The 111,857-nt window shown below is 41.7% G+C and carries 140 protein-coding genes, 3 tRNA genes and 5 pseudogenes (2 of these 148 cut by a window edge); 72 read left to right on the top strand and 76 right to left on the bottom strand.

What is annotated here, in order from left to right; translation table 11 throughout:
- The 7 genes and pseudogenes from MKP07_RS32295 to MKP07_RS32265 form a co-directional block, all read left to right on the top strand.
- On the top strand, nt 1–640 hold the 3' portion of the coding sequence (locus tag MKP07_RS32295) for a DegT/DnrJ/EryC1/StrS family aminotransferase (RefSeq protein WP_240852195.1). Its footprint begins 491 nt before the window's first position; the window shows 640 of its 1,131 coding nt (coding positions 492–1,131); its start codon lies off the left edge, out of view; it ends in the stop codon at nt 638–640.
- 63 nt (nt 641–703) lie between these two features.
- The gene (locus MKP07_RS32290; RefSeq protein WP_240852194.1) at nt 704–1,762 is read left to right on the top strand and encodes a nucleotide sugar dehydrogenase; all 1,059 of its coding nucleotides are present in this window, start codon (nt 704–706) and stop codon (nt 1,760–1,762) included.
- Between the two features lie 172 nt (nt 1,763–1,934).
- Nucleotides 1,935–2,483, top strand: coding sequence for a dTDP-4-dehydrorhamnose 3,5-epimerase (gene rfbC / locus MKP07_RS32285; RefSeq protein WP_240852193.1), 549 nt, complete (start codon nt 1,935–1,937; stop codon nt 2,481–2,483).
- Between the two features lie 76 nt (nt 2,484–2,559).
- Nucleotides 2,560–3,352: pseudogene (rfbD, locus tag MKP07_RS32280) on the top strand (dTDP-4-dehydrorhamnose reductase).
- A gap of 99 nt (nt 3,353–3,451) precedes the next feature.
- Nucleotides 3,452–3,985 (top strand): hypothetical protein, encoded by a 534-nt coding sequence (locus MKP07_RS32275; protein ID WP_240852192.1) that lies wholly within the window; start codon nt 3,452–3,454, stop codon nt 3,983–3,985.
- Complete coding sequence (locus tag MKP07_RS32270) at nt 3,967–5,034, top strand: protein-disulfide reductase DsbD family protein (protein ID WP_240852191.1); 1,068 nt, start codon at nt 3,967–3,969, stop codon at nt 5,032–5,034. Before MKP07_RS32275 ends, MKP07_RS32270 begins: the two co-directional genes overlap by 19 nt.
- The gene (locus MKP07_RS32265; protein WP_240852190.1) at nt 5,034–5,495 is read left to right on the top strand and encodes a thioredoxin family protein; all 462 of its coding nucleotides are present in this window, start codon (nt 5,034–5,036) and stop codon (nt 5,493–5,495) included. The genes MKP07_RS32270 and MKP07_RS32265 overlap by 1 nt, the downstream gene beginning before the upstream one ends.
- Before the next feature lie 30 nt (nt 5,496–5,525).
- Here MKP07_RS32265 and MKP07_RS32260 read toward each other — a convergent pair whose 3' ends face one another.
- The 18 genes from MKP07_RS32260 to MKP07_RS32180 form a co-directional block, all read right to left on the bottom strand.
- Nucleotides 5,526–5,834, bottom strand: a complete 309-nt coding sequence (locus tag MKP07_RS32260) for a hypothetical protein (protein WP_240852189.1) — start codon at nt 5,832–5,834, stop codon at nt 5,526–5,528.
- The gene (locus MKP07_RS32255) at nt 5,834–6,295 is read right to left on the bottom strand and encodes an SMI1/KNR4 family protein (RefSeq protein WP_240852188.1); all 462 of its coding nucleotides are present in this window, start codon (nt 6,293–6,295) and stop codon (nt 5,834–5,836) included. The genes MKP07_RS32260 and MKP07_RS32255 overlap by 1 nt, the downstream gene beginning before the upstream one ends.
- A gap of 4 nt (nt 6,296–6,299) precedes the next feature.
- Entirely contained in the window at nt 6,300–6,710 is a 411-nt protein-coding gene (locus tag MKP07_RS32250) for a hypothetical protein (protein ID WP_240852187.1), read from the bottom strand.
- A 100-nt stretch (nt 6,711–6,810) separates the two neighbouring features.
- Nucleotides 6,811–7,170: a cupin domain-containing protein gene (locus tag MKP07_RS32245; protein WP_240852186.1), complete on the bottom strand. Its 360-nt coding sequence runs from the start codon at nt 7,168–7,170 to the stop codon at nt 6,811–6,813.
- 45 nt (nt 7,171–7,215) lie between these two features.
- Nucleotides 7,216–7,791 (bottom strand): hypothetical protein, encoded by a 576-nt coding sequence (locus tag MKP07_RS32240; RefSeq protein ID WP_240852185.1) that lies wholly within the window; start codon nt 7,789–7,791, stop codon nt 7,216–7,218.
- A 68-nt stretch (nt 7,792–7,859) separates the two neighbouring features.
- Nucleotides 7,860–8,228 carry a hypothetical protein gene (locus MKP07_RS32235; protein WP_240852184.1) on the bottom strand — a complete coding sequence of 123 codons (369 nt, stop codon included), beginning with the start codon at nt 8,226–8,228 and terminating at the stop codon, nt 7,860–7,862.
- Nucleotides 8,229–8,243: 15 nt separating this feature from the next.
- A complete protein-coding gene (locus MKP07_RS32230) occupies nt 8,244–8,831 on the bottom strand; it encodes a dihydrofolate reductase family protein (protein ID WP_240852183.1) in 588 nt (195 codons plus the stop codon).
- A 75-nt stretch (nt 8,832–8,906) separates the two neighbouring features.
- Nucleotides 8,907–9,254 (bottom strand): DUF4180 domain-containing protein, encoded by a 348-nt coding sequence (locus MKP07_RS32225; protein ID WP_240852182.1) that lies wholly within the window; start codon nt 9,252–9,254, stop codon nt 8,907–8,909.
- A gap of 29 nt (nt 9,255–9,283) precedes the next feature.
- Entirely contained in the window at nt 9,284–9,661 is a 378-nt protein-coding gene (locus MKP07_RS32220; protein WP_240852749.1) for a VOC family protein, read from the bottom strand.
- Nucleotides 9,662–9,773: 112 nt separating this feature from the next.
- Entirely contained in the window at nt 9,774–10,115 is a 342-nt protein-coding gene (locus tag MKP07_RS32215) for a hypothetical protein (protein WP_240852181.1), read from the bottom strand.
- A gap of 248 nt (nt 10,116–10,363) precedes the next feature.
- Nucleotides 10,364–10,876 carry an AAA family ATPase gene (locus MKP07_RS32210; protein WP_240852180.1) on the bottom strand — a complete coding sequence of 171 codons (513 nt, stop codon included), beginning with the start codon at nt 10,874–10,876 and terminating at the stop codon, nt 10,364–10,366.
- Between the two features lie 127 nt (nt 10,877–11,003).
- A complete protein-coding gene (locus MKP07_RS32205; protein WP_240852179.1) occupies nt 11,004–11,657 on the bottom strand; it encodes a hypothetical protein in 654 nt (217 codons plus the stop codon).
- Nucleotides 11,658–12,825: 1,168 nt separating this feature from the next.
- Nucleotides 12,826–14,211 (bottom strand): CHAT domain-containing protein, encoded by a 1,386-nt coding sequence (locus tag MKP07_RS43275; protein WP_394803740.1) that lies wholly within the window; start codon nt 14,209–14,211, stop codon nt 12,826–12,828.
- Nucleotides 14,205–14,666 carry a CHAT domain-containing protein gene (locus MKP07_RS43270; protein ID WP_394803756.1) on the bottom strand — a complete coding sequence of 154 codons (462 nt, stop codon included), beginning with the start codon at nt 14,664–14,666 and terminating at the stop codon, nt 14,205–14,207. Before MKP07_RS43270 ends, MKP07_RS43275 begins: the two co-directional genes overlap by 7 nt.
- A 72-nt stretch (nt 14,667–14,738) precedes the next feature.
- Complete coding sequence (locus tag MKP07_RS32195; RefSeq protein ID WP_240852178.1) at nt 14,739–16,091, bottom strand: hypothetical protein; 1,353 nt, start codon at nt 16,089–16,091, stop codon at nt 14,739–14,741.
- Nucleotides 16,073–16,456: an esterase/lipase family protein gene (locus MKP07_RS32190; RefSeq protein ID WP_240852177.1), complete on the bottom strand. Its 384-nt coding sequence runs from the start codon at nt 16,454–16,456 to the stop codon at nt 16,073–16,075. The genes MKP07_RS32195 and MKP07_RS32190 overlap by 19 nt, the downstream gene beginning before the upstream one ends.
- A 132-nt stretch (nt 16,457–16,588) precedes the next feature.
- On the bottom strand, nt 16,589–18,154 hold the full coding sequence (locus MKP07_RS32185; protein ID WP_240852176.1) for a DUF7379 domain-containing protein: 1,566 nt from the start codon (nt 18,152–18,154) through the stop codon (nt 16,589–16,591).
- 124 nt (nt 18,155–18,278) lie between these two features.
- The gene (locus MKP07_RS32180) at nt 18,279–19,349 is read right to left on the bottom strand and encodes an NAD(P)/FAD-dependent oxidoreductase (protein ID WP_240852175.1); all 1,071 of its coding nucleotides are present in this window, start codon (nt 19,347–19,349) and stop codon (nt 18,279–18,281) included.
- A gap of 275 nt (nt 19,350–19,624) precedes the next feature.
- Here MKP07_RS32180 and MKP07_RS32175 point away from each other — a divergent pair, with 275 nt between their 5' ends.
- Entirely contained in the window at nt 19,625–20,473 is an 849-nt protein-coding gene (locus MKP07_RS32175; protein WP_240852174.1) for an OmpA/MotB family protein, read from the top strand.
- A 122-nt stretch (nt 20,474–20,595) separates the two neighbouring features.
- Here MKP07_RS32175 and MKP07_RS32170 read toward each other — a convergent pair whose 3' ends face one another.
- The 6 genes from MKP07_RS32170 to MKP07_RS32145 form a co-directional block, all read right to left on the bottom strand.
- On the bottom strand, nt 20,596–20,820 hold the full coding sequence (locus tag MKP07_RS32170) for a hypothetical protein (RefSeq protein ID WP_240852173.1): 225 nt from the start codon (nt 20,818–20,820) through the stop codon (nt 20,596–20,598).
- A gap of 607 nt (nt 20,821–21,427) precedes the next feature.
- Entirely contained in the window at nt 21,428–23,872 is a 2,445-nt protein-coding gene (locus MKP07_RS32165) for an alpha-2-macroglobulin family protein (RefSeq protein ID WP_240852172.1), read from the bottom strand.
- 23 nt (nt 23,873–23,895) lie between these two features.
- Nucleotides 23,896–24,213: a hypothetical protein gene (locus MKP07_RS32160; RefSeq protein ID WP_240852171.1), complete on the bottom strand. Its 318-nt coding sequence runs from the start codon at nt 24,211–24,213 to the stop codon at nt 23,896–23,898.
- 302 nt (nt 24,214–24,515) lie between these two features.
- Nucleotides 24,516–26,240 carry an MG2 domain-containing protein gene (locus MKP07_RS32155; protein ID WP_240852170.1) on the bottom strand — a complete coding sequence of 575 codons (1,725 nt, stop codon included), beginning with the start codon at nt 26,238–26,240 and terminating at the stop codon, nt 24,516–24,518.
- Nucleotides 26,156–27,352, bottom strand: coding sequence for a hypothetical protein (locus MKP07_RS32150; protein WP_240852169.1), 1,197 nt, complete (start codon nt 27,350–27,352; stop codon nt 26,156–26,158). Before MKP07_RS32150 ends, MKP07_RS32155 begins: the two co-directional genes overlap by 85 nt.
- A gap of 14 nt (nt 27,353–27,366) precedes the next feature.
- Complete coding sequence (locus MKP07_RS32145) at nt 27,367–27,570, bottom strand: hypothetical protein (protein WP_240852168.1); 204 nt, start codon at nt 27,568–27,570, stop codon at nt 27,367–27,369.
- Between the two features lie 326 nt (nt 27,571–27,896).
- Here MKP07_RS32145 and MKP07_RS32140 point away from each other — a divergent pair, with 326 nt between their 5' ends.
- Nucleotides 27,897–28,745 (top strand): phosphodiester glycosidase family protein, encoded by an 849-nt coding sequence (locus tag MKP07_RS32140; RefSeq protein ID WP_240852167.1) that lies wholly within the window; start codon nt 27,897–27,899, stop codon nt 28,743–28,745.
- Nucleotides 28,746–28,858: 113 nt separating this feature from the next.
- Here the strand turns inward: MKP07_RS32140 and MKP07_RS32135 are convergent, their stop codons facing one another.
- The 14 genes from MKP07_RS32135 to MKP07_RS41635 form a co-directional block, all read right to left on the bottom strand.
- Nucleotides 28,859–29,515, bottom strand: coding sequence for a CoA transferase subunit B (locus MKP07_RS32135; protein ID WP_240852166.1), 657 nt, complete (start codon nt 29,513–29,515; stop codon nt 28,859–28,861).
- A 42-nt stretch (nt 29,516–29,557) separates the two neighbouring features.
- A complete protein-coding gene (locus MKP07_RS32130) occupies nt 29,558–29,923 on the bottom strand; it encodes a four helix bundle protein (protein ID WP_240852165.1) in 366 nt (121 codons plus the stop codon).
- A gap of 68 nt (nt 29,924–29,991) precedes the next feature.
- Nucleotides 29,992–30,708 (bottom strand): CoA transferase subunit A, encoded by a 717-nt coding sequence (locus MKP07_RS32125; RefSeq protein ID WP_240852164.1) that lies wholly within the window; start codon nt 30,706–30,708, stop codon nt 29,992–29,994.
- 17 nt (nt 30,709–30,725) lie between these two features.
- Nucleotides 30,726–30,881 (bottom strand): hypothetical protein, encoded by a 156-nt coding sequence (locus tag MKP07_RS32120; RefSeq protein ID WP_240852163.1) that lies wholly within the window; start codon nt 30,879–30,881, stop codon nt 30,726–30,728.
- A 23-nt stretch (nt 30,882–30,904) separates the two neighbouring features.
- Nucleotides 30,905–31,174: a beta/alpha barrel domain-containing protein gene (locus tag MKP07_RS40315; protein ID WP_262920100.1), complete on the bottom strand. Its 270-nt coding sequence runs from the start codon at nt 31,172–31,174 to the stop codon at nt 30,905–30,907.
- A 2-nt stretch (nt 31,175–31,176) separates the two neighbouring features.
- Complete coding sequence (locus MKP07_RS40310) at nt 31,177–31,602, bottom strand: beta/alpha barrel domain-containing protein (protein WP_262920099.1); 426 nt, start codon at nt 31,600–31,602, stop codon at nt 31,177–31,179.
- A 116-nt stretch (nt 31,603–31,718) separates the two neighbouring features.
- Nucleotides 31,719–32,339, bottom strand: coding sequence for an acyl-CoA dehydrogenase family protein (locus MKP07_RS32110; RefSeq protein ID WP_240852162.1), 621 nt, complete (start codon nt 32,337–32,339; stop codon nt 31,719–31,721).
- Nucleotides 32,299–32,862, bottom strand: a complete 564-nt coding sequence (locus tag MKP07_RS32105; protein WP_240852161.1) for an acyl-CoA dehydrogenase family protein — start codon at nt 32,860–32,862, stop codon at nt 32,299–32,301. The genes MKP07_RS32110 and MKP07_RS32105 overlap by 41 nt, the downstream gene beginning before the upstream one ends.
- Nucleotides 32,863–32,934: 72 nt before the next feature.
- Nucleotides 32,935–33,534 carry a biotin/lipoyl-containing protein gene (locus MKP07_RS32100; RefSeq protein WP_240852160.1) on the bottom strand — a complete coding sequence of 200 codons (600 nt, stop codon included), beginning with the start codon at nt 33,532–33,534 and terminating at the stop codon, nt 32,935–32,937.
- Entirely contained in the window at nt 33,519–34,916 is a 1,398-nt protein-coding gene (locus MKP07_RS32095; RefSeq protein ID WP_240852748.1) for an acetyl-CoA carboxylase biotin carboxylase subunit, read from the bottom strand. Before MKP07_RS32095 ends, MKP07_RS32100 begins: the two co-directional genes overlap by 16 nt.
- 51 nt (nt 34,917–34,967) lie before the next feature.
- Complete coding sequence (locus tag MKP07_RS32090) at nt 34,968–35,756, bottom strand: enoyl-CoA hydratase-related protein (protein WP_240852159.1); 789 nt, start codon at nt 35,754–35,756, stop codon at nt 34,968–34,970.
- 143 nt (nt 35,757–35,899) lie between these two features.
- The gene (gene tnpA, locus MKP07_RS32085; protein WP_240852158.1) at nt 35,900–36,322 is read right to left on the bottom strand and encodes an IS200/IS605 family transposase; all 423 of its coding nucleotides are present in this window, start codon (nt 36,320–36,322) and stop codon (nt 35,900–35,902) included.
- 200 nt (nt 36,323–36,522) lie between these two features.
- The gene (locus MKP07_RS41640) at nt 36,523–37,242 is read right to left on the bottom strand and encodes a carboxyl transferase domain-containing protein (protein ID WP_317236189.1); all 720 of its coding nucleotides are present in this window, start codon (nt 37,240–37,242) and stop codon (nt 36,523–36,525) included.
- Nucleotides 37,239–38,129: a carboxyl transferase domain-containing protein gene (locus tag MKP07_RS41635; RefSeq protein WP_317236188.1), complete on the bottom strand. Its 891-nt coding sequence runs from the start codon at nt 38,127–38,129 to the stop codon at nt 37,239–37,241. The genes MKP07_RS41640 and MKP07_RS41635 overlap by 4 nt, the downstream gene beginning before the upstream one ends.
- A gap of 554 nt (nt 38,130–38,683) precedes the next feature.
- Here MKP07_RS41635 and MKP07_RS32075 point away from each other — a divergent pair.
- From MKP07_RS32075 to MKP07_RS32025, 12 genes and pseudogenes are all read left to right on the top strand, one after another.
- Nucleotides 38,684–38,911: a cytochrome c maturation protein CcmE domain-containing protein gene (locus MKP07_RS32075; protein WP_240852157.1), complete on the top strand. Its 228-nt coding sequence runs from the start codon at nt 38,684–38,686 to the stop codon at nt 38,909–38,911.
- Between the two features lie 31 nt (nt 38,912–38,942).
- A complete protein-coding gene (gene ccsA, locus MKP07_RS32070; RefSeq protein ID WP_240852156.1) occupies nt 38,943–41,228 on the top strand; it encodes a cytochrome c biogenesis protein CcsA in 2,286 nt (761 codons plus the stop codon).
- 2 nt (nt 41,229–41,230) lie between these two features.
- Nucleotides 41,231–41,536, top strand: a complete 306-nt coding sequence (locus MKP07_RS32065) for a hypothetical protein (protein WP_240852155.1) — start codon at nt 41,231–41,233, stop codon at nt 41,534–41,536.
- Between the two features lie 84 nt (nt 41,537–41,620).
- Nucleotides 41,621–42,280, top strand: a complete 660-nt coding sequence (locus tag MKP07_RS32060; protein ID WP_240852154.1) for a hypothetical protein — start codon at nt 41,621–41,623, stop codon at nt 42,278–42,280.
- 192 nt (nt 42,281–42,472) lie between these two features.
- Nucleotides 42,473–42,733, top strand: coding sequence for a F0F1 ATP synthase subunit gamma (locus MKP07_RS40305; RefSeq protein ID WP_262920098.1), 261 nt, complete (start codon nt 42,473–42,475; stop codon nt 42,731–42,733).
- Nucleotides 42,720–43,358, top strand: a complete 639-nt coding sequence (gene atpG / locus MKP07_RS32055; RefSeq protein ID WP_317236187.1) for an ATP synthase F1 subunit gamma — start codon at nt 42,720–42,722, stop codon at nt 43,356–43,358. Before MKP07_RS40305 ends, atpG begins: the two co-directional genes overlap by 14 nt.
- Nucleotides 43,359–43,442: 84 nt before the next feature.
- Nucleotides 43,443–44,358, top strand: a pseudogene (gene scpB / locus MKP07_RS32050) (SMC-Scp complex subunit ScpB).
- Nucleotides 44,359–44,604 (top strand): hypothetical protein, encoded by a 246-nt coding sequence (locus MKP07_RS32045; RefSeq protein WP_240852153.1) that lies wholly within the window; start codon nt 44,359–44,361, stop codon nt 44,602–44,604.
- On the top strand, nt 44,592–45,626 hold the full coding sequence (gene lysA / locus MKP07_RS32040) for a diaminopimelate decarboxylase (protein WP_317236224.1): 1,035 nt from the start codon (nt 44,592–44,594) through the stop codon (nt 45,624–45,626). Before MKP07_RS32045 ends, lysA begins: the two co-directional genes overlap by 13 nt.
- 242 nt (nt 45,627–45,868) lie before the next feature.
- On the top strand, nt 45,869–46,924 hold the full coding sequence (locus tag MKP07_RS32035; RefSeq protein WP_240852152.1) for a sugar phosphate isomerase/epimerase family protein: 1,056 nt from the start codon (nt 45,869–45,871) through the stop codon (nt 46,922–46,924).
- A 27-nt stretch (nt 46,925–46,951) separates the two neighbouring features.
- Entirely contained in the window at nt 46,952–47,362 is a 411-nt protein-coding gene (locus MKP07_RS32030) for a c-type cytochrome (protein ID WP_240852151.1), read from the top strand.
- Nucleotides 47,363–47,445: 83 nt separating this feature from the next.
- Complete coding sequence (locus MKP07_RS32025; protein ID WP_240852150.1) at nt 47,446–48,276, top strand: 3-keto-disaccharide hydrolase; 831 nt, start codon at nt 47,446–47,448, stop codon at nt 48,274–48,276.
- A 138-nt stretch (nt 48,277–48,414) separates the two neighbouring features.
- Here MKP07_RS32025 and MKP07_RS32020 read toward each other — a convergent pair whose 3' ends face one another.
- Complete coding sequence (locus MKP07_RS32020) at nt 48,415–49,026, bottom strand: gamma-glutamyltransferase (protein ID WP_240852149.1); 612 nt, start codon at nt 49,024–49,026, stop codon at nt 48,415–48,417.
- A 193-nt stretch (nt 49,027–49,219) separates the two neighbouring features.
- Entirely contained in the window at nt 49,220–50,314 is a 1,095-nt protein-coding gene (locus tag MKP07_RS32015) for a gamma-glutamyltransferase family protein (protein ID WP_240852148.1), read from the bottom strand.
- A 223-nt stretch (nt 50,315–50,537) separates the two neighbouring features.
- On the opposite strand from MKP07_RS32015, the gene MKP07_RS32010 reads away from it, so the two are divergent.
- From MKP07_RS32010 to MKP07_RS31990, 5 genes are all read left to right on the top strand, one after another.
- Nucleotides 50,538–50,777 (top strand): hypothetical protein, encoded by a 240-nt coding sequence (locus MKP07_RS32010; protein WP_240852147.1) that lies wholly within the window; start codon nt 50,538–50,540, stop codon nt 50,775–50,777.
- The gene (locus MKP07_RS32005; RefSeq protein WP_240852146.1) at nt 50,741–51,622 is read left to right on the top strand and encodes a Gfo/Idh/MocA family protein; all 882 of its coding nucleotides are present in this window, start codon (nt 50,741–50,743) and stop codon (nt 51,620–51,622) included. Before MKP07_RS32010 ends, MKP07_RS32005 begins: the two co-directional genes overlap by 37 nt.
- A gap of 116 nt (nt 51,623–51,738) precedes the next feature.
- Nucleotides 51,739–52,263: a hypothetical protein gene (locus MKP07_RS32000; RefSeq protein ID WP_240852145.1), complete on the top strand. Its 525-nt coding sequence runs from the start codon at nt 51,739–51,741 to the stop codon at nt 52,261–52,263.
- Nucleotides 52,264–52,478: 215 nt separating this feature from the next.
- On the top strand, nt 52,479–52,997 hold the full coding sequence (locus MKP07_RS31995; RefSeq protein ID WP_240852144.1) for an REP-associated tyrosine transposase: 519 nt from the start codon (nt 52,479–52,481) through the stop codon (nt 52,995–52,997).
- Between the two features lie 628 nt (nt 52,998–53,625).
- Nucleotides 53,626–54,189 carry a hypothetical protein gene (locus tag MKP07_RS31990; protein WP_240852143.1) on the top strand — a complete coding sequence of 188 codons (564 nt, stop codon included), beginning with the start codon at nt 53,626–53,628 and terminating at the stop codon, nt 54,187–54,189.
- A gap of 272 nt (nt 54,190–54,461) precedes the next feature.
- Here the strand turns inward: MKP07_RS31990 and MKP07_RS31985 are convergent, their stop codons facing one another.
- Complete coding sequence (locus MKP07_RS31985) at nt 54,462–55,790, bottom strand: erythromycin esterase family protein (RefSeq protein WP_240852142.1); 1,329 nt, start codon at nt 55,788–55,790, stop codon at nt 54,462–54,464.
- A gap of 138 nt (nt 55,791–55,928) precedes the next feature.
- On the opposite strand from MKP07_RS31985, the gene MKP07_RS31980 reads away from it, so the two are divergent.
- The 4 genes from MKP07_RS31980 to MKP07_RS31965 all read left to right on the top strand — a co-directional run bounded on the left by MKP07_RS31980 (nt 55,929) and on the right by MKP07_RS31965 (nt 59,436).
- On the top strand, nt 55,929–56,297 hold the full coding sequence (locus MKP07_RS31980; RefSeq protein ID WP_240852141.1) for a hypothetical protein: 369 nt from the start codon (nt 55,929–55,931) through the stop codon (nt 56,295–56,297).
- A gap of 187 nt (nt 56,298–56,484) precedes the next feature.
- The gene (locus tag MKP07_RS31975) at nt 56,485–56,784 is read left to right on the top strand and encodes a hypothetical protein (protein WP_240852140.1); all 300 of its coding nucleotides are present in this window, start codon (nt 56,485–56,487) and stop codon (nt 56,782–56,784) included.
- A 181-nt stretch (nt 56,785–56,965) separates the two neighbouring features.
- On the top strand, nt 56,966–57,259 hold the full coding sequence (locus MKP07_RS31970) for a contact-dependent growth inhibition system immunity protein (protein WP_240852139.1): 294 nt from the start codon (nt 56,966–56,968) through the stop codon (nt 57,257–57,259).
- A 1,080-nt stretch (nt 57,260–58,339) separates the two neighbouring features.
- Nucleotides 58,340–59,436 (top strand): IS3 family transposase gene (locus MKP07_RS31965; protein ID WP_240851303.1). Its coding sequence is split into 2 segments (ribosomal slippage): nt 58,340–58,595 and nt 58,595–59,436, totalling 1,098 coding nucleotides; the frame shifts between segments, so codons are not numbered across the junction.
- Nucleotides 59,437–59,654: 218 nt separating this feature from the next.
- On the opposite strand, the gene MKP07_RS31960 is transcribed toward MKP07_RS31965, so the two are convergent.
- Together MKP07_RS31960 and MKP07_RS31955 are read right to left on the bottom strand one after the other, a co-directional pair.
- Nucleotides 59,655–59,903: a hypothetical protein gene (locus MKP07_RS31960; protein ID WP_240852138.1), complete on the bottom strand. Its 249-nt coding sequence runs from the start codon at nt 59,901–59,903 to the stop codon at nt 59,655–59,657.
- Between the two features lie 218 nt (nt 59,904–60,121).
- Nucleotides 60,122–60,304, bottom strand: a complete 183-nt coding sequence (locus MKP07_RS31955) for a hypothetical protein (protein WP_240852137.1) — start codon at nt 60,302–60,304, stop codon at nt 60,122–60,124.
- A 301-nt stretch (nt 60,305–60,605) separates the two neighbouring features.
- Here MKP07_RS31955 and MKP07_RS31950 point away from each other — a divergent pair, with 301 nt between their 5' ends.
- Both MKP07_RS31950 and MKP07_RS31945 read left to right on the top strand, forming a co-directional pair.
- A complete protein-coding gene (locus MKP07_RS31950) occupies nt 60,606–61,067 on the top strand; it encodes a hypothetical protein (protein ID WP_240852136.1) in 462 nt (153 codons plus the stop codon).
- A gap of 117 nt (nt 61,068–61,184) precedes the next feature.
- Nucleotides 61,185–61,661: a hypothetical protein gene (locus MKP07_RS31945; protein ID WP_240852135.1), complete on the top strand. Its 477-nt coding sequence runs from the start codon at nt 61,185–61,187 to the stop codon at nt 61,659–61,661.
- A 547-nt stretch (nt 61,662–62,208) separates the two neighbouring features.
- On the opposite strand, the gene pyk is transcribed toward MKP07_RS31945, so the two are convergent.
- The 3 genes from pyk to MKP07_RS31935 form a co-directional block, all read right to left on the bottom strand.
- Entirely contained in the window at nt 62,209–63,198 is a 990-nt protein-coding gene (pyk, locus tag MKP07_RS31940; RefSeq protein ID WP_262920094.1) for a pyruvate kinase, read from the bottom strand.
- 8 nt (nt 63,199–63,206) lie between these two features.
- Nucleotides 63,207–63,701, bottom strand: a complete 495-nt coding sequence (locus MKP07_RS40295) for a pyruvate kinase (RefSeq protein WP_262920093.1) — start codon at nt 63,699–63,701, stop codon at nt 63,207–63,209.
- A gap of 111 nt (nt 63,702–63,812) precedes the next feature.
- Nucleotides 63,813–65,033: a 6-phosphofructokinase gene (locus MKP07_RS31935; RefSeq protein ID WP_240852134.1), complete on the bottom strand. Its 1,221-nt coding sequence runs from the start codon at nt 65,031–65,033 to the stop codon at nt 63,813–63,815.
- Nucleotides 65,034–65,279: 246 nt separating this feature from the next.
- On the opposite strand from MKP07_RS31935, the gene MKP07_RS31930 reads away from it, so the two are divergent.
- The 6 genes and pseudogenes from MKP07_RS31930 (at nt 65,280) to MKP07_RS31905 (ending at nt 69,917) form a co-directional block, all read left to right on the top strand.
- Nucleotides 65,280–67,388, top strand: a complete 2,109-nt coding sequence (locus tag MKP07_RS31930) for a prolyl oligopeptidase family serine peptidase (RefSeq protein WP_240852133.1) — start codon at nt 65,280–65,282, stop codon at nt 67,386–67,388.
- A 159-nt stretch (nt 67,389–67,547) separates the two neighbouring features.
- Nucleotides 67,548–68,407, top strand: a pseudogene (gene bla, locus MKP07_RS43265) (subclass B3 metallo-beta-lactamase).
- A gap of 105 nt (nt 68,408–68,512) precedes the next feature.
- Entirely contained in the window at nt 68,513–69,163 is a 651-nt protein-coding gene (locus MKP07_RS31915; protein WP_262920092.1) for an NAD(P)/FAD-dependent oxidoreductase, read from the top strand.
- Nucleotides 69,160–69,456: an FAD-dependent oxidoreductase gene (locus MKP07_RS40290; RefSeq protein ID WP_317236186.1), complete on the top strand. Its 297-nt coding sequence runs from the start codon at nt 69,160–69,162 to the stop codon at nt 69,454–69,456. The genes MKP07_RS31915 and MKP07_RS40290 overlap by 4 nt, the downstream gene beginning before the upstream one ends.
- A 105-nt stretch (nt 69,457–69,561) precedes the next feature.
- A complete protein-coding gene (locus tag MKP07_RS31910) occupies nt 69,562–69,693 on the top strand; it encodes a dihydroneopterin aldolase (protein WP_240852130.1) in 132 nt (43 codons plus the stop codon).
- A 29-nt stretch (nt 69,694–69,722) separates the two neighbouring features.
- On the top strand, nt 69,723–69,917 hold the full coding sequence (locus MKP07_RS31905; RefSeq protein ID WP_240852129.1) for a dihydroneopterin aldolase: 195 nt from the start codon (nt 69,723–69,725) through the stop codon (nt 69,915–69,917).
- Here MKP07_RS31905 and MKP07_RS31900 read toward each other — a convergent pair.
- Nucleotides 69,914–70,399 carry a cytidine deaminase gene (locus tag MKP07_RS31900; RefSeq protein ID WP_240852128.1) on the bottom strand — a complete coding sequence of 162 codons (486 nt, stop codon included), beginning with the start codon at nt 70,397–70,399 and terminating at the stop codon, nt 69,914–69,916. The two genes, MKP07_RS31905 and MKP07_RS31900, sit on opposite strands and share 4 nt — an antisense overlap.
- A 155-nt stretch (nt 70,400–70,554) precedes the next feature.
- Between MKP07_RS31900 and MKP07_RS31895 the strand changes: the two genes are divergently transcribed.
- From MKP07_RS31895 to MKP07_RS31865, 9 genes are all read left to right on the top strand, one after another.
- Nucleotides 70,555–70,869: a hypothetical protein gene (locus tag MKP07_RS31895; RefSeq protein WP_240852127.1), complete on the top strand. Its 315-nt coding sequence runs from the start codon at nt 70,555–70,557 to the stop codon at nt 70,867–70,869.
- 75 nt (nt 70,870–70,944) lie between these two features.
- The gene (locus MKP07_RS40285; RefSeq protein WP_317236185.1) at nt 70,945–71,115 is read left to right on the top strand and encodes a family 16 glycoside hydrolase; all 171 of its coding nucleotides are present in this window, start codon (nt 70,945–70,947) and stop codon (nt 71,113–71,115) included.
- Entirely contained in the window at nt 71,061–71,303 is a 243-nt protein-coding gene (locus tag MKP07_RS40280; RefSeq protein WP_317236223.1) for a 3-keto-disaccharide hydrolase, read from the top strand. The genes MKP07_RS40285 and MKP07_RS40280 overlap by 55 nt, the downstream gene beginning before the upstream one ends.
- A gap of 8 nt (nt 71,304–71,311) precedes the next feature.
- Complete coding sequence (locus MKP07_RS40275) at nt 71,312–71,479, top strand: DUF1080 domain-containing protein (RefSeq protein ID WP_262920091.1); 168 nt, start codon at nt 71,312–71,314, stop codon at nt 71,477–71,479.
- 51 nt (nt 71,480–71,530) lie between these two features.
- Nucleotides 71,531–71,602: transfer RNA gene (locus MKP07_RS31885), tRNA-Met, on the top strand.
- A 172-nt stretch (nt 71,603–71,774) separates the two neighbouring features.
- The gene (era, locus tag MKP07_RS31880; protein ID WP_240852126.1) at nt 71,775–72,260 is read left to right on the top strand and encodes a GTPase Era; all 486 of its coding nucleotides are present in this window, start codon (nt 71,775–71,777) and stop codon (nt 72,258–72,260) included.
- 5 nt (nt 72,261–72,265) lie between these two features.
- A complete protein-coding gene (locus MKP07_RS31875) occupies nt 72,266–72,646 on the top strand; it encodes a KH domain-containing protein (protein ID WP_240852125.1) in 381 nt (126 codons plus the stop codon).
- A 218-nt stretch (nt 72,647–72,864) separates the two neighbouring features.
- Nucleotides 72,865–74,175 carry a ribosome biogenesis GTPase Der gene (gene der, locus MKP07_RS31870; RefSeq protein ID WP_240852124.1) on the top strand — a complete coding sequence of 437 codons (1,311 nt, stop codon included), beginning with the start codon at nt 72,865–72,867 and terminating at the stop codon, nt 74,173–74,175.
- Between the two features lie 54 nt (nt 74,176–74,229).
- Nucleotides 74,230–74,577 (top strand): hypothetical protein, encoded by a 348-nt coding sequence (locus MKP07_RS31865; protein ID WP_240852123.1) that lies wholly within the window; start codon nt 74,230–74,232, stop codon nt 74,575–74,577.
- 60 nt (nt 74,578–74,637) lie between these two features.
- On the opposite strand, the gene MKP07_RS31860 is transcribed toward MKP07_RS31865, so the two are convergent.
- The 9 genes and pseudogenes from MKP07_RS31860 to MKP07_RS31820 form a co-directional block, all read right to left on the bottom strand.
- The gene (locus MKP07_RS31860; RefSeq protein ID WP_240852122.1) at nt 74,638–75,531 is read right to left on the bottom strand and encodes a TraB/GumN family protein; all 894 of its coding nucleotides are present in this window, start codon (nt 75,529–75,531) and stop codon (nt 74,638–74,640) included.
- A gap of 123 nt (nt 75,532–75,654) precedes the next feature.
- Complete coding sequence (locus MKP07_RS31855) at nt 75,655–76,404, bottom strand: helix-turn-helix domain-containing protein (RefSeq protein ID WP_240852121.1); 750 nt, start codon at nt 76,402–76,404, stop codon at nt 75,655–75,657.
- 263 nt (nt 76,405–76,667) lie between these two features.
- Nucleotides 76,668–77,423: a zinc ribbon domain-containing protein gene (locus tag MKP07_RS31850; protein WP_240852120.1), complete on the bottom strand. Its 756-nt coding sequence runs from the start codon at nt 77,421–77,423 to the stop codon at nt 76,668–76,670.
- 46 nt (nt 77,424–77,469) lie between these two features.
- Nucleotides 77,470–78,562 (bottom strand): annotated as a pseudogene (locus MKP07_RS31845) (Nif3-like dinuclear metal center hexameric protein).
- Nucleotides 78,563–78,591: 29 nt separating this feature from the next.
- On the bottom strand, nt 78,592–79,110 hold the full coding sequence (locus tag MKP07_RS31840; protein WP_240852119.1) for a hypothetical protein: 519 nt from the start codon (nt 79,108–79,110) through the stop codon (nt 78,592–78,594).
- A 61-nt stretch (nt 79,111–79,171) separates the two neighbouring features.
- Entirely contained in the window at nt 79,172–80,662 is a 1,491-nt protein-coding gene (locus MKP07_RS31835; protein ID WP_240852118.1) for a hypothetical protein, read from the bottom strand.
- A 38-nt stretch (nt 80,663–80,700) separates the two neighbouring features.
- The gene (locus MKP07_RS31830; RefSeq protein ID WP_240852117.1) at nt 80,701–80,922 is read right to left on the bottom strand and encodes a hypothetical protein; all 222 of its coding nucleotides are present in this window, start codon (nt 80,920–80,922) and stop codon (nt 80,701–80,703) included.
- 100 nt (nt 80,923–81,022) lie between these two features.
- A complete protein-coding gene (locus MKP07_RS31825; RefSeq protein WP_240852116.1) occupies nt 81,023–81,787 on the bottom strand; it encodes a hypothetical protein in 765 nt (254 codons plus the stop codon).
- 80 nt (nt 81,788–81,867) lie between these two features.
- Complete coding sequence (locus MKP07_RS31820) at nt 81,868–83,226, bottom strand: hypothetical protein (RefSeq protein ID WP_240852115.1); 1,359 nt, start codon at nt 83,224–83,226, stop codon at nt 81,868–81,870.
- 334 nt (nt 83,227–83,560) lie between these two features.
- Here MKP07_RS31820 and MKP07_RS31815 point away from each other — a divergent pair, with 334 nt between their 5' ends.
- The 9 genes and pseudogenes from MKP07_RS31815 (at nt 83,561) to MKP07_RS31795 (ending at nt 88,068) form a co-directional block, all read left to right on the top strand.
- Nucleotides 83,561–84,112 carry a nucleotide exchange factor GrpE gene (locus tag MKP07_RS31815; protein ID WP_240852114.1) on the top strand — a complete coding sequence of 184 codons (552 nt, stop codon included), beginning with the start codon at nt 83,561–83,563 and terminating at the stop codon, nt 84,110–84,112.
- A gap of 79 nt (nt 84,113–84,191) precedes the next feature.
- Nucleotides 84,192–84,413 (top strand): DnaJ domain-containing protein, encoded by a 222-nt coding sequence (locus MKP07_RS40270; RefSeq protein ID WP_262920090.1) that lies wholly within the window; start codon nt 84,192–84,194, stop codon nt 84,411–84,413.
- A 44-nt stretch (nt 84,414–84,457) separates the two neighbouring features.
- A complete protein-coding gene (locus MKP07_RS40265; RefSeq protein WP_262920089.1) occupies nt 84,458–84,742 on the top strand; it encodes a hypothetical protein in 285 nt (94 codons plus the stop codon).
- Nucleotides 84,670–85,175, top strand: a pseudogene (locus tag MKP07_RS40260) (DnaJ C-terminal domain-containing protein); the annotation flags it as partial. The gene MKP07_RS40265 and the pseudogene MKP07_RS40260, both read left to right, overlap by 73 nt.
- A gap of 42 nt (nt 85,176–85,217) precedes the next feature.
- On the top strand, nt 85,218–85,358 hold the full coding sequence (locus tag MKP07_RS40255) for a hypothetical protein (protein WP_262920087.1): 141 nt from the start codon (nt 85,218–85,220) through the stop codon (nt 85,356–85,358).
- A 140-nt stretch (nt 85,359–85,498) separates the two neighbouring features.
- Nucleotides 85,499–85,783: an SDR family NAD(P)-dependent oxidoreductase gene (locus MKP07_RS40250; protein ID WP_262920086.1), complete on the top strand. Its 285-nt coding sequence runs from the start codon at nt 85,499–85,501 to the stop codon at nt 85,781–85,783.
- Complete coding sequence (locus MKP07_RS40245; protein ID WP_317236222.1) at nt 85,771–86,211, top strand: SDR family NAD(P)-dependent oxidoreductase; 441 nt, start codon at nt 85,771–85,773, stop codon at nt 86,209–86,211. The genes MKP07_RS40250 and MKP07_RS40245 overlap by 13 nt, the downstream gene beginning before the upstream one ends.
- An 84-nt stretch (nt 86,212–86,295) precedes the next feature.
- Entirely contained in the window at nt 86,296–87,150 is an 855-nt protein-coding gene (locus MKP07_RS31800; RefSeq protein WP_240852113.1) for a fumarylacetoacetate hydrolase family protein, read from the top strand.
- Between the two features lie 222 nt (nt 87,151–87,372).
- A complete protein-coding gene (locus MKP07_RS31795; protein WP_240852112.1) occupies nt 87,373–88,068 on the top strand; it encodes an amidohydrolase family protein in 696 nt (231 codons plus the stop codon).
- A gap of 177 nt (nt 88,069–88,245) precedes the next feature.
- Here the strand turns inward: MKP07_RS31795 and MKP07_RS31790 are convergent, their stop codons facing one another.
- From MKP07_RS31790 to MKP07_RS31765, 6 genes are all read right to left on the bottom strand, one after another.
- Nucleotides 88,246–89,070: an enoyl-ACP reductase FabI gene (locus MKP07_RS31790; protein ID WP_240852111.1), complete on the bottom strand. Its 825-nt coding sequence runs from the start codon at nt 89,068–89,070 to the stop codon at nt 88,246–88,248.
- A gap of 117 nt (nt 89,071–89,187) precedes the next feature.
- Nucleotides 89,188–89,607, bottom strand: coding sequence for a phosphatase PAP2 family protein (locus tag MKP07_RS31785; protein WP_240852110.1), 420 nt, complete (start codon nt 89,605–89,607; stop codon nt 89,188–89,190).
- A 431-nt stretch (nt 89,608–90,038) separates the two neighbouring features.
- Complete coding sequence (locus tag MKP07_RS31780; protein WP_240852109.1) at nt 90,039–90,254, bottom strand: hypothetical protein; 216 nt, start codon at nt 90,252–90,254, stop codon at nt 90,039–90,041.
- A gap of 11 nt (nt 90,255–90,265) precedes the next feature.
- Nucleotides 90,266–90,787, bottom strand: a complete 522-nt coding sequence (locus MKP07_RS31775) for a DNA repair protein RecN (RefSeq protein ID WP_240852108.1) — start codon at nt 90,785–90,787, stop codon at nt 90,266–90,268.
- Nucleotides 90,784–91,323, bottom strand: a complete 540-nt coding sequence (locus MKP07_RS31770; protein WP_240852107.1) for a DNA repair protein RecN — start codon at nt 91,321–91,323, stop codon at nt 90,784–90,786. The genes MKP07_RS31775 and MKP07_RS31770 overlap by 4 nt, the downstream gene beginning before the upstream one ends.
- Nucleotides 91,320–91,919 (bottom strand): AAA family ATPase, encoded by a 600-nt coding sequence (locus tag MKP07_RS31765; RefSeq protein ID WP_240852106.1) that lies wholly within the window; start codon nt 91,917–91,919, stop codon nt 91,320–91,322. The genes MKP07_RS31770 and MKP07_RS31765 overlap by 4 nt, the downstream gene beginning before the upstream one ends.
- A gap of 70 nt (nt 91,920–91,989) precedes the next feature.
- Between MKP07_RS31765 and MKP07_RS31760 the strand changes: the two genes are divergently transcribed.
- The gene (locus MKP07_RS31760) at nt 91,990–92,391 is read left to right on the top strand and encodes a hypothetical protein (RefSeq protein WP_240852105.1); all 402 of its coding nucleotides are present in this window, start codon (nt 91,990–91,992) and stop codon (nt 92,389–92,391) included.
- Here the strand turns inward: MKP07_RS31760 and MKP07_RS31755 are convergent.
- Both MKP07_RS31755 and MKP07_RS31750 read right to left on the bottom strand, forming a co-directional pair.
- Nucleotides 92,388–92,759, bottom strand: coding sequence for a DUF779 domain-containing protein (locus MKP07_RS31755; RefSeq protein ID WP_240852104.1), 372 nt, complete (start codon nt 92,757–92,759; stop codon nt 92,388–92,390). The genes MKP07_RS31760 and MKP07_RS31755 overlap by 4 nt on opposite strands.
- 69 nt (nt 92,760–92,828) lie before the next feature.
- The gene (locus MKP07_RS31750) at nt 92,829–94,364 is read right to left on the bottom strand and encodes an aldehyde dehydrogenase family protein (RefSeq protein WP_240852103.1); all 1,536 of its coding nucleotides are present in this window, start codon (nt 94,362–94,364) and stop codon (nt 92,829–92,831) included.
- A 166-nt stretch (nt 94,365–94,530) separates the two neighbouring features.
- Here MKP07_RS31750 and MKP07_RS31745 point away from each other — a divergent pair, with 166 nt between their 5' ends.
- The 5 genes from MKP07_RS31745 to MKP07_RS31725 all read left to right on the top strand — a co-directional run bounded on the left by MKP07_RS31745 (nt 94,531) and on the right by MKP07_RS31725 (nt 97,335).
- On the top strand, nt 94,531–94,776 hold the full coding sequence (locus MKP07_RS31745; protein WP_240852102.1) for a hypothetical protein: 246 nt from the start codon (nt 94,531–94,533) through the stop codon (nt 94,774–94,776).
- The gene (locus tag MKP07_RS31740; RefSeq protein ID WP_240852101.1) at nt 94,725–95,450 is read left to right on the top strand and encodes a helix-turn-helix domain-containing protein; all 726 of its coding nucleotides are present in this window, start codon (nt 94,725–94,727) and stop codon (nt 95,448–95,450) included. Before MKP07_RS31745 ends, MKP07_RS31740 begins: the two co-directional genes overlap by 52 nt.
- 89 nt (nt 95,451–95,539) lie before the next feature.
- Nucleotides 95,540–95,962 carry a type II 3-dehydroquinate dehydratase gene (gene aroQ, locus MKP07_RS31735; RefSeq protein ID WP_240852100.1) on the top strand — a complete coding sequence of 141 codons (423 nt, stop codon included), beginning with the start codon at nt 95,540–95,542 and terminating at the stop codon, nt 95,960–95,962.
- Between the two features lie 390 nt (nt 95,963–96,352).
- Nucleotides 96,353–96,535, top strand: a complete 183-nt coding sequence (locus tag MKP07_RS31730; RefSeq protein ID WP_240852099.1) for a hypothetical protein — start codon at nt 96,353–96,355, stop codon at nt 96,533–96,535.
- The gene (locus tag MKP07_RS31725; protein ID WP_240852746.1) at nt 96,466–97,335 is read left to right on the top strand and encodes an MFS transporter; all 870 of its coding nucleotides are present in this window, start codon (nt 96,466–96,468) and stop codon (nt 97,333–97,335) included. Before MKP07_RS31730 ends, MKP07_RS31725 begins: the two co-directional genes overlap by 70 nt.
- Before the next feature lie 46 nt (nt 97,336–97,381).
- Here the strand turns inward: MKP07_RS31725 and MKP07_RS40240 are convergent, their stop codons facing one another.
- The 4 genes from MKP07_RS40240 to rfaE1 all read right to left on the bottom strand — a co-directional run bounded on the left by MKP07_RS40240 (nt 97,382) and on the right by rfaE1 (nt 99,931).
- Nucleotides 97,382–97,726: a glycosyltransferase family 9 protein gene (locus MKP07_RS40240; protein ID WP_317236221.1), complete on the bottom strand. Its 345-nt coding sequence runs from the start codon at nt 97,724–97,726 to the stop codon at nt 97,382–97,384.
- On the bottom strand, nt 97,723–98,358 hold the full coding sequence (locus MKP07_RS40235) for a glycosyltransferase family 9 protein (RefSeq protein ID WP_262920085.1): 636 nt from the start codon (nt 98,356–98,358) through the stop codon (nt 97,723–97,725). Before MKP07_RS40235 ends, MKP07_RS40240 begins: the two co-directional genes overlap by 4 nt.
- Before the next feature lie 96 nt (nt 98,359–98,454).
- Nucleotides 98,455–98,958, bottom strand: coding sequence for a D-glycero-beta-D-manno-heptose 1-phosphate adenylyltransferase (gene rfaE2 / locus MKP07_RS31715; RefSeq protein ID WP_240852098.1), 504 nt, complete (start codon nt 98,956–98,958; stop codon nt 98,455–98,457).
- The gene (gene rfaE1 / locus MKP07_RS31710) at nt 98,945–99,931 is read right to left on the bottom strand and encodes a D-glycero-beta-D-manno-heptose-7-phosphate kinase (protein WP_240852097.1); all 987 of its coding nucleotides are present in this window, start codon (nt 99,929–99,931) and stop codon (nt 98,945–98,947) included. The genes rfaE2 and rfaE1 overlap by 14 nt, the downstream gene beginning before the upstream one ends.
- A 117-nt stretch (nt 99,932–100,048) precedes the next feature.
- Here rfaE1 and MKP07_RS31705 point away from each other — a divergent pair, with 117 nt between their 5' ends.
- Together MKP07_RS31705 and MKP07_RS31700 are read left to right on the top strand one after the other, a co-directional pair.
- Nucleotides 100,049–100,774, top strand: a complete 726-nt coding sequence (locus tag MKP07_RS31705; protein ID WP_240852096.1) for a PDZ domain-containing protein — start codon at nt 100,049–100,051, stop codon at nt 100,772–100,774.
- Nucleotides 100,729–101,646 carry a S41 family peptidase gene (locus MKP07_RS31700; protein ID WP_240852095.1) on the top strand — a complete coding sequence of 306 codons (918 nt, stop codon included), beginning with the start codon at nt 100,729–100,731 and terminating at the stop codon, nt 101,644–101,646. The genes MKP07_RS31705 and MKP07_RS31700 overlap by 46 nt, the downstream gene beginning before the upstream one ends.
- Before the next feature lie 189 nt (nt 101,647–101,835).
- Here the strand turns inward: MKP07_RS31700 and MKP07_RS31695 are convergent, their stop codons facing one another.
- The 6 genes from MKP07_RS31695 to MKP07_RS31680 form a co-directional block, all read right to left on the bottom strand.
- The gene (locus MKP07_RS31695; protein WP_240852094.1) at nt 101,836–102,060 is read right to left on the bottom strand and encodes a hypothetical protein; all 225 of its coding nucleotides are present in this window, start codon (nt 102,058–102,060) and stop codon (nt 101,836–101,838) included.
- Between the two features lie 45 nt (nt 102,061–102,105).
- A complete protein-coding gene (locus tag MKP07_RS40230; protein ID WP_317236184.1) occupies nt 102,106–102,906 on the bottom strand; it encodes a M20 metallopeptidase family protein in 801 nt (266 codons plus the stop codon).
- The gene (locus MKP07_RS40225; RefSeq protein WP_262920084.1) at nt 102,837–103,046 is read right to left on the bottom strand and encodes a M20/M25/M40 family metallo-hydrolase; all 210 of its coding nucleotides are present in this window, start codon (nt 103,044–103,046) and stop codon (nt 102,837–102,839) included. The genes MKP07_RS40230 and MKP07_RS40225 overlap by 70 nt, the downstream gene beginning before the upstream one ends.
- Nucleotides 103,047–103,063: 17 nt before the next feature.
- On the bottom strand, nt 103,064–103,261 hold the full coding sequence (locus MKP07_RS40220; RefSeq protein ID WP_262920083.1) for a hypothetical protein: 198 nt from the start codon (nt 103,259–103,261) through the stop codon (nt 103,064–103,066).
- Nucleotides 103,262–103,374: 113 nt separating this feature from the next.
- Nucleotides 103,375–104,238, bottom strand: a complete 864-nt coding sequence (locus MKP07_RS31685; RefSeq protein WP_240852093.1) for a mechanosensitive ion channel family protein — start codon at nt 104,236–104,238, stop codon at nt 103,375–103,377.
- A 112-nt stretch (nt 104,239–104,350) separates the two neighbouring features.
- Complete coding sequence (locus MKP07_RS31680; RefSeq protein ID WP_240852092.1) at nt 104,351–104,782, bottom strand: SPOR domain-containing protein; 432 nt, start codon at nt 104,780–104,782, stop codon at nt 104,351–104,353.
- 380 nt (nt 104,783–105,162) lie between these two features.
- Here MKP07_RS31680 and MKP07_RS31675 point away from each other — a divergent pair, with 380 nt between their 5' ends.
- The 8 genes from MKP07_RS31675 to MKP07_RS31640 all read left to right on the top strand — a co-directional run bounded on the left by MKP07_RS31675 (nt 105,163) and on the right by MKP07_RS31640 (nt 110,578).
- Nucleotides 105,163–106,206, top strand: a complete 1,044-nt coding sequence (locus tag MKP07_RS31675) for a glycosyltransferase family 2 protein (RefSeq protein WP_240852091.1) — start codon at nt 105,163–105,165, stop codon at nt 106,204–106,206.
- 61 nt (nt 106,207–106,267) lie between these two features.
- Nucleotides 106,268–106,507 (top strand): hypothetical protein, encoded by a 240-nt coding sequence (locus MKP07_RS31670; protein WP_240852090.1) that lies wholly within the window; start codon nt 106,268–106,270, stop codon nt 106,505–106,507.
- Nucleotides 106,508–106,600: 93 nt separating this feature from the next.
- Nucleotides 106,601–106,673: transfer RNA gene (locus tag MKP07_RS31665), tRNA-Gly, on the top strand.
- 48 nt (nt 106,674–106,721) lie between these two features.
- Nucleotides 106,722–106,810: transfer RNA gene (locus MKP07_RS31660), tRNA-Leu, on the top strand.
- A 105-nt stretch (nt 106,811–106,915) separates the two neighbouring features.
- Entirely contained in the window at nt 106,916–107,185 is a 270-nt protein-coding gene (locus tag MKP07_RS31655; RefSeq protein ID WP_240852089.1) for a SemiSWEET family sugar transporter, read from the top strand.
- A gap of 78 nt (nt 107,186–107,263) precedes the next feature.
- On the top strand, nt 107,264–107,593 hold the full coding sequence (locus tag MKP07_RS31650) for a hypothetical protein (protein ID WP_240852088.1): 330 nt from the start codon (nt 107,264–107,266) through the stop codon (nt 107,591–107,593).
- 10 nt (nt 107,594–107,603) lie between these two features.
- Nucleotides 107,604–109,796, top strand: a complete 2,193-nt coding sequence (locus MKP07_RS31645; protein ID WP_240852087.1) for a hypothetical protein — start codon at nt 107,604–107,606, stop codon at nt 109,794–109,796.
- Nucleotides 109,793–110,578, top strand: a complete 786-nt coding sequence (locus tag MKP07_RS31640; protein WP_240852086.1) for an amidohydrolase family protein — start codon at nt 109,793–109,795, stop codon at nt 110,576–110,578. Before MKP07_RS31645 ends, MKP07_RS31640 begins: the two co-directional genes overlap by 4 nt.
- Here MKP07_RS31640 and MKP07_RS31635 read toward each other — a convergent pair.
- Entirely contained in the window at nt 110,521–111,333 is an 813-nt protein-coding gene (locus MKP07_RS31635) for a toxin-antitoxin system YwqK family antitoxin (RefSeq protein WP_240852085.1), read from the bottom strand. The two genes, MKP07_RS31640 and MKP07_RS31635, sit on opposite strands and share 58 nt — an antisense overlap.
- Nucleotides 111,334–111,351: 18 nt before the next feature.
- Nucleotides 111,352–111,857 carry the 3' portion of a L,D-transpeptidase gene (locus MKP07_RS31630; protein ID WP_240852084.1) on the bottom strand. 304 nt of this gene lie beyond the right edge of the window, so only the last 506 of its 810 coding nucleotides appear in the window; its start codon lies off the right edge, out of view; it ends in the stop codon at nt 111,352–111,354.

Genomic DNA, 111,857 nt, shown 5'->3' with positions numbered 1-111,857 from the left:
CGCTGATTTTACCTTCCTGGATGGGACGGTGAAAAAAACGGGTACCATCGGTCACATCGGGTGTACTTCTTTTTATCCCAGTAAAAACCTCGGCGCTTTTGGCGACGGGGGCGCTATTTGTACCAATGATGATGAGCTGGCCGCTAAAATGCAGATGATAGCCAACCATGGTCAAAGCAAAAGGTACTATCACGATGTGGTAGGCTGTAACAGCCGTTTGGATAGTGTGCAGGCTGCGATACTGAATATTAAACTAAAGCACTTGGATGCTTATAATGAAGCCAGGCAGGCTGTGGCTGCATATTATAATAAAGCCTTTAGTGTAACGGATAAATTAACTGTTCCGGCTAAAGCCGATTTTGCCAGCCATGTGTATCATCAATACACTTTATTGCTGAATGGTGTAGATAGGGAAGGACTGGTTGCTTTTTTAGCTGAAAAGAAAATTCCGGCAATGATCTATTACCCGGTTCCGGGGCATAAACAAAAAATGTTTGCTCATTTTAATACGGAAAACCAGGAATTACCGGTAACAGACTGGTTAACGGAACGTGTAGTTTCTCTACCCATTCATACAGAAATGGATGAGGAGCAGTTGGCCTATATTACCAATACTGTTCTGGAATTTGTAAATCGATAATGCCGGCATGTACACCAACCTGCTAGCAAAAAAGCCAAGCTCGCTGTAATTGGCCTGGGGTATGTGGGGTTACCCATTGCACTCGCATTCGCGAAAAAGCTTTCTGTCATCGGTTTTGACATCAATGAAGAAAGGCTCGATCTTATGAACCAGGGCATTGATCCCAGTAAAGAGCTGGATGCCTCAGCTTTCGAAAATACAGATATCATTTTCACCAGTTCACTTGATGCACTAAAAGAGGCCGCTTTTTATATTGTTGCTGTTCCTACGCCGGTTGACGATAAAAATATTCCGGATCTGCGTTTTATTATAAAAGCTTCTGAAACCGTGGGGCATGTAATAAGTACAGGTGATTATGTCGTGTTCGAGTCTACCGTATACCCTGGTTGCACCGAGGAAGATTGCTTACCGGTTATTGAAAAAGTATCTGGTCTGAGTAATGGTATTGATTTTAAATCGGGCTACTCCCCAGAAAGGATCAACCCGGGCGATAAAATACATACGCTCAATAATATTACTAAAATAGTTTCTGGCTGTGACCCTGTAGCATTAGAGCAAATCGCCAAAGTATATGAACTGGTTGTAGATGCCGGAGTATTCAGGGCTTCTTCTATCAAAGTAGCAGAAGCCGCCAAGATTGTGGAGAATACGCAGCGTGATCTTAATATTGCGTTTATGAATGAGCTGTCGGTAATTTTCGACAAGCTAAACATCAACACATTTGAAGTATTGGAAGCAGCAGGCACCAAGTGGAATTTTCTAAAGTTTCAGCCAGGACTTGTGGGCGGGCACTGTACGGGTGTAGATCCTTACTACCTGGCTTATAAGGCCAGTCGCCTGGATTATAAAGCACAGCTGATATTATCAGCCCGTCATATTAATGATGCAATGGCCAAATATGTAGCTGAGAAAATAGTAAAGCATATTATTAAATCGGGCACCAATGTGGGGCAGGCTAAAGTATTGGTAAAAGGCGCCACATTTAAAGAGGATGTAAGTGATATCAGGAACAGTAAGGTGGCCGAGATCGTAAAAGCACTGCAGGAGTTTTCGGTGCTTGTTGATGTGGAAGACCCCTATGCAACGTCTGAAGAACTGAAAAAGAGTATAACATCGAATTGAAGCAAAAAATATCAGCTGATTACGATGCTGTAGTGATTGCCGTACCACATAAAGATTATTTATTGCTCGGTGACGACTATTTTTGCAGTATTACCAAGCCAACTGCCCTTATAGCGGATTTAAAGGGTATCTACCGGAATAAAATTTTAAACAGAAAATACTATAGTCTATAATGCCATTTACTACAACACCTTTGAACGGTTTATTGATTTTTGAGCCCCGGGTTTTTGAGGATAGCCGCGGTTATTTTTTTGAGGCCTACAATCGTTCAATATTTGAAGCAGAGGGTTTGCAGTACAACTTTGTGCAGGATAACCAATCTTTTTCGAGCTACGGAGTAGTAAGAGGTTTGCATTATCAACAAAATCCTCACGCTCAGTGCAAACTGGTTCGGGCTTTGGAGGGGAGAATACTCGATGTCGCCGTTGATATCAGAAGAGCCTCGCCGACCTATGGTCAGGTGTTTTCGATTGAATTAACAGCGCAGAATAAAAAGCAACTGCTGATCCCGGCCGGTTTTGCTCATGGATTTTCTGTATTAAGCGAGACTGCCGTAGTTATGTATAAATGTGATGCTCTTTACAATAAAGAAAGCGAAGGAGGAATTATTTATAATGATCCGGAATTGGCAATAGATTGGCAGTTGCCGGAAGGAGCTGCAGTAGTGTCTGACAAGGATTTAATATTACCTTCTTTAAAAGGTTGTAAGAATAATTTTTAAAAAATTTTATGGCGAATAAAAAATATTGGTTACAGGATCCAACGGTCAATTAGGTTCAGATATAAAAGAATTGGCCGTGCAATATCCGGGCTTCGATTTTTTATTCACTGATAGAGAAACGCTTTCTATAATTGATGAAACCTCAGTAAACCGGTTTTTTGATGAGCATCAACCCCATTTTTGTATTAACTGCGCAGCTTATACCGCCGTTGATAAAGCGGAAGATGCCGTAGAGCTGCATAATGTACAGGCGTTGAATGCGGACGCCGTTGGCTACCTGGCCAGGGCCTGTGCTACCCATAATACTAAATTGATCCAGGTTTCTACTGATTACGTTTTTGACGGTAATGGAACCGAGCCTTATAAAGAGTCAGATATTACCCAACCGGTAAGTGTATATGGTAGCACTAAACTGGCGGGGAAGAGTTGGCCTCAAAAAATACGGACGCTATTATTATCCGCACCGCCTGGGTTTATTCAACCTTTGGAAAGAATTTTGTAAAAACAATGATGCGATTGATGGCTGATAAACCGCAGATAAATGTGGTTAGCGATCAATACGGAACACCAACCTACGCGGCAGATCTGGCAGCAGCTATTATGCACATCATTAGTTCGGATCGATGGCAGCCGGGGTCTATCACTACACAAATGAAGGCCGCATTAACTGGCATGAATTTGCCCTTGCTATCAAAGACCTTATACAGTCTGATTGTGAAGTGAAAGCTATACCAACTATTCAATATCCCACACCGGCTAAAAGACCGGCCTGGAGTGTGCTCGACAAAACCAAAATAAAGGAAACTTACCAGTTAGAAATTCCTGATTGGAAGACCAGCCTGGAAGTTTGCATGGGAAAAATGCAATAATACCAACAATACGATAGCTTTGTTGTTTACTTAGTAATTTGACTGCAATATAGCAGGCAGGGCAGCAGAGGAATGCCCTGAAACAATATATATTCAATAATGAAGCGTTTTTTACTATCATTTTGGGCATTATTATCCATGTTCTTTGTAGGGGCACAGGATACCACAGCAGTGCAGCTTTCCGTTGGCCAGAAGCGTATTAATAAAGATGAGGTTGCTATAACTATTACGGCAAAGCCTGTAAAGCCTGGCGTTAGCCTTTATGCGCTTCAGAAAAGTCCAAATGATGCAGTTTTTTCGCAGGTGAATTTCGATAGCAGCCTCACCAGTTATCTAAAAGGAGGTATTAGCGAAAAAGGAAATATTCAATCCCGGATAGATTCAACGCTTTCTTTAAACGTTGCTTTTGTAACAGACTCCGTTCAATGGGTGCAAACATTGAAGATTGCTGAAACCGACACGGTGCTGGTAAAGGGAACCGTTGCTTACATGTTCAATGTTGGGGAAGAATATCCATCGGTAGAGAAGGAATTTCGACTTGTAATTATGCCGGGAGAGGGAAAGGGGGCAAAGCAACCGCTTCAGCCGGCGGATCTGACGGCCAGAGCCAATCCTTGGTATGGATATTTTTAACGGCATTTGCAGGCGGTTTACTGGCATTGCTTACACCATGTGTGTATTCGATGATACCCGTTACCGTAAGCTTTTTTACCAAGCGTAGTAAAACAAGAGAGGAAGGAATCAAGAATGCCGTTATCTATTCTTTATCGATAATTATCATATTTACTTTACTAGGCTTCCTGATAACATTGATTTTCGGTCCGGCGGCACTCAATAATCTATCTACCAACTGGATCGCTAATCTGGTCTTTTTTGCCATATTTGTCATCTTTGGTATTTCTTTTCTGGGCGCATTTGAAATACAGTTACCCAGTTCCTGGTCTACCAAAGCAGATAGTAAAGCCAGTACAGGCAGTTTCTGGGGTATCTTTTTTATGGCGCTTACTTTGGTGATCGTTTCCTTTTCCTGCACAGGACCTATTATTGGCAACCTGCTGGTTTTAGCTTCGAAAGGAAGCTATTGGGGGCCGTTGACAGGCATGTTTGGATTCTCGGTAGCCCTGGCGTTACCTTTCGCCTTATTTGCGTTTTTCCCCAGTAAATTAAATGTTTTAGGAAAGGCAGGTGGCTGGTTAAATGCCATTAAAGTAACCTTGGGATTTTTAGAGCTGGCTTTGGCGCTGAAATTCCTGTCTAATGCTGACCTGGCTAAAAACTGGAGAATTTTAGACCGTGAGGTATTCATAGTACTATGGATTGTGATCTTCTTTTTATTAGGATTGTATTTATTGGGTAAGCTGAAGTTTAAACATGATGATGAGCTGCCCAAAAATGATTTTGGTATTCCTTATTTATCGGTAACCCGTTTGTTCTTCGCTATAGCTGCTTTTTTCATGGCAGTATATCTTACGCCCGGTTTGTGGGGCGCTCCGTTGAAGGGTTTAGGAGCCTTTCTGCCTCCGATGGGTACGCAGGACTTTAATGCAGATGATCTCCCCAAAGGATTTGATGTATCCAAATTAACCGCTCCTGCAAGTGGCGGAGTTGCGATAGCACATGATAGTGCTTTGCCGCATCCCGTAAAGTTTGCGGAGGTGATGAAAAAAATGAACCCGATGTAGTGATCAACAATGGTATGGTGACCTACTTCGATTACAAAGAAGCTTTGGAAGTAGCCCAAAAACTAAAAAAGCCCTTAATGCTCGACTTTACCGGCATCAACTGTGTGAATTGCCGAAAAATGGAAACTCAGGTTTGGAGCGATCCGGAAGTAATGAAATTATTGAAAGAGGAATTTGTAATTGCGTCTCTGTTTGTGGATGTGCATGATGGCAGTGTAATGCTGCCTGTGGCTGAGCAGTTCTATTCTGAAGACCTGGGTAAACAAGTAGAAACGCTTGGCGATCTGAATACGCATTTACAGGTGAGCCGCTTTGGCAGCAACTCTCAACCCAATTATTTCTTTTTGGATGGAAAGGAAGAAAGATTGCTACAGGAAGGATATGGTTATAATCCTGCCAAAGGAGTAAAGGAGTTTAAAGAATGGCTACATAAGGCTATTGAAGCATATAAGAAACGATAGCTGTAAGTAGCTGTTGCTAGTCTTAGGGCACTAGTCATCTTCCGCCTCCTCGTCTTCATAAGATACGTACGACCAATCAACATTAATATGGTCTAGTATCTTGTCGAACAGCTCCTGATTGTTGCTGCCGGCGAAAATAGCAACACAATTGTTACGGTCATCAAGCGAAAGACTAATGACCGCTTCAAAATTGTCGGTGTATACTTTTTGCTTTTCCCAGGAAATTTCAGGTACGAGCGTCCAGTTGCTTTCGATGTATTGATATACGTCGGCGTTTACAGGTTTTAAATAGTTGGCATTATAACGCAACCCGCCCAGGGTGCCATTGTACACTGCCATTAACAAAAAGAAAGATCAGTGCCCCCGGTTTCTAAATACCAATCCGGTTTTTCTTGCAGTCCCATAATTTCCCCAAACGGGTGGGTTGCACAATAGCAGGTCAGCCTCCTTAATACCCCAGCATGATATGGCCTGGTTTTCCTTATAAAAACCAGGTACCGGTCCTTGGAGAACCTGATTTCTTTTCCTGGTTTTAAAAGCCTGTTATGCGAATAATTAATAGGTTCATTTTTACCCAGTTCCAGGTAATAATTTCTAAGCTCAGCCGGTAATTGAACGCGCAGTCGTTTTTCGAGCGCTATTATTTCACTTTCATCAAACCCTGCATTATCGTTCTCTGGTAAGTTGTAAAGCTTTTTAATTTTTTGTAAATGGGTAACTGGTGTAGGGTTCATAGTTACAAAGCTAAGGATATAAAAGACCTGGGGATACAGTTTTTGCCATCGCTGTAATGATAACACTTGCTCATTTACTTGCAGTCGCTACTTTTAGCTCTATATAAACAATACTGCCTATAATAATTATTTCACCTAAAAAGTAAGCCAGGCCCATGGTTGTGAGCAGCGCGGCATAGTGCATGAGCAGACCCAGCGTTACCATGCAGTACAACAGATTTGCCATTCCAATTAGCCTGATAAACCGTGCCCAATTTTTCTTCAGGAATAAAAAACAGGCTGCCGAATAAAAGCAAAAACAAGCTGCTACGATGGAAAGGTAAGTGAGTGTTGTTTTAGGTATGCCAATATGCTTGCTGAAACTCCTCAATACTACCAGGAGGAAAAATGCAGTCAACATGGCCCCTAGGCTATCAAGCAGGAAAATATTCCTGGGTCTCTTTATAAAGTAGTTTGTAATTGCTTTGACATTACGATTCATATAAAGACTCAGGTTTCTATTTTAACTGCTACAGTAAGTCAGGATTGCATAATATCTTTCAACATAAAAACCCTTCAAATACTATATGTTGTGGATAGCTTTATATCCAATCTAATTTGTGCTGGGTAAGCTCGTTTTGAGTATCGCCTGTGTTCAGTGTTGTAGCCGGTTCAAATAGCATCACCAGAACTTCATTTTCCGCAACGGGCTTATGTTCTACTCCCTTGGGTACAATTAGAAATTCGTTCTTGTTCAATAGAACCGTTTTGTCACGAAATTCTATTTTCATCGTACCTTCTACAACAAAAAACATTTCATCCTCTTTGTCATGTTTATGCCAAACAAATTCGCCTTTAAATTTAGCAAGTTTTACATTTTGCCCATTGAGCTCACCTACAATTTTTGGGGACCAGTATTCAGAAAATAGGAGGGATTTTTCTTCTAAGTTTACTTTGTTCATACATGTTGCTTTTAATAGGCACTTAAAACTGACCTCGGAATTTAATTACTTTTGTTCAGGATATCTTATGAGGTAATAGTGTTTGCCCGGTTCAATAGAAAAGTTATTCTGATCCTTTGTGAACTTTTCATAGCCTTCAAAGTCTAGTTTCATATCATCCCGTACAATCATTACCATGTGGTACTGTTTCATAATAAACTCCGGCAAGTATCCCGCCTTTATTACCAGATTTACATAGGCTATTAACTCGCCTATGTCATTAGTGGGTACGCTGTCTGCTGCACTGCCTTTGGCTAATTCCCTAAATGCTTCGATATGCATATCCAGATATAAATCTGGAAACCCTGATACCCTTTCGTTTTCCGGGACATGGGTATTGGCCCACTCCAGTTTCTTTAATCCACTGCTCATAACATATTTTGCCCTGATTCTGTCTTTGCCCAGGGCCGGCGCAACCAGAAAATCAGATTCTAGGTTCAGTAATTTCAGCCCTGTTAATTTGGCGGGGTCATATTTATTTAGAAATAGCTCCTCCAGGGCTTCGTTAGGGTCATGGGTATTTAAGTTTTTTGAAACAATCGTTATTTTAAGAAACCATGTTCCACATTCATATAAAATCAACTGAGTGATTTCCTGTTTATTGTTCGGTTGTACCATAGCCTTAAAACCATTACAAATATATCGACTACCTACTCTGCGAATCGGATTTTGTTCGAACCCAACAATTTTATTTGCTTTATTTGTAATGGCCTGAAGACTTTTAGATATTCGTTTCTCAATCTACCTTCGTTGGCGTAACCTGCAGGGTAGATATTGATGGCCACGGAAGTTGAACCCGGTTTTTCGTAAGTTACGTCAATGTTATCTTCTGTTTTTGTAAATGAATAAATGGACTTCCTTTTATAATCTTCGATTTGCTCAGGAAATAACATCGCTGTAGACCTATGAATATAGTCTCCCATTGATTGAATCAGTTTGGCGGACTTACGTTCTTGTCCATTGGCTAAGCCATATATTAAAATTAAACCAACGATAATGCTGAGTTTTGTAAGTCTCATATCAGGTAGAGTATTTTATATAATAAGCTGGATGCTACGTGTATGTATCTTCGACTTTTTTGTTGTCGCATAGTAGAATATCACCGCACCCGAATTAAAAGTTTTTGTTTTTACCAATCGAAGTAGAATTGTTTCGGGAATGCCTTTGAATAACGGTAAGCCTCCGCCAGCAATAACCGGGTGCATGCAAATCTGGTATTCATCTATTAAATTCAACTTCGTTAATGCTACAATCAGGCCTGGGCTACAAGCCAGAATATCCCCGCCGTTTTGTTGTTTAAGTTCAAGAACTTCTGACTCGATATCCCTGTTGGCCAGTTTTGAAGTTGACCAGTCCACCTGTTTCAAAGTGCGCGAAAATACTACTTTAGGTATCTGGTCTATAGTTCTGGCAAACTCGTCTGTGGCTTTGTTTCCTGTCGGGCTATCCAATACAGTTCGCCAATACTCCATCAGCTCGTAGGTGATTCTTCCATAAAGTGCTGTGTCTGCATTGTTCAGTAGATCAGCGTAATGCTGGTGTATCTCCTGATCAGGATCGACGGCTGTGTGATCGCAAAAGCCATCAAGCGTCATATTTATGGCAGCTATAAGTTTTCTCATTGGGTATTTTAAAAGTAAACATAGCAATCTTAAACGACAATCCGAAAGTTTACGGGTGGGATAGTCAGATTGAAATTATTTGACAACCTCTGAAAGGGTACTAACAAAATTGATTTGTTTTCCTTTGTTACTCTCAAAAATAAAATCATGCAGGCTTTTACTGTCGAAGGTTGAGAAATCCCCAACAATCACCAGGGGCATTTGATACTGCGCGAATTTTTGAAGTATATCTCCGGCAATCCCGGTTTTAAGATCAAAAAAATCGGGAGTGATATTTCGCTTGTGAATAATGATCTTGTCAAACCCCTGGTAGTAGAGGTTGCCCAGTAAGTCCAGGCCCTCTGCTGTAGTTCGCAGAATAATTTCATCCATCACAATTTCAGCTGCTTTAATGCCATTTATATGGTGTGTTTCTATGTGCATGTTATGTATTATCGGAGGTTCGTTGGTTTTCATTTAATAATTTGAGACAGGGCAATCCTGTTGCCTTCGCTGTCTTCGAATTCAGCAACCAAGCCAATCCCATTGTTGGTTGTAGGATACAGAATATGTCCGCCGTTTTCAATAACCCGTTTTAGCGCTTCATCAATATTGTTTGTGCTAAAGTAAATCAATGCACCGTTTTTTGTCGGTTGGTATATTGCTCCTTTTGCCAATGCCCCTGATATACCTGCATAATCATCAGCAAACGGGAATGAAGCCATTTCGTTCCCGTCGATCATTTCTTTTACGAAATCAAATTGAAATACCGTTCTATAAAAATGAATAGCTCTGTCCATATCGTTAACAGGGATCTCAAAGTAGACAACAGGATTATGTTTTTGGGTCATTTTATTCACTCGGTTGCTTTAAAGAACATCCACCGCAAATTTGCAGTGTATAATTTAATTTTCCGCAGTATTGAGGATAAATGATATTGACGTTCATCTTAATGGAAAACAATCATTGCTCTTCGTGATATTTTAAAAAATTGATAGCAATATCTCTTATCTCTTGCTCTACTTCTTTGTTTTTACTTATGGAGTCTAACAGCTTAATGAGTACTTTTTGTTTTTCACCTTTGTTGCCATTTATTACACGATTTAATAGCCAGATTGTATGAACGGTAGGGTTACTCTCGGTAGATTTAATTAATAAACTTTCATACTTCTCCTGATACTCTTTATAAAACTTTTCTATAAAATGTGTCAATGGTCCCGGGGTTCCAAATTCCACCAATGGATTTTGTTCCATCAATTGAAGGACAGTTTCTACCGCTTCAAAGCCAATTTCATCTGCTTCCATTTTGTCTACAATATCATATTGTAAGTAATGAACTCCGCCTCTTCTGCAAACCAATCATTTTTTTCCAGGAATTCGTTTATGGGTTTTAAGTATTTTTCCATTGTTGTATAAAAGTTTTTATGAACGCTAAGCATTAACAATGCCGTATTGAGGGATGCATCATTTTTGTTTTATAAAAGCGCGGCATGCATTTGCACTAAAGCCAGCCTGACGTAAACTACTTACGCAGTATATTTTCTTTATTGGGTCTATTTGTATATTTTATTCAGTAATTGTTTTTTCCTGTTCTCTAAACTTCCTGTCACCTCTAAAATTTCGTTATTCAAATCTTCAATCCAATCCTGTAATATGTCATTTACTTCGCGTCGTAAATCTGGTAAGTCTGAGTCCTGGCATATTATTAAATCAGGCTTTTCTATGGGTACAAAAACTAAGAGGTCAATTTGCGACATAGCTGAGGTCATTTCCTCGTAGAGTATTTGTATGTTTTTTGTTCGACTAAGGGTATAAATGTATGCCAGTATATCTAATGGAGAACGGTCAAAAATCACATCGTTTTTACTATTTTTTGTTTGTTTCACAGAAAACGTGAATTGCTTGATATAATCTTCTAATGTTGGTATTTCCGAAAACAAATGTCCTCCCTCTTCGAGTTGCAGGTATGGCTCATTTCTAAAGTCATAGCCGGGTAAGATGTCCGCGATTTCTTCAGCCAGAGTTGTTTTTCCTACTCTATGTGAACCTGTAAAAGCTATCCGCATAATTCGTTAATTTGTCAGTTTGTTTGTGTAAGTTAATGTGCCGAAATTGGAAGCATAGTGCAAACGTTGAACTTAGCCATTACTCCGCTCTTTTACCAAACTGCTTGTTATTGGCAGCCTTATTTGGTCATTTTGTTTTAAAGTTTAAGTATCCGCTTTTAAAATACAATTTCATATTGTTTCTTATTTTTCGTCTTGGCAAGATTTCTTGGTTATTTTCCGAACCACTGCTTGAATAAAAGTTTTCACTCTTAAATTCAATATAACCGTAAATAATTTGTTTTTTCGTTGAGTCTGGAATTTCAGATAACGTAATTTTTGTGTCAGTACAGGGAACTTCAAGTCTAAAAATCAAACTATCTTTTTCATTATAGGCATAAGTCGGAAAATCGTCAGAACTCAACATATGATAGAGTCTGGCTTTGTTATTTACAATTTCAATTCCGAAACCGCTGCCACCCCAAATGCCATATGCCCCGTCAATTGTCAATGTGTCGTTATGCCATAAGTAGAAAGATTTGAAAGGTGTTTTGTTCTTCCCAATTTTTGTTGTAAAAATTAAACTATCATTTTCGTATGATTGAATTTCGCCGGAGTTTAAATAGACTTGCATTTTGTCCCCAAACATTTCATATTCTTTGGAAGTTTCAATATGTTTCTCAACTTCACTTTTGATATTGGGATCAATTGTTAAGCCATTTATTGTTTCAAAATTTTTAATCTGTCTACAAGCAGAAAGCGTCAAACAAAAAAGAAATATTGCGATTGTGTTTCTTGTCATATAAAAGGAATTTATTATTGAAACATATACCATTTATCGTTGATGTCTGTGAATGTTGCAATTTCAAAAACAATGTCGGGATTATGTGGGTCAAGAGATAAAAATAATTTGTCTTTATTGTCAATATAAGTAACATGTTCAACGACTTTAAGAAAGTTTCCTTTGTGTTGTCATGCATGAGGCGTCAAATAAAATAACCGCTAACGTCCCTGGGCTTTGAAGCGGGCGGAAATTAGAGTACAAAATATTGATTATTCTCTAATGCTTTTTTGTGTAGGATGATTTACTTTTCTCGTCAGCCCGCCTGACGGAAACCCCGTGTTATGGGCTGTGCCTTCTCTATCCGCTAATCATCTTAAGATTGTTCGTCTTTGGGAATTGTCACGACAAATTTGAGTTAACTCATAATTGCTAAATTCGTCTAGAGGGTAATCTTCACCGTTCTTGTTCCAGATTTCAACACAGTCAATAAGTCCATTCCGCAAATGTATTGTTGCGTCGGCCAAAATACTCAACTTGTCATTTTTGACTTCAACTCCATTTATCATTTCTGTCGGTTGTCCCTCGGTGTCAAAATTTAGTACTTTTTTAGTCGGTATTCTCTATAGTGTTCAATTGTTGTGTCTGCAAAAAAGTATATATATAGTCCTACTCCTGTATGTTCTCTTTTCTTTTCTGTAAGAAACGGGATTTGCTGTCGAATTAAGTCTTCGTATTCAAACTCGTCAAAGGCTAAATCCATTATATCGAGAATGTATTTTGATTGTATCATTTAAAATTCATTTCCAGTTCTCAAATTTTCGAAGTGTCCACGGTTCGCAGCATTGCCACTAACGGTTCGCGGCTTGGCGTAGTGGGGTCTATAGTTCTGTTCAATGGCGTCGATTCTTAAAATGACGAACAACTCTCAAATATCCGAAATAGTATTTTAAATTCAATCAGTAAACCAATAATTTAACTCTTGCCCTATTGCGCATTTTAAGTATCGGTTGTCCGTTTTTAAACATTTATAAGCGATTAGGTTCGCTTACCTTAGCAGTGAGCTGATAATAACTACACGGTCCGGCGAGCATCCCGTCGAAAGCGGTAGGAAAACGAAAATGTCAAGTTTACTATTGGTGAATTCCTTGCAAGAATGCTCGCAAAATGCGATTAATAGGAAGGCTTATTAAAGTTCTGTTACAAAGCCGTTCAATTTCTTTTCAATACTATTCATTCCCGCGAAGCTGGCATAGTGCGCCAGTATGCGAAGATTGATCACCTGTTTTTGTTGTTTGTTTTTGGAGCCGGCCAAAGCCCATATATGCTTTAATTTTTTAGCCAGGTCCTGGAAGCTTTTTTCAGAAGGCTTCAGGATATAACGGCACAAAGCTATATCAATGGTTTCGGTTATATCCCAATACACTTGTTCATAATCATTATCTGTGTTGATTTTCTCCATCTCAACCAACTGTTTTTCTATCTGTGCCAGCGTGGGTAATTTGTAACGCTTTGCATGACGGGTTACATCCTGCCCCCATTTTTGCTGCTTGGCCTTAACAATAAAGGCTTCCTGTATGATCCAGTTGGAATAAGTATAGCTGGTTCCCGTTTTTTCGAAGGCCTGCCGGTAATAGTGGGCGGAGGCTTCAAGGGCTGCTATTTTGTCTTTTTCGTTTTTCTTATCTGATGCCAATACAAATCCTTTGCGCTTAAAGGCGCTTCCCAGTAAAGCCAGCCGGTGACCGGTTTCCCATATCTGTAACAGGTAATAGAGATTGTTGATACTGCTATCAATTTTCTCTATTATAGATACAGTGTCGGTAGCATCTTTCAGATACCTGCTCACTTCTTTATTAACTGCCATATTCTGGTAGTTCTCTAAGGCAGTAACATCGAAGCGGGCGTTTTCATTCTGAAATAGCTTATCGTAGAGTGTTGTGGAAGTTTCATAATCGTTCAGCTCCATATAGGCCTGGGCTTCTTTCTGGCGCATTTCTGCATGGGTAAACTTAGCTTCATCAATAGCTTTGGATATGGATTGCAGCTCGTTCAGCAAATCTTCCGAATCATAAAAAGCTACTTCTGTTTTGCTTAAAAGGTTATCGAGGTCGTTCTCTGCCTCCTGGGCAATATGGTAGGTTCTTTCCTGCCAGTTGCCGCCTCTTTTCAGTTCAAAGGAGTAGTGTTGCTGGCCATAGCATTGAAAAGCGCCCCAGGTATTAGAATAGCTGAATTTATTATACACATGTTGACGCGCTGCTAATACAGCTTCACCAAAATTATACCCGGCCAGCATCTTTTCATAAAATATCTCTGCAAAGGCCAAGGCTGCGCTGTCGTCTACTTCCCAGCCGGCTACTATTACGGCTTTCACGCCATTTTCTATTAGCTGGGTACCGATATTGGCGGCCAGCTTAAACCGGTTGGCTGAATATTCTTCGGCATAAGGATTAATCCTGCCCAGGAAACAGCAGTTGATGAAAACAAACTCTGGTGTTGAAGGCAGCTGGTTGATGTGATGAGGCGTTAAAAACATAGGCTCGTCGCTGTCCTTCATTTTACCAATCAGCACGCCGGAGGCTGCAGGATTTTTTCATCAAAAAAACCATGACCTGCAATATGTACAATTTTATAGTCCTGTTTAAAAAGTGCCGTTAGTATTTCATCGCTGCTGGCATGGATCAACGGTCCCTCAAGGGTTAGTTCTTTGGCGGCTTTAAGCTGATCAGTTACGGTCAGGGCTTCTTTTTCTGCACCTGGTAATTGCCCGGCTTTGGTAAAGCCATTCAGATCAGGATCGCCTATCACCAATGCATTATTGGTTTTAACCGGGTTGCTGGTCTTGTAATCTGAAGTGGCTAATTGCCGGATCATGCCTGCTGTTACACATAAAGGCTTTTCTGCAGCCGAACCGGTTTGTAATAATTCCCAGGGGAAAGAAGCGGTGAATTTATCTAAGACCCAAAGGATAGGAGAGTTGCGACGGATATTCTCCTTAAAATCGGTTGGGATAAGCAATTCAAAAATAGCTTTAGCTTTATCGAAGGACCAGTTTTTTTGATAGAGATATCATCCAGTAACGCTTCTATCAGGGGCAGGTTATGATGCAGCTCTTTTTTCTTCCCTTGCGTTATTGGTGCTTGAGTAATAAGAAAGTGTTTTGTCCGTTTTATTTTTATCCTGCTGTAAGCCGTTATTGGCTACCACGCTTAACCGTTGCCACCAGGTTACATTATTATCCACCAGCAAGCGTTTGCGTGCGCCGAACAGACTTTTTATTTTTCTTTCCTTCCAGAAAATATTCATGCCATCACTATTGCCATTAATGAAGTTAGTAAGGCTATAAAAACAGGTAATGGCTTTGTCTTCAAACAACTCTACAAATTCCAGCTCATCTACATACAGATCTTCATTGCCTGTCAGTTTCTGTACCTTATCGTTGGCATTAATAATACCCTGCATAATAGCACGACAGGAACTTTCAATAGCCATTCCTCCATAACCTGCTCCAATAATCAGCGACGACAAACCGATCTTATTTTTCGAGTTGTTCTTTCTGAAATGGTTCCTGCTAAAAGTAAGCAGGTAATCGGCTACAGCACTTTCAACAGTTTTAGCCAGCTGATAACTATTCAGAAATTCTGCCTGCCCTAATCCGGCTACAATGCATCCTTTAAACAAAGATGCATTGTCTTTGAAAAAAGTATGGGAGCCAATATTGCCTGGGTATATACCTAACGAATGTTTTAATGATAGTATATTATTGAGGTATTTATTGGCAATCGTTTCCGCGCCATAAATGCCATCATTGGCAAAATGTCCCAGCATTACCGGGTAGCTGGCGTAGATCATATCGCCCTTGCTTACCGAAACTTTCAGGATAGGCGTATTGGTTTTCTCTACAAACGCATCCAGACCCAGTCCTAGTAGATTCGATTCAATGGCTCTTTCATTGATCTCAAAATTATATTCCTCTTTTGCCATACTGCGACCGGTGGACTGGATAGCTAAGGGCTTGCGGCTAAACTCCGCCATTTCTGTAGTTCCTCTGTCTAGTAGGTCTTTGATTCCCTGGAACAGGTATTTCTGAGTGGTTAGTCCACCATGTGTGGCATTGGTGTAATATAAACTGGTTTGCCTGTTAATGCCTGCGGGAATACCGGTAGCCCAGGTAACACTTTGATCTCCCTCTGCAGTGGTTTTAAACTGTAATTGTCCATTCTCGTAGCTGTAGCCACTTACAGTTTCATCATCTTTGCCGGCTACATAAATAATTTTCTGATGGTTGAGTTGCTCCAGGTTATGGTTGATCTTTTTTCTGAAATCAGCAAACGCTGACAATAGCTGGTCATCCGGGATCGTCCATTTTAAGCCGGTCGCTTTGGCAAATACTTCCCATTCTTTTTTGTTGCTGAAGTCTATATCATTGTTGCTTACGGGCAAGAGTCCCAATAGCCCGGGAACTTTGCAAACATATTGATCAGTCCCCCTTTAGAATGCGCAAAGTCAATAGTATCCAACTGCCTGATGATAGAATCCTTACCACTCAATACGTGCGGTATACGATATGATCCCATCCAGGGTGTACCTAATAAAACCGTTCTGAAAGAGGGTTGCGCGTTGAGCCAGGTCCAGGTGTCGGGATAGCTGATCGCCATATCCCTGATGATCAATCCGCCCATGGAATGTCCTACCAGAGAAACGGGCTGTTTTAGTTTTTGCAGTTCAAGTATGCGTCGGTTAAGAGCGGTACCCGATTCTGATATGGGCCGGCGCCAATCGAATGGAAATACCTCCACGTCATAGCTGGCAGACAAATAGGCAACGAGGTCCTTATAAGCAGTTTTGATGATACCGGTGGCAATAATATCTGTGTTCTCTATTTTTAATTTGGTTAATCCGCCAAAGGCGAACGCCAGGTAGTTGATCCAAAGGGGCTTATTATTTTTTCAAGGAAGGAACCCATAATGCCGGGCAATAACAATACAATTGGTTTTTTGCCTGTTGCTTTTACAATGCCCAGCTTTCCTCCATCCAGGCCAAACGCCCCTGCTTAATGCCGCATAATTTTCTACCTCCATTTCTTTGAATGTAGTAATACGGTCGGTTGTGGCTGTTAAGGCCAGCAGTATCGCGTCTTGTGTTTTTTTATTAGTGAAATAGTTGAAATGGCTCACATTACTGCCGTCATCTAAAAAATACTGGATCGCTGTTTTACGACGGGCTCCCTGGTACATTGAGGCTGTATCTACCACCAGGTCGTTTTGGTCCCATTTAAAGAAGAATTTTGTAAGTAATACTTTGAGTCCGTTTAAACTTATGCTGAACTTACTATTGCCGGATATAACCAATAAGCGATTATCAAATCCCCGGGGCAATTCGTTATCGTAACTACTTACGGTATTCAGGCATTTAAGGAAAACCGATTCCGGGTTCATTGCTTCTAAACCGGGCAATACTTCAACATTTGCTTTACTTTCCAGGGCCTGGCTGATAATGGCTTTTAATCCCTCGACCAGCGGCATTAATACAGGACTCGATACATTGATGAGGTTGATCAATACATTGAGGAAAATATCTACCCGTTTGCCTAAAAGAGACGTTCCTTTTGCAGGACAAGCTACTCTTACAAAACGATTGATCTTTACGGATTTTGAAGCAGCTGATTTTTGCAATGCCTTAATGTATTGCAGGTCATCTTTACGTTCGGCTTCTTCAAGTAGTGCTATACTTTCATCCATAAAGCCATCTGCATCTTCTGTAAAACGCATTAATGTATCACCTACCAATCCGCCACGCGAATGAGAAATAATATCGATAGTGCTGTTAGCCGGAATTTGTTTCATTAACTCTGCAACATTCTGCAGCGGGCTTTTGGTAAGGGTTTCATGCTCGAAGGCAAGTATATTACTGCCGTATACCTGTATCAGTTCTTTCCATATATTACCAGTGGTTAGTTCGGCAAAAGAGCCTTTTGCTGAGGAAGCAGTACCGTGAAGGAATAGCAGCACGGGTTTTGTGGTGTCGATACTTTTATAAGGCTGAAGATTAAAGGCAGGATCTACAAGGTATAAACCACTTCTGTTCTCCAATGATTTTTTCTGGTAGTTTTCTGCAATTTTGATCAGCCCGGTGTTCACTGCTTTTTTAGTGTATTTCTGGAAAAATTTAAGCACAGCCTGGCTGGCAATACTTCTTGTAGTATCGTCTGACATCAGCAATACAGGTAGCGTTGCCGGCTCACCCGAGCGGTTTAGCAGCTCTATTTCCGGAAATATTTCGCCCAGCGTTTCTTTATTGCCAAACCAGGTAGAGGCATCGCTGAAGGTGAGCTGAATATAGTCTTCAGTAGTTAATGTAATAAGTTGCTCTTCACCTTCGGCCCTGGTTGCACTTAATTGATAGCTTTCGTCGAGTGTGAAATATTCGCTTGTTAAGGACTGCTCAATGATGGACGCTGCCTGTTTTTGCCCATGTAGTTTGATAACAGTGGATGCCGATGTTTTCTTTGCCATACAAATTGGTTAAATAGTTGGCTGAAAGCATATAGAAGGCCTGCTTTAGCAGACTAAAAGTAATGAAATGCAGCAGGGGTGGCAAGTAACAGGCATCACTAAATGAAGTGAGCCGTAAGTATTTTTATAGCTGACTACGCGAAAGAATACGGGTATGCCTGGCAAGATCGGCCTCTTTTTCAATAGGGTGTTGGCGCACTATATGTTGAACCAACTGTGAAGCAAAGTAGGGAGCCAATGAGCAACCCTTGGTGCCCATGCCATTTAAAATACCCACATTTTTATAAACCGGATGCAGCCCTACAAAAGGCCGGCGCTCTACTGTTGCCGGACGAACAGCGGCTTTATGATCTATTATTTTATAGGGTACTTTTAGCCAGCTATTTAGGTTTTGTTCTGTCGATTTCCTAAAGGCTTCGGTGGGGTGTTCGTCGTCATATTCCCATATATAGTTGGTACCTGCCCAGAAAATGCCGGCCTCACCAAATGGTGCCAGTGTCATCGATTTTTTGTAGATATGACCAGCGGGGAGATCAGGCGCCTCAATAATGATCGCTTCGCCTTTGTTCAAAGCAAAGGGAAGTAAATTAAAGTAAGGGTTTTCACTTCCTGCAACACCATCGCAAAAAACAATGGTATCAGCTAAAATGTTTCCATATTGCACGCCCGTATCCGAAACCTGTAGTTGGGCAAAATCAAAAGCCTCATCTATAAATTTGCCTTCTGCCTGCAAGTGCTGACGCCAGGCAGGTAATAGTTGTTGAAGGTATACAATGTAAGCGGGGTCTATAATTCCTGTCCCAAATTCATAGTTGAAGTATTCACTTAAGTACTGCTCATCTTTTGCCAGGCTGATATAGGGTGCCTGCTGGTTCATTTTTTTGAGAAAGCTTTCCTTCATAAAAGGGTTGGGGAAGAAGTCTACAATATCCATTTTGGAAATTGCTTCTATACCAAGTAGTCTCCCCATTTCCCCGTAGGTTTTTTCTGCAAAAGGCAAAATGATATCATCCATCCAAACCGTAACTACGCGCCTCCCGGTTACCGGATTAATTAAACCCGCAGCAGTTTTAGATGGACTATTTTTTATAACATTATCTATAAGAATGAAATCTAAATTGTGTTGTTCGCAAAACCATGAGAATAGTGTTCCCGACACTCCTTGTCCAACAATTATGATTTTTCCGGATTTCAATTTTAAAGTTTTATTATAGTTTTTTTAATGTATACCTGTTTAAAAGGTAATATCTTGCGAGCGATATTTTTGCCTTCTGCTCATTTTTAGGATGAATACAATTAATGATCGTGCAACTTAGGCATTTAATTTGTCATCCTATCTAAATTGAAAGTACATTTTAGGCCCTTTTCAAGCAAGGTAATGTTTCTTTAAATGATAAAAATAGATAGTATGGATAAACGTTTCTTAGTTGGACCAGCTGCAGTTTTGGTTAGCGGTATGTTGTTGACCGGTTGTGTAAGCACCAAAAATTTTCAGCCTTACAGAGTGACTATGCCAACCTGAATGGCCGGTTACAGTTGGCGCTATCCGATTTATCCGCCAGCCAGGCGCGGGTAAAAGGTTTGGAAGAGCTGCTGGCGCAGGAAAAAGCGAATAATGCTTCTTTGAGAAAGTCATTAGCCGCCTTGCAAGCAACTTTAGATAAAAGTATCAGCCAGAACAGCCAGGGAAATGTCAACATTTCTAAACTGGTGGATGAAATAAATGCCTCGAACAAATACATTCAGCATTTGGTGAATACAAAAAATAAAAGCGACTCGCTTAATATTGTTTTAACGAACAATCTTACCCGCTCGCTAAGCCGTGAGGAACTAAAAGATGTTGACGTAAAAGTATTGAAAGGCGTGGTATATATATCGCTGGCGGATAATATGCTGTACAAATCCGGAAGCTATGAAATATCAGATAAAGCAGGGGAGACTTTGAGCAAAATTGCCAAGATCATCCAGGATTACAAAGATTATGATGTGCTGATTGAAGGTAATACAGATAATGTGCCGATCACCCGTCCCAATATCCGCAATAACTGGGACCTGAGCTCTTTGCGTGCGTCTTCTGTAGTGCAGGCATTACAAAACAATTATGGTGTTGAGCCAAAGCGTTTAACTGTCGGTGGTCGAGGTGAATTTAATCCTATTGCCGATAATGCAACGGAAGCAGGTAAAATTAAAAATCGTCGTACGGAAATCATCATTACACCTAAACTGGATCAGTTTATGGAGTTGATTGAAAAAGCTCCTACGGATAAAGATAGCGACCCGGCAAAGTCTAATATGTTAGAGCAACCGGCTGCGGGTTAATTATATAAAAGATAAATAGATATTGTTGAGTAAGGCCATGGTTTAAACCATGGCCTTACTTGTATTAAAAATATCCTGTCATTAAAACAGGTAAGCTACCCTCAATCCCAGGTTATGCTCGTTTACATTAACCGGACGATCTTTTTATTAAAACGCGAACGGCCTACTTTGGCAGAAATATCGAAGTGATCAGCAAACTCGTATCCAAGGGCAAAATAGTAGGTAAATCCTCCTGACGCTTTTTGCCGGTTGTCTTCGAATGCTACATTGTGAGCAAACGTGTAGCCAAACATATCCTGTCCATATAACCCGGCAAGGATGGGCAAAGGATATTTGATTACACCCAAAACCGGTATGGCGCCATAGTTAGGCCTGGTGTTACCTCCTAGGAGACTTTTATTGCTTTTGAAATGCAGATAGCCGCTGTTTACACCCAGCCAAAGCCTTTCTTTGATCCAGATATCTAATTGGGCCGATCCGCCAATGCCCAGGAACGTAGGATCGTGATTAAAAGAAGTGAGCAGTTCGGGACCTACCGTTACTTTGGTTTTTTGAGCCTGGACGCTGATGATGAGCAGGAGGAAAAGATGAAAAAATTATTTTTTTCACAATGAAAGGTTTTGATAAAGATAGCATAATTGAGCTGATAGAAACCCTGTGAATTAGAGCGGGTGCAAGGCAAACCATCTAAAACAATATTTAAGCCTGGAGGGCTGGTCTTATTATTAGAAAAGCAGGTTTTGAGGTATTCCAAAATCCCGAAGGGATGATATTTCACGCCATTCGGGGTGCCTTTAGATACCACTCCGGTATACTTAGGGAGAATTTCATCCCTCCAGGATAACAAAAGAAAAGCAAAACATCCATCAAAATTAGATACGTTTGCTCTGACAGCGGGTATAAGCTCAATAGACACATGCATAAAAAGGCCCGCGACAATCGCAGGCCTCATTGCTATTTTTCAACATTCACTCTAACCCCCTCGCTATGCGAAGTGAATTCCGGAGCGTACATACATTGAATGCTTGTGATGCCATTACTATAGTTGCCAGGTAACGAAGCAAACAAAACATATTCAAATACCCAGGTGCCTTTACGCAGATAGCTAAAGAAGAAGTTGGTGCTGGCATCTTTGGTGGTTTCATAATAACCCAAGCCGCCCTGCCATTTATATTGACTTAATACATTTACAGGTTCAAAAGATGATGCCCGCATGTCCTTCATGTGTACATACTCCATATCTCTATCTACTCTTAATTCAATACGCACTTTTACTTTGTCACCTACTTTTATTTTATCGCCTTCGTTAACCGGGGTCAGAACAGGACCGGTGGCAGTATTCTTTTCAACAAACAATTTTTTGCTTAATTGTAATGGAGTTGCTGCGGTAGTAATTTTATCCAGGTCTTCGAAATATTGCCAGTATACACTTCCCCATGTTGGGAGCGTAGAGCCGGCGTCGGATTGTTTCACCGTCAAGGCTATATTACCCATTGCAGGCCTAACTTTGCTGCCTTCTATAATTGTTTTAAAATAGCCGGTGCCTGCCTCTGTCTTGTTTTCTCCGCTGCTGATAGCTGTTCCGCCTAAATCAATGTTAACATCAGTAGTGCTGCTTAACCAGTTGGAGCCGCGTAATAACAGCGCGTAACAAGCTTCAGCTGTGGCTTTGGTGCTTTCCCAGTTATTGGTTTGCTTGTTTTTTAATAACCAGGTTCTTAAATCATCTGCGGTCTTAGCATCATTTCCGGCTTCCTCAAACGCTTCTATTAGCAATGCCTGCCTTTCGATAGGCGCTTCGTACCACCACCAGCTGCGGCTTGCATCTTTATAATACATGCCCTGCTCTTCATTTCGGATGGCCGTTTCTTTCAGCGATTTCAGGATCGACTTCGGCGTTGCCAGGTCATTATCCCTATGGCCGGCTAGCGCGATCATGCCCTGCATATATTTGTTTTGTTGAGTCCAGGTTTGTTTGGCGCGCTCTTTAAAATAATCTACAGCTTTTGTTGCTGCCTCAGCAATTTTGTTCTGTGGAAAGAAGCTGCGCATATATAAATACTGGATCACGTAGTAGGAAGGTACATATTCTTTCAGGTTGGTTTTGTATTTCAGAAGTTGCTCATATTCTTCTTTGATCTTATTGTCCAGGTAGGGGATAGCTGACTGCACCAGGCGATTTAAATTGGCCTCCTGTAGCCCGGATACAGCTTTCAATCTTTTTAGATGACCTATACCTGTTACAATATATTGTGTCATGTAGCGATCATCAGCGCCTCCCTTAAACCATACAAATCCACCGTTCGAACTTTGTAACTGTCTCAGTTTTTCATAGGCTTTGGTTTGTTCTCCGCTCATGCGCATGAGGTCGAATAAAACAGCGATGTTCTTCTTTTGCTGTGCTTCACTTTTAGCCGCTAAAACCCATGGCGTTTCTTCCAGAAGTACAGATTTTAGTTCTTCATTTTTTTGAAGATTGCTTAATAAAGCCGCCGTGTCTTCCGTACGCCATTTTTCAAATACCTGCTTTATTTTGGGTGAACTGTTAGCCACCATCGTAGCAAGGGAGTTGGCATAATATTTATTCCATGTTTGCTCCGCGCATTCGTAAGGGTACTGCATCATATAAGGAAGGGCCTGCACCGCGTTCCAGACAGGATTGGAGGTATATTCAACGGTCAATGCCTGGTTGGTCAGGGTTTCGCTTTTTCCGCTATTGATCAATTTGTCGAAGCGGAAATTTTTAGTGCCGCTGCCACGCATATGAAGTGGCAGGGATTCGGTAACCAGCATGCGGTTAGTAAGTACAGGAAGCATATTCTCCTCGCCGTCAGAAATGGAATTGTCATTTGCTTTGGCAACTATACGCCAGGTAAGGGCCTTATTAAACTGGTAAGGTACTTCTATGGGGAACTGTATTGCCTGGCTTTGGCCTGCACCAATAGTAAAGTATTGTTTATCTACTACATTTTTGAACCATCCATCCATGGGTTCGTTGGTAGCCGCATCAAACAATTGCAGCGTTGCAATACCGGTAATTTCTTTGCCCGATAGATTGACAACTTTACTGCTGAATTCCATTTTGTCACCCTCCCTCAAAAACCTGGGCGGGTTGGGTTGCACCATCAGGTCTTTTTGTGTAATGATCTCTCTGCTGCTATAAGCCATTGCCAGATCTCTGGTATGCGTTAAAGCCTGGAACTTCCATTTGGTAAGTGCCTCGGGCATCGTAAAAGAAAAACTGATATTACCATTTTTGTCGGTTTTCAGGTCGGGGAAGAAAAAGGTTGTTTCATTAAAATTTGTACGAACCGCAACACCGTTGTTGCCATCGGAAAGAGCAGGAGGTTCTTTCATTCCTTCTTCTCTGGCTATCGCTGCAGGCGCTGCTGCCTTCATTTCTAACTGTGATACGGCACCGGTTACAGACTGTCTTTTTGCATACCATACCCAACTACTACGGCCTCATCCATGGCACTTTCGGCTACTGCACCTCGGAGACGCAGGCCAGGAGCAGCACCTGCTAATCCAATCGGCCCTCCCCAGCCATTATCCCAATAAAATCTATCATATTGCCTGTTATAAGTTTTACGGTTCCATTGAAGGCTATTTTGCGTACGCGCCTGGAGGTGATCGAAGTTAGTATTACCGGTCCACGCATAATTACTGTAGTTGTTGCGCCAGATATAAGGCGGATTCCATTGGTGTGGATAGAACTGATCTAAAGACGCATCATACATACCGGCGAGCAGCTCGGCGGCTACCTTTTCTTTTTTATGACCAGATATTTTTACCGTCCATTTTTCCTCAGCCCCCGGCAGGGTCTTATCCCTGAAGCTGCTATATTCAATATCCAGCTGTTTATTGGTCCAGGGAACTATTACTGTATGATCTGCCTGGAAGACGCGGTTGTTCTTTACAAATAAGTAGCTGTTGGCAAATCCGCCACGGTCCTGTTCTGTAGGAGTGAAGTCAAACGTTCGGCTGCTTTTATCCAGCTTAAAGAATGAGAATGGCTGATTATTTTTGCTTACATACTGTATTAAAAAATATTGTTAGCCGAAGTGCCTACCTGCGTGCTTGTTTTTTCGCCAGGCTCTACCGGTTTGGGCGCTATACTATAGAGGTATTGCGGATACACCGGCTCTGGCTTTTTGGCATCAAACAATTCAAGATACTGTACGTCTTTTATCTCATTACCTTCTTTGTCTTTTGTTTGGATCTCTATAACGTAGAACCCCGGCTGGTATTTGAATTTATTCAATGTAAAAACACTTGTCGAATCTGAAGAGCCGGATTGCTCGGTAACAGTTGCACTTTTTCCCCATGTTTTGGGATCATCTTCATTATTGTATATATCGTTAGGGAACTGCCTGATATATTCTTCTTTGGTAAAAACAAACTGGTCTGGTTTTTCCCAGTAACGCGGGCGCAATAATCTTTGCTCAGCATTTAAGCGGGTAACTTTTACAAGCAACATCGCTTTTTGAAAAACACCTGACATGTTTTCTGTTCTGATAAACAATTTGTTTAAACTGTCTGTGGCCAGTTTGGACGGAATAGATGCATTAAGTAGCAAGGATTTATAACCTGCTGACACCATTTCAGAATTGCTTCTGGTTTCTCCATTAATATCTGTAACATCGGCATAAATACGGTAGTCGAAAACCGGGTCCATTTTGACATCGAGCTTTGTGTCAGGAATAGCTTTAAAGCTGATGTCGAATTTTCCATCATTGCCGGTTTGTATTTCACCATTCGTGATCTCCATCGATTCAGACCTGGGGAAATAGCCTCTCCAGAATAGCCACGGATAGGGGAAGCGGACCTCACGAACGACACGGTATTTTACCTTTGCTCCATCGATATTATTACCGGCATAGGCTTTGGCATACCCTGTTATTTTTACGTCTTCGTTTACTTTATAAGCATCTTTCACTTTTTCAAAATCTACATAGAATTTCGGGCGCTTGTATTCTTCCATGCGAATACTGATATTGCCGGTTCCGTCTGATGTATTCAAATTATAAACGCCATTCAATCCCGTTTGTGGCAGTACAAATTGTCCATTGAAAGAGCCATATTCATTGGTGTTCACTTGCAGGTCACTTACTTTTTGGCCATTGGCATCTGTGAGGGTAAGCGTAGTTTTATAATCGGTTTGAATGGACGGATCGGTATGGTCTGCTTTTCTATTCACGACGATCCCTTTGAAATAAAGCGTTTGCCCGGGACGATAAATGCTCCTGTCGGAAAAGAGGAAAACTGATCTCGTTGTTTTTTTGTCGTTCTGTGTATTTAAAGTACTAAAATAATAATACACTTCATCTTCTATAAACAGCTGGTCATTGGCATGTTTTATTTCGAATAAAAGATTGGAACCACCCTGGTCTTTAATAGCGGCATCGCTAAGCCTGAGGTATCCATTTTGATCGGCAGTATATGCTTCTGCTTTTTGTTTGGTGTAAGTATAGGTTTTGTAGTCATATGTTTTTTTGTAGGTCTGCACGGCAGCGCCGGACAATGGTTGGCCGGTATTCCTGTTCAGTACAAAAAAATCTGTGTTCCTGTTAACATAACTAATATTAGAGATATAGGTGAAGCGTGCTGCCAGTATATTGTTGGTGCTTGAAAAGTCTTTATTTACTGATGCCACAATAAAGTATTCCCCAGGCAGGCCATCTATTTTGATTTCTGCGGCATGCGTTTGAAGATCGGTATTGACTGGCAGGGACTGTTCCCAGGCTTTTTTAGAAGCGGCTGACAAAAGTTGACTCCAGTAATTGTTGTCCCCCGTTCATTGTTAACTATCTTTTTTAATGCTGCGGTAGCAGGTACGATGCGCCAGTAAAGTTTGCTTATGTTTTTGAAATTCACTAGTACCCTGAATGGCTCGTTGGGTATATTCACCCGCTCCGCCTGGAATAAGAAATAAGGTTGAATCAAATCTTTGTTCAGATTATAGGCATTAACCCATCCCTCATTTTCTTTCTTTTGCTCCAGTATTTTATCAGTGATTTCTTTTGCTTTTACCAATTCATAGCGATAAGTCGTATCTCCGTTGGGATCATACTGGCTACCTTTTTGCTGATGGATGGTGGCTAACAAATAACGGGCCTGGTTGACTTCTGGAGCGTTGTTGTATTTTGAGATTAGCTGTAGGAGCGCGTTATAATAGAGTAATTCTTTCCCTTCCAGACCTTTGGGTTCCTCAGTGGATTTGCTGGTAGCGGAAGAAGGTTTTAGCAACATTTTTGAATGAACGTATTGCAATCGCTCAATATCTGCGTCAATTAGCGCATTGGGGTCCGTATCGTTTAAGTGAAATTTTATTAAATCCTGGAAGACGATTAACGCTTTGTGCTGAAGAGATAAAGAATCCTGTGTAGCGAAATGAATATTTGCAAACGTAGCGGCCGGGCTAAATGCCTGAGGATCGTTGATCTCAAAACGGTATGCCGGTTTGCTGATATCCCGCTCGTCATTTTTAAAATATTGGAGTGCCTGGTGTGCCAGCAGATCGAACAGTGTAGGGCGCAGGTTCCGCGTATTTCCCTTTATAATGATCGCATCATAATTGGCCAGTTTTGTTTTTTGCAGTAATTCTTTATCATTCAGGGAAAGCAGGTAGAGCGCGCCTATCTTTTTATGAAAATCATCAATTGTCCAGGTAGCAATATCCTCTTTTTTAAAACCTTCGGTATTGGTTCTATTATATAATTTATACCGGTTCATCGAAAAATACTGCTGGTAAATTCCGGCCAGGTAGCTATTGAGCAAAGATGTTACCGGTTCTTTGACTTGAAGTATTTCGGCCTCTACTTCTTTGATACGTTGAGCCGGGTTTTCTTCCCGGTTTTCCTGCTGCAGTTGGGTCATGTAAACAATCGCCTTTACCAGCTGGGCATCCTGTTTTTCCGTTTTTGCCCTGGTATATATTTTTTTACGGCTTCAAGTGCCGAAGCCGGGAGCCCCTTTTTAATATGATCCTCTACTATTTTCCAATCGGCATCGTAATTTTTTACCTGTGCATTGGTTCTCATCTGTAGTACAATAATTAAAACTGTCAAAACAGCTGTTATTCTTAGAATTTTCATTCGTTTATTTTTTATCGACTGATTGATGAACAGCCCGGCTTTTGCCGGTATCAATATCCGCCGCGATACTAAGACGTAAAAGCATTACAATAGGCAACTTTCATCTGTTTTTTATTTTTACAGTTGATTTCAGAAAAACTGCTTATTATTTTTTGGTTAAATGCTCCTGGCCTTTAACGAATATTATGATGCGTAACGTAGTAAAACTACATAAAGAAAGGCCGTATTCGGGAAAAAACTCTGCATATGGCTAACAAAAGTAGCAATATGCTGTCGCAGATACGATCTACCTGCTTTATACCCTTAAACATGACTAAATTAGCGGCATGAAACCTATTATTGCCTTATTGGGCCTGTTGTTGATCACCACTTTAACGAGTGCCCAGTATTATGATTCTGTAAGTTTTGCCAGCGCCAGCTGGAAGACGAGGAAAATAGACCGGAAGGCCAAATTATACCAGTATCATTTTAGCAGTAAGAATCTTTTTAATGCTAACCAGCATATCAGTTATGTACTTGTGAAGAAGAGCAGACGGCATACCTTTCATGTGGGCGCCGAACCTCAAAAGCTGAGAACCGTTAGTGATTTCGCCGGTGAAGTGAAGCCTGTTGCTGCAATAAACGGTAATTTTTTTGATGTTAAGAATGGAGGAGCGGTTGATTTTACCAAAGTAGAGGGGAAGGTTATTAATGTAAATCGCAAAGCAGCTAATGAAAAACCCGATTTTCACCAAAAAGCAGCAGTAGTTGTGGGAGAGAATGGCGTTCCTCAAATAAGGAAATGGGATGGCCTGGTGAATTGGGAGGAATGGTTGAAAGAGCCTGATGTGATGCTGAACGGACCCTTACTTATTTTTAACCGGCAGGATGAGACGCTGGACTCAATGAGTTTTAATACAGCCAGGCATCCAAGAACCTGTATGGGTATTACAAAAAAGGGGCATGTGATTATGCTGGTAGTTGATGGTAGAAGTGCGAACTCGCAGGGTTTGAATTTATTTGAGCTCACTAAAGTAATGCGTTGGCTGGGCTGTGTAAGTGCTATTAATTTCGATGGTGGCGGTTCTTCTACCTTATGGATAAAGGAGAAGGGTGTTGTTAACTATCCAACAGATAACAGGAAATGGGATCATGAAGGGGAGCGGAAAGTTGCTAATGTCCTGTATTTTAAATAGCTTAATTTAACCCCGAGGGCGTAAAGTCGCCAAGGAAACGGAAAAGAGTATATTCTTCGTGAGCTGGCGTCTTTGTGGTAAAGCAACTGCAGAAAAAGCATTTATAGATAAGATCAAAACTGCATTTCCGGGATGTCTCTTCTAATTACTAATCGGCCATCCGTAGCTTTTTGAATCTCTTCCACGCTTACACCTGGAGCTCTTTCCAGTAATACAAACCCCTCTTCAGTAATATCCAATACCGCCAAATCTGTAACAACTTTTTTTACGCATCCTACGCCGGTTAAGGGTAAAGTGCATGCTTTTAAAAGCTTCGACTGGCCATCTTTGCTGGTATGTTGCATGGCGACAATGATATTTTTAGCTGCCGCTACCAGGTCCATAGCCCCGCCCATGCCTTTTACCATTTTACCTGGTATTTTCCAGCTGGCAATATCTCCCGTGTCGGTCACTTCAAAAGCGCCTAAAACAGTCAAATCTACATGGCCACCCCGTATCATAGCAAAGGAAGTAGCCGAATCGAAGAATACGCCTCCCGGCTGTATCGTCACAGTTTGCTTACCTGCATTGATCAGGTCAGGATCTGCATGCCCTTTTTCGGGGAAAGCGCCCATACCCAGCATGCCGTTTTCTGATTGTAATACTACTTCAATTCCTTCCGGTATGTAGTTGGCAACAAGGGTGGGGATACCAATACCTAAGTTTACGTAGTAGCCGTCCTGTAATTCCCTGGCTATGCGTTGTGCTATTTGTTCTTTTGTGAGGCCCATTTTATCTTTTTAGTAAGTGGAAAATAGGAAATAGGGGTGACATTAAATGTCAGCTGATAGGTTGTCGATCATTTTACTTAACATTTTAAATACAGCTTCCAGATATTCTTCCAATTTTACAAGCTTGTCTTTTTTTAGATAATCTAGTATAAGAGAAATTTCAATCTGTGTATCTACTTCTACTAAGGAGCTTCTTGATATTTCATAAAATCTTTTCTTCTCCAGTTTCGAAGATCTGGCAGCACCTTCCGCAAGGTTACTGCAAACAGAAATGGCGGCTCTACGAATTTGACTGACCAGTACAAATTGTTCTTCCTTAGGGTAGGTTTGAGTGTGTTGGTACACTTCTTTTACTAATTTCAAAGCAAACTGGTATGCCTGCAGGTTTTTGTGTGATAATTCTAACATATTCGGGTGTTTTATAGTTTATAAAGATGTTCTCATTTTAACAATCCCTACTTCGCGCTAGCCATTCCCTACTTGCCACTAGCTAACTCCCCACTAGCTTTCTCCGTCAGCTTCTCTATCCTTTTCTCATAATTTTTTCCTTCAAAAATCCGTTGAACAAAAATACCGGCTGTATGGACCTGGGCAGGATCGAGGGTGCCGGCAGGTACCAATTCCTCGACTTCTGCAATGGTGATCTTACCAGCCATCGCCATTGGTTGATTAAAGTTGTTGGCAGTAGCCCTGTATACCAGATTACCATGCGTGTCGCCTTTCCAGGCTTTAATGATGGCAAAGTCGCCGGTAATGGCTTGCTCTAGTAAATGAGGCTTGCCGTTAAACTCCCTGATCTCTTTGCCTTCGGCTACCTCTGTGCCATATCCCGCAGGAACATAAAAGGCTGGAATGCCCGCGCCACCGGCCCTGCATCGTTCGGCCAGCGTACCCTGTGGTATTAATTCAACTTCAAGTTCGCCGGCGAGCAGCTGTCTTTCAAACTCTGCATTCTCACCTACATAGGAAGATATCATTTTTTTAACCTGTCTTTTTTGTAAGAGCAGACCCAGTCCGAAATCGTCTACCCCTGCATTATTACTTACGCAGGTCAGGTTTTTAACGCTGCTGTTTACCAGGGCCGCGATACTGTTTTCAGGTATACCACAAAGGCCAAATCCCCCTACTAAAAGTGTCATGCCATCGGCGATGCCCTTAATAGCTTCTTCTGCGCCGGATACTACTTTATTCATAGTTGCTGTTTGTGATGTTAATACTTAAATGTTTCATCATTGTTGAACGTACCATATCTGAACGCAATATCTTTGATCAAAGCATCATCCAGATGGTGTGCAATATCCTCTGCGTTGAGGTAAGACAGCAGGTCAAGGGTGTTCAGATTACCCAATAGTTCGTAGCCCGTCATGGGGCAACCACCAATGCCGTTTATTACTCCGTCGTAGCTTCTGCAGCCGGCTTTCCAGGCCGCATCAATTTTTCCCGCCAGTTATATTGATGCGTATGAATATGCAACCCGATTTCTATATCGGGATACAAAGGCATAATGGTTTTAAAAATTTCACGGATAGATGTTGCAGTTGCTAATCCGATCGTATCCGACAGGGTAATAGTTTGTACACCACTATTGGCAAGCTTCTCAATGCAGTCCATTACCAGCGCTATATTCCAGTCATCGCCGTAGGGATTACCAAAAGCCATGCTTACAAAACGCGGAAGATCTTGTTATGATCATTGCATATTTTTCCTATTGAAGAAGCCGTTTCGTCTATCTTTTCAATGGATGAGTTGATGTTTTTTTGTAGAAAGGTATTGCTGATCGAATAGGGAAAGCCAACTATGTCAAGCTTGGCAGATGCACAGGCTTCCTCGGCTCCACGGGTATTTCCAACGATAGCCAGCAGCTGTGTATCGGATTTTGATTTGTCAATCAATTCCAGTACGTCATTGCTATGCGCCATTTGCGGAACGGCCTTCGGCGATACAAAGCTGCCGAAATCTATTATATCAAAACCGGCCAACATCAATTCATTGATATAAGCAGCCCGCTTTTCTACGGGTATGGTAAAGGGCAGGCCCTGTTGTGCGTCGCGCGGACTTTCGGTTATTTTTAGCTTTTCATTTTTCATGTGCATTCATTCATAGTTAATAGATGATGGTTCATAGTATGATACATTGGTCTTTGATCGATGAACCATGAACCATGATCCATCAACTAGCTAACCATTCAACCCGTCAACTAATCTCAACATCCTATCTGCTTGGCAATCACCATTCGTTGTATTTCCGAAGTTCCTTCACCAATCTGCAATAGTCGCTGGTCCCTGTAAAATCTTTCTACATTATATTCTTTCATTAATCCATAACCGCCATGTATTTGCACGGCAGCATCGGCTACTTCTTTTGCAATTTCAGAGCAGTACAATTTAGCCATTGCTGCTTCTTTGGTGAAGGACTGCTTTGTATCTTTTAACCAACAGGCTTTGTATAAAAAAGTTCGCGCCAACTCTATTTTCATAGCCATATCAGCTAGTTTAAACGAAATGGCCTGGAACTGTGCTATCGTTTTGCCAAACTGTTTGCGCTCCTTTGCATAGGTTAAAGCCAATTCGTAGGCACCCTGGGCGCAACCCAGTCCCATGGCTGCTATGCTGAGCCTGCCAGCGTCCAGCGTCTGCAACATGATCTTAGAGCCCTGTCCCGGTGCTCCCAGCATATTCTCTTTGGGCACTTTACAATCGTCAAAAAATAGCTGTGCGGTATCGCTGGCCCGCCACATCATTTTGCCGTGCATAGCCTGCTGGCTAAAGCCCGGAGCATTTCTTTCAACAATGATGGTGGTAAACTCTTTTTTCGGCAGACTCATGGGTAACAGCCTGAACAGTAGTGCCGATATTAATATCTACCGATCCATTGGTGATGAAGATCTTACTGCCGTTGATCATCCACTCATCGCCATCCAGGCGTGCCGTGGTTTTTGATGCCCTTGAATCACTGCCTGCTTCGGGCTCTGTTAGGCCAAAGCTCCACAAAGCATTGCCAGTACAAAGCTGCGGCAGGTATCTCATTTTTTGTTCTTCTGTACCGTAATTATAGATAGGACCAATACCCAGCGAGTTATGGGCTGCCAGGGTAGCCGCCTGCGACCCATCAATACGTGCAATCTCTTCAACGGCGATGATATAAGCCAGGTAATCCATGCCCGCACCGCCATATTGTTCCGGCAGGTAAATGCCCAGTAAGCCTAACTCACCCATTTGCCGGGTAAGCTCGTAGGAGAACGATTCCTTTTCATCCAACTCCTGCGCCAGCGGTTTGATCTTCTTTTCTGCAAACTCCCGTACCATGCTGCGCAATTGTACATGCTCTTCATTTAAATTAAAATCCATATAGCAATCTTGTTTTTATTAAATCAAAAAATAGGTAGCGTCTTCCTTTCAGGATATTCTTTTTAGATGTTTTTACTGACCTGATAGCTGAACCAGCTTCATCGTAGTATCTACTTTATCGCCTTCTTTTACCAGGACCTCTTCTACAATTGCATCAGATAAACTGATAATATTATTTTCCATTTTCATCGCTTCCACCACTAATAACAGATCACCTGTTTTTACGGCATCACCTGCTTTTACGTGCAACTTTATTACTTTACCCGGCATGGGGGAAGTAATATTTCCAGTTTTCGCTCCTGTGCCTGAATTAGCTTCGAAAACCTCATTGTCTACATAAGACATGTCGGGCCTTACTACAATATGTGTTAAGCCGTTCAGGGTGATCTCATAAGTGCCAATTTTCCTTTCATAGATGGCGACTATATGATCTGTGCCATCTAAGGTGAGCACATAATTAATCCCGTTAATATGGCTGATCCCGGCGCAATGCTTTTGATCTTTATATTGAAATTCGAGCGGCGCCGTTTTGATCAAATCAATGGATGCACTATTACCGTTAACTGATATATTCATTACACGGCTATGTCGCCAGTAACCAATAGCCTGCCAGATACTTTTCGGTTGATCATTGTTATAGATGCCAAGGCTTCCGGCTAAAGCAGCAGCCAATGGAATGGTAATATCGACCTGTTTCTTTTTTGCTGAAGTTGATCGATAATAGTCTCCAGGTTCTGGTCGATATATTTGGTAGATATTTTGTTCCCTATATAATCAGTATGCTGTAAAAGACCGGAAACAAATTCATTATTCGTTTGGATGCCTTTAACCGCGTATTGCTGTAAGGCAAAAAGCATGGTTCGCCTTGCTTCTTCCCGGTCGGGTGCCCAAACAATCAGTTTGCTGATCATTGGATCGAAATCACCCGAAACGATATCACCGGTTTGTAGCTGCATGCCGTCTATTCTCAATGTCGCCGAAGACGACAACATAGAAGTTTGAAGCGAAGCCGCGTTAAACAAAGGTTCCTGGTAATATTTTAGTATGCCTGGAGATGGAAGAAAATGTTGTGCGGGATCTTCTGCGTATATCCGGCACTCAATAGCGTGGCCTCTCTGTACGACATCTGCTTGATTGAAAGATAAGGGTTCACCATTGGCTATTTTAATTTGCTGTTCCACAATATCAATACCCGTGGTCAACTCCGTTACCGGATGTTCTACCTGTATCCGGGTGTTCATTTCCAGGAAATAGAAATTCAGGCTTTCATCCACCAGGAACTCCATGGTGCCCGCGCTGTAATAGCCTATCGATTGTGCTAATGCAACAGCAGCAGCGCAAATCCGTTCGCGCACTTCATTTGAAAGCGTTGCGGAGGGCGCTTCTTCGATAATTTTCTGATGCCGGCGTTGCAAAGAGCACTCCCTTTCATATAAGTGAAGTAGCTTGCCCTGCTGATCGCCGAGCACCTGCACTTCAATATGTCTTGGTTTTGCAATATACTTTTCAATATAAACCGTGCTGTCTCCAAAATAATTTTTTGCTTCCCGCGCTGTAGCTTCCAGCGCCAATTGAAAATCACCTTCCTGTTCTACTACACGCATGCCCTTACCGCCGCCTCCGGCCGCCGCTTTAATCAGAATAGGGAACCCGATGCTGTTATAGCTTTTTAGTAATTCTTCGGTGGTGCCGGTTATCCCTGGTGTAACCGGTACACCGGCTCGGGTAGCGCAATCCCTGGCTGCAATCTTATTGCCCATTGATAGCATTGCTGCTGCTGATGGACCGATAAAAATAAGTCCTGCTTTGGTGCAGGCTTCTACAAAAGCAGCATTCTCCGAAAGGAAACCATAGCCGGGATGTATTGCATCTGCGCCCGTTTTTAGGGCAGCCGCAATATTAGCTTCCATATTGAGATAGGTTTCACTTAGCTGGGCGCCTGGTAACCATACCGCCTGGTCGGCCTGCTTCACAAATGCCGACTCAGCGTCGGAGCTATTATAAACAGCGACGGTAGCGATGCCCATTTTTCGGGCAGTACGTTGTACTCTCAGCGCTATTTCGCCCCTGTTAGCGATCAGTATTTTTTGATCATAATATCTGCATTATTCAATCCAATTAGGTTTTCTTTTTTCCAGGAAAGCCGTCATACCTTCCTGGCCTTCTGCCGAAGCCCGTATTTCAGCGATCATTTTTGCGGTGTAGTCTATTACTTCTGTTTGGGAGATCTTATTGACAACCGTATCAATCAGCTTTTTACAATGGCTGATGGCCTGCGGTCCGCTGGTTAACAGTAATTGCAAAGTGGCCTGTAAATGGGCTTCGGTAGCATGTATATCACCAAAACATCGATTGACCAGTTTCAGGTTCTCTGCTTCCTGTCCATGAATGCGCTGACCTGTAAGCATTAAAGCTCTTGACGGGTACTCGCCGATACGCTTAATAATATAGGGAGCGATGCAGGCGGGGATAATACCGATCTTGACTTCTGATAAAGAGAAGATGGTATCTGCTTCGCAGAACGCGAAATCACATGCTGCCAGCAAACCATTAGCTCCGCCCATTGCAGCTCCATGTACAATAGCGAGCGTAGGCTTAGGGCAGGTATAAATGGTATGGAAGCAATTGGCCAGTTGCAGGCTTTCTTCGTAATTCTGTTCATAACCATATTGTGCAACGTCCCGCATCCAGTTTAAGTCGGCGCCTGCACAAAATACCTTTCCACGACCACGCAATACAATGGCCCTGATATCGGCTCTCTGCCCTTCTTCTTTAAAAGCGGTGATTAATTCCGCTATCATTATTTCATTAAAAGCATTTCTTACATCGGGCCGGTTCAGCCAAATCGTGCTGACCTGGTAATTATGTTCTACTTCGAGCGTTGTATAGTTCATTATTAAAAGTTCATAGTTTATTGTTCATTGTTCATTGTTAAGTTCCGTCAGGAACGACATAATGGTAAAAAAGAAAAATCTTTCTAAGTCCCGTAGGGACGGCACCTATAAGAGTTCTTTAAAAACATATCTTTCGTCATACTCTACTTCAAATTCCTGCAGGAAGTCCAGGTACTCCTCATGAAATGTTTTTTCTGATGATGCACTGCCTGGTTTTGTATGTAATTGATTACTGTAGGCAATTGGGACTTGCTATAGGAAAAAGCGCCATAACCTTCCTGCCATTCAAATTTCCCGGGTACTAATTTGTTATCATTGATCCATTTTGAAGATCCTCCTTTTACATCCTGCATTAAATCTGAAACAGATTGAGCAGGTCTTAAGCCCACTAGCAAATGAATATGATCTGCAACACCATTTATAATAATCATCTTATGATTATTAGCTTGCACAATACCTGTAATGTATTTATATAGGTTGTCTTTCCAATTCGGTTGTATTAAACCTGCTCTGTATTTAACAACGAATACAAAATGAATATGTATCTGTGTATATGTATTTGGCATGGTGTCGTCCCTACGGGATTTTATTTAAATTTTGAATTGTTTGCTACCGATATCTCGTCCCTACGGGACTCGATTTTATTGTGCATCTTTTGATTGCTAATCTATCATCTCTACGAGACTCATTCCATTTTGTTCTAAGGCTGATCATTATTATATTACGTATTTTCTGTCATCTGCCATCTGTAAACCGTCAACTTTCACTACATCCTAAACACTCCATACTTTGTCTCCGCCCATTTCCTGTTCATCGAAGTCGCAATGCCCATGGCGATGATGTTTCGGGTATCGGCAGGATCAATAATGCCATCATCCCATAGCCGTGCCGTACTATAGTAGGCTGACCCTTCTGCTTCGTACTTATTTAAAATAGAAGTTCGTAAGGCTTCGCGGTCGCTATCAGCCAGCTCTTTCCCCTGTGCTTTTAACTGCTCTTCTTTTACGGATACCAATACGCCTGCTGCCTGTTCGCCACCCATCACTGATATTTTAGCGTGGGGCCACATAAAAAGAAAACGGGGATCATAGGCTCTGCCACACATCGCGTAGTTGCCGGCACCGAAAGATCCCCCAATCACTACTGTAAACTTAGGCACGTTCGCATTGGCCACTGCGTGTACCATTTTAGCACCGTCGCGGGCAATGCCTTTTCTTTCATACTCTTTGCCTACAATGAAACCGGTAATGTTCTGCAGAAACAGGATCGGGGTATTACGTGAAGTACAGAGCTCCACAAAATGGGCGCCCTTTAAAGCAGATTCCCCAAACAGCACGCCATTGTTGGCAACAATACCTACCGGCAATCCCATGATATGCGCAAACCCGGTAACGAGAGTGGGGGCATACTTCTCTTTAAACTCGTGGAAGCGGCTTCCATCAACCAGCCTGGCGATAATCTCTTTTGGATCGACTGGTTTCTTCAAATCGGTTTGAACAATTCCATATAATTCCTCAGCATTATACAGGGAGGCTCTATCGGCATTACATCTAATAGTTGCTTTTCCGCAGGTTTAAAAGTTTGTACAAGGTTGCGACAGATCGCTATGGCATGTGCATCATTTTCAGCAATATGATCGGCGACTCCGGAAATAGAGGTATGCACTTCTGCGCCGCCCAGCTCTTCAGCAGATACTTCTTCTCCGGTAGCCGCTTTTACCAGTGGCGGACCACCTATAAAGATCGTACCCTGGTTGCGCACAATAATGGTTTCATCACACATCGCGGGAACATAAGCGCCCCCTGCGGTGCAGGATCCCATTACGATGGCAATTTGAGGAATACCCAAACCCGACATCCGCGCCTGGTTATAAAAGAAACGGCCGAAGTCGTGCCGGTCGGGGAAAACCTTATCCTGCTCCGGAAGGAATGCACCGCCGGAATCCACCATATAAATGCAGGGCAAATGATTTTCAAAAGCTATTTCCTGGGCTCTTACATGCTTTTTAATCGTGTATTGCATGTAGGTGCCGCCTTTTACAGTGGCATCGTTGGCAATAATCATCACTTCACGGCCATGAACCACACCAATGCCGGTTACAATACCGGCAGAAGGGAACTGATCTTCATGAATACCATTAGCCGCCAGTGGGGATAATTCCAGGAAGGGGGTATTGGCGTCGAGCAACTGGTTGATCCGTTCGCGAGCCAGTAATTTACCTCTTTGCTGATGCTTCTCAATGGCTTTATTACTTACAGGCTGTATTACGGCAGCCATCCGTCTGCGCCACTCCTCTAGTATAGGCTGGTAAGCTTGCTTATTAGCTGCAAAATCAGCCGATTGCGTATCGATCTTTGATTGAATAGGGTACAAGGTCGTTTTTCTTTTATTGATCTAAATTTAAGCGAAGTAAAGGATTTTTATTCAAAACTAACAGTTGTTAGTTTTGTTTTGTAATTTTGTTGGTCTTTAAAAAGATTGGCTACACACTAAAAATTACCGGTTGCCTGGAAAGACTTTCTTTTGTTAAACGGGACCAGGTATGTCTCAGTAATCTTTGCTAACAGATGGGCAGCTATGAAAATGAATGACTTACTGCTGTGTCTTGCGGAAAAATAAATTTTGCTCCGGCTCAACAAATGGTAAGCTTCGTTGTTAGTGTTTCCGAAAGCGGGCTATTTGTCTTAATTTTGCCCGCCCGTTCGGTCAGACGGGCAAAAATTTTCAGCAGATAATGAAGAAAATTCATATTATTTTATTGGTTTTAACTGCTGCTGCCATAGCGGTTTTAGTAAGTTTTTACAAACCACCACTACTTATGATACGGTTGCTATAGCAAAATCTAAACCGGGAAAATTTGTGCACCTCATGGCTAAATGGGATAAGTCGCAGCCGATGGAGTACGATGCTATCAAAAACCCTAATTATTGGCTTTTACTGCTATCGACACATTAGGCGATAAAGTGAAAGTAATTTATCACAGCCCTAAGCCTGAAAATTTTGAATTAAGCGAAAGGCTGGTAATGAAAGGAAAATATGAAGAAGGACAGTTTGTTTGCCAGAGCATTCAAACCAAATGCCCCAGTAAATACAAGGATCAGGATCCTTCCAAGCATCCCGGAAATAAAAAGATTCAACCTACAACAATACGGTAGCCCGGGTTTCTAAAGTTAAACAGTAATATTTATGGAGTACGCAGGCGAGCATCTTTTGCCCGGTCAGGTCGGACATTTATTTATTTTAGTTTCTTTGGTTGCTTCGCTTACAGCAGCATTCGCGTATTTCAAAGCAGTGCAGGCCACGCCTGATGCCAAGGCTGGCTGGTTGAAGCTGGGTAGAATTGCTTTTTTGACCGAGGTTGCCTCCGTGCTGATTATTTTTGCAGCACTCTTACATATACTTTATCATCATTTATTTGAATATAAATACGCCTGGCAACATACCAGTCTCTCCCTTGAGTTTAAGTATATCATGAGTGCTTTTTGGGAAGGACAGGAGGGAAGTACTCTTTTATGGGCTTTCTGGCATTGTGTTTTAGGTGTTATTATTATTAAAAGAGAAAAGCAATGGGAAGCGCCGGTAATGTCGGTGGTGAGCTTTGCCCAGTTCTTTCTGGCTACTATGGTAATTGGTATTTACATCTTCGATGTGAAGATCGGGTCCAATCCTTTTATTTTACTAAGAGATTCCGGTGTGCTGAACGAAGCGCCGGGTATGCATATTAATTTTGATCTTTCTCAACCGCTGCGCCCCGACTACTTGTCAATGGTGACGGACGGAAATGACCTCAATCCATTACTACAGAATTATTGGATGGTGATCCATCCGCCTATATTATTCCTGGGTTTTGCGTCTACCTTGATACCCTTTGCTTTTGCAATGGCTGGCATCTGGACCAAAGACATTAAAGGTTGGGTAACACGTGCTATACCCTGGACTTTGTTTTCTGTTGCTTTTCTGGGTTTGGGGATAATGATGGGGGCGAAATGGGCTTATGAGTCATTGAACTTTGGAGGCTATTGGGCCTGGGATCCCGTGGAAAATGCTTCACTTGTACCATGGATGATCATGGTCTCGGGGCTGCACACCATGCTGATCTTTAGGCATAGCGGTTATTCGTTAAGATCTTCATTCCTATTTCTTGCCCTGTCTTTTGTATTTATTGTGTACTCCACTTTCCTTACCAAAAGCGGGGTACTTGGAGATTCTTCTGTACATGCCTTTGCAGACATTGGTATGAATGGCCAGCTATTTCTTTTCCTGATCGTATTTGTTTGGCTGCCTCCGTTTTTTGCTGCATCTACCAATCAACAAAGATTGATTATTGCAGGTGTAACCACAGTACTGTCCCTGGCAACCTATTTCCTTGCAGAGAAAATACCCGGATTCCCGTTATATGTTATATTAGGTGGCGTGATCACTTTCATCGTATTGCTGAATAAACAGGTGCCATCTATTAAGAAAGAAGAGAGTGTCTCATCAAGGGAGTTCTGGATGTTTATAGGGGCCCTGGTGTTTTTCCTGGCAGCAATGATCATCATCTTCCAGACCTCTTTACCGGTATTCAACAAGCTGTTCAATTCGAACAAAGCGCCCGGCGAAAATGATGAATTTAATTATAATAAGATCCAGGTGCTGATTGCCTTTGTTATTGGTATTCTTACGGCCATTACACAGTACCTGAAGTATAAAGCCACAGACACTAAGTTTTTCTGGAATAAGATATTGGTGCCAACCATCATTAGTGCCTTGGTGGCTACATTTATCCTGGTGTTCGTAAAAATCAATTACGATACGCATGGCATGGGCTTCCTGATCAATATATGGCTGGCTTTAGTAGCAACCGTTTATGCTACCATTGCCAATGCCGCTTATATATGGGTGGGTTTGAATGGGAAATTGAAGAACAGTGGCGGCTCTATTGCCCATTTTGGTTTTGGATTGATGTTGGTGGGGATGATTCTATCCTCATCTAAGAAAGAAATACTATCCTGGAACACCAGCGGTATCGCCGTGCCATTTGGAGAGGATAGCAAGGAAAAAACAGGAGAAAACCTTACCCTCGTAAAAGGCGTGCCGATGCAAATGCATGACTATATGGTAACCTATGTAGGCGATTCGGCGCATCCTAAAAAGGAACAAACCTATTTCAAGGTGCATTTCAAGTCCAAGAAAACCAACGAAGAATTTACCTTATTGCCTGATGCATTTGTGAATTATAAAGGTAACGAAGGCCTGATGGCAAACCCTTCAAGCAAACACTACTGGAACCATGATGTGTTTACTTATGTGTCTTCTTTTTATAAACCAGATGGTAAGAGCGATACTGTTAGCTTTAAACCCAACACAGTTCATTTAAATGATACAGTGTTTTACAGTAAAGGTTATATCATTGTAGAGAAGCTGGCCGCCAAAGATAATTTGCCGGTAGCGGTTTTTCGAAAACCGACACCGGTTATACGGCATCTGTAAAAGTGCAACAATTAAATGGCCCTTCTTACAGCGCAGACCTTTTAATGATACGCAACCAGGGCAATACGCTTTATCAAAACCTGGATACCATCACTTCGCAGGGGCTGGTGTTAAAGCTGGATGATGTGGGCGGCGATAAAATCACGCTGGGAGTTAAGGAGTCTGACGATGTTTTAGAATACCTTACATTAAAAGCGTATAAATTCCCGTATATCAACCTGGTTTGGGGTGGCGTTGTATTCCTGGTAATAGGCTCGGTAGTGAGCATGTTCCGTCGCATTAAATTACAAAGATTGAAAGCTGCCTAGGCCTTACGTTATAGTTATTCACTGATTTTTTCATATATTGCTGTAATATCAGATGTATGAGCATCTGATTACTAAATACTTTATATGAGAAAGACCATCTTTTTACTTTTCGTACTACTTTCTACTTCTGTATTACATTCACAATCTCAATCTTACAAAGGAAAAACAGGTTTCGCCATTTCGTTGCCCCTTGTATACAATACACAGTATTTTGACTACAGTCATTTTCGAAATAGAAAAGTGAACCGAACCCGGATAATCGGTATCGGCGCCTCCTTATATAGGAGTTTAGGTAAGGATGCCGTCTCTTTTGGAGCAAGTTACCAGTTTAACATCGATCCCGAATTGGCGCAGGCAAAGGGCTATCAGTCAAGTCGGCAACATGTCGAAAACCTGGCTTTTGATTTCCTTTACAATAAGAGTATTCATCGAAATATTAAACTACTTGGAGGGATAGGATTATCCAGGTATAGGTATATACTTAAGGATATTTGGTTGAAGCCAACAGACTTAGGAAAAGACTCAAGTTATAAAAAGAATGATTTTGTTGTAGGTCCCAATTTGGGTGTTCAATTCAGGATCAACAATTTTTTAAGTACCAGCCTTATATACAGACCTGGAATAATTTCATTGAACTCGAAACATTATTTTCACAACATTAGTTTAAGTTTTGACATCCATCCGCTGCATATTAAAGGAAGTGTGCCTAAAAGAGAACGACCTGTACCAAAGTTCAGGCGATAGTATAGCTATATCACGTCACGGCTTATTAGTGTTTTTGTAAATAATTGGTATTTATACAGTTAGGCGATGTGTTGAAGCGTAAAGCTTTATCTTTCATGTGTTGACTGGAGCCTTTTCCACATATTTTATTTATATATTGAAAATTGGGGTTTTGATCGTACTTTTGCGGCCTGAAAACCAACAATTCTAAGAATGGCAGGCCAGTTAAAAGAAGTTCGTAGTCGTATATCATCTGTGCAGAGCATGCAGCAAATTACAAAAGCCATGAAAATGGTGAGTGCTGCCAAGTTCCGTCGTGCACAGGATTCAATTGTGCAAATGCGCCCTTACGCGCAAAAATTGCAGGATGTGTTAAGCAATATTGTGAGCAACAGCGATGGCGAAATTCAAATGGCTTTAGCTTTAGAAAGAACGTCCTGTAGAAAAAGTATTGTTGATTGTGATTACCAGTGATCGTGGATTAGCAGGTGCTTTTAACTCAAATGTGGTAAAGCTGGCCCGCAATGTGATCAGGGAAAAATACCAATCTCAATTTGATAAAGGTAATGTGACTGTTTGGAACCTGGGTAAGAAAGGGTATGAGGCTTTAACCAAATTTGGTTACAATACAAGTGCAGAGCATAAAGATATCTTTTTACAATTGAGCTTTGATAACGTGCAGAAGATTTCCCAGGCAGCTATGAAAGCTTATGAGGAAAAACAATTTGACGCTATTGAGATTGTTTACAGCCAGTTTAAGAATGCCGCTACGCAGATCTTTACTGCAGAGCAATTCTTGCCTATTCCTAAAGTAGAGAATAAAAAAGGCGGCACTAAAGCTGATTTTATATTTGATCCTAACAAGGCTGAGCTGATTGCTGAGCTGATGCCCAAAATATTAAACACGCAGTTGTATAAAGCTGTGTTGGACTCACATGCCTCAGAGCATGGCGCCCGTATGACATCGATGGATAAAGCAAGCGAAAACGCTAACGAAATGCTGAAAAGCCTGAAACTGTCTTACAACCGCGCAAGACAAGCTGCTATTACCACAGAGCTTACAGAAATTGTAAGTGGTGCAGCAGCATTACAGGGTTAATTTTCGTTCAAGGTTACAGGTTTAAAGTTTCGAGGTTGCACTATCAACTTTAAATTTTAAATCTCAAAACTTTAAACATTAATAATGGAAATAGCCGAGTTAATTCCACATATCGAAGCACTGATTTTTGCAAGTGAAAAACCTCTATCTTCTTTAGAGGTTACTGATTTGTTGAACAGTGCTTTTGGGTTTATGGAGGATAAAATCACCCTGGACCAGGTGGAAGCGGCGATTGATGGTGTGAAGGAAAAGTATGTTTCAGAATTCTATCCTTTTGAAATAGTACAAAGTGGTGGCGGCTGGCAATTTTTAACCAAAAGAGTATCATAAAACCATTGCCCAGCTAAACGGCGATAAGTTTATGAAAAGGTTATCGGCAGCTGCCCTGGAAACACTGGCGATTGTGGCATACAAACAACCGGTAACCAAAGGTGAAGTGGAGGCGATTCGTGGGGTAAGTGCCGATTATGCGATACAGAAGTTGCTTGAAAAGGAGCTGATCATAATAAGCGGCCGCAACGAAAAGCTTCCCGGGCATCCATTGGTATATGGCACTTCTAAATCCTTTATGGATTATTTTGGGATTAACTCATCTGATGAATTACCGAAAATTAAAGAGGTACTGGCGGAGCAAATGATAGAGCCAACTTCTATTGTAAACGGAATGACCGTTAACGATGAAGCGTTGTTGGATGAAAATGGGAATCCGCTGGCAGTATCTGAAGATGGTGAATTGATTGAAAATACAACTATGATCAACGAAACTGAAATAAGCGAGGAACAACTAACAGCCGGCGGTGATGAACTGGGTGTGGTGGAAACTACCGCTGATGATGAGATAGTAACGGATGGTGATGGTGCAAAAGCGCCTGGCGAAGAGGAAGTAGCTTTTGATGATGAAAAGAAGCAGGTAACGGAAGAGATTCCCGGAAGTGAAGCGAAAGACGAGGAAACAGATGAAGAAGAGAAGAAGGATGAAGATGACGAGCCTGCCTACTAAATGAGATTAGAAGATCTGATTATATTCAACCGGCAGTACAAGTACTGCTTTTTTATACCTGGTATTATGGAAAATGAACTAAGCCTTGAGCAGCTAAACAAAATAGCGAACGAATACGGTACTCCGTTATACGTTTATAACGCGGATAAGATTGTAACACAATATAAGAGACTCACTACTGCATTTCAAAGTGATAAAGTGCGTTTTTTTATGCCTGTAAGTCGCTTACCAATATTAATATTTTAAAGGTTTTAAAGGCAGAAGGCTGTAATATAGATTGTAGCTCGATCAATGAAGTGAAGCTGGCGCTGTACGCAGGTTTTGAACCAAAGAACATTTTATACACCAGTAATGGCATTGCTTTCGCTGAAATTGAAGAAGCACAGTCGCTTGGTGTTATTATTAATATTGATAGCCTGTCTAACCTCGAAAAGTTTGGGAAAAGATTTGGCAATAGCTACCCTGTGGGTGTTCGGTTAAGGCCTAATATTATGGCAGGCGGAAACCTGAAAATATCTACCGGGCATGATAAAAGTAAATTCGGCATACCGGTAGATCAGCTGGAGGAACTGGTAAGTGTAGTTAATGAAAACCAGATTCAAATCACTAACCTGCATATCCATACAGGAAGCGATATTAAAGATCCGGATGTTTTTGTAAAAGGGATAGAAGTGTTGTTTGATATCATTCCTCATTTCCCTTATCTAAAATCAATCGATTTAGGCGGTGGTTTTAAAGTAGCCTATAAAGAAGACGATCCTTTTATTAATGTAGAAGAACTGGCTGAAAAAGTACTGCATACTTTCGAATCGAACGAATTGACCAAAGATCTGCAGATATGGTTTGAACCCGGCAAATTCCTGGTAAGTGAGAGTGGCTATTTTATTACACAGGTAAACGTATTAAAGGAAACTTCAGCAACCACGTTCGCAGGCGTGAATAGCGGCTTTAATCACCTTATACGACCCATGTTCTATGATGCCTACCACCGCATCCAGAATTTAACGAATCCAAACGGTGAGGTAAAAGAATATACTATAACAGGAAATATTTGTGAAACAGATACGTTTGCCTGGTCGCGCCCTTTACCAGAAATACGTGAAAGCGATCTGTTGGTATTTTATAATGCAGGAGCCTATGGTTTTGAAATGTCGAGCAATTATAACGCACGTTTTAAACCGGCAGAGGTACTGGTGGAAAACGGGCAGCCTCGCCTTATTCGTCGCCGGGATGTTTTTGAAGACTTATTAAAGAATCAGGTGCTTTAATTTGTATTAACATTTGTTTTTTCAGTACTGTAATATCTTGCTGACCGAAGTATTACAGGTTTGTGAACGTGTACATTGCCAATGTTCGGATAGCTGAACGGTTAAAGTATGACATTTATTGCTCCTACGCCACTTGTTAGCTGTTGCGGAGTATGTATTACAGTACTTCTTAAAATATCTTTTTAGTTCTGTTAATCGGAATAATTTTTATAGATTTATCCTTTAATCTAAAAACGCATTGCATGACAACTCTTAAAGGTCCGGGTATATTTCTCGCACAGTTTTTAGGCGATAAGCCGCCGTTTAATAATTTTGAATCCATTTGCCTTTGGGCGGCAGAAAAAGGATTTGTAGGAGTGCAGATCCCGACCGGCGATCCGAATATTTTTGATTTAAAGTTAGCGGCAGAAAGTAAGACCTATGCCGATGAAATAGCGGGACTGGCTTTATCATGCGGGTTACATATTTCTGAACTATCTACGCACTTACAGGGCCAGCTGGTTGCAGTTCACCCTGCTTACGATGATCTTTTTGATGGCTTTGCACCGCAAGAGGTGAGAGGTAATTCTAAAGCCAGAACGGAGTGGGCGGTGCAACAATTGAAATATGCAGCAAAAGCTTCTCAAAACCTGGGATTGAACGCACATGCTACTTTCAGCGGATCTCTGCTTTGGCATACTTTTCATCCCTGGCCACAGAGGCCAGCAGGACTGGTAGATGAAGGGTTTACTGAACTGGCTAAACGCTGGACCCCCATCTTAAATTATTTTGACGAATGTGGCGTAGATGTTTGCTATGAGATCCATCCCGGAGAAGATCTGTTTGACGGAGAGACTTATGAAATGTTTCTTGAAAAAGTAAACAATCATAGCCGGGCTTGTTTATTGTACGATCCCTCTCATTTTGTTTTGCAATGCCTTGACTATATTCAGTATATCGATTTTTACCATGAGCGTATTCGTGCATTCCATGTAAAAGATGCGGAGTTTAATGCAACCGGCAAGCAGGGCACTTTTGGCGGCTATCAAAGCTGGCTGAAAAGAGCGGGAAGATATCGTAGCCGTGATGGACAGGTAGATTTTAAAACCATCTTCTCCAAACTCGCAGAATACGATTATAAGGGATGGGCTGTAATGGAGTGGGAGTGCTGCTTAAAGCATCCTGAAGACGGTGCTACAGAAGGAGCCGAGTTTATTAAAAAACACATTATAAGGGTAACAGACAAAGCTTTTGATGACTTTGCTGCAACTGCTACCAATACCGATTTTAATAAAAAAGTATTAGGGCTTGAACAATAATTAATACTTTAGCTATAAATATATTATATGAAGAAAATTATACTCTCGTTATCTGTTTTATCTGTAATTGCTGCCTGCGGCGGAGGTGATGCTGAAAAGAAAGCGGATGCAGGATCTACTTCCACATCGTCTACTTCTGAAACTGCTTCATCATCTGATCTTTCATCTAATCCTGTTTATCAAAAGGGATTGGAATTAACAGGTAAATATCAATGTCCTACCTGTCATAAAATTGATGAAAAGCTTACCGGGCCCGGTTATCGCGAAGTAGCTAATAAATATGCAGGAGCAGATGAAGCGACTATCAGCAAGCTGGCTAAGAAAGTGATCGAAGGTGGTTCCGGTGTTTGGGGCGAAGTGCCTATGACGCCGCATCCAAATGTTACCGAGCAGGAAGCGAAGGATATGGTGGCCTATATTCTTTTATTAAAGAAATAGTTGTTTGCTATTCGCTGGGATGGAGAGATTGCCTGTGTTAACAACAGGCATTGATCGTTGCGTTTATTAATTAAGAAATCTATATGAAGAAATTTGCATCATTAGCCTTTGTGGCTGCTTCGGCGTTTGCTGTTTATTCCTGTACGCCCAAGCCTACAAAAAATCCGCCGCCAACCACCACGCCGGCTCCAAAGCCTACCCCGCCTGCTCCGCAGCCTAAACCTGAACCGGCAAAACCGGCCCCGGTTCCTGAAGTTGCAGCCAACGTGTTAACAGCTAAGGAAAAAGCTGCTGGTTGGAAGTTGTTGTTCGACGGAACATCTACAGACGGTTGGCATGCGTATGGATCTAAATCTATAGGTACGGCCTGGAAGACAGCTAATGGTACTTTATACCTGGATACCAACCCGGGAGGCGCGCCTAAAACAGGCGGCGATATTGTGTCTGACAAAGAATATGGCAATTTTGAATTGCAGGTAGACTGGAAGATCGACAAGAACGGTAACAGTGGTATTTGTATTTACAGCCATGAGGATAAAGCGAGGTATAACTGGATGTGGGGCACTGCACCTGAGATCCAGATAGTGGATAATGAAGGCCATCCCGATGGTAAAATATTTAAACACCAGGCAGGAGATCTATATGATCTGATCCCTGCAAAAAGCCACGCTGAAAATCCACCACTGGAGTGGAATACTTATTTGATTCGTTGTGTGAACGGCAAACTGGACATACATTTGAACGGTGTGCACATCATCGATACCCAGCTTTGGAATGATAACTGGCGTGCATTGATCGCAACCAGTAAGTTTAAAAATGCACCTGATTTCGGTACTTACAAAGTAGGCCGTATTGGTTTACAGGATCACGGCAATAATGTGTGGTTCAGAAATATTAAGATCAGAGAATTATAGTTTTAAAGGGCAACTTTTTATACGAACGCTTCGGGTTTAACCCGGAGCGTTTCTTTGTCTCCAGAGTCTCCAAAAGGAGGACTCTGGAGAATTTTACTTTTGACGAATCTCTCATTCCCATAATCGTTGTAAGAAGCCTTACCACCCAATTCCATAATCTTCTCCATGGTTGCTCGATCCGCCCCATAAGCTGCCGTGTTTCCAATCAAAGAATATAGCATTGATCGGCCCGCTGGTTCGGTCATCAAAGCTAAGCGTATAGCCCATTTTCTTTAACTCGTTACGGGTAGTTTCTTTAATATTGTCGTTCAATAAGATGCTGCCGGGACGTGGTTTGCGATCTTCCATCTTTGTTCCGCCCAATGATAGCCATAGCTGGTTGCTGTTGAAATTGGCGGCTTCGGTAGCTTGTTGTACGGTCATGCCGAATTCCACCATATTTAAAAAGAATTGCAATAAGTTTTGTTCCTGTGTATCTCCACCCTGCACTGCAAAAGAGAGAAATGGCTTGCCGTCTTTCAATGCCAACGAAGGTGTTAAGGTTACCCTTGGTCTTTTACCCGGCGCTACCACATTAAAAGGATTGATGATCTCGTCTAAAACAAAGCTTTGCATACGCTGGCTCATGCCGACACCCGTGTTGCCTGCAATGCATGCCGGGAGCCAGCCTCCGCTGGGTGTGATAGATACTACCCAGCCATCCTTATCCGCAGCTTCTACGCTGGTAGTGCCCCGCCATAAACGGTCCATATACAACTCATCTGTAGGCAGTGAATGGATAAATGAATTGCCTGCTCTTATATCATGGGTGGGTATAAACTGACGGGTCGAGCTATCGGTGCTAAAACTTCTTTTTTAAGCAACTCCAGGTAGGGGTTGGTTTTGTTTTCGAAAGGGTAGGGATCTCCCGGACCCATAGCCGGGTCATTTTGATTCAGGTTTATTAATGCCGCACGTTTTTTGCATAGTCTTTGCTCAGCAGTCCTTTGATGGGTTCAACGGGTGGCATATACGGATCGCCATAATAAAAATCCCGGTCGGCAAAACTCAGGTTCATGGCCTGGTAAACAGTATGAATATACTGGCTGCTGTTATAGCCCATCTTTTTCAGATCAAAGTTTTCCAGTATGTTCAGGGCTTGTAACAGGAAAGGCCCCTGTGTCCAGGATTGCATTTTATATACATCAATGCCTTTGTAGTTGGTGTGTACTGCCTCCTCTTCTATCGGCTTCCAGTTCGCCAGATCCTGTAGCGTAATTAAGCCACCCTGTTCCTGGCAGCCTCTTACAAATTCTTTAGCAATGTCACCCTTGTAAAAACGATCGTAAGCAGCCATAATCGCCACTTTACGGCTTTTCTTTTGTTGCAGGGCCTGTTGTTCGGCCTCTATCATTTTGTTTAATGTAGCCAGTAGATCTTTTTGCACGAAGATCTCACCCGCTTCAGGGGCTTCGCGCTTTTCGCCGGGATGTGTTAAAAATGTCTTGCGGCTGTAAGGCCATTCTTTGATCCTGGCTTTATTGCGTTCAATGCTGTTGGCGGTTTGCGCTTCTATGGGGTAACCTGCAGCTAGCTGCATAGCTGGTTCCAGCACTTCTTGTAAGCTTTTGGTACCGTAATTGGCCAGCATTAAACAGATACCGCCCGGCGTGCCTGGTGTGGTAGCCGCCAGCGGACCATATTCAGGTGGGAACGAGTATCCTTTCATTTTAAAAAAGTCAACAGTGGCTCCTGTTGGCGCTACGCCCATCGCATTAATAGCAATTACCTTTTTCGTTTTGGGATTATAAATAAGCGCCTGCGTTTCACCGCCCCAGCTGAGTACATCCCACATTGTACAGGTGGCGGCCAGCATGGCACAAGCAGCGTCTACGGCGTTTCCACCTTTTTGAAAAATTGCCGCACCCGCTGTGGCTGCCAAAGGCTTTCCTGTTATAGCCATCCAGTTTTTGCCGTGCAGTGGTGGCTTTTGCGTGGGTTGCGCAAACATACGACTGATCGAAAAGAATAAAAATGCGATAAAGAAGACAGGTTTCATGCTGATGGATTTGAAGGGTGTTTCAAATTTTGGCGTTAAGCGATATTCTTTTAATACGTCATTTCGAGCGCAGTTGAGAAATCTCCTGTTTTGCCGGAGGGTGCCTCACTTTGACCGGTATGACACTGGCTAAAATTTGATGGACACGATAGTTGATGTGTTAAAGATAAGCATTGAAAAAATCATATTTTTGAGAAAGCCATTATTCAATAAGTAATTATTCATGAAAACGATTTATCTAATCCTTCTCTGTCTCACTTGCACGCTTGGGGCCAATGCCCAGGATAAGCGTCCCCTTGCCATCGCGTTGGCTGGTTTAAGCCACGATCATGTAAACCTGATGATGGACCATTACAAGAAGAAAGAAATTAACCTGGTAGGTATTGCTGAATCAATAAAGAACTGGTCAATAAATTTAAAAAATCATTGGGCATTCCAGACAGTTTATTTTACGATGACCTGAAAACGCTGCTTCACAATAAAAAGCCTGAAGTAGTAATGGCCTTCAATGCCATCAGTGAGCATATTGATGTGGTAAGAGTTTGCGCACCATTGAAAATCGATGTAATGGTAGAAAAGCCTTTGGCTACTACTGTAAAAGATGCAGAAGAAATAGCAGCACTGTCGAAGCGATATGCTATCAAAGTACTCACCAATTATGAAACCACCTGGTATGGCACCAACCAGGAGATTTATAAAAGAGTAAAGGAAGGGCGTATTGGGGATGTAGTAAAAATGGTAGCGCACGACGGCCATGAAGGACCCAAAGAAATTGGATGTAGCCGTTTCTTTCTTGACTGGCTAACTGATCCTGTAAAAAACGGTGCCGGTGCTTTAAATGATTTCGGCTGCTATGGCGCTAATTTATTTACCTGGTTGATGAATAACCAAATGCCCGTTTCGGTGTATGCCGTTACCCACCAGATAAAGCCCGCCATTTATCCTAAAGTAGATGATGATGCTACCATTGTTCTTGAGTATCCTAATGCTACAGGAATTATAGAAGCTTCCTGGAACTGGCCTTACAGTATTAAGGATTGGGAAGTGTTTGGTAAAACCGGTTACCTGCAGGCCGTGAATAGCAAAGCGCTGCGTACCAAAACCAATAAAACGGCTTACGAGATCAGTGAGGTGAGCTCCCCGCAGGCGCCCTATCAAAGTTACCTGGCTTATGTTACAGCCTTATTACGCAAAGAAATTGTACCTGTAGACGATCTTTCTTCATTAACTAATAATGTGATTGTGGTAAAGATTCTTGCGGCTGCAAAAGAGTCGGCGAGGACGGGGAAGAAAGTGTTGTTGAAGTAAAATCTGTACGCTGCGGTTGTTGTGTCTTTTTGTTCAACAACTGAAGCTTCGGAGGGTTAGTTCCTGTTAAACAATATATTTACTGTTGGTGAAAATACAGAGGCAAGTATAAAAATGTGAATGATGAGATTATTTTTTACGTTTTCTTTTTGCTTTGCTCGCATATATCATTTGCACAGAAGGATACGGTTATTGGAAAAAGTAAAAAGGGTTTATTATTTCTTTCCCAACACAATTACAAATACGATTGGGATGTTTTAAATGAAATGAGGCACTTAGGTTTTCATGACTTTTTTCTTCCGACAGATTCAGTTGGGGCAATAGATTGGTATAAGAAAGATAGCGGTAGTCTTTTCACCCATGCTTTACGGGTAGATTTTGTTCCAGAAAGGTATGATTTGAAAAAGAAGGCACAACGAGTAGTTTGCATTGATTCTACGAGATGCTACGCTTATGATAACTTCTATATCATTCCTGTGGTTGTGGATTATGGATTGTTTACAGACTACGAACCTCCCATTTGTGGCCGCTCTTATTTTAGCTTACAAATAGGCAATGGAAACTTATTTCGGGTGGAGTATATTTCAAAAGCAATTAAGCTGTTGAAGGTATTAAGTGTCAAACATTCAGACATAAAATAGCGGCGAGAAGGAATCCACAGGTTGAGGTTATTGCATTTTTCGCCAGGCAACGGAAGCGATATGCTTTGATGCCGTTGTTGGATGTTAAGTGAGCTACCGTTGTTGTGTATTTTTGACAAATAACTGAATACGCGTAAGATGCCTTTGTTGGTGTTTTTCACCAACAAATTTTTACGGTCGATTTTGCTTATTTTTAGGTATCAGATATTTATATCATGGTTGCGCTAATCACTGAATACCCACAATTTTTTACAGCTACAAATTTAGAGTGGAAGCCATTATTGAAAACAGTAGCGCATAAAGAAATAGTAATAAGTAGTCTCCGCTTTCTCGTCGAAAATAAAAGGATAAAGCTGTTTGCATTCGTTATAATGCCCAATCACCTGCACCTTATATGGCAAATGCAGCCGCTCATTCATCCTAAACATGTACAAAGAGACTTTTTAAAGTATACAGCACAGCAGATGAAATATCATATGCAACAACACTACCCGGAAATGTTGCAAGCGTTTTTTGTAGGAGCTGCTGATAGGATGTATCAATTTTGGGAACGTAACCCTTTAAGTATTGAATTGAGAAGTTATACCATTTTTCAGCAAAAACTCGACTACATACATTTCAATCCGGTTCGTGCCGGTTTATGTAAGTATCCGGAAGAGTACTTATATTCATCAGCACAGTTTTATAGAGCCGGAGTGGATAACTGGGGCTTTTTATCGCACTATGCAGACTGAAATGATGGTATATTGCTGTTATTGAGAAACACCAACAGCGAAAATGACAAAGGCTGGTTGGCACCTGGCCGTTGTTGTTTTTTTGACCAACAACTGAAGCGCGGCAGCATAGCTGAATGTTGAGGCAGTATTTCTGAATCAGCTATTGTTAAATAATATATTGCTGTTATTGAGAAACGCCAACAGTGACGAAAATGACAAAGGCTGGTTGGCGCCTCGCCGTTGTTGTGTCTTTTTTTGACCAACAACTGGAGCGTGGCGGCATAGCTGATTGTTGAGGGAGTGTTTCTGCATTTGCTATTGTTAAATGATATATTGATGTTGTTGAGAAACACCAACAGCGACAAAAATGGCAAAGGCAGGTTGGCCCCTCGCCGTTGTTGTGTCTTTTTGACCAACAACTGAAGGGAGGCCTAATGAATTGATCTATTCCGATCCCAATCCCAATCCCTATCAGTTGCTGTATATATTACTGTTGGTGAAAAACACCAACAGCGGCAAAAAACTTATGAATCCAATTCTTAGGTAGATTAAAACTTGGTTGTGCTTTTATAAATACGTCGCCTACGGAAATCCGTAAAATACCGCCTTCCGCCTTCCATAGCTTCGTGCAATAAAAAGTAAATTTATGATTATTATGTTCGCGAAATTTAGAGTTAGCGTATTGCCATTATTTTTTAAGCTTTTAATACTGCTGGTTTTTCTGGGATCTTGTAAGAAAACAGCCAATGACGTCCAAGAGCAACCAGAACCAACTCCGGTGGTTTTTGCTTACGAAGTTCATTGCGATTTTTGTAGTATAACTTATATTGATTTAAATGGTGAAAGCAGGACTGTAAAAAATAATACCGGTAAATGGAGTTTTAATATCCTGGGGAAAACACCATCAAACCTCAAGCTAAGTGTTGTAACAACTTTACCGAGCTATCAATCTATCCAAGCGTACATTCTGAAAGATGGGGAGGTGATTTATGGAGATTCTGGCTATAATCGTGCAGAGATTGCCTACAGTACGGTTAATGGTAATGGTACCTCTAGTTTTGGAAGTTATATTCCATCAACTTCAACAGGGGGAAGTAATCAAAATGGAGGTTCTTCTTCTAGTTCGTCTGTATGTGGTGCAAAAAATAAATCAGGGGGATATTGCAAAAGAGTTGTCTCTGGTGGTGGTAGATGCTGGCAACACCGGTAGTTGAATTGCATGCACAAAAGTCATTTATTAATCCTTTGTTGGTGTTTCTCACCAACATTTTTTATTAGAAAACATAGTAGCTATTGCTTAGTTTTAAGCATCATCTACTTAAAGTTTGTTGTGTCTTTTTGACAAACAACTGGAGCATGCGTGGTCCAGTTAATTGAACTATTCTGCCCCTTATCAGTTGCTGTATATATTTGCTGTTGGTGAAAAACACCAACAGCGGCCATAACACCGACAACGGCAGGAATGTTGATAAAACTTCGCCATCACCTCCCATCATCTCTATCCAAAAATAACAACGCATCAAACGCGGTGCTAACAGGCAGCAAAAAGAAGCTCACCTTATTGGCCTGCATCGGCCTGCTTATTGAGAGCCATTTGGCTACTTCAGGAAGACGGGCGGCTGTCCGTAAATCAAGGATATACTTTGACCGGTCTACTTTTAGTAAGGCTTTGTCGATACTATTGGCCTGCAGGGTAGTTGGTTCCGGAGCAATGCTGGAGCCTATGATAAAAAGATCGTTGCCTAATATGGACCTCAGGTATTCGCCCGCACTGTTGGGTGGTAGTGCAAAAGCGTCCCATACGCCACCGGCAGTAGGGGCATTCTTTACGTGGGCATTATGTGCAAATACTAACACCTTTCCTCCGTTGGCTCCGTTGTGTAATATCCAGTTGATATTATCAGCCATCGCAACATCGCGTGCGTTCATGGCTTTCCATGCGTTGGGCGGTATTTTGCCTGGCTGATCCGGCGGCATCACGCGCATCATCCGGTCCCGCTGCAATGCAGCAATGGCGTTACGGTTTGCCCATTCATAAGCATCTTTGGTACTCCTGTTGATAAAAGCGATCCGCTGGCGTTCGAGCAGGGCTACTATATTTTCCAGTACCGTGGTAAGGGTATTCTGGTCCTTTAAAGAAAGTGCCGGATACCTTACTACAGACATCTGCGTTAAATAGAAAGCCAGCTCAAAATGGGCGCGACGGGCTGCACTTTCATCTACCTGTTGCAGGTAGGCCAATACCTGGTCGAGCGCTGAGTGGTTAGGTGTGGTATCACCCGGGAAGCCGATCATCTGTATATCCATACCGTAGAACCTGAGCTTTATGGTATGGGCGCTATCGGCGTTGTATTGCCGCATCCAGTTCAGCAGTTCTATATTTTCAGCTGCAGGCTCGCTAATACTCAATGCCGCCGCTGCATCTTTGGCCGTTCCTCTGCCGCCCGCAATATAATCCGCTGCAAGGCGCGATTGGGCCAGGTCGCCCTCAATAGCAATAGTGGTAAAGCCGCAATGGTGCACGAGAAATTTGAATAGCCGGTTCCTAAATGCAAGCGGCTCGCGAAAGCCATGAGCTGGTTCGCCCAATGCCACCACGCGGGCCTCGCCGATCATTTGTTTAACAGGGTACAGGTCTTTATCATCCGTGGCTTTATCGCTGGCTTGTAAAGTAAATGCATGTTTTTGCGCCCAGTTTACAAATGCATTATTATTGTCTGACCTGTCTGCCATAGACTGGGCAAAAATGGATGCATTATAAAACAGGAGGATGCAAACAGCTATTAGCTTTTTATGCAAAATGGCTTTCATAATAACCTTGTAGTGAACCGGGCTCATGGGCTATGTTTTATACGATAACTGATTTTCTACAAAAGTGATTCTTTGTATGATGCGGCTATTATGAAATGTGATGAAATGGTAGAATAATGGGATGAAAGAATGTTGGGTATGGTTAGTACATTTGTTGTTGGTGAAAACGATATCGACAAAAATTGTAGGGCATATAAAACACATATGAATACACATAGTATTTTAGAAAAGCATAAAAAGCTAAAGTTTCCTCCGTTCCCTAACGATGAAGATTTTTCTTTGTGGGTTGAAGAGCTAGTTGAGTTGGATGCTCATTATTATGGGTTGGTCACATCAATAGTTGTCGGAGGTTTAAAGGCTTTTGATATCAATTTGCTTGAGGATTTGAAACAACGATTGATTAAGTTTGAAGTTTTGGAAGATGATAAAGATACTTACAGAGAATGCGAAGCGTACATTGTTTCGCTGGAAAATATAGTACAAGTTATTCGTGAGAATAATTATTAATTGACAATATCGAATGTTTCCTTGGCTAGTGTCCGGTGAGTAGACGTTGTTGTGTCTTTTTGACCAACAACTGAAGCGTGGGACGGATAGTTAGTTATTGAGGTGTCGTTCTATATCTGTTGCTGTGAAATACTATATTTGCTGTAGATGAAAAATACTAAAAGCAGCAGAATATCAGGTTATCAGCATGACAAGGGAAATGAATAAAGAAATGTTAGAAAACTATTATTTCAATGCGACTGAATCTTATAAAAGATGCATTGAAGTAGAGGAAAACTCTTTTTTATCAGACGAGCTCGGAATATCTGTACATGATTTAGATGTTAAAATGGATTCTGTGCGATTTAAATATCTCGGTTTACATAGTGACGCTTATCTTATTGAAGTAAGAGTGGACTTATTTTCAAATGATTTTTATTTAGGACATTATATATCTGTTTTAGATGAAGATGGTCTGGAAATTGACAATTATCTGGTCTTCAAATAATAAAGATTTTTATCATTGTTTGTCTTCCTTCGCCACTGTTATTGTGTATTTTTTGACCAACAACCGAAGCGCCGGCCGCATGGTTAATTGTTGAGGGGATGTTTCTGCATCAATTCCTGCTAAATAATATATTTGCAGTTGCTAAAAAAGCCGCAGCACCAAGAAATCAATAATACGAAAAATGAGCTTTAAAAAAAGTTATCCTGTCTTGTACCAATTTTTTGGTGCTTATTTTCCTGATGCAGATATTGAAGGATTGACAGATGAAGAAGTGACAACGAACTATATTATCGACAGTAATAAATCGGAAAAATCGAAGACGGAATTAGAGCAAACAAAGAAAGAGTTATCTTCTCTGATGTGTAATATAGAAGATTATTGGCAGGAGGTCAGCGACGAGTCTAATCGATTCTTCGAGAGCCCCTCTGATGCACTAGAATGGTTGGCTATGATTAACCATAAGCTACACCAATGACAGTTTCTAATATAGATATATAGCCACCCGTTCAATTCGGTGCAAGTTTACAACTAAAAAGGGTTTGGGTATTGTTTCATTTTGGTGTTTGTGCTCAATAACTGTGCTAGAGTTTCACCATCAGCTGAAGCATAAGAAGTTCGAGCTAGAGTTTTCCTACCTTTTAATCAAACTAAAAAAATCTTCCAGCGTTAAATCTCTTGCCGTGCATATTTTTTCAAGCGTGTACAAGGTTATATTATCCGGACTGAAGTGCAGGCCGGATAGTTAATGGGTGCTATCCTGTATCTGTTGCTATTAAATAATATATTTGCTGTCAGTGAAAAACACCAACAGGCGGAACGTCAGTTCTTTTTTGGTGTAAAGGCGAATGCCTCGTTGTCATTGATAACTAAAGAAATAATTCCCGACAAATGTTTTTTCTAGAAAACTTGCATGTATTTATAGGAGTTCTTTTTATTTTAAAAGTTTATCTCCATTACTTTATTGCGAAAAAGAATAAAAGAGATTTGAACTTATCTGGAACCGGAGATTCAATTGAATTTCTATTGTTTTATACGAAACCTGTATTACCTAAATATAAAAAACTTAAAAAAACTTGCAATGTAGTGTATTCACTTATTATCCTTTTGATAGGTTTGTTAATAGTGTCTATTTCGCAATAGGATGCTGTATTTTTATTTTCGATAAAGTGTTTTGGTTAAGCATAAGCAGCTACCAACTACCGTTGGGTAATCAATGAGAAAATATTTTCTCGCATCCATGAAGTTCAAAGTTCAACGAGCTAAATACTCTTGCCTAATCAATCTTAGAAGGTAAGCGTCAAATCCCTTGCTATGCAAATTTTTTCAAGCGTGTACAAAGTAATGTTATAGGAAGCTGTTTCCCATTCTTTGCAGATGTAATTATTGGTGATTGAATGTATACCTTGCATAAAACACAAAAGAGGTGAGGTGTGTGTTCCATAATTAAATATCGAGGGTTCGTTTCATATCGTTTCTGACCTCCTCCCTAAAAAACGTAGCGATTAAAAGTAGAAAATTGGCGCAATATCGATAACTTAAAAATTAAATATTGCGTATGAAGAAGTCAAAGTTTACGGAGGCACAGATTGTGTTTTCGATTCGTCAATCAGAACAGGGAGTAAAGGTGGAAGAGATCTGCCGGAAGCTGGGGATTTCGGAAGCTACTTTTTACAACTGGAAGAAAAAATATGGAGGATTGGGCGTATCCGAACTTCGGGAATTAAGAATGCTAAAAGAGGAAAACGCCCGTTTAAAACAGATTGTAGCCGATTTGAGTCTTGACAGGCAAATGCTACAGGATGTAATAAAAAAAAAGCTCTGAAGCCTGCACAGAAAAAGGAATTAGCGATATATCTGAGGCAGCAATACCAGGTATCAACACGAAGATCGTGCAGGTTAATGATGGTTTATCATTCGGTATACTATTACAAACACCATCGAAGGCAAGATGCACCCCTACGAAGCAGGATCCGTGAGATTGCTGTTACACGTGTGCGATATGGCCTTTGGCGGATATATATACTGCTGAGGCGGGAAGGCTGGAGGGATAATCATAAACGAGTGTACCGGGTGTATAAAGAAGAAGGATTAAACTTAAGAAGCAAAAAGCCGCGGCGATGCAGGGCTGCGGCACAAAGGCTTGAAAGACTGGTGAATACTGAATTGCACCAGTTTTGGTCGATGGATTTTGTGAGCGATGCGCTCTTTGACGGCAGAAAATTCAGGGCATTAACTATAGTGGATAATTTTAGTCGGGAATGTTTGGCCATTATAGCGGGGCAGTCATTAAAAGGCAGCGATGTGGTCACAGCGTTGCAACAGATTAAATCTAAGAGAGGCTTGGTTCCGAAACGGATACAAACAGATAATGGAAGTGAGTTTATCTCAAAAGAAGTTGATCGTTGGGCTTATGAAAATAAAGTAACTCTGGACTATTCCAGGCCAGGTAAACCAACAGACAACCCGTTCATAGAATCTTTCAATGGCAGTTTAAGGGATGAGTGCTTAAATGCCCACTGGTTCTTATCTTTACAAGACGCAAGTGAAAAGATTGAAGCTTGGCGAATTGAGTATAACGAATTTAGGCCGCATAGTTCTTTAAATGATATGACCCCGGCAGAATTTATTAAATGGGTTCAACAACAGCAATAAAAAGACTTTTCTTATGCCTGCCGGCGGCTCCTACGTTCGGAATGATGTGTGGATTGAGTTAAGAAAAAAAGTAAAAAAAGCAACCACACATCATTCCGCACGCAGGCACAATATCTCAGGAAAATAGCGCCAATTTTCTAGTTTAGGCTGCTACTAAATATGGGAGGACCTCATTTCCTGTTAAATAATCCAGTTGTGTTATAAAAAGCTAACAGCAACTAATACATTGAAAATTGATAGAGTATTAGTATTTCGGCGCCGGCTATCAATCCTGCAACAATCAAGAAAAATAACATTTTGTGTGTATAATTGAAATCACTATCATAATCCTTTTGAATAATGGATATAATATCAGGCTTTATAAAATAATAAAGGGCTTTTTTAAATCCCGTCAAATTCTTAAAGAATATCTTAAATAGCAAAGTCAGAACTACCAGGTTAAACAAGATCACTATCAGCGCTTTCATTTTGCAATCAAATTTAGTGATCAATAGTATTAAGCATAAAAAGTATAGTCTTAAGGCTGGAATGTCGTAATGTAATAGCTATTGACTTTTCTTTACGTGGCCTTTTAATTTTTGCTGACTTTTTTGATAGGCCTTGAATTCCTTTTTATCGGCATCAGTAACATTGTCATAATAAGAAGCGATTTCGCTAAAAGAAATTTTTAGTCCGTTGGTAATGGCTATTTGAGTAGAAAGCGTAATATTTTTTTACCATTAGCAATAAGCTGTAAGTGTGATTTTTCAACTCCCATTTCAAGGGCAAGTTGGTTAACGCTGTAACCTTGATCCTTTAATGCTTTAAAGAGACCTACCGCAAATTGAAATGCTATATCCTCCTTTTCTTTTTTATTGTGCGCCTTCATTGAGGCAATCTCAAAGAATTTTAAAAATATATGACGTATAATTATACGTCATATAAAATTTCACTACATTTGTGGCAGTAATATCTAAATTCGCGACTACTTCATACATTATTTGAAGCATTCGCTTTGAATCTCGCTTTTGAAACCTGAGAAATTTCTAAAACGGAACGAGATGATAAGTAGAATAGCTCACGACCTAGGCGTGGGCTCTCTTATCTGTTCCAGGGCTTCTCAGGGCCTCAAAAGCAGTAAGTTGAGCACCCACGCCTTTTTTGTGCGGTGCTGTTTAAAACGCTTTACTATGAACACTACAACCGACACCGCAACCACACCCAACGCTTTTGTTTTTAACGAGGCCCAATGGCTACAGGTATTATTTTTATTGGCCGATACTGCCACCTGGCTGCAACAACTACAGGAAGGTTTGATTTGGCAATTGCCGGTACAACAGCATAAAAAGCTATTGCGTAAAAGCTGGTATTTAAGCGCTACTGTACTGGCGCATATACTGGAGCGCCATTATTATAAATTACCGCGCCACCCATTGGCCGGTAAGTTTACTATATCCATACCGGAGATTGTGAATGCCATAAAGGAAGCCGGCCAGCTATCGCCCGAACCCCTTGCCGGCAGCGCCAACCTGCAAAGAGTATGGGAGGCAGGCTACTCTTTGGGTTATGATCCTGCTGGTAATACTGTTACTATAATGACCATAATCAGCAGTACCGCCGGGAAATTATTACCGCTTTTCCCGGCAGGTTAGCTACCACCTAAAATCACTAGCCATGAAAAAGCAAAACACCCACTGTCGCCGGAGCATTGGTTAAGCCAGTTGGCGTATAAATATCAATGTCATCCGCTTAAGCTAAACCTGAAGAAGGTGATAGAAAAACTGTTTAAGGAAAATCAACCACGGGAATTAGCAACTGCTATAGATGAGTTTTGCATAGCAGCTTTAACCGAGGGTTATGCCTGGCGGCAGGGGAGCCCGGCCAATGCTTTACAACTGGGTAAAAACATAGAACTACTCATGGAGATAGCCTGGCTGCTGCATCCAAAGCGCGATAAGAATCTTATTAAAAAACTTCCTTATCAGCTGCAATTATCAACTAACTTATTGCCCATGCCGTTAAATGCAGCAGAGTATTGGCAACCAGAGTTATTCCTGTCCCGTTTCTTTCAATACCAATCTTTGCTTCAATGGAAACAGCTGCTAATCTGTTTTACCGAAAATGCTATAGGCAGCGGCTCTGTTGCAGAAGAATTACACAGCCCGGAGTTACTGAATTTCAATCTATATCTTAAAAAGCTGGTATATGCGGTTTACTGTTTGGGTTTAGGTGAGCGAGATAATTGAACTACTTCCCGGGAGTGGAAGCTGTTGATGAAAAAACAGCAGCGGGGGAAAACACCAACTGCGGCTATAAACCATTTTATTGCCACTAATGCACGAATAAATATCCAGGTATTTGTAAGACGATTTGTTCGAACTGATGAAAGGCTTATTTATATTCAGGAGCCCTTATAGCTGAGAAACATTTGTGCATTCGTGGCGGCTTACCAATGGTGTAAAATAGCATATATAGAAGTATAGGCAGATCTCCAATAGGACTTATATAATATTCAAAATACATTAGGGGCCGATAAGCAGATTCAACTATTCAGAAATTATCTGTGCCTGCCCGTCCGTTCAGGCGGGCATCCGTGGCGCTCAGGTTTTTTTGCCACTAATGCACGAATAAATATGCACGTATTTGTAATGTGAATTTTGCGATCGATTAAAGATTCATATATATCAGTCTGATTTTATAGAAAAGAACCATTCGTGTATTCGTGGCACACTCATCATTCATAAAAAAACGCCACCCTCGCAGGCAGCGTTTCAATTATCTAAACCTATTCTACTATTGTCCGATCTTGGTGATCTTGATCGTATTGGTAGGTATTTTTAAATGTACGGGTGTACTGCCCGTACTTACTGCTATGTCATTTTTCTTCAGGTAACCATTCGTTTTCAGAATTTCGATCTGCTCTGAGAAGATAGTATCCAGGCTACGCTCATCATCATCATACAAAAAGGCACGCACGCCCCATGCCAGGCTCATTTGATTGATAAGGCCCGGGTGCTTCGTAAATACGTACAGAGGTACTTTAGGACGATAGCTGCTGAGCATAAAGCCGGTGTAGCCGCTCTGGGTCATACCGATAAGGGCATTAGCCGCTACGTCTTTAGCCAGGTGACAGGCATTGTAACAAACCGCATCGCTGGTAAGGGTAGGAGAATGGGGCTGAGGTTGCAATACTTCATCCAGGTCGTAGTTGTACTCAGTGCGCTCAATCTCTACAATGATCTTACGCATGGTTTCTACTACCAATGTGGGGTGTGTTGTTGCTGTCTCACCGCTCAACATCACTGCATCAGCGCCTTCTAATACCGCATTCGCCACATCCGTAATTTCACTACGGTTAGGTTTGGTACGGTCGATCATGCTTTCCATCATCTGCGTAGCCACAATTACAGGCTTCGCACGGTGAATACATTTTTTAATGATATTCTTCTGGATCAAAGGTACTTTTTCAACGGGAAGTTCAACACCCAGGTCGCCACGCGCAATCATAATTGCATCCGATGCATTAATGATATCGCGGATATTAGGAATAGCCTCAGGCATTTCTATTTTAGCAATAATCTTGCTGCGGCTCTTCTTTTTGTCTAATATCTTTCTAAGCTTTTTAATGTCTTCTGTCTGGCGTACAAAGCTTAATGCCACCCAATCCAGCTCCTGCTGAATAATAAAGTCAAGATCAGCCAGATCCTTGGGAGTTAATGCAGGCAATGATATTTTCGTATCCGGCAGGTTTACTCCTTTTTTAGAAGAAATAAAACCACCCAATAATACTTCTACCTGTACATCGTTATTGGGCAGTATCTTTTTACTACCACTTCGAGCTTTCCATCGTCGATCATGATCTTGTTACCTACTTTCACATCTGTATGAAAATTGGGATAATGGATGTACAGCTTTTCTTTATTACCAATTATCTTTTGGTTGGTAAAAATAAATTTATCACCGGGGCTTACCGGCATGCCGCCACCTTCTATTTCACCCACACGCAATTTGGGGCCTTGCAAATCGCCCAGAATGGCAACATGGCAACCTTCGTTTTTATTGATCTCGCGGATGTATTCAATAATGGTTTTCTTTTCTTCATGTGCTCCGTGCGAAAAATTCAACCTGAACACATTAACACCTGCTTTTACCAGCGCCAGTAATTTGTCGTAGGTATTACATGCAGGGCCTACTGTTGCTACAATTTTAGTTCTTGCAAAATTCTCGTCGGGCTTTGCAATTTTTTTTGTAGCTGTTTTTTTTGTAGATGCTAATTTTTTAGCCATAATATTTTTGAGTGGTTGTTTGTTTATCTTTTTGATATAACCGGGCTTTACACTACCGTTCTAAAAGCACAAGAGCCGCAAACCTTGCAGCTCTTATGTCAATAATTTTTATTAATTCCAGTTTAAGATAGTAGAAAATACAAACTCTTCAGGATTGCTCACGAATTGTTTAGCCGCTTCCACATCTTCTGCTGTTAAATACTGAAGGTTGTCTTCTAAAACCATTTTAGTTTTAGCATCTTCAATATTTACCAGTCTTGTTTTTACTTTACCATTTTCACCCGTTACATCTTTTAGGAACAACGGATTTACTTCGCCTTTATTATTTACAGTTACAACACAACCCGTCAGTCCCTGGTCAAATAATTTCTTAACACCGGTACCCAGCATCGTGCAATATTGGAGGTCGAATGCAGCAGGAGGTAAGCAACGAAGCTCGTAGCCTAACTCTACCGGGCGGCATTTAATATCCAGGCCTAATTCTTTTAATTTGTTTTGCAGTAAAAGATTATAAATATGCGCTTTACTTACGTTGCCTAGCTCAGGGTGACCATGTGCATCGTAGGTAAACTGAACGCCTGATTCTTTGATCACCTCATCGGTCATAAAGTGAAAAATTCCTTCGCTTACGATAGCCACACCATAATTGATACCCATTATTTTTCTTTTCAGAATAGCTGAAACGATGAGTTTTGTTATGTTTTCAAAGTTCAGAGCGGCTTTGTTAAACATTTCCGGCATTACGATCATGGGTAAATGACAGGAGGTACCAATACTGAAAGCCAGGTGACCCGCTTCACGACCCATTGCAGACACTACGAACCAATTGGCCGATGTTTTTGCATCTTCATAAACGGTTTTGGTAATTCTAACACCTTCTTCAGTCGCACTTTGGTAACCAAAGGTAGGCTGATTGTCAGGAAGCGGAAGATCGTTATCGATTGTTTTAGGAACGTGTATATTTTGGATCGGAAATTTGTTCTCCGTTAAAAACAGGGAAATGCGGTTGGCGGTAGAAGCGGTATCGTCACCACCAATGGTAACTAATAGTTTTACGTTGTTGTTAACGAAGAAATCCTGCGTAAATTCTTCATTTTTAGGTTTGTAGCGGCTCATTCTCAATACAGAACCACCTCTTGTCAACACGCTGTCAGCTAGTTCAAAATCAATATCTACGGTAGATGCTTTTCCGGTAAAGAGGTTTTTATAACCATCGTGCAGGCCAATTACCCTGTATCCGCCTTTTAAAAAGATCTTCGATACGGAGCTAATAACACTGTTAATGCCGGGAGCGGGACCTCCCGCAGCAAGAATTAAAATACTTTGTTGCATATTGGTTTTTATAAATTGTAAGCTTCAAATATATTAAAAATACCGTTGTGTGTATAAAACACTTTAAGTAAACCGGATTTTTGATGACCGGTAAGATAAATACATTTGAAAAGAATATTTTTGAATTCGTTTTAAATATTTATTAAAGAAATATCCGCCTATCATTCTTTCCGTACTTCCGGAGCCTGTTTCGGCGTACAGAATGCATGTTTTTATTGAACCAGATAAAAATTAAAAATTATGAGAATGAAACAATTTTTACCCCTTATATCGATATTTACCGCAATGGAGATACAGGCTCAAATACAATACCCTGTTACGGAGAAGAATACTGTAACAGACGATTATTTCGGAACCAAGGTAGAAGACCCTTACCGCTGGCTGGAGGATGATAATGCAGAAGCTACAAAAAAATGGGTGGTGGAGCAGAACAAAGTAACCACTGCTTATCTCTCCAAAATCCCTTTCAGAGACAAAATAGAAAGCAGGCTGGAGCAGCTGTGGAATTATCCTAAATCTGGTGCACCTTTCAAAAAAGGCGAATGGTATTATTATTATAAGAATAGCGGACTGCAGAACCAGTCTGTATTATACCGCACCAAAGATCTGAAGGCAGAGCCAGAGGTTTTTCTTGATCCGAATACCCTCAGCACAGAAGGCCTGGTAGCATTAAGTGGCTTGTCTTTTAATAAATCGGGAAAGCTTTTGGCTTATTCTCTTTCAAAAGCGGGCAGCGACTGGACGGAGATATTTGTGATGGATGTAGAAAGTAAGAAGTTATTAAACGATAAAATTGAGTGGACCAAGTTTGGAGGTGCCGCCTGGAAAGGTGAAGAGGGCTTTTACTACAGTGCTTATGATAAGCCTGATGAAAAATCAAAACTGAGTAAGGCGAATGAGTTTCAGAAAGTATACTTCCACAAAATGGGAACGGCTCAATCAGCGGATCAGCTGATTCATGAAGATAAAGAGCACCCTAAACGCTATTTTGGCTGTGGATTAACCGACGATGAACGCTTTTTGATCCTGAGTGTATCTGAAGGTACAAGCGGATCGGAGATCTGGGTTCGCGATCTGCAGGATGCTTCACAAACAGGGTTTAGTTTACTGGTAAAGGGTTTCGATACACAATCTAATATTGTAGAGAATGATGGCGATAAGCTGTTGGTTCAAACCAACTACCAGTCTCCCAATTTCAGGGTGGTTGCCGTTGATCCTAAAAATCCGGGCCGCGAAAACTGGAAAACGATTATTCCTGAGCAGAAAGAAGTGCTGCTGGGTGTGGGAACAGGCGGCGGTAATTTATTTACCAACTATCTGAAAGATGCTTCCAGCAGGGTATATCAATATGATTATAGCGGCAAGCAGATAAGAGAAATTAAATTGCCCGGAATCGGCTCTGCCGGCGGGTTTGGGGCTGAAAAAGAAGATAAAGAATTCTATTACAGCTACTCCTCCTTTGCAACGCCTCCTGCTATTTATAAGTATGATATTGCCAGCGGAAAATCGGAGCTGTACAAAACCACCGAGATCAATATGAGCACGGCTGATATTGTAACCGAGCAGATATTCTTTACCAGTAAGGATGGTACTAAAGTGCCCATGTTTTTAACCTATAAAAAAGGGTTGAAGAAAGATGGTAATAATCCTGTTTTATTATATGGCTATGGGGGATTCAATATACCGATGACACCGGGCTTTAGCGTAAGCAATGCTTTCTTTGTAGAGCAAGGCGGTATTTATGTAGTAGTAAACCTGCGTGGCGGTAACGAGTATGGCGAAGAATGGCATAAAGCGGGTATGTTGCTGAAAAAGCAAAATGTGTTTGATGACTTTATTGGTGCTGCAGAATACCTGGTGAAAAACAAATACACCAACAGCAGTAAAATAGCAGTACGAGGCGGTAGCAATGGTGGATTATTAGTGGGGGCTGTAATGACCCAACGTCCGGACCTGTTTAAAGTGGCCATTCCACAGGTTGGCGTGTTGGATATGCTGCGCTACCACAAGTTTACCGTAGGTTGGGGCTGGGCTGTAGAGTATGGTAATGCGGATTCCGCACAGTACTTTCCTTATCTATATAAGTACTCTCCTTACCATAATTTAAAGAAAGGCGTATCGTATCCGGCTACCATTGTTACTACTGGTGATCATGATGATCGCGTGGTACCGGCGCACTCTTTCAAATATGCCGCCAGGTTACAGGAATACCATAAAGGTGCTAATCCTGTATTGATACGCATAGAAACCAATGCAGGGCATGGTGCAGGTAAACCTACGAGCAAGGTAATTGAGGAAGCAGCGGATATATGGGCATTTACAATGTACAACCTGGGTATGAAGTATAAAGACTAATGTCATTTTAACCGCGAAGGCATGAAGACGCAAGGAAGAAATGAAATTGAAGAAAAACATTGCGCCTTTGGTCCTGGCGGTTAAACTATCTTTAAACGGGCGAAAGCCCGTTTTTTTTATAAGTTCGCATCACCGATATTTTAAAGATTATTTGATACTATGAAAAGGATATTACTACTGGCAATTTTATGCGCCTTATTGTGTGTTTCAGCATCTGTTTGGTCTCAAAAAGTTAATGAGCCTGCCGGTAACCCCGAGTGGGCAAAACCTTATCAGCCCTTTCGTATTGCAGGTAACCTGTATTATGTAGGCACTTATGATCTGGCTGCTTATCTTATTGTTACCAATAAGGGAAATATATTGATCAATACAGGTTTGTCCAGCTCTGCTGATTTGATCAAAAAAATATAGAGCAGCTCGGATTTAAGTTTTCCGATATCAAAATACTATTAACCAACCAGGCGCACTATGACCACCTGGGCGCCATGGCCGCTATAAAAAAACAAACGGGTGCCAAATTTTATGTGGATGCAGCTGACGCGGAAGTTTGCAAAGCCGGCGGCGCCAACGATTATGAAATGGGCCATTTAGGAATGAGCTTCCAGCCCGTTATACCCGATAAATTGCTGAAGGATAAAGATGTGATACAGCTGGGAACTACAAGGCTTACCATGCTGCATCATCCGGGGCATACCAAGGGCTCCTGCAGCTTCTTACTAAATGTAGTTGACGGAAAGCGGCTGTATAAGATGCTGATCGCAAATGTGCCAAGTATTATCACCGATAAACCTTTCTCAGAAATTTCGGCATATCCACGCATCAGGGAAGATTATACCTACACCCTGAAGGCCATGAAAGAGCTGCAATTTGAACTTTGGGTAGCGGCACACGCCAGCCAGTTTCAGCTACACGCTAAAAGAAAAGAAGGTGACGCATACAGCCCATCTGTTTTTGCCGATCGTAAAGGCTACGACAAGCTGCTGGAAGACATATCAGAAGATTTTAATAACCACCCCTAAAAAACTTATTCACCGGATGTTAACGGTGGGTCGGGAATTTGAGGCCTTATAACCCATTCTAAACCTTTTCCTTCTATTTTTGTATTTATTCAAATCAAAAAATATATGGCAGACGAGAGTATAGAAAGAGTGCATTGTTTAATTATAGGTTCAGGACCAGCAGGGTATACAGCGGCTATTTATGCGGCCCGTGCCAACCTGAAACCGGTTTTATACCAGGGTATTCAGCCCGGTGGTCAGTTGACCATTACAACGGAAGTAGAAAATTACCCGGGCTACGCAGAAGGTGTACAGGGACCGGAGATGATGATAGATTTTGAAAAACAAGCTAAACGCATGGGGGCTGATATCCGCTATGGATTGGCTACCAAGGTAGATTTTTCAGGTCATCCCCATAAAGTATGGATTGATGAGGAGAAGCTGATTGAAGCAGATGCGGTTATTATTTCAACCGGGGCTTCTGCCAAATGGCTGGGTTTGCCTAGTGAAGAGAAATACAACGGCTTTGGGGTAAGTGCCTGCGCAGTTTGTGATGGTTTCTTCTTTAAAGGCAGAGATGTAGCGATAGTAGGTGCCGGAGATACAGCCGCAGAAGAAGCATTGTATCTTTCCAAACTTTGTACGAACGTGCACATGCTGATTCGCAAAGATGAAATGCGTGCCAGTAAAGTAATGCAGGATCGTGTGTTGAACACGCCCAATATCAAGATCCACTTTAATACTGAAACAGAAGAGATACTGGGGAGAAAACAGTGAACGCTGTAAAAGTGCGCAACAATCAAACCCAGGAAGTAAGCGAGATACCCGTAGGTGGTTTCTTTGTAGCGATTGGTCACCAGCCTAATTCAGATATATTTAAGGACTTTTTGGATATGGACGAAACGGGCTACATTCAAACAATTCCCGGCACCTCCAAAACCAATATTGCCGGTGTTTTTGCAGCTGGCGATGTGCAGGATAAGATCTATCGCCAGGCAGTTACAGCAGCGGGAAGCGGTTGCATGGCTGCCCTGGATGCAGAAAGATACCTGGGCGAGAAAGGTTTATAGTTTCTAAGAAATAGAAATGCAAAATGATAATTAAAAAGTTCCCAATCGGGAACTTTTTATAATTTAGGCCTGACAATGATTTCAAATAATTAGACTGCTAAAACAATGTTGATTACTTTACACCTGGAGAAATTACAGTTCTTCGCCTATCATGGTTTGTATGAGGAAGAAAAGAAATTGGGGAATGAGTTTGAACTCAATATTTCGGCTTCATTTTTTCTACGCAGCCCGTTATAACGGAAATCGACCAGACGATTAACTACGCGGTGATTTATGAACTGGCCAAAGCAGAAATGTTGGAGCCGCGCGAACTGTTAGAGACCTTTCTTTCCCAGCTGGCCGAAAAAATAAAGAGCCGGTTTCCCGAGTTGGTGAAGCTGAAAATGAGCTTGTATAAACTGCAAATGCCTATTACTCATTTCCAGGGCAGGATAGGGGTGGAGATAGAAAAAGAATACTAAGAGAGATCTTCTTCCGAAAATGCAAAGGGCAACAGATCTTTGGCCGTTTCAATAATATAAACAGGACCTTCGGCTCCCGCCAATATTAAGCGAATGGGGTGTTTTACCCTGTTCTCATACTCCACCAGCGATTGCCTGCACATACCACAGGGTGAAATGGGACGGTCACTCGCGCCCTCCTGGGGTTGGTAGGTAATTGCCATGGTTTCAATTATTTCATTGGGATATAAAGTGCCTATGGCAGCTAGCAAGCTGCGTTCGGCACAAATGCCCACCGGGAAAGATGCATTTTCCTGGTTAGTGCCTTTTACAATTTCTCCGTTCGCCAGCTGTGCTACACTGGCTACGTGAAATTTAGAATAAGGTGCATAAGCCACAGGTGTTAATGCACGGGCCTGCGCTAGCAGGTTAGCATCATTTTGATCCAATGCATTGCTGTCTTCTACAACTTTATAAGAGAACTGATAACTTTTTTCTTTCATCGCTTTTTAATTTATGCCGGTTAGGGGCAAATGTATACCTCCGAAGACCAATCTGATCAGCATAGTTTTTTCTTGCTGTCGCCGGTTAATAAAGATACTATTGTTATATTCACATCTCTAAAAATATATTGATTCAAAAACTTAAACCTTTTTTCATGTTTAAAAAAGTTCTTGCTTTTGCTATTGCCGGTTTAGTTTCATTAAATGTTTGGGCTATGAATGCAGACGATTTAATTGGCAGATGGGATATCACGCTCGATAAAGATGGTAAAGCCAAGCCGTCCTGGTTAGAAGTGAAGTTGTCAGGTATGAAAACCCTGGTAGGTTATTTTGTGGGTGATGATGGTAGTGCGCGCCCCGTTTCAAAAGTGAAGTTGGAAAACGGGAAATTTTCTTTTGCTATTCCTCCACAATGGCAGGCTGAAGATAACGACCTGGTGGTGGAGGGCGAACTGAGTGGGGGAGCCTGAAAGGAACAATGGTATATCCTAATGGAAAAAATATAGCTGGACAGGTGTACGCGCGCCTTACCTAAAAGAGAAAAAGTGCCGGTTTGGGGAGCTCCTATCAAATTATTTAATGGAAAAGACCTGACTGGCTGGAAAGCAGTGGGTGGGGCCAATCAATGGGTGGTAAAAGATGGTATTTTGACCAGTCCTAAATCCGCGCTAACCTCATCTCCGATCAGAAGTTTGAAGATTTTAAACTGCACGTAGAGTTCAGGTATCAGAAAGGCAGCAATAGCGGCGTATACCTGCGTGGTCGTTATGAAGTGCAGATATTAGACAATGATAAAAGCGAACATCCTTCAAATGTGTTATACAGTGGTGTTTATGGCTTTTTAGCGCCAAGTGAGATCAACTCAAAAGGCCCGGGGAGTGGCAGAGTTATGATATTACTTTAATCGGCAGAATGGTTACCATTGTTGCAAATGGTAAAACAGTGATCAGCAACCAGGAAATTCCGGGCATTACAGGCGGTGCTTTGGATAGCAATGAAGGTGAGCCCGGGCCTCTTTATTTCCAGGGCGATCATGGTCCGATCGAGTTCAGAAATATCACTATCACACCCGCTAAATAAATTAATTTGAGAAACCGTTTGTTATGTCAAAAATATCTCGTACATTTGCAGTGCGAGATAGAGCAGCGGTAGCTCGTCGGGCTCATAACCCGAAGGTCCTAGGTTCGATCCCTAGTCTCGCAACTAAAAGGAAAGCCGTTCGCTTTAATGTGAACGGCTTTTTTTGTTAAATGAAGGTGAGTATTTTTGTATCAACTTTGGAATTCATGGCATCGGTGTTGCGTCGCACACTTTAATTGCGTAGCATTGCTCAGCCTTATCTATTTCCATTAATTCAGCAATTAAACCTCAGGTATTGAAATCAGGTTTTGTAAATATATTTGGAAGACCCAATGCGGGTAAAAGCACACTGCTTAACGCACTAATGGGCGAGAAGCTGGCGATTGTATCACACAAGGTACAAACCACGCGGCATCGTATTAAAGCCATTCTTAACGAAAAAGACTACCAGATTATTTTCAGCGACACGCCGGGTATTATTAAACCTGAGTACAAGTTGCATGAAAAAATGATGCAGTCTGTTAAAGGAGCCCTCGAAGATGCAGATGTGGCCTTGCTGATCGTAGATATCAATGATAATTGGAATGAATGTGATGCTATTTTCAGTGCCTTGAAATTAAGGGTACCGGCTGTGCTGGTATTGAATAAGGTTGATCGTACCAATAAGGAGCGAATAACGGAAGCCGAAGCTTATTTTTCGGCAAAGCCTTATGTAAAGAAGACGGCGGCTATATCGGCGTTAACGGGTATTAATTACAAAAATTTCTGCAGCCTATACTAGAGCTGTTGCCGGAAGGTGAACCTTTTTATGAAGATGACAGCATCAGCGATCTGCCGGAGAAGTTCTTTGTAAGTGAATTAATCAGGGAAAAGATATACGAACAGGCGCATGATGAGATTCCTTATCATACAGCTGTTTTAATACGCGAGTTTAAAGAGAAGGAAACCCTTACCAAGATCGTTGCCGATATTATCGTACACCGGGAAACACAAAAAATGATCCTGATCGGTGAGAAAGGAAGTATGATCAAAAAGCTGGGAACAGCATCAAGGTTAGATATAGAGGCATTTTTAGGTAGAAAAGTGTTTCTGGAGCTATTTGTAAAAGTGAAGCCTAAATGGAGAGATAATGATCTGCATTTGAAAGAGTATGGGTATGGGCAGTAAAGAGATTGAGTCGTGAATGGTGAATAGGTAGAAGGGAGGCCGGTTAGCTGAAAAAGTTTGGACACCGGTTCGATCCCCGTCGCCTCCACCTAAAATAAAAGGAAAGCTGCGTAGCAGCGATATATTAATTGCCGCGTAACAGCGAAATATCAATAGCCGCAGGGCGGCGAAATATTAATAGCTGCATAGCGGCGAAATATTAATAAAACAAAAATAAAATGGGTTTTACATTAGCCATAGTTGGCCGACCGAATGTGGGCAAGAGTACATTGTTTAATCGTTTGCTGGAGCAAAGGAAAGCAATTGTGGATGACGTTAGTGGTGTTACACGTGACAGGCAGTACGGCATTAGTGAATGGATTGGCAAAAATTTCAACGTGATCGATACGGGTGGATTTGTGCACGGCAGTGAAGATGTATTTGAGAAAGAGATAGCCAAGCAAGTGCTGATTGCGGTAGAAGAAGCGGACGCTATTTTATTTATGGTAGATGCAGGAACCGGCATTACACACCTTGATGAAGAAATGGCAAATGTATTGCGTAGAAGCATCAAGCCCGTTTTCTTAACGGTAAACAAAGTAGATAACAATGATCGCATGCTGGATGCTACTGAGTTTTACAGCATGGGATTTGAAGAGGTATATTTTATTGCATCTGCAAGTGGTAGTGGTACCGGAGAATTACTGGACGCAGTAGCGGCGTTGATTCCGGAAGAAAAGAAAGATGAGGATGGTGGTGAGCTACCAAAATTTGCTATTATCGGTCAACCGAATGTAGGTAAGTCTTCCCTGCTAAATGCACTTGTTGGACAGGAACGGACTATTGTTAGTGATATCGCTGGTACTACCCGGGATACGATTCACACGCATTATAATCTTTTTCAGAAAGAGTTTATATTGATTGATACTGCTGGTATTCGTCGTAAAGCCAGAGTGCATGAAGACCTGGAGTTTTACTCGGTGATACGGGCGATAAAAGCCGTAGATGAAGCAGATGTTTGTTTGTTGCTTATTGATGCTGAGAAGGGGATGACAGCCCAGGATCTGAATATTTTCAGCCTTGCAGCTAAAAAGGGAAAAGGGATTTTGCTGCTGGTTAATAAATGGGATCTGGTGGCCAAAGAAACGAATACTGCCAGAGATTACGAGATTGAGCTGAAAAAGCGACTGGCTCCGTTTAGTGATGTGCCTGTGCTTTTTATTTCCGTATTGGAGAAGACCCGTATTTTTAAAGCCATGGAAACGGCCCTTGAAGTATACGGAAATCGCAGCCGTAAAGTACCTACTTCCAAATTGAATGATGTAATGCTGAAAGCAGTACAAGCCCATCACGCTCCGGTGGTGCGGGGGCATTCTATCAAAATAAAGTTTGTAACACAGCTACCCACTGTGGTACCATCTTTTGCTTTCTTCTGTAATTTCCCGGATGATATTAAGACACCTTATCGCAATTACCTGGAAAATCAATTGCGCAAGAATTTTGAATTTAGCGGTGTACCTGTGAGGTTGTTTTTCAGAAAAAATAATTAGCAATTTATTAAGGTTACTATTTGTTTTTTTTCGGATTTATTAAAAAAAAGAAAAATGAAAAAACTATCCTTTACATTTTTGGTCACAGGTGTTTTGTTTTTTGCATCCTGCGACACAGTTGCTACTTCAAAAGAAGCGGAAGAAGATTCTGTTAATCTGGTTGATGAAACAATAGCTGACAGCTCGAAAGAGATCGATACAGCTTTGTCTTCCATTGGAGACTCACTAAAAGCAGATATCGACAGTGCTACTCATAAAATAAAAGAACGAACCAAAGCATTGGGCGATGTTGCCAAGCAAAAAGCAAATGAAGGAGTAGAGAAGCTGAAAGAAGGAGCTCAGAAAATTAAAGACGCAGCCAAAGCCGGCGTAGATGCTGCGCAGGATGAATTGAAGAAATAACAATATCTGAGTGAATACCGTATTGAAATGCCTGTCTCTGACAGGCAATTTTTTTCTGCTTTACGGGGCGTCGGCAGTAAGCATAGGGATCGGTTCTACTGTGTATCCCAGTTTTCTGAGTTGCATAATTAAGCCGCATTCAAAATGGAGATGTTCTAACCCAACTGAAATAAATGTGCTGTTTTTTTCAATCAAAACTGGCAAAAGCTGCATCCATTTTTCATTACGTTCTGCTACCAGTTTTTTCTTTTCTGCATGGAGTTTTTTGCAGGACTGGTCTAACTGGTATTTTAGCCGGAACTGTGTATAGTTATCAGCAAGGTTGCAAGTAAGCTTGCCAGATTTCTTGTAGCGGCTGTATTGCTTCAGGATTAGTTTGATGTAGAATCTGGCCTGGCTCCAGGTCATCTTTTTCTGTGTATCATCTAAGTAGGTCAGTTGCATATTGACCGTTTCCAGGTAATGGTTTTCTTTGTTTAATTTTTCTGCCAACACCTGTATATATTCATCGAGTAAATACTGATCGGTACCCTTAAGCGCACTGCAATTCAATGACTCGAAGCGGTTTTGAAGCCTGGAAACGATCGATTCAGGATCTAGCTGTTTTACTTTGTCTGACGAATCTCCCAGTATACGCAATACCTGCTGATAATCTTTAGGGGCTAGTGTTTGACGAAGGCTGTCCGTTGTTGCTGGTTTGTCCTGGTATAATAGCGATAATTTTTGTCTGTTAAGTTCGACTTCTGTTACTACATCCGTTGATGATTGCAGCGCTTCGCGAAGCACCGGATAACTGTCGAAGAATGATTCGCCTACTTTATGATAGGTTCCGAATAGATAAGATATCCTGGTAGTGTGCGGCGAACTTACCTTCCACAAATAAGTTTGCTGCGCGTTTGCGACGAACGATCCTGCAACTAAGAAGAAAGTGATTAGTAACTTTAATGCACTCATACAACTATTTTCAGTAAACAATAGGTGAAGTGCAAATGTATTCGTGAAGAAATTCGGGAAATTGTAAAAATGTAACCTAGTCCGGAAATACCCAATTGATCAGCCCGTTGTCGAAAGCCCGGTTTAGCTCAAAGAATTTTTTGGGGACATGCCTGTAAAACTCTTAAAGTCTCTGATGAGATGCGACTGGTCGTAAAACAGGCTTTCATAGGTAAGTGAAGTCAGGTTTTCACCCCTCTTCATTGAATCAATACGATTGGCCAGCGTTTTTCGGAACCGGTGAACTTTTCTGAAATTGGAAGGGGTTTTACAAAGATGGGTTTCAAACAGGCGAAACAGGTGCTGCCTGCTTATTCCTGCTTCGTCAGCTATTTGTTGTATGCTGATCTCTTCTTCAGACTTCAGGCTATTGATTGCGTTTTCCAGTAAAGAAAAGCTCTTTTGTTGTAACCTTGATAGCCAATAATCTTCGATCTGTTCCAGGATGACGGTTTCATCCGGCTCACGCAATATGAGGTCCATGACTTCTTTAAAATCGGCGAAAGGCTCAAACGGAGCAGCTGTTTCCCGGTAATATTGTTTCAGCGTTCCATTTAAAAAATAATTCAGGCCCAATGGGCGGAAGCAAAGAGCGAGCTCTGTTATTTTGCCTTTGTATTGTACATATAAAGGTTCACGAACAGCCATTACATGTATAGATAAAAATGGTGTTGCATTACTTTCAAAAATGGTGACACTATTATTTACTACGTCGACTATTGCATGTCTGAACAGGGATATGATTACCCTATTAGAGGAAAATACAACATATTTAAGATCTTTACCGGGGTCGTTTTTTTCGATAATATAAAAACCATCCAGATATTGACTCAACACTTCGTTTTTTGTTTTTACAAATTTGAAGTACATGTTACAGGATATTTAGCGACATTGTTTTTAATCCTAAAGATAAGTGCTATCGGTTAAGTACCTGTTTTGTTAACAACTCGCCTGTGACCCTGTTTAATTCAAAGTAGTGTGTTCTGCTGAGCAGGCAGACTATTATCATTTTTAGTTTTATGATGCTTGACCGGATAGAAATGGCAAAAAAAACTCCAATCCTTTTGGGATTGGAGAAATAAAAAAGAAAAAATATTCTAGTTTACTTCGATATTGTTGTGTAACTCTTCATCTACCAAAATACGTCCGCAGTTTTCACAAGCAATAATTTTCTTATGCTGCTTAATTTCACTTTGTTTTTGAGGAGGAATAGAGTAGAAGCATCCACCGCAAGCATCTCTTACTACAGGTACAACAGCTAATCCATTACGGAAATTGCCGCGGATTTTCTCGTAGCTGGTTAACAGGCGTGGTTCAACCTCTTTTTTGGCCTCATCTGATAATTTCACAAATTCTTTCTCCTCCTTCTCGTTAGCAGAAATGATTTTTTCCAGCTCCGATTTCTTCAATTCCAAAGAACTTTCTTTAGTAGCGATGTTCTTTTTAGCTTTGTCTAACAAAACTACTTTATCCGAAATTTCTTCGTTCGCATCCTTGATATGCTTTTCAGCCAGCTTAATTTCAAGCTGCTGCATTTCAGTTTCTTTATTGATAGCTTCAAACTCACGGTTATTTTTTACGTTCTCGCTATCTTTCTCGTATTTTTTTAACAGCCCTTCACTTTCTTTAATGGTATTCTTACGCTCTTCAATAAATTCAGTTACACCATTAATTTCTTCTTCTATTCTTGTTTGTCTTGCACGCAATCCCTGAAGCTCGTCTTCCAGGTCAGCTACTTCCATAGGTAGCTCGCCTTTTAAAATTTTAATTTCATCCAACTTGCTGTCTATTTTCTGCAAGTTGATCAATGAACCTAATTTTTCTTCAATGGAAAATTCTTTTAATTGTGCCATATGTTTAAAATATTAATTCTTCTAAAATCTCAACCCTGTTAAGACTTTAAAAGTATTGTACAGGATTTGTATTTACTCCTGTTTTAAGGACGGCAAAGTTAGGGAATTTTTGCTCTAAAAGATTCGCCAGTAAATCAGTTGTAAATTGCTCGCTTTCGTAATGCCCTATGTCGGCCAGCAATAACTGGCCATCTGCATCGAAAAACTCGTGATATTTAATGTCGGAAGTTATGTAAGCATCTGATCCATAGTTGATTGCGTTTTTTAAAAGAAAAATCCCTGTACCCCGCAAATACTTATCCTTTTAACAGGTTTACCCGTAAATTTCGTATGTTTAATGACAGGAATATTAAAAACCTGCTTCAGTTTCTGCAGAAACTCTGCCTCTGTCAGGGGTATTTCCCATTCGCCGGCAATACCAGCGCCGATGCCCTGGTGTTTATTGCTAAGAGGAATAATTTCATAAGCCACTTCCTCGTAGGGGTGATTAGCTTTCAGCGTAGATATGACGCTGCCTTCCAGCCAGGAGGGAAAAAGCATTTCAACTTTGAATTCTTCATCCTCTTGTCTTTTCCCTGTTTCTCCGATAAAGGGGTTAGCCGCTTCGTTGGGCTTGAATGTGCCGATGCCATTAACGCGGAAACTACATTCGCTGTAATTGCCTATATGACCGGCACCCGCTTCAAACAAGGCATTCATTGTATTACCGGCATGAGAAGCAGGTACATAAAAGAATAGCTTACTGAGCGGCCCTCCCTTAGGAGCAAGGACAGAAAGATTATTCAGGCCCAGTTTTTCGGCAATTTTACCATTTACGCCCGCAAGTACATTATCCAGGTTAGTATGAATAGCATAAATCGCGATATCATTTTTTATAGCTTGGATAATAGTACGTTCCACATAGGTTTTCCCGGTTATTTTTTTAAACCGCTGAAAATAACCGGATGATGCGCGACTATCAGGTTATAGCCTTTTTCGATCGCCTCGTTCACAACTGCCTCAGTTGCGTCGAGACAACATATAGCGCCGCTGCACTCCCAATCAGCATTCCCTGTAATTAAACCCGCATTGTCATAACTCTCCTGCAAGGAAGGATGGGCTACTGATTCTAAATAAGAAACGATCTGTTTAATGGTCATAAGCCAACAAAAGTAAATATTTAAAAGGGCTATTCAAGTGTTTGTTCTATCAGTAAAAGCTTACCTTCCTTCGTAATACCTTCTGCTATAACTTTAAATTTCTTAGTGCGATCCGTATTGTAAAATTGAATGGAGATAGAAGCATTCTTATCAGCGGATACTACCACCTCAGGCTGCCAATTCAATGTTAACCGGTTATCCCGGTAATCAACATCGGGAGGCGTAGAATAATCCGGACTATAGAACTCCTTGATAATACTGTAGCCATCGTAGTCCACAATGTCACCCGAGGCTTCCATGTCTTCATTTAAATCCTCTCCCCGTTTAGTGTAAATAGCAATGGCTGCTCCATTGCCCCGTGCTCCGATAAATTGGGGATAAATCTTAATCAGTGCGATCTGGTTGGGCGGAATAGTAGAGATGAAGTTGGCGTCCTGCATCTGCATTTCATCGAGGAAAAGCTGTACCGGTTGCTGACGCAGATAAAGCTGGTAATCGTCGAAGAATTGGTTATTTCGTTGTATTACCAGGCTGGGCACACGCCCCATCAGCCATTCAAATATGTTAACCTGTGGAATGAACTGCCCAGTTAAATTAATAGTGCGCGCATTAATATTCCCGGAAAAAGTCCGCTAACATATTTTTCTCCAGCTCATCCAATGTCAGCCTTCTACCTTCAATATTTACATTATCCAGTAAAACACCGCCACCTCTTGCATATGAGCTATAGGCGCCCTGCATATTATTGATTAGCGAGGTGCCCGTATTAACAGCCGGAGGCATTAATAAAGGAGGGAGGTTGAAGGTTTTGTAAAGAGAATCGGTATCCAGCTTCACCGTAATGAATTGGCTTTTATTACCCATTATATCACTGAAAAGTATTTTGGCCTTGTCAAAAAATACAACAGAGTCCATTTTAAATCGCCCCTCAGCATCTGTTTTTACCAGTTCCAACGCACGGCCCGAATCGGAGGTAGCCACCCAAACCAGCAGATCCCTTTCAGCAAAATTCTTTTTAGAGCCACGTACATTTACCTGGCCGGATAGAGAAATATATCCAGGATCTGTATAGCCTGGCCGGGGCGGTGTATTGCTAATAATTTTGTTCCAGCTGAAGCGTCGCCATCCGTTGGTGAGCATCACCAGGTCCAATGCTTTGTCAGCGTCTTTATTATCGCCGAAATAAAAAGCAGGATTGTGAACGTAGCCTGGTATATCGCTGGTTAGCAGCAGGGATGAAACGATATTATCCTTACGGGGACCAGGCTCGTTATAGTTGTCATCTGTTACCGCTATAGAGAAATTACCATTTACCGGTTCTTTAAAATCGATTGTATACCGGTTTTTGCCACGAGCTTTGGTAGCTACCTGTTGCGCATTAAGAACTGCGTTAACGACATATTCCTTGTTGTTAACAAAGACCAGGCGTTCAGCCAAAGGCATACCGTCTTTGTTGAAAAAAGTGACCTGTAAAATACCTGAGTTAAAAGCCGCCGTAGGAATACTTCCAGATGAATGACTCCCCACGGCTTGTTTAAACACTACCTGGTGTTGCATTTGCCCGATTATATAAGAGGGTGCAAAGCCGTTGTCGCCGGAGCGCGCATAAGAATAGCTGATGGCACTTCTGCTATGCTGCAAATGCAGGGCTATGCCTTTGTCCGAAGGCACCGGTAGGGGGAACGATTTTCCGTTCCATATTGCCTGGTAGGTTTTGCCATTAACCGGGGTGAGTTTAAAAACACCCATTCCATCGTGAAAGCTGCTGATCTGTGTCTGGTTTGCCCCGGTATTATCCTGGATAATGGCAGATACATTTTCCGGTAAGCCTTCGCCTGAAGTTGCTTTGAAGGCTATGGTATTTTCGACGCCAACTATCAAATTGCCACCTTCGGGGAAGAATGTGAGGGTAGAAGAATTATTTGCTGCAACTAACGGCTTATTACTTCTTCCATAAACACGGATGGGTGTACTGTAAACAAAATCTCTTTCATGATTCAACATCAAAGGCGTATAGGCCCGTATGCGGTAGGTTCCTGTGGGCAATGTGTCGGGTATATCGATCTGACCATAAGTGACGCCACCAAACACCGGAAGCACTTTCTGCCCGATAATAGCACCAGAGCGGTTAATCAGCTCTACGAATAGCGTTGAATTGCGTGTCGACGGCTTGAAGTCTGAAAAAAGTAGCCTTTAAACCAACTGGTCTGACCCGCGAAATAATCTTTTCTATCCAGGTGTAGGTATACCTTTTCAATCGGATTCGATTGATGCCAGGCTTCCAGTACTTTCTCCTGTGCAGATGCAATATGAAATAAGCATATCAGGAAAACGGATAATATTTGTCTATTAATGTTCATAGAGCATTGTTAAGTTACAAAAAAAATGGCGAAGTGGATTGAACCCTTCACCATCACATGATGCATTTAACAGTGCCTTTGCACAAATCAATTCCTGCCGTTAATTGGAACCTGGCTCAATAATCTTCTCCATCATAAGTATCCGCCCGTCATTAGTAACGCCTTCGGCCACTATCTTGAAACGTTTTGTTTGATCGTTGTTGTAGAATATAACCGGGATAACTGGATTTACTTCTGCCAGGAAAATAGCTGGATTCCAGCTTAATGTCATTCTTTTATCTGCCTTACTATTATCCGGCTGCTTATCATAATCGGGGTTATAGAATTCTTTTATAACGGTATAGCCATTGTAATTAATAATATCGGTTGGCGATTCCAAAGATGCGGTCAGGTCTGCACCTTTCTTTCTGTAAATGGCCAATGCTGTCCCTCCTCCCGCTGTAGCTACCGTATTGGGCATCAATTTAATAAGTGCTAGTTCTGCTACGGGTATACCTTCGATCATCATCGCATCGGTGGGCATTTCATCTAAAAACAGCGCCACATTTCCACCACTCAGGCCGCCACCGCGATAGTTAAGCACATAATTGCCGGGAGTACCGGTAACCGTAAGGCCGGGAACGCGACCCTGTAGGTACTGAAAGATATCACCTCCAAAAACTTCATTTCTCAGGTCGATGGTGCGGTTGTTAATACCCCCTGCAAATAAGCCACTGGCATACTGCTCGTCTAGTTTTTCAGATTCTGATTTTTGCCGAACTTTCACCACCACATTTTCCAATACTAATCCCTGTGCCTTTATATATTCATCATAGGCGGTTACAATAGCATTGTTTTTTACGATGGCACTGCTATCAAGGGGCAAGGGGACGGGCTCGATTGCAAACTTCCTGTTTAAGGAATCAGCATCCAGTTTAACACGGATAAACTTGCTTTTATTACCCCTTACTTCAGAAAAAGTATTTTGTTCTTGTCGGTGAAAAACAAAGTGTCCAGTTTGAAACGTCCACTCGAATCTGTTTGCAGGAGCGTGGTTTGCCCTCTTTTTGCGGTTGTTGTGTCAACCGCTGAGCGCATCATAATAACATCTCTGTTAGCCAGTGGCTTTTTAGTTCCTTCGAGCAAGATCTGACCACTTAATGTAATATATCCCTGGTCTTTATACCTGGGTTGTGGTAATTTATTTTGTGCTACATCCGTCCATTTAAAGCGGGTCCAGCCGTTGGTCATCATTACCAGGTCTAGCGCAGCCTGGGTAGAGTCGGAACTATTACTAAAATAATAGGCCGGATTATGTATATAACCACGCAGATCGCTATTGAGCAGGAACCACGAATGAATAGTTTGTGACCGGAACGGATCTAATTCGCTGTCGGCATCTGTTACTGACACCGAAAAATTGCCGATAATAGTATCTGTAAGTGAAATGGAGAACCTGTTTCTTTTTCTCGCTTCAGTATTCAGTGTGTCAATTTTCAATGTTGCAGGTAAAACATAGTCTTTGTTATCAATAAAAGTCAAACGTTCCGCCAGGGGCATTTCGTCTTTATTAAAAACGGTTAACTGTAGAATACCGGAGTAGAAATCGGCAGTGGGAATGACTCCGGTGATTTCTTTCTTGTCTCCGCCGATGGGATGCTTGAATAGCACCTGGTTTTCCATCTGTCCTACCAGGTAAGCTGGTTTGAGCGCCTCGCTGGTGCCATTGTATTGAATCCGGAATTGCTTTCCCTTTGCTGTATTTCTAACACTAAATGTTATGCCGTTATCCGTTGATTGTGGCAGCGGGTATTTTTCGTCAGAACCTTTGACTGTGGCAAAATAACTGCCGGCCGGTAAAGGAATAATCGGAAAGCTGCCCATACCATCGTGCTGGCTTTTAAAGTTGGTGACAACCTCGCCTGTTTCACTTTTAATTTCGCCCTCAACCGATAAGGGCATACCATATTTGTCGATTGCTTTAAAGGCAATAATATTTAAAAGGCCTTTCACCATATTGCCTCCTTCAGGATAAAATGAAATTTGCGATTTACCTCCCGGTATATCCTCATTTTTCTTTTTGTCTTCTTTACCCCAAATCGAAACCCTTTTGTGAAATATAAACCCGGGCTGGTTGAGCATTACCGGGGAGTAGGCTCTTATCTGGTAAGTGCCCGCCACCAGGTTTTCCGGGATATCTATTTGACCGCCAATAGTGGTTCCATAATAAACAGGAAAAATATTCCTCAATACAACATGGTTCTCTTTGTCAACAAGCTCAACGTATAAAGAAGAGCTCTGCCCCGACGGTATCAGGCCCGCCATAAAGTAGCCTTTCAGCCAAATAGTTTGACCGGCAAAGTAGCTTTCGCGATCGAGGTGCAGGTATAATTTTTCTAATGGATTCGTTTTTACCCAGGTGGCAAGTTTGTTTTCAATAGTTTGAGCAAAAATTAGCGAATAGGTGGTTGCTAAAAGCAGTAGAGAAAGCAGGATTTTTTCATACAGATAAATAAGTACATGAAAATAAAGTAAATGACTAAAAAAAATGCAGGAAGTTTATTTTTAGTGCAGGTTTTTTCTAGTTTAACCGACAATTTGTCTACTTTTTTCATTGGCAATATTATTGTCATGCTTAGTTTTGCCAACAAATTAGAATATGATGAATCAAAACAATGATAATTTTACAGAGCAGGATGGTTTAAACATTAATGCTGACGAAAATTTAAGTGGAACAGAACATTTGAACGACCCTATAGAAGAAACCCAATTGAACGCTTTAGAGGCAGAATTGAATGAGAGCAAGGATAAATACCTTCGCCTTGCTGCTGAATTTGATAATTTTCGTAAAAGAACCGCGAAAGAACGTATCGAGTTATTTCAAACCGCAGGAAAAGATATTATTACAGATTTATTAGATGTGTTGGATGATGTAGACCGTGCATCTAAAGAAGTCGAGGAATCGAGCGATGCTCATTTAAAACAAGGTGTGAGCCTGATCTTTAATAAGCTGAGGAATATTTTACAGTCGAAGGGATTAAAGGCTATGGAAGCTAAGGGCGCTGCATTTGACCCTGAATTGCATGAGGCTATTACGGAAATACCGGCGCCTACGGCAGACTTGCAGGGAAAAATTGTAGACGATATCAGTAAAGGCTACTATCTGAACGACAAGATTATTCGTCACGCCAAGGTAGTGGTAGGTAAATAATTTGAAAAGTTTGAAGAGGAGGGGTTGATTGCCGCCTATGATTTTCAGGTTTCAGGTTGAATTTTTCAAAAAATAACAGATGTCAAAGAGAGATTTTTACGAGATATTAGGCGTGTCCAAAACAGCAACTGCGGAAGAGATCAAAAAGGCTTATCGCAAGGTAGCCATGCAATTTCACCCCGACAGAAATCCGGGCGACAAAGCCGCCGAGGAAAAATTTAAAGAAGCGGCCGAGGCCTATGAGGTATTAAGCGATGTTGAAAAAAGGCTCAGTACGATCGTTTTGGTCATGCGGGTTTAAGTGGTGCGGGTCGCGGCGGTGGTTTTGGTGGTGGAGGAATGAATATGGAAGATATATTCAGCCAGTTTGGGGATGTTTTCGGTGATGATATTTTTGGAAGTTTCTTTGGCGGCGGTGGAAGAGCCAGGGGCGGCGGAGCCAGAGCTCGTGGCATACGGGGAAGCAACCTGCGTGTAAAGTTGAAGCTGAATTATGAAGAAATAGCGAAAGGAGTTACTAAAAATATTAAGGTAAAGAAATATACCTCCTGTACTACTTGCGGGGCGACGGCGCCAAAGATAAAGGCAGCGTACAAACCTGCCGTACCTGTCAGGGTAGTGGCCAGGTAAGAAAAGTACAGAACACTTTTCTGGGCCAGATGCAAACGGTGACTACATGCCCCGATTGTAACGGAGAGGGAACTACTATTACTTCGAAATGCCCGAATTGTAAAGGAGCCGGAAGGGTATATGGTGAAGAAACGATCACTATTGATGTGCCGCCAGGTGTTCAGGGCGGGATGCAGTTAAGTATTGGTGGAAAGGGAAATGCGGGCGAGCGTGGCGGAGCACCCGGTGACCTGATCGTTTTAATTGAAGAAGAAACGCATGCAGAATTGCAGCGCGAGGGTTTGAATGTGGTATATGAACTTCATGTGTCGTTTACCGATGCGGTGTTTGGTACCAATGCAGAAGTGCCAACAATAGATGGCAGGGCCAAAATAAAAATACCCCTGGTACGCAAAGCGGTAAGATCTTTCGCTTAAAAGGAAAAGGATTCCCGAACGTACACTCTAATTATGAAAAAGGCGACCAGCTGATTCATGTGAGTGTTTGGACACCGCAGAACCTTAGCGATGAAGAAAAAGCTGCATTGGAAAGACTTTCAGACTCTCCTAATTTAAAGCCGCAACCTGAAAAAACAGAAAAAGGCTTTTTTGATAAAATAAAAGATTTGTTTAGTTAATATTTCCATCTTTTTTAGAAAATGGGTCCGTACTTTGTGCGGACCCATTTTTGTTTTGTATGATTGCAAAAACGATTGGCCATCTCAAATAAACGATAATCAATTAAGTAGTATATTGTTGCCCATTTAAAAAATCATCCATGTTTAAGTTAGATAATAAAAAGGCGATTGTAACCGGTGGCGGAAGCGGCATTGGTAAGGCAGTGTGTCTCGTATTTGGAAAAGCCGGTGCTCATGTGTTTGTAGCCGATCTTAATAAAGAGGCTGCAGCTACCACTGTTCAGGAAATAGAAGCCGCAGACGGCAAAGCCACTCCATTGCCCCTAAATGTGGCCAGCCAGGAAGAAGTATTGACGGCTTATACTTCCGTAGGTGTATTTGATATACTGGTAAATAGTGCCGTGTCTCACATATTGGTAAGGTAGAAACTACTTCTGCGGAAGATTTTGACCGTGTTTTTGCCGTAAATGTAAAGGGCGTTTATAATAGTTTGTACGCTGCAATTCCTTTAATGAAAGAAAATGGAGGAGGGGTTATTGTGAACCTGGCATCCATTGCTTCCAGCGTAGGTATTCCAGACCGGTTTGCTTATAGCATGAGCAAAGGTGCGGTACTGGCCATGACTTTGTCTACGGCAAAAGATTACGTTAAGGATAATATCCGCTGCAACTGTATTTCACCGGCTCGTGTTCATACACCTTTTGTAGATGGTTTCCTGGCTAAAAACTATCCAGGTAAAGAAGCCGAGATGTTTGAGAAGCTCTCTCAAACCCAACCTATCGGCCGCATGGCAAAGCCCGATGAAATTGCCGCCCTAATTTTATATCTGTGCAGCGATGAGCGTCTTTTATAACCGGCAGTGATTATCCGATTGATGGAGGATTTATCAAGCTGAATAATTAATACCTAATAATAATTTTAAATATCAAATTACAAAATGAAACTAATACGTTACGGCCAACCCGGCAGTATTAAAACAGGTGTTATTATCGATGATGTTCAATATGATACTTCAGGTTTTGGTGAGGATTATAATGAGCAGTTTTTTGAAAACGATGGTCTGGCGCGCCTGTCCCAATATGTACAGGATAATAAGAGCAGCCTGGGTAAGATTAGCGATGAAGAGCGTCTGGACAGCCCGGTGGCACGTCCGTCCAAGATATTGTGCATTGGGTTAAATTATGCTGATCACGCTAAAGAAACGGGCGCTACAGTACCCACAGAGCCGGTGATCTTTATGAAATCATCTACTTCTTTATCGGGTCCTAATGATAATATTGTGATACCAAGAGGTTCGGAAAAAACAGACTGGGAAGTTGAGCTGGCTATTGTTATTGGTAAAAAAGCCAGTTATGTAGAAGAGGCGGAAGCAATGGATTATGTAGCAGGTTATGTGTTGCACAACGATGTGAGTGAACGTGCTTTCCAGTTAGAGCGGGGCGGTACCTGGGATAAAGGTAAAGGCTGCGATACTTTTGCGCCATTAGGGCCGTTTTTAGCTACAAAGGATGAGATCGCTGACCCGGATAATTTACGTCTTTGGTTAAAAGTAAATGGCCAAACCATGCAGGACGGCACTACCGCCAATTTTATTTTTAAACTGCCTCATGTTATTTCTTATGTGAGCCAGTTTATGACCTTGTTGCCCGGCGATGTAATATCTACCGGTACACCTGCCGGCGTGGGTATGGGCTTCAACCCTTCTGTTTACTTAAAGCCTGGTGATGTAATTGAATTAGGTATCGACGGCTTGGGAACTTCGAGCCAGACCTGCGTTGCGTGGAGTAAATAATATTATAAGTGAAGATGACGGAGGACGGTTAACTGTGATTTGGTTAACGGTCCTCTTGTTATTTTTAGTCTTTTAAACATAGTATATGGCCTTAAAAATAGATGCACATCAGCATTTTTGGATATTTGACCCGCTGAGAGATAGCTGGATTGATGACTCTATGAAAAAATACAAAGAGATTTTCTACCGAAAGACCTGAAGCCGGTACTGGAAGAGAATGGTTTGGACGGTTGTGTGGTAGTGCAGAGTGATCAGTCTGAGGTAGAGAACCTTTTCCAGCTTACCAATGCTATACAAAATGATTTTGTGAAAGGCGTGGTTGGATGGGTTGATCTGCAGGCTAAAAATATAGAAGATAAGCTGGCACATTACAGCTATTATAAAAAGCTAAAAGGTTTCCGTCATGTATTGCAGGGGGAAAAAGACAGGGCTTTGATGTTGAGAAAGAAATTTATGAATGGGATTAGCCTCTTGCATCAATATAATTACACTTATGATATACTGATATTCCCCGATCAGTTAAGGTATGCCCGCAAGTTGGCAGCAGCTTTTCCAGATCAGCGGTTTGTAATAGATCATATTGCGAAGCCGTATATAAAAACAGGCGTAGTGGATGGCTGGAAGCAGGATATGCAGGCAGTTGCTGAACTGCCCAATGTATATTGTAAGATTAGTGGTATGGTTACGGAGGCTGACTGGGCGAAATGGAAACCGCAAGACTTTACACCTTACCTGGATACGGTGGTGGAGGCTTTTGGTGCTAAACGCATAATGTATGGAAGTGACTGGCCGGTTTGCCTTGTGGCTGGCTCTTACAAAAAGATGAAGGGTATTGTAGATGCTTATTTTGCTTCCTTTACAGAAGCCGAAAAAGCTGCTTTTTACGGCGGAAATGCGGTAAGGTTTTACGGTTTATAAGTTGTACTCTTTATATAAAGAGTACCTATGTATCAGGCTCAATTTTGAAGATGATATAGTGGAGGTGGATCCTAAAGTTGGAAACCTGCAATTAATATAAATTGTTAGGTGCGTTAAAGGCATAAAAGAGGCCGCAGTTTTAAACTGCGGCCTCTTTGTATTTTCGTAGAGCATTAATTATGCTTCTTCACCTCCCATCGCTTCCAGCACTTTAGGTGTTACACCGGTAAAGCTGAAGCCTCCATCGTGGAAAAGGTTTTGCATTGTAACATATTTAGTAAGATCGCTGAACATTACTGCAACATAATCGGCACAAGCTTCTGCCGGTGCATTTCCCAGCGGGCTCATTTTTTCAGCGTAATTAATAAAGCTGTCAAATCCTTTAACACCGCTTCCTGCAGTTGTTGGTGTAGGAGACTGGGAAATAGTATTCACCCTTACTTTATTTTTTTCTCCGTAATAATAACCAAACATCCTCGTTACGCTTTCCAGTAATGCTTTGGCATCAGCCATTTCATTATAGTCAGGGAACACACGCTGTGCTGCTATATAAGTAAGCGCAACAACGCTGGCATGTTCGCTTAAAGCATCCAGTTCCCAGGCCGTTCTCAATACTTTATGCAGGCTCATTGAAGAAATATCGAAGGTTTTTTGATTCCATTCATAGTTCATTTCTGTGTAGTGTTTGCCTTTGCGTACGTTAAGGCCCATGCCTACGGAGTGCAGAATGAAGTCGATTTTGCCACCAAAATGCTCCATCGATTTTTCGATCAGGTTTTTCAAATCATCCAGATTGGTAACATCGGCGCCAATAACAGGCGCGTTGCCGCATTCAGCTGCCAATTGGTTAATTGTACCCATACGAAGCGCTACCGGCGCGTTAGTTAAAACAATTTCTGCTCCCTCAGCGTAGCATTTCTGGGCTGTTTTCCAGGCAATGGATTTTTCATCCAGCGCACCAAATATAATTCCCTTCTTTCCCTTTAAAAGATTATAAGCCATTAGATAAAAATTAGAGGGTAAATGTAAGAATGATTTTTGATTTGAAACAATTATATGGAAAGCGATCTCCCTTCTCAGGCGGTGGGATATAACTATAGCACCTGGTGCGGCAGTAAATTACATAAAGGTTTTAGCTGGTCTATGTCTTTTTACTCCCCGGTTATAAACAGCCTTTGTTACAAAATGCCCGAGCGCGGCGCCTACTAAAATGTCGCTGGCCCAATGCCGGTTATTATAAACGCGGGATAAGGCAGTTAAAGAAGCAATAGAATAGGCTACCGGAGCCACCCACTTCTGATCGGGAAATTCCATCGCCAATGCTGTAGCCAGGGTAAATGCGATGGTTGAATGGGCCGACGGGAAAGAAGTGTATTTGGACTTTGAAAATGGTGCAGCAAAATTAAAAGGTGTTGCGGCGGCATCGGGTCTTTGTCTTTGTATAACGTTCTTACCGACAAAACAAATAACAGATGAAATAGCCATTGCTTTTCCGCCTCTTAACCCAATACTTTCAACATGAGGGTTTTTAATTGCCAAACCAGTTACATAAATCGCAGGAAAACCATTAAGCCATAAATATTACCCACAGGTTCCACTCCCCGTGCAATGCTGTTGGTAAAATTATTTTGATTGTGCCGGGCAATGCTTTTAATTTCTTTGTCCAGCAGCATCAGGCTTCCCACGCCGCCCGCCAGTGCGGAGAATTTTAGCCAATCTTTCTTTTGCCAATGAAACGGGCTTGCTGTAATAGCTACACCATCTTTGAAGCTATTAACAACAAACGCTTTATTTAATTTTTCAAATTCTAAAGGACGTGGGATGCTGTCATTGGCCAGATGCTGCTTTGTCAGGCTATTTTGTGAAAATGCCTGCGCGTGCAGTGAGGTTTTACTACAAAAAGAAATATCGCTAATGTATAGCCAAATATGAAGCTTTTCAAATGGAGTAGAGGATTTAGTAAAAGCTAATTAAATAGAAAGGTAATCGTACAATAAGGCGATTGCTGTCAGGCCCCCGCCATATATGCCGGCCATGGCACAAAACAAGGCCAGCGCATAAAAGATCAACCCAAAAGTGGTAGAACTCGATGTGAGCTTATTGTTTAGAAACCGGTAGGTATAAACGCCGCCAATCAGCATTATCGGTATAACGCACAAGATGAGCGTGAGTTTTAGTCCTACCATATCTAAAGTTTTTAATTTTGAACCATTTCCCGGGCATTTTCCAGCGCAGCGGCAGTTGGCTTTTCACCACTTAACATCTGAGCAATTGCCGTAATGCGTTCATCTGTATCTAATTGCCTGATATTGGTTTTTACCTTTTCGCCCGACAGCTCTTTGTAAACAAAGAAATGAGCGTCTGCTTTTCCAGCGATCTGAGGTTGATGGGTAATGCAAATCACCTGTCTATTGTCTGCCAGCGTTTTCATAATGATACCTACCTGTTTGGCAGCTTCGCCTGAAATGCCGCTATCTATTTCATCGAATATCAGCGTAGGTAAATCCATTTTCTGGGCCACCAGGCTCTTAACACAAAGCATCAATCGACTTAACTCACCTCCACTGGCTACTTTACTCACCGGTTTAAATTGACCACTTTTGTTGGCATCAAATAAAAAATCAATAGCATCAATACCATTAGCAGCAGGAACCTGTGGCAATATGGAAACCTGCAATCTTGCATTCGGCATACCTACCTGGGTCAGCGACTGGTTCACACTTTTTCAAAAGCGGGTACCTGCTTTTTACGGGCCTGTGATATCTTTTCTCCGAGGGATACTGTTTTATTTTGATGATCAGACACCTGGGCTTCCAGCGAGGCTATATTGTCTGCGATATTAAGAACGGCTTCCAGCTTTTCTTCTAATTGCTTTTGAATAGCTAAAAGTTCGTTGGTTGACTGAACGCCATGCTTTTTCTGTAACTTATATCCTGCAGACATACGCTCGTTCAATTCTTCAATCTTCTCTGCATCGTAGTTGATGTGATCGTTCAGGCGTTCCAATTCATCTGCAATATCACTCAGTTCGATCTGGGCACTTTGAAGCCTGCTGTTGATCTCCGGCAGATCTTTATGAAAGCCGGTATAACTGTTTAATAAATTAGAAAGCGTTTTCAATTGTTGCGTAATAGGTTGTTCACCCTCTGCCAGTTCGCCGCAAACCCGGTTCAAGGTATTTTTGATGCCTTCTGCATTAGACAGCATTTTGAGCTCGGCCTCAATCGCTTCCAGTTCATCTTCTTTCAAATTCAACGCAGCCAGTTCATCGTATTGGAAACGGTTATAATCGCTTTCTTTTTCAAACTGAAGTTGCTGTTGTTGTAGTATTGCCAGGTCTTTTTCAGTTTGTTTCCACAGGCGGAAGCTTTTTTATAGTCGGCCAGCACTTCATAGGTATCTGCCAACGCATCAACCACATTTACCTGGAAGTTATTATCACCTATAGATTGTGTATCGAATTGTTGATGCAAATCCACCAATAACGCACTCAGGCTTTGTAATTGCGAGAGATTGACAGGCGTATCGTTAATAAAAGCCCTGCTCTTGCCACTAGGTGCTATTTCCCGCCTAACTACCAGTTGGGTTTGATCGTCGAGGTCGTTTTCTGTAAGAAACTGTTTCACGACATTGTTGCCCACGACCAGGAAATGACCTTCGATCACGCATTTCTTTTCTTTATTCACTAAAGAAGAAATTTCGGCTCTTTCGCCTAATATCAGGTTCAGGGCTCCGATTATAATCGATTTTCCGGCACCTGTTTCACCGGTAATAATATTCATGCCGCGGGAAAAATCAATCTCCAGCGCATCAATAATCGCATAATTATGTATAGATAAATGTTGCAGCACAGGGCAAATTTAGTGGATAAGCTCATTTCCCAAACAGGATGCTGTATTTTAGTCTTTTAAATATTTGTTATTGGATACCCGGGTTGACATTAATGGCTATTGTATAAAGGTGAATTTAAAAGAATATTCGGTTCACCTGGTCTGTAACTATGAGTTGATGGATGCGATGAAATCCGGCTTTTGGAACATAGAAAAGCTTTGTCAGCAGGTACTGTATTTGCATGAGCAGCATTTTGGAGCACCACTCAAAATACCGCTTAACTCTTTAATCATTGAAGTGCTGGGGCATGCTTACGCCTATAAGATCCTGCTGCGGCTGAGAAAGATTGCAGATTTAAAACTCTTCAGGAAATTTTCTTTAAATGCCTGTAATATAGACTGTGGCGACAGTGCTCATGATAGTAACCGCTGGTTTTGGGATATGATGGGGTTTTTAAAGGGCTTATTGTTTTTAGGGGTAAGGAAGGTTTAGAAAACGGACTCCTGTTGGTTCAGTTCTTCTAATTCTGAGTCGGTGAAAATCCTCGACCTGATCATAAACCGTAGACCCAGGGGTATTTCAAGGGAAAAGCTGCTGCCCCGGCCTTTTGTAATATCCAATGTTAGTTGGGTATGCTTCCAGTAGTCAAACTGGTCGGCTGCCATATAAAATTTGCAACCGGCTACTTCACCCAGGCAAACATCTATATTGCCTATTTTAAAATCATCAATAGCAAAGCACATGGGCTGACTACCATCGCAGCATCCGCCGCTCTGATGAAAGAGCAGGGGACCATGTTGAGCCCTTAGTTTTTCAACTACAGCTTCAGCCTCCGGGGTAATTAAAACTCTTGCAATCATAACTGTGATTTTATAAAAAATGGCCGCGCCGCCAGGGCAGCACGGCCTCCAAACCTCTAATTGCCTATTTTAAAAAAATCCTAATTTTTGTTTAGCGTAGGAGATCAACATATTCTTGGTTTGACGATAATGGTTGAGCATCATTTTATGGGTCTCTCTGCCAAATCCAGATTTTTTGTAACCGCCAAAAGGAGCGTGGGCAGGGTAGGCATGATAACAGTTGACCCAAACCCGGCCGGCCTGTATCGCACGTGGTACCTGGTATAGCTCATGCGCATCCCTCGTCCAAACCCCGGCACCTAATCCGTATAGTGTATCATTGGCAATGGCTATGGCTTCTTCTGTTGTTTTGAATGTTGTAACGCAGGTAACCGGACCAAAGATTTCTTCCTGGAAAATGCGCATTTTATTGTGACCTTTAAAGATGGTCGGTTGAATATAATATCCATGCTCCAAACCGCTATTTTGATGGAATGCTTCCCCGCCGGTTAAGGCAATCGCGCCTTCTTGTTTACCAATATCCATGTAGCTGAGTATTTTATTGTACTGGTCTTCAGAAGCCTGCGCGCCCATCATAGTAGAGCCATCCAAAGGATTCCCGAGTTTAATAGCTTTGGTTCTTTGCACTACGCGATCCATGAATTTATCATAAATATTTTCATGTACCAGTATACGACTCGGGCAGGTGCATACTTCACCCTGGTTCAAGGCAAACATAACCGCACCTTCAATTGCTTTGTCAAAAAAATCGTCATCTGCGTCGGCAACTGATTCAAAGAATATATTAGGACTTTTGCCTCCCAGTTCCATGGTAACTGGAATCAGGTTTTCTGATGCATACTGCATGATTAGACGCCCGGTTGTGGTTTCACCCGTAAAAGCCACTTTCTGTACACGGGGTGATTGTGCTAAAGGCTTTCCGGCTTCTACGCCAAAGCCAGTTACCACATTAAGTACGCCTTTGGGTAGCAGGTCTCCGATTAATTCCATTAGACACATGATGCTGGTAGGCGTTTGTTCGGCCGGCTTTACCACTACGCAACAGCCTGCAGCCAGTGCCGGCGCAATTTTCCAGGCGCCCATCAATAAAGGAAAATTCCAGGGAATAATTTGGCCTACCACGCCAATAGGTTCATGCAGATTGATGCTCACCGTAGTCTCATCATGTTCACTGATCGTTCCTTCTTCACTGCGTATAACACCGGCAAAATAACGGAAGTGATCTACTACAAGTGGTAAATCGGCTGCACGGGTTTCACGGATGGCCTTACCATTATCGATGGTTTCTACCGTAGCCAGGTATTCGAGATTGTCCTCAATAGTTTGGGCAATTTTTAATAAAATATTACTCCGCGTTCCGGCACCGGTTTTACTCCAGGTTTTAAAGGCTTCCTGTGCCGCCTCAATGGCTTTATTAATATCTTCCTCATTACCACGGGCCGCCTGGGTAAATGGCTTGCCGTCGATAGGAGATATATTGTCAAAATACTCGCCGCTGCTCGGTGGAACCCATTCGCCGCCTATATAGTGTTCATAGCGTTCTTTAAATTGGGGGCGGGTGGCCAGGTTGGATGCCGCAGGTGTTGCGGCGGTTGTAGTGCTCATATTTCAAGAATTTTTATCGTTAAACAATGCTCTAAGTTTCAATTATTATGATCAACTGATAGTAATAATCGTATCTATTTATAGCACAATCGTACCTGTAGAATTTAAAGATATTTTATGTTTTGAAAGCCATAAAATGTCTTAACTTACAAAGCGAGATTGCTCTATGTCCAGTGGTGAATTATTAAATAGAATCGCTTTTACACAGAAAAATGAGTTACAAACGCTTGTTGAGAACAGGCGTATCTATAACCTCAATGGCTGTGAGCTCAATATCTTTGAGTCGTACGAAACAGCTTACCAGGTGCCCCTTGCTTTTAATGATGTAGTGATCACAAGTATGATTGCCGGTAAAAAAATATGCATCTGCCTGATAAGCCTTCTTTTGACTATTTACCGGGAGAAACGGTGATAGCGAATGCAAGAGAAAAAATGCTGATCGATTTTCCTGAAGCCTCAGAGCTGAATGCCAGCCAATGTATTGCGCTGACATTAGATGGGGGATATGTTGCCGAAACAGTTCAGTATTTAAATCATCATTATAATACCAGTAACGAAGCTGCTTCCTGGAAGCTCACCTTCGATCACTATCACTTTCAGAATAATAACGAGATCGCCTTATCGCTGAATAAGTTGATACGTATTTGTTGCAGCGACGACCTGGCTAAGAATGTTTATGCCGACCTCAACCTGAAAGAACTCCTGATACGACTGATGCAAAGTCAGCGTTTAAAGGTCTCTTCGGCAGAAAGTCTGACGCATTCAAACAGCAGCCGGTTGAATTATGTGCTCAACTATATTCAACAACATCTGGGTTCTAAAATTTCTGTGGACCTTTTGAGCCGGAAAGCGTACCTGGGCAGAAATCATTTTTTTAAATGGTTTAAAGAACAATTAGGAATAACGCCATTGGAATACATCAACCAGGAGCGTATTCGCATGGCCAAACAGCTGCTTACCGATAAGAATAGTAGTGTTGGAGAAGTGAGCTTGCAATGTGGTTTTAATGATGTGAACTACTTTGTTCGTCTCTTCAAAAAAACAGAAGGTATCACGCCCGGTGCATACCAGTCTGTGCGGCTGTAACCTGCCTTATTTTTATCCATTTTAATATACTTCGAACAATTGGTATATATTAGCTTGTTCGTTTCATAAATAAAACAAACAGCTTTTAGATGAAGATCGCAATTATAAATGGCCCCAATTTAAACCTGCTGGGACAAAGAGAGCCTGGCATTTACGGCTCACAAGGATTTGATTCATTTCTAGAAACATTAAGAACTCGTTTTCCGGATATTGTATTGGAGTATTTTCAAAGTAATATTGAAGGAGAGTTAGTTGATGCGCTTCAACGATTTGGGAATGAAGCAGAAGGTATTGTATTAAACCCCGCGGCATACACACACACTTCCGTGGCTATAGGCGATTGTATTGCTGCCATAAAAGCTCCGGTGGTAGAAGTACATATCAGCAATGTACACGCCAGGGAAGAGTTCAGGAGGCTGTCTCATGTAAGTGCAAAGGCAGCGGGTACCATTTGTGGTTTAGGGCTCGATGGTTACCGGTTGGCGATTGAGTATTTTATTAATAAGAGTTGACAGATTGCAGTTGACTGTTGACGGATAAATTATCAGAACATGCTTTTGATAATGTGTTGATAAAAGTTATAGAATAAGCGTACAGAAAAGTGACCGTTTTTTAAAATAGGTCTCAAATAAAAATCAAAAACAAACTAACGATGCAGCCTGGTAATAAACCTGTTTCTATTTTTAATTTGACGGTTATAGTAGCCGCATTGGGCTATTTTGTAGATATATACGATCTGTTGCTTTTTGGTATTATCCGTATTCCTAGTTTGCGGAGATGGGTTTAACACCCGATCAGATCACTACCGATGGTGAAAGCATTCTTTCCTGGCAAATGTTCGGGTTAATGCTGGGGGCATTCTTTGGGGTATTGTTGGTGATAAGAAAGGGCGATCCAGCGTTTTGTTTGGATCGATACTATTGTACTCATTAGGAAACATAGCCAACGGTTTTGTACAGACTGTGGAACAATATAAGTGGATCAGGTTTGTTGCAGGTATTGGCCTGGCTGGAGAATTGGGTGCTGGAATTACATTGGTCGCGGAGCTGTTGCCCAAAGAAAAAGGGGTATCGGTACATCCATAGTAGCAGGCTTTGGAATAACAGGGGCGGTAGCCGCTTTCTTTATTAAGGAAAATTTTCATTGGCGCACCTGCTATTTTATTGGGGGCGGATTAGGTCTGGCGCTGTTATTACTTCGGGTTTCTGTATTAGAGTCGGGTATGTTCCAGAAAATGAAGGCAAAGGATGTGAAGCGCGGAAGGATCTTTATGTTGATCAATAATCGCGAACGGCTGACACGTTATGTACAAAGTATTTTGATAGGCGTTCCTACCTGGCTTGTAATTGGCATCCTCATCACTTTTAGTAAGGAGTTTGCCAAAGAGTTTGGTATTACAGAAGAAATAGATCCCGGTAAATCTATCATGTTCGCCTATGCGGGTTTGGCTGTGGGCGATGTAACGATCGGCCTGGTGAGCCAGTGGCTGAAAAGCCGTAAAAAAGCAATGTATATTTTTTATGCTATTACGGCTTTATTTATGGTATTGTATTTTACGCTGCAGTGGAATGGCAGCGCCTCTTTAATGTATTTTTTATGTGCAGCCTTAGGTTTTGGCTCAGGTTTCTGGGCGATCTTTGTTACTATTGGTGCCGAGCAGTTTGGTACCAACCTCAGGGCAACTGCAGCCACTACTATACCCAATATGGTTAGAGGTACTGTGCCGTTGATGTTATTGCTGTTCCAGTTTTTAAGAAGTTTACCCGGCGTGGGTTATATAAACGGGGGCATTTACACCTGTGCTATTGTTTTTGCTATTTGCACTATAGCGGTGCTTACTTCCAAAGAAACCTTTCATAAAGATCTGAATTATGAGGAGGTGTAGGGGAGTGATGATTAATGAGTGATGAGTGGCAAATAATGAAAATAGGTTACTCGGTGCAAAAATCCACTATTTCTTTTTCGTCAATTTCGTTCATACATTTAAAATGACCGCGCGGGCATTTTGCCAGGCCGTACTTGGAGCAGGGGCGGCAACTTAGATCAACGCCCGAAATAAGTACCTTGTCAATTTTATAGGGTTGAACACCCAGTAGCTCTGGAACGGTGCTGCCCCAGATGGACGCAATGGGCTTATTAAAGGCCTCTGCAATATGTGTAAGACCCGTGTCAAAACCAATGATGGATACAGCTTTTGACACGAGGAAAACTGATTCGTCAAGGCTGGTAGCGCCGCAGGCATTGTAAACATTGTTGCCAACAGCTGCTGCAACTATTGCCCCGTTCTCTTTACATCGTTTCCTCCTAGCAACACAACGGGCTGGTTTAAATTTTTACAAATGGATATGATTTTCTCGTTGGGCATACGTTTGGTAAAATGGGCAGCGCCAATAATAAAACCAATATAGCCTTCACGGTGAGTAGCAGGCAACAGCGTGGCGATATCGTGATGGTTCTTTACAAAATAATCAATAGGCTTATTATCGTTTACGATGCCCAGGGGAGCTGCAGCTTTTAGATAACGGTCTACCAGGTGCACCGGTGGTACCAGCTGTTTTCTCAGCTTAAGACTGAGCCATTTAAGTATAGTTTGCTTATTATAGGTATACGATTTGATACCCGTTTTGAGCTTTATAATACTTGTTCTTAAATTACTATGCAGATCTATAATACAATCATATTTTTCAGCTTTGATCTCGGCAATTGTATCGTTGAGTTTTTCTTTTAATAATAACAGTTTGTCCAGATAAGGATTCCCTTCATAAATATACTTAAACTGCGGCTTGGTAATGAAATGAATCTCAGCGCCCGGTAATTGTTGTTTTAAGCAACGCACTACAGGTGTCGTATAAATAACATCGCCCAGTGAGCTAAAGCGGATAACCAGTATTTTAAGGGATGCTGACAAACGATATGGAGATTAGGATTTAGAAATCAGATATTGGGTACCGGATGCCGGATAATAGATGCTAGACAAAGCGGACCGATGATTACCGGTTGGTTTTTATTCTTTCTTTATTTTACTAATAATGGCGGTAGTGGAAATGCCCTGTACAAAAGGCATGATCTTTACTTCGCCGCCATGGGCTATAACTTCTTTGGCCCCTACAATAGAATCAATATTATAATCGGCCGATTTTACCAGCACGTCCGGCAACAACGCTTCGATCAGCTTTATGGGTGTGTCATCACTGAAAAGAACTACCATATCTACAAACTGTAGTGCCGCTAAAAGAGTCGCCCTGTCGCGCTCGCCAATTACAGGACGGCTATTACCTTTTAATCTTTTTACAGAAGCATCGGTATTTAAACCAATAATCAATTTGTTACCATTACTTTTTGCATGAGCGAGCGACTTTACATGGCCCGCATGGAGAATGTCAAAAACGCCATTGGTGAAAACAACTTTTTGCGCTTCTTTTTCCCATTGGTTTCTTACAACTACAGCATCTTCCAACGAAAGAATCTTGTTTTCGATACTTGTTTCTATCGGGTTATTCGTGCTCATTGATTAAAGATAGTATTTCATCAATAGTAACAGCCACACTTCCCACTTTACTTACAGCTATAGCAGCCGCGTAGTTGGCCAATTCACAAGCTGTGGCCAGGTCCAGCCCGCAGGCCACAAAATATCCGAGCGAAGCAAAAACGGTATCTCCCGCACCGGTTACGTCAAAAACCTCGCGTGCTTTTACAGGAAAGTTATGGTCAGATTTTTTTGATATAAGGGAAAGACCCTCTTCAGAACGGGTGACTACCAGGTATTGCGATTTAGTTTTTGAGATAAGCTTTCGCGCTGCCTTAATCAGCTGTTCATTGGTTTCGATCTTTTCTGTAACGGTTGCTTCCGCCAGTTCTCTTTTGTTGGGTTTGATCAACCAGGCACCTGCATACTTTTCGTAATGTAAGCCCTTAGGATCAACCATCACTTTTTTCCCCGCGGCCTGGCAGAGCTGCAATAGCTTTTGAGTAAAACTATGAGTTAATAGTCCTTTATTGTAATCGGACAATAATACCAGGTCGGTATGCAAGAGTTTCGCCTGTAATTTGTCCAGCAACCTGGTTTCAATGTTGGCATCTATATCTGCAGTTGTTTCGCGGTCTACGCGTAGCAATTGGTGGTTGCCGGCCATAACGCGGGTTTTTAAAGTCGTAGGCCGGGACTTATCTGCCACCACACCGGTTGCGTCTATTTTTTCCTTTTTTAATTGGCTTAATACGGTAGCTGCCACTGGATCGCTACCGGTAACCCCGCAGATGGAAACCTTAGCATTGAGTTTATACAGGTTTTGAGCCACGTTTGCGGCACCACCCAGTGTAACCGTTTCACTTTTTACATTTACTACCGGTACCGGGGCTTCAGGCGAAATGCGACTGGCAGATCCCCAAATATAACGGTCAGCCATAATGTCCCCTATAACCAGGATATGTGGCTGATTTTTAGTGCGCCGGAGTAGCGATACTTCCTCTTTATTAATCATGTATTGTAAATAGTTCGCTAAAATAGCATTTTTGCCAAAAGCCGCAACTCATAAATAAAAGATAAAAATATCCTATAGTTCAGCGGAAGAGCTAATTTTATAGTTATAAATTCTTATATGAGGATATTGATTGTAGGTTTTATTGCAGTTATTTTATTTTCTTGCAAAAAGGATCCGGTTACTCCCCAACAACCTGTTGAAGATACCAGAACTTATCAGCAAAAACTATCAGACACTTTGTTTAAGCTGGCGCAGCAGGTATATTATTGGAACACGCAAATTCCGGATAGTGCGAGTTTTAAACCTCTTGGGTATGCGAATTCCGATACTTTGAGCGGATTGAAAGCAGAATTATTGGCTATTACTAAAACTAATACATTCGAGGGTACTGGTACATCAGCCAAGTACTCGTACCTGGTGAAAACTTCTGATTTATATGATGGAGGAAGCACCGCTTATGCCATAACTGATCAAGGCAGAGTAGGAGAGATGAAAATGACCCTTGATGGTAAAGAGAATGATTTGGGGTTTACCCTCGGCATCATTCCTGTCTATTATTCAGCTGTAAACACGTTAGATAGCATTCCTTATTCAAAACGTGATAGTTCAGTAGTTTATGTAAGGAAGGTGACTAATGGCTCTCCAGCTTATATGGCGGGTTTACGCCGGGGAGATGTATTAGTTAATGCAGAGTTAGATTATGACAAATATGGCGCTACTCCCTTGAATAATTTGCTTAACGGTAGTTCGGCTAAATTATTATTGTTTATAAAACAAAAACGAAAACGAGGGATACTTTGGCAACATTTACCAAATCGGTTTATACTTTCAATCCTGTTTTAAGAGACACTGTAATAACCATTGGCGCCAAAAAAATTGCCTACGTCGCTTACGAGTCTTTTACGGTTGACACAAACTCGGAGCCTGCATTGGATGCCTCATTTAGTAAATTTACCGGTGCAACTGATATCGTAGTTGATTTACGGCACAATGGAGGAGGCTATGTGACAGTGGCGGAATATTTGATCAATTTGCTTGCGCCTCAGTCTTCGCAGGGAAAAATGGCTTTTGCAGAATATTATAATGCAACCATGGTGAACAAGCAGGCAATATTATTGAAAACGCAACCTGTTTATTTAAATAATGTGCGTCAAAATTATAGCTACTATGACTTAGATTATTCGGTTTCAGAAAATACAACGAACGTGAATAAGAAAGGGAACTTTAATAGTTCCAATAATGTTCCTACTATTTATTTTATCGTGAGTAAAAGCACTGCGTCAGCTTCAGAGCTTGTTATTAATAGTTTAAAGCCTTATTATAATGTTGTTTTAATAGGCGCTGCTTTTTCTGATAATGGTGCATTAACTTATGGTAAGCCAATAGGTTTCTTTGAGCTGAGACTAGGAACGTACAGCGTGTTTCTTTCCAGCTTTGAAACAAAAAATGCGCAGGGTGCCGGTGGTTATTTTACAGGTATGTCTACCAATTATCAGGCGTTTGATGACGTCAGATTCAATTTTGGGGACCCTAATGAGATTTGCTTTCTAAGAGCAATCAGGTTAATAACAGGTGTGTCTACCTACTTGCCGGGATCTATCGCATCTTCAACGCTTGGACGATCTGTTTATAGTGGCACTACGCAAAATATGATCGGAAGAGCAATAGGAGATGTGAGTAATATTTCCGGAATGATAGCAACACCCCAAAAGTAGGAGGATTATTCTTATTTGATTTCTACTGTTGTTTTTTCGACCTTTTTTGCGTGCTGTCTATTTTGGGGTCTTTTATATTTCTTTCAGGCAAAGCTTCCTTGGCCGGCCGATGGGTTGGCTTTTTTGAAGAACAACACGCTGTCAGAAATAATGAAAGCAAAAGGCCCGGTAGTATACTAGTAAAGCGATTCATAGTTTCTTTTTGTTTTTGGCGGGTTGAACTGCTACTTCTTTCTGTGTAATTAAGCGAATAGAGTCAGATTTTTTAAATTGTGCTCGCTTCACTGTGTTCATATTTTTGTCTGTTTGCTCCCGCTGTTTAATATAATCTTTGGCTGATTTTGAATTACCGGTTTGTGCATTTATCGCAATGCTTAAAAGGGAAGTAGCTGCTACCAGAAAAAATTTCATCATCCTTTTTTATTTTATAGATGCTTGAAACCTTCAAAAGGTTTGCTGCTATATTTCAACCGATACTGCCAGCCAGGCCATCATTCCCATGCCGGTTTCGATGGCATTTTCGTTGATGTCGAAAGTAGGCGTATGCACATTCCTGATATTTCCAGGATCGCTCATAACACCCAAACGATAAAAGCAACCGGGTATTTTCTGGGTATAATAACCAAAGTCTTCTGCGCCCATTCTTATTTCTGTTTCCTCCACCTGGTCATTACCTAAAAACCGGATTGCCTTTTGTTTAGCTTCTACCGTCAGAGGTTCGTTATTGAATACATTAGGGTAACCTACATCGATATTCAGGTCCAGCTCAGCACCCATTGCTGTAACGAGGTTGTGCGAAATCGTTCTGATTAATTCATGTGCTTCAAAACGCCAATCCTCGTCCATTGCCCTGAAAGTGCCCATCAGTTTTACTTCACCTGGAATTACATTAGTGGTGGTACCCGCATTGAAAGCTGTAATAGATAATACAGATGGATTCAAAGGGTTTTTCTGCGGCTGATTACCTGTTGCAAAGCGATCACCAAATGTGATGCGATAAGGATCGGATCGATAGTTGACTGCGGAGCCGCCGCATGGCCACCCCTTCCCTTTGATAGTGAAATATAATTCATCTGCACTAGCCATTACCTTTCCGGCTCTAAAGCTTACCTTACCGGTAGCTAACCCGGGGTGTACGTGTAGCCCTAATATGGCATCAGGTTTAGGGTTTTCTAAAACACCTTCCTTTATCAGCAGACTGGCGCCGCCTGGGTTTTTTCTTCTCCGGGTTGAAAAATAAGTTTTACCGTTCCTTCCCACTCGTCTTTCATTTCACTTAATATCTTTGCTGCTCCCAACAAACAGGTAGTGTGCACATCATGACCACATGCATGCATTACACCTTCATTTAGCGATTTGTAGGGTACATCATTTGCTTCTAATATAGGCAGTGCGTCCATATCTGCTCTCAGGGCAATCAGTTTTTATCCGGGTTCTTACCCTTAATCAGTCCTATAACTCCGGTCTGTGCTTTTGTTTCGAAAGGGATGCCTAAAGCCGTTAATTGGCTCTTTACAAATTCAGCAGTTTTAAACTCCTGGTAACTTAGTTCGGGGTTCGCATGCAAGTGGCGTCTTACCTGTATAAATTCAGGAGTGTACTGTTTCGCCAGCAATTGTATTTTTTCAACCATTTGGCAAACGTACAGAAAAATTTAATGTTTGTTTAATATAGCTGGTTACTTCATTTGTTAAAGTAAATGCAGATAAGATGAAGAGTAAAAAAAACTTAAGCATACTTATGCTTAAACTGGAGTATTCTTTTCAGCGCTTCGTTTTCTATTTGCCGGTGCAGCCGGTCGCTGCTGTTAATGGCTACTAATTCCATTTTAAACTTCACAAAGTCTTTTCCTATTTGTTCTACAGATAATTTTACTTCATTCTCTTTTTCCAGATCCGGATGTGTCCTGAGCAGGCCTTGCAGATCGGCTTCGAGTTCGTCTGAATGATGTGCTACAGTGAGTGGTAGCTCAAATTTTACATAGAAAAATTTAGACCGGTGAACTGATAAGTTGGTAATGGATTGAGTATAAAAGAAGTTATTAGGGATCATTACAACATCGTCTTCCTCGTTCTTCAGTACAATGTTAGATAAAGTAATGTCTTCAATTCTGCCTTTTTCATTGCCGATTTTTACCCGGTCCCCGATGGAGAGTTGTTCCGAAAACATGATGAGTAAGCCACTGATCATATTGGTAATGTAATCCCGGAAAGTGACTGCTATTGCCATCGCAACAATGGTCATACTGGTTAAGAATTCGACAGGATTAATACCCAGCCCTACCATAAAGGCTAGCAGGAAAAAAGCTACATTTAATATAGCCGTAAGCTGACTGATGCCCAATATAAAATTACCTCGTACTGTTTTCTTCGCGTGGCGGGTGTTATAAAATGAAATTAAAATAAACCTGATGATGGACACGGCCGTACTGGGAAGTAGAAAGGTCCAGGCTCCGTTGATCAGCTGGATGATCCATTTGTGTTGCTGTACTGAAGGTAGGTAAACGTTTACCGCAAATATTATTAGAGAGACAACGATTTTAATGATAAAGTAAGGTGTGGGTTTCGCGTTCCCTGATTCTTGTGAACTCATAGTATTATGCGATCATTATAACAATTAGAAACTGTCATTGCCTTGAGCAAAAAGATTTTAATTATAGCGCTATGTTTTCTAAAACGTTTACTTCTTAATGGGTCAACCAGTCTTACTCCTGTTCATCAGCTTCTTCCGGTTTTACTTCAACCGTATCATTCATAATAAAGATATTGCCCGGAAACATAGAGGACATCCTTTTTTGATAAGCTTCCGCTTCATTTCTTGAAGTGAAATTACCTGCTTTTACTTTGTAATAGGGCGACTGATACCACATATAGGCCTTCAGCTCAGGGAAGTTGGTGAGAATTTTAGTCCGGGCCGCCAATGCTTCACCCCGATTGTTGCTGCTTACTACTAATAACCGATAACCCCTTGCTGTTCTGCGCTTAGATGTATTTCGGGTGGAAAGGTCATTGGTTTCCGCCTGTTTTTTCAGCAGGATATCGATCCGGGGATCTTTATACACATTAATGCTGCCTGCTGTTTGAGCAAACAAACCGGTAGTTAGGAAGAGAAGAGATACGAACAAAAGAGTTTTCATGACCAAATCTATTTATTTTTCTTAGATTAGTTTTTTCAATAAAACGTTGCGCACAAAATTAGTATAACTTGTTTTAAGTTGGGCGATAAAAGCTAAAACTCTCTGTTTATGAACGATACTACCGAAATTATAGGATACTTGGCTACCGTGTTTCTGGTTGTTTCTTTTTACCCAGAAATGTAAGGTATATAAGAGTCATTAATTTTTTTGCCTGCCTGGTATTTGTGGTTTACGGTGTGCTGCTTGGGTTAAAATGGCCGATTATTATAAGTAACGGGCTGATAGCGCTTATTCAGTTGTATCATTTGTTTTTTAACAAGAAAAACCTGTCCCAACACCAACAGTAAGTTTACAAGTTCCTATTTTTGTTGCCCAACAACATGCAGCATCCATCAGTAGCAATAGTTATTTTAAACTGGAACGGTAAAAAATACCTGGAAGAATTTCTTCCTCACCTGCTACTGTCTACCTACGGCAATTATAGGGTAATTGTTGCTGATAATCATTCAACTGATGATTCATTGAGTTTTCTGCAACAAACCTATCCAGAAATAGAGATCATACGGCTTACTGAAAATTATGGATTTGCGAAGGGCTATAACCTGGCGCTTCAGCAGGTAGCAGCCGACTATTATTTGCTCTTGAACTCTGACGTGAAGGTTACGCCAGGTTGGATGGAACCCATGGTAGCTCTATTAGAGAAGGATCCGCAGATAGCAGCATGCCAGCCCAAGTTATTATCCTATCATCATCCCCGTTTCTTTGAGTATGCGGGAGCTGCGGGAGGGTGGCTCGATCATTATGGTTATCCATTTGCTATGGGGCGTGTATTTGATGTTTCAGAAGAAGATCAGGGACAGTACGATGAGAGTGTTCCTGTCTTCTGGGCAACCGGGGCTGCTCTTTTCATCCGGTCGAATGTTTTTCATGAGGCTGGCGGATTTGATAATTACTTTTTCGCGCACCAGGAAGAAATTGATCTTTGCTGGCGGATACAGTTATTAGGGTATACAATTTATAGTTGCCCCGCTGCTGTAGTATACCATGTAGGTGGAGGTACATTACCTAAAGGCAATTCGCTGAAAACGTATTTAAACTTTCGCAATAACAATATCATGATATATAAGAATATGCATGGGTTGCGAAGGGGATATGTTTTACTTGCCAGGTTCTTCCTGGATGCCGTGTCTGCATTTAAAAGTTTGCTGAAAGGGGATGGAGGATATTTTGTAGCAGTATTCAGCGCTCATCTTTCTTTTGCCAAATGGATAGTGGCAGATCAAAAGAAAAGTGTTTTTCCTAAAAGTAAAGTGGCAGCTCTTAATGGCTATCTGCGTAAATGTGTTGTATGGGCTCACTTTGCAGGGGGTAAGAACAAGTTTTCAGAAATAGTGAAAGGCAATTGCAGGGGCGTTAAAAAATGAGGTAAATGCTTGCTTATTTAAGGTTGTTTCCTTTATTTTTGCACCACAATATTATAATTACATGGAACCATTTGATGTAGAAAAGCTAAAGGAGCAGGAGTATCAGGAGAGTTTACAGAATTATGAAAAGAAAGACTTTGGCCAGAGTTGGGTTAGGGCTTCTGCTTATATTTTTTATTTGAGTATTGCCTGCTTTTTCCTGATGACATGGGGTGGTTGCTATAGGTTATATACAAAGCAATTTGAGAAGCCTAAAGTGCACATTCAGGAGAGTACTTTGTATACTCCTAAGTACAAATAATTTTTTTAAAATTATTTTGCTATTTAAAATAAAGCTCTTATATTTGCATCCCGTTACGAAATACAGTAGCACAAAAACAAAAGTTCTTTATAAGCGGAAGTAGCTCATTTGGTAGAGCACGACCTTGCCAAGGTCGGGGTGGCCGGTTCGAGCCCGGTCTTCCGCTCTGAAAAGTCCTCTCGAAAGAGAGGGCTTTTTTGACGAATTCCGTCAAGCCCTGGTGGTGGAATTGGTAGACACGCAGGACTTAAAATCCTGTGGGCAGCAATGTCCGTGCGGGTTCAAGTCCCGCCCGGGGCACCAAAATTTAGAGGTTCGCGAAAGCGAGCCTTTTTTTATGTATTTGCTAGTTGCATGGCACGCAAATTGTCCTCTTACCGATAATTATTCTTTTGCCTTCAAAAAGCCATGACCACTCAAACTATTATAGGTGTTGTAGCCAGTGTTTGCACTGCAGTGTCCTTATTTCCCCAATTAGTAAAAATCATACGCGAGAAGAAGGAGTCTGATATCTCTTACTGGATGCTGGCGATCCTGATTTCAGGCCTGGCTTTGTGGGTATGGTATGGAGTGATGAGCGAAGATTATATCATTATTATTTCCAACTCCGTTTCGTTACTTATTAATATGAGTGTTTTGATCTTAAATATCTATTATAGCAGAAAGCCGGGTTCTTAACAGAAACTAAAGCAGCACCAAAAATTTTGCAGAGCCGCCCGGCATCACTATCTTTCCCATTCAAAATAATTTGCAGGTATGAAGTTGATCTCAATGCTGTTGCTTTCGGCATTGCCCCTTAGTGTATGGGCGCAAACCAAAACCGATAATAAGAAATGGGATGTTTCGAATCCAGACGGGCCTTATAAGGACGTGAGCTTTACGGTTAACGAGGGCACGTGGATGAATCTTGATATTTCTCCAGATGGTAAAGAAATAATTTTTGACCTCTTAGGTGATATTTACAGCATACCTGCAGCCGGGGTGCGGCAAAGCTATTACGAGGCGGACATGCATTTGAAGTACAGCCACGGTTTAGTCCCGACGGTAAAAAATATCTTTTACTTCCGATGCCGGTGGTGGCGATAATATCTGGGTAATGGACAGGGATGGTAAAAATGCAAAGGCCATTACCAAGGAAAGCTTTCGATTGCTGAATAATGCAGTATGGACTCCTGATGGACAGTATATAGTAGCCCGTAAGCACTTTACCTCGGGCCGGTCATTGGGCGCAGGTGAAATGTGGATGTACCATTTGTCTGGTGGTAACGGGTTACAAATAACTACGCGCAAAAATGATCAGCAGGATGTGAATGAGCCCTGTGTATCTCCCGACGGGCGTTATGTTTATTTTAGCGAGGATATGTATCCTGGTGGCTACTTTCAGTATAATAAAGATCCGAATAACCAGATATTCATGATCCGCCGTTTTGATCGCGAAAAAGGAAAAGTAGAGAATGTGACCGGTGGCGGCGGTGGTGCTGTTCGCCCGCAGCTATCACACAATGGCAAATATCTTTCGTTTGTAAAACGTGTACGTACTAAAACAGTTCTTTATCTCCGTAACCTGGAGACCGGAGAGGAGTGGCCGGTATACGACCGGTTAAGTAAAGATCAGCAGGAAGCATGGACCGTGTTTGGTATTTACACCGGCTATGCCTGGTCGCCCGATGATCGCCATATTTATATCTGGGCAAATGGTAACATTAATAAAGTTAGTGTAGAAGGTGTTAACCAATCTGCTATTGTACCTTTTACCTGCAATGTAAACCAGCGTATCTATGATGCCGTCCGTTTTAAACAAAACCTCGATTTGGACCAATTCAAAGCAAATGTAATAAGGCAGGCTATTACGGCTCCCAACGAGAAATGGCTGGTATTTAATGCCGTTGGTTATTTGTGGAAGAAGAGACTACCCGATGGAAAACCAGAGCGGGTAACCAATGGCAGCGATTTTGAATTTGAGCCTTCTTTTTCTGCTGATGGACAGCAGCTTTTATACACCACCTGGAATGATGAAAACTCCGGTGCTATTTATAAAGTCAATATGGAAGGCGCTGCCAAACCGGTAAAACTTACTAAAACGAAAGGCATCTTCCGTACGCCTTCTTTTTCTAAGGATAGTAAGAAGATCATTTTTATTAAAGAGGGCGGTAGCGATGCTTTAGGCCCGGCGCATACCAGCCAGCCTGGAATTTATGTGATGTCGGGCGACGGCTCGGGCGAGCAATTGGTGATTCAGCGTGGCGGAACCCCTTTCTTTAATGAGGCGGGCGACCGCATCTATTTTGAAACAGGGAGTAATAACTTGTCCAGTTGTAAGTTAAATGGAGAAGATGAAAAAGTATTGCTGAGAAGTACTTATGGAAACAATTTCCGCGTATCTCCTGATGAGCAATGGATTGCTTTTACTGACCTGCATAAAGCTTATGTGGCAGCTTTTCCCAAAACAGGGAAAACCATTGAGATCAGCGGTGGCTCTTCAGACTTTCCCGTAAAACTGGTGTCAAAAGATGCGGGCTATAACCTGCATTGGAGCAGCGATGCTAAAAAGCTTCACTATACATTAGGTAGCCAGTATTATACGATTAACCTGGATGAACGTTTTGAATTTATTGCTAATAAACCTGACTCGTTATTCAAAATACCCGAGCAGGGCAGGGAAGTAGGGTTGCAGGTGGCAATGGATAAACCTTCTGGCATAATTGCCTTTACCCATGCGCGCATCATAACCATGAAAGGAGATGAGGTGATAGAGAACGGAACTATTATAGTGGAAGGTAACAAGATTAAAGCAGTAGGTAAAACCGGTGAAGTGAGCATCCCGGCTGCTGCAAAAACGATTGATGTTTCCGGAAAAACTATTATGCCCGGCTTTATTGATGCGCATGCTCATGCCGGGCATTTTAGAACCGGTATTACTCCACAGAAGCACTGGCCTTATTATGCGGCTTTAGCTTATGGTGTTACTACCATTCACGATCCGTCTGCCAACAGCGAATTTGTGTTTGCTAATGGGGAGCTGGTGAAATCCGGTGCGGTTATCGGGCCGCGCGTTTACTCAACAGGCACCATACTGTATGGAGCCGATGGTGATTTTAAAGCAGTGATCAATTCGCTGGATGATGCCAGGAGTGCGCTAAGAAGAACAAAGGCTTTCGGCGCATTCTCTGTAAAAAGCTACAATCAACCCCGCAGGGAGCAGCGCCAGCAAATTATACAGGCAGCCCGCGAACTAAATATGGAAGTAGTGCCCGAAGGCGGCTCCTTCTTTTTCACAATACCAGTATGATACTGGATGGTCATACTACTATTGAACATAATATGCCTATAGCAGTATTGCAGGATGATGTGGTACAGCTATGGAAGAGATCGCAAACGGCTTATACACCTACGCTGATTGTAAATTATGGCTCGGTAAGTGGTGAGTATTACTGGTACCAACATACGAATGTATGGGAGAAAGAAAGGCTCCTGCGCTTTACGCCACGCGAGGTGATTGATGCCCGTAGCCGCCATCGTACCATGCTGCCCGAAGAAGAATATGTTAACGGCCACATCTTATCTTCTAAAAACCTCAAAAGACTAAGCGATGCCGGGGTTTTGGTAAACATGGGCGCGCATGGACAAATTCAGGGTATTGGAGCACATTGGGAGATATGGATGATGACACAGGGCGGAATGAGCGCGCTCGAAGCTTTAAAAACAGCCACCATCAATCCTGCTAAAAGCTTAGGCCTGGATGCAAATGTTGGCTCTTTGGAAACGGGTAAACTTGCAGACCTGATCGTGCTGGATAAAAACCCTTTGGAGAATATCTATAATACAGAAAAGATAAAGTTCACCATGGCTAACGGGCGGTTATACGATGCTGAAGAAATGAATGAAACCGGCAATCATCCTAAGGCAAGGGGTAAGTTTCCGTGGGAGCTCTATAAAAACGCAACCTCATTCCCTGGCATGATGAAACAACCGGGCATGGCTGTGGGTGTGGGCAGCATTGATAGGAGCGGAGATTATTTACTTCTTTTTTCGAACGCTTCTTTGGTTATTTTCTGGTCATTGAAGAAGTAGTTCGTGAAGAGAACAGTTCCGTCGGGTTTGTACATGCGTGACGGTCCCTGTCGTTTATCATCTACATAGTAAGCGTCCTGCGTTTTTGTTCCATTGGCGTACATGGTAAACAGTCCGTTTCGTTTTCCGTTCTTGTACATCGTTTCCATAGCAGGTTGCCCCATAGTATAAGTACGCGACAAGCCATCTTTTAAACCTTGTTTATAATTGGTTTCTGAATTGAGCTCACCATTTATATAGGTCCTGGATATACCATCCTTCAGCCCATTTTTATAGTTTTCTTCGGAGGATATTTTACCGTTGACATAGCGGGTGGCTAGCCCTTCTCTTTTACCCTGTTTATAATAGGTAGTAGCCGAGCTGCCTGAAGTATTCATCTCTGTTACTCCATCCTGTTTGCCGTTGAGATAGTTTTCTTTCAGCCATATTTTGCCTTGCCCATCGTAATTTTCTTTCTTGCCATGTCGTACCCCATTCTTATAGCCCATCCTTGCTGATACCTTTCCCGCAACATTGTACCAAAGCACGTCCCCTGTGATCAACCCGTTTTTAACATTATAGAGTCCATAGCTACCATCATCAAAACGTTGCTTGTATACGCCGCTTAAGGGTATATTATTCAGGCTAAGTTCCATGCGCGAACTATCGCTATTATATTTTCTTCTCACCTGGTCCCAGTTGATGTCCTTAACTTCCTGGGCACTTACAAAGAGAGTAGGCAGGCTAAAAGATAAAAGGGTTAAAATCCTTTTCATGATTAGAGTCTTATCAAACTAGTTTTTTATAGCAGTGGTGGTTGCGGATTGCCGCTGCTGTTGTCTTTCAAGTATCGTTTGCAAGTGTGGCTGAATATAATAAGTCAGTGTATCCTTCGGAATATCCAGTGCTTTAGGGTCTTCAATAACTTTAAACCAGGGCCTGGGTTCGCCAAAGGGATACTGGCCAAATACAATAACGGGCGTTCCGTAAGCCAGCTGTTCATGATCATTTTTTAGGATCCACTGATCGGCCCATCCATATAAAAATTGAGCGTCAGCGCCCAGTAAGCGCATGCAGCTATGAGAAGCAGGATAACCTGGTAAAGCATACTCGTGAAATCCAACGCCCCATTTATTGTGTACGTTAAAATTCCATTTCAATATCCATTCGTCATCCACCGTGCTGATCGTCTTTTTGGCTTTCCAGTTGGTGAAAAATAATCCTTCCGGTGTTTTTGTTCTTTTCTTTCCCATGTTGGTTGGGCCTGTTAATACCAATTTGCCATTTTCGTAAGCTGCAA

Source organism: Paraniabella hibiscisoli (assembly GCF_022512515.1).
Classification (GTDB): domain Bacteria; phylum Bacteroidota; class Bacteroidia; order Chitinophagales; family Chitinophagaceae; genus Niabella; species Niabella hibiscisoli.
This window is presented reverse-complemented; position numbering and strand designations above follow the sequence as displayed.

Excerpts from the sequence above, each read along its gene's own strand:
- rfbC (WP_240852193.1), top strand. The coding sequence starts at position 1,935 with ATGCCATTTACTACAACACCTTTGAACGGTTTATTGATTTTTGAGCCC.
- MKP07_RS32275 (WP_240852192.1), top strand. The coding sequence starts at position 3,452 with ATGAAGCGTTTTTTACTATCATTTTGGGCATTATTATCCATGTTCTTT.
- MKP07_RS32260 (WP_240852189.1), bottom strand. The coding sequence starts at position 5,834 with ATGGCAGTGTACAATGGCACCCTGGGCGGGTTGCGTTATAATGCCAAC.
- MKP07_RS32250 (WP_240852187.1), bottom strand. The coding sequence starts at position 6,710 with ATGAATCGTAATGTCAAAGCAATTACAAACTACTTTATAAAGAGACCC.
- MKP07_RS32245 (WP_240852186.1), bottom strand. The coding sequence starts at position 7,170 with ATGAACAAAGTAAACTTAGAAGAAAAATCCCTCCTATTTTCTGAATAC.
- MKP07_RS32235 (WP_240852184.1), bottom strand. The coding sequence starts at position 8,228 with ATGAGACTTACAAAACTCAGCATTATCGTTGGTTTAATTTTAATATAT.
- MKP07_RS32230 (WP_240852183.1), bottom strand. The coding sequence starts at position 8,831 with ATGAGAAAACTTATAGCTGCCATAAATATGACGCTTGATGGCTTTTGC.
- MKP07_RS32225 (WP_240852182.1), bottom strand. The coding sequence starts at position 9,254 with ATGCACATAGAAACACACCATATAAATGGCATTAAAGCAGCTGAAATT.
- MKP07_RS32220 (WP_240852749.1), bottom strand. The coding sequence starts at position 9,661 with ATGACCCAAAAACATAATCCTGTTGTCTACTTTGAGATCCCTGTTAAC.
- MKP07_RS32215 (WP_240852181.1), bottom strand. The coding sequence starts at position 10,115 with ATGGAAGCAGATGAAATTGGCTTTGAAGCGGTAGAAACTGTCCTTCAA.
- MKP07_RS32210 (WP_240852180.1), bottom strand. The coding sequence starts at position 10,876 with ATGCGGATAGCTTTTACAGGTTCACATAGAGTAGGAAAAACAACTCTG.
- MKP07_RS32205 (WP_240852179.1), bottom strand. The coding sequence starts at position 11,657 with ATGACAAGAAACACAATCGCAATATTTCTTTTTTGTTTGACGCTTTCT.
- MKP07_RS32185 (WP_240852176.1), bottom strand. The coding sequence starts at position 18,154 with ATGGCAAAGAAAACATCGGCATCCACTGTTATCAAACTACATGGGCAA.
- MKP07_RS32165 (WP_240852172.1), bottom strand. The coding sequence starts at position 23,872 with ATGAAGGCAGCAGCGCCTGCAGCGATAGCCAGAGAAGAAGGAATGAAA.
- MKP07_RS32160 (WP_240852171.1), bottom strand. The coding sequence starts at position 24,213 with ATGTATGATGCGTCTTTAGATCAGTTCTATCCACACCAATGGAATCCG.
- MKP07_RS32150 (WP_240852169.1), bottom strand. The coding sequence starts at position 27,352 with ATGACCCAACTGCAGCAGGAAAACCGGGAAGAAAACCCGGCTCAACGT.
- MKP07_RS32145 (WP_240852168.1), bottom strand. The coding sequence starts at position 27,570 with ATGAAAATTCTAAGAATAACAGCTGTTTTGACAGTTTTAATTATTGTA.
- MKP07_RS32140 (WP_240852167.1), top strand. The coding sequence starts at position 27,897 with ATGAAACCTATTATTGCCTTATTGGGCCTGTTGTTGATCACCACTTTA.
- MKP07_RS32135 (WP_240852166.1), bottom strand. The coding sequence starts at position 29,515 with ATGGGCCTCACAAAAGAACAAATAGCACAACGCATAGCCAGGGAATTA.
- MKP07_RS32130 (WP_240852165.1), bottom strand. The coding sequence starts at position 29,923 with ATGTTAGAATTATCACACAAAAACCTGCAGGCATACCAGTTTGCTTTG.
- MKP07_RS32125 (WP_240852164.1), bottom strand. The coding sequence starts at position 30,708 with ATGAATAAAGTAGTATCCGGCGCAGAAGAAGCTATTAAGGGCATCGCC.
- MKP07_RS32120 (WP_240852163.1), bottom strand. The coding sequence starts at position 30,881 with ATGACGGGCTACGAACTATTGGGTAATCTGAACACCCTTGACCTGCTG.
- MKP07_RS40315 (WP_262920100.1), bottom strand. The coding sequence starts at position 31,174 with ATGGCTTTTGGTAATCCCTACGGCGATGACTGGAATATAGCGCTGGTA.
- MKP07_RS40310 (WP_262920099.1), bottom strand. The coding sequence starts at position 31,602 with ATGAAAAATGAAAAGCTAAAAATAACCGAAAGTCCGCGCGACGCACAA.
- MKP07_RS32110 (WP_240852162.1), bottom strand. The coding sequence starts at position 32,339 with ATGAGTCTGCCGAAAAAAGAGTTTACCACCATCATTGTTGAAAGAAAT.
- MKP07_RS32105 (WP_240852161.1), bottom strand. The coding sequence starts at position 32,862 with ATGGATTTTAATTTAAATGAAGAGCATGTACAATTGCGCAGCATGGTA.
- MKP07_RS32090 (WP_240852159.1), bottom strand. The coding sequence starts at position 35,756 with ATGAACTATACAACGCTCGAAGTAGAACATAATTACCAGGTCAGCACG.
- tnpA (WP_240852158.1), bottom strand. The coding sequence starts at position 36,322 with ATGCCAAATACATATACACAGATACATATTCATTTTGTATTCGTTGTT.
- ccsA (WP_240852156.1), top strand. The coding sequence starts at position 38,943 with ATGGAGTACGCAGGCGAGCATCTTTTGCCCGGTCAGGTCGGACATTTA.
- MKP07_RS32060 (WP_240852154.1), top strand. The coding sequence starts at position 41,621 with ATGAGAAAGACCATCTTTTTACTTTTCGTACTACTTTCTACTTCTGTA.
- MKP07_RS40305 (WP_262920098.1), top strand. The coding sequence starts at position 42,473 with ATGGCAGGCCAGTTAAAAGAAGTTCGTAGTCGTATATCATCTGTGCAG.
- MKP07_RS32045 (WP_240852153.1), top strand. The coding sequence starts at position 44,359 with ATGAGATTAGAAGATCTGATTATATTCAACCGGCAGTACAAGTACTGC.
- MKP07_RS32035 (WP_240852152.1), top strand. The coding sequence starts at position 45,869 with ATGACAACTCTTAAAGGTCCGGGTATATTTCTCGCACAGTTTTTAGGC.
- MKP07_RS32030 (WP_240852151.1), top strand. The coding sequence starts at position 46,952 with ATGAAGAAAATTATACTCTCGTTATCTGTTTTATCTGTAATTGCTGCC.
- MKP07_RS32025 (WP_240852150.1), top strand. The coding sequence starts at position 47,446 with ATGAAGAAATTTGCATCATTAGCCTTTGTGGCTGCTTCGGCGTTTGCT.
- MKP07_RS32020 (WP_240852149.1), bottom strand. The coding sequence starts at position 49,026 with ATGGACCGTTTATGGCGGGGCACTACCAGCGTAGAAGCTGCGGATAAG.
- MKP07_RS32015 (WP_240852148.1), bottom strand. The coding sequence starts at position 50,314 with ATGAAACCTGTCTTCTTTATCGCATTTTTATTCTTTTCGATCAGTCGT.
- MKP07_RS32010 (WP_240852147.1), top strand. The coding sequence starts at position 50,538 with ATGAAAACGATTTATCTAATCCTTCTCTGTCTCACTTGCACGCTTGGG.
- MKP07_RS31995 (WP_240852144.1), top strand. The coding sequence starts at position 52,479 with ATGGTTGCGCTAATCACTGAATACCCACAATTTTTTACAGCTACAAAT.
- MKP07_RS31990 (WP_240852143.1), top strand. The coding sequence starts at position 53,626 with ATGATTATTATGTTCGCGAAATTTAGAGTTAGCGTATTGCCATTATTT.
- MKP07_RS31985 (WP_240852142.1), bottom strand. The coding sequence starts at position 55,790 with ATGAAAGCCATTTTGCATAAAAAGCTAATAGCTGTTTGCATCCTCCTG.
- MKP07_RS31980 (WP_240852141.1), top strand. The coding sequence starts at position 55,929 with ATGGTTAGTACATTTGTTGTTGGTGAAAACGATATCGACAAAAATTGT.
- MKP07_RS31975 (WP_240852140.1), top strand. The coding sequence starts at position 56,485 with ATGACAAGGGAAATGAATAAAGAAATGTTAGAAAACTATTATTTCAAT.
- MKP07_RS31970 (WP_240852139.1), top strand. The coding sequence starts at position 56,966 with ATGAGCTTTAAAAAAAGTTATCCTGTCTTGTACCAATTTTTTGGTGCT.
- MKP07_RS31960 (WP_240852138.1), bottom strand. The coding sequence starts at position 59,903 with ATGAAAGCGCTGATAGTGATCTTGTTTAACCTGGTAGTTCTGACTTTG.
- MKP07_RS31955 (WP_240852137.1), bottom strand. The coding sequence starts at position 60,304 with ATGAAGGCGCACAATAAAAAAGAAAAGGAGGATATAGCATTTCAATTT.
- MKP07_RS31950 (WP_240852136.1), top strand. The coding sequence starts at position 60,606 with ATGAACACTACAACCGACACCGCAACCACACCCAACGCTTTTGTTTTT.
- MKP07_RS40295 (WP_262920093.1), bottom strand. The coding sequence starts at position 63,701 with ATGGCTAAAAAATTAGCATCTACAAAAAAAACAGCTACAAAAAAAATT.
- MKP07_RS31935 (WP_240852134.1), bottom strand. The coding sequence starts at position 65,033 with ATGCAACAAAGTATTTTAATTCTTGCTGCGGGAGGTCCCGCTCCCGGC.
- MKP07_RS31930 (WP_240852133.1), top strand. The coding sequence starts at position 65,280 with ATGAAACAATTTTTACCCCTTATATCGATATTTACCGCAATGGAGATA.
- MKP07_RS31915 (WP_262920092.1), top strand. The coding sequence starts at position 68,513 with ATGGCAGACGAGAGTATAGAAAGAGTGCATTGTTTAATTATAGGTTCA.
- MKP07_RS31910 (WP_240852130.1), top strand. The coding sequence starts at position 69,562 with ATGTTGATTACTTTACACCTGGAGAAATTACAGTTCTTCGCCTATCAT.
- MKP07_RS31900 (WP_240852128.1), bottom strand. The coding sequence starts at position 70,399 with ATGAAAGAAAAAAGTTATCAGTTCTCTTATAAAGTTGTAGAAGACAGC.
- MKP07_RS31895 (WP_240852127.1), top strand. The coding sequence starts at position 70,555 with ATGTTTAAAAAAGTTCTTGCTTTTGCTATTGCCGGTTTAGTTTCATTA.
- MKP07_RS40275 (WP_262920091.1), top strand. The coding sequence starts at position 71,312 with ATGGTTACCATTGTTGCAAATGGTAAAACAGTGATCAGCAACCAGGAA.
- der (WP_240852124.1), top strand. The coding sequence starts at position 72,865 with ATGGGTTTTACATTAGCCATAGTTGGCCGACCGAATGTGGGCAAGAGT.
- MKP07_RS31865 (WP_240852123.1), top strand. The coding sequence starts at position 74,230 with ATGAAAAAACTATCCTTTACATTTTTGGTCACAGGTGTTTTGTTTTTT.
- MKP07_RS31860 (WP_240852122.1), bottom strand. The coding sequence starts at position 75,531 with ATGAGTGCATTAAAGTTACTAATCACTTTCTTCTTAGTTGCAGGATCG.
- MKP07_RS31850 (WP_240852120.1), bottom strand. The coding sequence starts at position 77,423 with ATGGCACAATTAAAAGAATTTTCCATTGAAGAAAAATTAGGTTCATTG.
- MKP07_RS31840 (WP_240852119.1), bottom strand. The coding sequence starts at position 79,110 with ATGGGGCGTGTGCCCAGCCTGGTAATACAACGAAATAACCAATTCTTC.
- MKP07_RS31830 (WP_240852117.1), bottom strand. The coding sequence starts at position 80,922 with ATGAACATTAATAGACAAATATTATCCGTTTTCCTGATATGCTTATTT.
- MKP07_RS31820 (WP_240852115.1), bottom strand. The coding sequence starts at position 83,226 with ATGGCGGGCCTGATACCGTCGGGGCAGAGCTCTTCTTTATACGTTGAG.
- MKP07_RS31815 (WP_240852114.1), top strand. The coding sequence starts at position 83,561 with ATGATGAATCAAAACAATGATAATTTTACAGAGCAGGATGGTTTAAAC.
- MKP07_RS40270 (WP_262920090.1), top strand. The coding sequence starts at position 84,192 with ATGTCAAAGAGAGATTTTTACGAGATATTAGGCGTGTCCAAAACAGCA.
- MKP07_RS40265 (WP_262920089.1), top strand. The coding sequence starts at position 84,458 with ATGGAAGATATATTCAGCCAGTTTGGGGATGTTTTCGGTGATGATATT.
- MKP07_RS40250 (WP_262920086.1), top strand. The coding sequence starts at position 85,499 with ATGTTTAAGTTAGATAATAAAAAGGCGATTGTAACCGGTGGCGGAAGC.
- MKP07_RS31800 (WP_240852113.1), top strand. The coding sequence starts at position 86,296 with ATGAAACTAATACGTTACGGCCAACCCGGCAGTATTAAAACAGGTGTT.
- MKP07_RS31790 (WP_240852111.1), bottom strand. The coding sequence starts at position 89,070 with ATGGCTTATAATCTTTTAAAGGGAAAGAAGGGAATTATATTTGGTGCG.
- MKP07_RS31780 (WP_240852109.1), bottom strand. The coding sequence starts at position 90,254 with ATGGTAGGACTAAAACTCACGCTCATCTTGTGCGTTATACCGATAATG.
- MKP07_RS31755 (WP_240852104.1), bottom strand. The coding sequence starts at position 92,759 with ATGATTGCAAGAGTTTTAATTACCCCGGAGGCTGAAGCTGTAGTTGAA.
- MKP07_RS31750 (WP_240852103.1), bottom strand. The coding sequence starts at position 94,364 with ATGAGCACTACAACCGCCGCAACACCTGCGGCATCCAACCTGGCCACC.
- MKP07_RS31745 (WP_240852102.1), top strand. The coding sequence starts at position 94,531 with ATGTCCAGTGGTGAATTATTAAATAGAATCGCTTTTACACAGAAAAAT.
- MKP07_RS31740 (WP_240852101.1), top strand. The coding sequence starts at position 94,725 with ATGCATCTGCCTGATAAGCCTTCTTTTGACTATTTACCGGGAGAAACG.
- aroQ (WP_240852100.1), top strand. The coding sequence starts at position 95,540 with ATGAAGATCGCAATTATAAATGGCCCCAATTTAAACCTGCTGGGACAA.
- rfaE2 (WP_240852098.1), bottom strand. The coding sequence starts at position 98,958 with ATGAGCACGAATAACCCGATAGAAACAAGTATCGAAAACAAGATTCTT.
- rfaE1 (WP_240852097.1), bottom strand. The coding sequence starts at position 99,931 with ATGATTAATAAAGAGGAAGTATCGCTACTCCGGCGCACTAAAAATCAG.
- MKP07_RS31705 (WP_240852096.1), top strand. The coding sequence starts at position 100,049 with ATGAGGATATTGATTGTAGGTTTTATTGCAGTTATTTTATTTTCTTGC.
- MKP07_RS31695 (WP_240852094.1), bottom strand. The coding sequence starts at position 102,060 with ATGATGAAATTTTTTCTGGTAGCAGCTACTTCCCTTTTAAGCATTGCG.
- MKP07_RS40225 (WP_262920084.1), bottom strand. The coding sequence starts at position 103,046 with ATGGACGCACTGCCTATATTAGAAGCAAATGATGTACCCTACAAATCG.
- MKP07_RS31685 (WP_240852093.1), bottom strand. The coding sequence starts at position 104,238 with ATGAGTTCACAAGAATCAGGGAACGCGAAACCCACACCTTACTTTATC.
- MKP07_RS31680 (WP_240852092.1), bottom strand. The coding sequence starts at position 104,782 with ATGAAAACTCTTTTGTTCGTATCTCTTCTCTTCCTAACTACCGGTTTG.
- MKP07_RS31675 (WP_240852091.1), top strand. The coding sequence starts at position 105,163 with ATGCAGCATCCATCAGTAGCAATAGTTATTTTAAACTGGAACGGTAAA.
- MKP07_RS31670 (WP_240852090.1), top strand. The coding sequence starts at position 106,268 with ATGGAACCATTTGATGTAGAAAAGCTAAAGGAGCAGGAGTATCAGGAG.
- MKP07_RS31655 (WP_240852089.1), top strand. The coding sequence starts at position 106,916 with ATGACCACTCAAACTATTATAGGTGTTGTAGCCAGTGTTTGCACTGCA.
- MKP07_RS31650 (WP_240852088.1), top strand. The coding sequence starts at position 107,264 with ATGAAGTTGATCTCAATGCTGTTGCTTTCGGCATTGCCCCTTAGTGTA.
- MKP07_RS31645 (WP_240852087.1), top strand. The coding sequence starts at position 107,604 with ATGGACAGGGATGGTAAAAATGCAAAGGCCATTACCAAGGAAAGCTTT.
- MKP07_RS31640 (WP_240852086.1), top strand. The coding sequence starts at position 109,793 with ATGATACTGGATGGTCATACTACTATTGAACATAATATGCCTATAGCA.
- MKP07_RS31635 (WP_240852085.1), bottom strand. The coding sequence starts at position 111,333 with ATGAAAAGGATTTTAACCCTTTTATCTTTTAGCCTGCCTACTCTCTTT.